Raw genomic sequence first — 107,547 nt, 5'->3', positions numbered from 1 at the left:
ATCACCGTGACAGGCGGCAAGGTCCGCATCGGCGCTTCGGTGACGATGGCGGCGATCGCCCGCCATCCGGACCTCGGCACCCTTGCCAGGGCCGCCCGCGCCGTCGGTGGCCCGGCGATCCGCAACATGGCGACCGTCGGTGGCAATTTGTTCGCACCGGCACCCTATGGCGATTTCGCTGTCGCCCTGCTGGCGCTTGGCGCCACGGTCAGTACCGACGATGGCGAAACGCCGATCGAGACCTTTCTGGCCAAGCGGGACGGCAGCCGCGCCATCGTCACCTCGGTCGGCTTCACGCTTCCGAAGGTTGGCGATTTTCGCTTCCTGAAGGTTTCGCGGGTCAAGCCGAAAGGCATCTCGGTGCTCAGCATCGCCGCCATGCTCGAACAGGCCGGCGACGGCACCGTGTCCTCGGCGCGGATCGCGCTTGGCTGCATGGCCGACCGGCCAATGCGCGCCAAGGCGGCGGAGAAGGCGCTGCTCGGCAGGAGGCTTGACCAGGACGGCATCGCACCGGTGCTGGCCGCCGCCGGTGAAGGCACCGCGCCGATCACCGATCCGATCGCCAGCGCCTGGTATCGCGCGGAAGTCCTGCCGGTCCATCTGCGCCGGCTGTTGCTCAGCTAATCACCTGTCGGGGGGCGCGCGCTTGCCCTGCGGGGCAGGCGCGCAAGGAGGAAACATGGCAAAGGTCCCGGTTCAATTCACGCTCAACGGTTCTGAAAAAGCCGAATTCATCGAAAGCGGCACGACGCTGCTCAACGCCTTGCGCGACAAGATCGGCGACACCTCGCCGAAAGGCGGCTGCCATCAGGGCACCTGCGGCGCCTGCTCCGTCATCATCGATGGCGAGCTCAGGCTCTCCTGCCTGACGCTGGCCGAGACCTGCAATGGCGCTGCCATCTCCACCACTTCAGGGCTTTCGGAAGGCGGCGTCCTGCATCCCCTGCAGCGCGCCTTCCTCGACACCTTCGCCACGCAATGCGGTTTCTGCACGCCGGGCATGATCATGGCCGCCAGGGTGCTGCTCGACCACACGCCCAATCCCAGCCGCGAGGAGGTGGTCGAGGCACTGTCGGGCAACATCTGCCGCTGCACCGGCTACGAGCCAATCATCCAGGCGGTGCTGCTTGCGGCCCGCTCCAATTCGCAGAACGCCGCCTGAGGGGAAGCAACCATGGAACTGCGCAAGAACTACTTCGCCGATGTGCGCAAGGACGATCTGCACGAGATCGGCCAGCCGAGGGCCCGTTCGGATTCGCCCGGCCATGTCACCGGCAAGACCGCCTTTTTCGCCGACCGCAATTTCCCCGGCATGCTGCACCTGAAGATGGTGCGCAGCCCGCATCACCATGCCCGCATCCGCTCGATCGACACGTCGGAGGCCGAGAAACATCCGGGCGTGGTGAAAATTCTGACCGCCAGGGACGTGCCGCACAATGTCTACACCATCCTGATCCTGATCCAGATCGGGCCGGAGGACGAGACGGTGCTGGCGGACGGCAAGGTGCGCTGGAAGGGCGAGGCCGTGGTGGCGGTGCTGGCCGAGACCGAGCGCGCGGCGCAGGAGGCGGCGGCCAAGGTCAAGATCGACTATGAGGTGCTGCCGGCCGTCTTCGACATGGAGGAAGCGCTGAAGCCCGGCGCGCCGCTGGTCAACGAATATCACGGCCAGAACTACTACCTTTATGACAGTGGCGAGTGCCGCAAGGTGCGCTTCGGCGATGTCGAGGCGGGCTTTGCCGGCGCCGATTATGTGCTGGAGCAAAGCTACCAGTCCTCGCCCATCGAGCATGCACCGACCGAGACCACCGGCTGCGTCGTCGCGCCCGAGGGCAATGACCGCTTCACCTGCTACACCAACACGCAGGCGATGTTCTTCACCCTCGACAATGCCTCGATCATCCTGCAGATGCCCGGCAACAAGCTGCATTTCGTCGGCGGCACCGTCGGCGGCGGCTTTGGCGGCAAGGTCGACGTCATCGTCGAGCCGATCGCCATCCTCGGCGCCAAGCTGACCGGCCGGCCGGTCTCCTTCATCTACAGCCGCGAGGAGGAGATGCAGATATCGTCACCCCGCGCGGCCGAAAAGGTCGTCATCAAGGACGGCGTCATGAAGGACGGCCGCATCGTCGCCCGCAAAGTCACCGGCTATACCGATGCCGGCGCCTATTCGCGCCACTCGCCGTATGGCGCGCAGAAAGGCGCCGGGCATTACCCCGGCCCCTACACGATCCCCAATGTCTGGATCGACACCTATTGCGTCTACACCAACCGCACGCCCTCCTCCGCCATGCGCGGCTTCGGCGTCACCATCGGCGACTTCGCGCTGGAAGTGCAGATGGACAAGCTGGCGCGGCTGATCGGCATGGACCCGCTCGAATTCCGCTTCATCAACGCCTATCGCGACGGTGACATGAAGGCGCATCGCCAGCCGACCGAGGGAGCGGCGCTGATCGAATGCATGCAGGAAGCCTCGCGCGCCGCCAACTGGCCCGTGGCGGAGAAGTACATGACGATGTCCTCCTACGCGAAGGGAGCTTGAAATGGCGATCAGACGCGGACGCGGCGTCGCCGCGATCAACTATCCTACCGGCATGAATCTCGGCGGCGATCCGACCCAGGCGCTGGTCCACTCGACACCGACCGGCAATTTCATGGTGACGCTGTCATCGGTCGATCTCGGCCAGGGCATGAAGCAGATCATGGCGCAGATCTGCGCCGAGACGATCGGCGTGCCGACCGACCGCGTCGTCGTCGACACCGCCGACACCGACACCGGCCCGCACTGCATGGGCACCTTTGCCTCACGCGGCACGCACCGCGCCGGCAATGCCGTCATCCAGGCGGCCAGGGAAGCCCGCCAGGTGATGCTGGAAGTGGCGGCCGAAGAACTGGAAGTCAACGCCTCCGACCTCGAGACCGACGGCCAGGGCAACATCCTGGTCAAGGGCGCCCCGCAGAGATCGATCTCGGTCTTCGATGTCGCGCTGTCGGCGCATTTCAAGCGCGGCCGCTCGATCTCTGGCCGCGGCATGTTCCTGATCCCGCGTTCCTATCCGGAGAAGGAGACCGGCGCGATGAAGCCGTCGACCTGCTATGCGCATGCCTGCACTGTCGCCGAAGTCGAGGTCGACGACGAGACCGGCGAAGTCACCGTGCTGACGGTCAAGAACATTTTCGAGATCGGCCGCGCGCTGAACCCGAAAATGGTCGAGCAGCAGCTCGTCGGCGGCTCGTGGATGGGCATCAGCCACGCGCTCTACGAGACGACCGAGCCCTACTACCCCAACCGCGACCATGGCGGCACCGACTTCAACCAGTATTTGATGCCGGGTCCCGGCGATCTTGCCGAAACCGAGATCATCGTGCTGGAACGGCCTTCCGCCGACGGACCTTACGGCGCCAAGGGACCGGGCGAAATGTGCGCCAATCCGCAGATTCCAGCGGTCGCCAATGCCGTCTTCGACGCGGTCGGCGTGCGCATCGACACGCTGCCGATCACACCGGAACGCATCCTGCGCGCGCTCAAGGCGCAAGCACCGAATTGAGCGCTGACATGCCCGAGGTAAACGCCGAGACTGTCGCGACCTCGCCGGAGGCGGTGGCGCAGCACCTCGCCGCCTCGCGCTATCTGGCCGATGAGAGCCTGGCCACCGCCATCTTCCTGGCCATCCGGCTGGGCAAGCCCCTGCTGCTCGAAGGCGCGCCGGGCGTCGGCAAGACCGAAGCGGCCAAGGCGATCGCCAGTCTGCTCGGCCGCGACCTGGTGCGGCTGCAATGCTATGAAGGCATCGATGCCGCGCACGCGCTCTACGAATGGAACTACCAGCGCCAGTTGCTCGCCATCCGCCATGCCGGCGATAAGGAAATCGACATCTATGACGACCGTTTCCTGATCGCCCGGCCGCTGCTGCAGGTGCTGAGGGCGCCGGAGCAACGCGTGCTGCTGGTCGACGAGATCGACCGTTCCGACCATGAATTCGAAGCCCTGCTGCTCGAATTCCTCTCCGATTTCCAGATCAGCATCCCTGAACGCGGCACCATCCGCGCCGCCTCGCAGCCGATCGTCATCCTGACCTCGAACCGCACCCGGGAACTGGCCGAGGCGCTACGCCGCCGCTGCGTCTATCACTGGATCGGCTATCCCGACGCCGAGCGTGAGGCCGCCATCATCATGCTGCGCGCCGGCGATGTCGCGCAAGCCACCGCACGCGCGGTCGCGGCTGCCGTGCAAACCATCCGTGCCCGGCCGCTCGCCAAGCCGCCCGGCATCGCCGAGGCAGTCGAATGGGCCAATGCCGCCACTATCCTGGAAAAGGGCGGCAGTCCTTGGCCGGAAGCGTTCCGCCGCGCCATCGGCGTGCTCATCAAGGACGAGGAAGACCTCTCCTACATCGCGCCGGAGCTCGGCCGGATCGTCGAGGAGGCCCTGGCGTGAGCGCCCTGCCGCACGCCGCCGGGCCCTTCCTCGGTTTCGGGCGGCTGCTGCGCCGCTACGGCTTTGCCGTCGCGCCCGAGCAGGTGTCAGGCTTCATGCAGGCGGTGACATTGCTCGGACCCCGCTCGATGGCCGATATCCGCGAGGCCGCCCTTGCCACGCTCGCGCCGCCACCTGACCGCCGCGACGAATTCGAGGCGCATTTCCAAAGCCATTTCTACGGCAACGCATCGGCCGTGGTCGAAGGCGACGCCGACGAGGAAACCCGTATCAAGGATGATGGCGGCTCGGATCAGGAAGAGATCGAGGTGGTCAGCCTGCAGGAAGGTGGCGAACTGTCCTCCGGCGCCGAACAGCTGAGCACGCGCGACTTCCAGCGCGACGACGACAGGCTGACCGGTTTTCAACGCAAGCTCGCCTCCGCCCTGCCCGCCCGCCGCTCCTTCCGCACCGCACGCACGCACGCGCGCGGCAAGCTCGACCTGCGCCGGTCGCTCAGGGAAATCGTCAGCGCCGATGGCGACGTCCCCTCGCCGCTGCTGCGCCGCCGTCAGACCGTGCCGCGCAAGCTGCTGCTGATGATCGACGTCTCCGGCTCGATGAGACTGCACACAGCGGACTATCTCAAGCTCGCCCATGCCGCCGTGCAAGGCGGGGATCGCGTCGAGATCTTCACCTTCGGCACACGGCTGACCCGCATCACATCAGCGCTGCGCATCCGCGACCGCGACCAGGCGCTGGCGCGTGCGGCAGCCCTGGTCGACGATTGGGACGGTGGCACCCGAATGGGGCCAACCCTGCTGGCCTTCCTCTCGGTGCCGCGCTTCTCGGCCTTCGCGCGCGGTGCCGCCGTCGTCATCCTGTCCGACGCGCTGGAGCGCGGCGATCATGCCGAACTGGAGACGGCGATGCGCCGGCTGAGCGCCCGCGCCTTCCGGCTCTCGTTGGCGACACCGTTGGCTGGCGACCCACGCTTCCGGCCGGCAACGGCGGCACTTCGCGCCATCCTGCCAGTGCTCGACGATCTCGTCGACGGCTCGTCGCTCGCCGGTCTCACCGATTTCATCCTGTCGCTTGCCCGCCCGGCTCCAGCGGCGGCGGCAATCTGGAAGAGGGTTTCATGATGCAGAAAGCCATCGACGCGCATTTCCACATCTGGCGCCGGCAGGACCAGCCCTGGCTGGTCGGACCGATGGTGCCGCGCATCTTCGGCCCTTACGAGCCGATCCGCCGCGACTACCCGATCGAGGAATTTCTGGCCGATCAGCAGGGCGCCGGCGTCGAGAAGGCCGTCTATGTCCAGACCAACTGGGCCAAGGAGGATTTCGAGAAGGAAGTCGCCTTCCTGCAGAAGACCGCCGACGAGACCGGCTGGCCGCACGCCATTGTGGGTTATGCCGACATGACGGTGGACGATGTTCGTCCCCAGATCGACCGGCTGAAAAAATACCCGCTGCTGCGCGGCGTGCGCATGCAACTGCATTGGCACGAGACTCCGGCCTTCCGCTTCGCCGCCTCGGCCGACCAGGTCATCGACCCGAAGGTACGCGCCAATGTGGCGCGGTTGAAGGACTATGGCCTATCCTTCGACCTGCAGCTTTTCCCGGCGCAGATGAAGGACGGCCTTACCCTTGTCGGCGAGAATCCGCGGACCAATTTCATCCTCACCCACGCCGGCATGCTGACCAGCATGGAACCGGAGGCGGCGGAAGCGTGGAAGGCAGGCCTGCGCACGCTGTCAGCGGCGCCCAATTTCCATGCCAAGCTGTCCGGCCTCGGCACCTTCGTCCACTGCAACGATCCGGCGCTGATCGCCTACATCGTCGACAATGCGATCGACATCCTTGGCAGCGACCACCTGATGTTCGGTTCGAACTTCCCGATCGAGAAATTGTGGACCAGCCACGCCGAGCTGATCAAGGCGCACCGGGAAGCGGTGGCGAAGCACGGCGCGGCGGCAGAGGCGGATATTTTCTGGAACACGGCGGACCGCGTTTACAGGCCGGTGTAGGAGCGCACTTCCCTTCTCCCCTGTGGGAGAAGGACAGGCGTTTCAGCTCTTCACCTCGAACTGTGGATCGACCGGGATCTGCATCGCAGTGACCAGATGATTGGTCTGCCCCGCTAGGCCGATGATCGACACCAGTTCGCCATGCTGTGCGTCGGTCATGCCCTTGGCTCGGGCCGCTGCCGTGTGCGAGTGGACGCAATACGAACAACCATTGGCGGTCGACACCGCGATGTAGATCATCTCCTTGGTGAGTGGGTCGATGGCGCTGTCGGCCACCATCACCACCTTCAATTGTTCCCAGATCCGCTTCAGCGCTGGGGGATCATTGGCCAGCCCACGCCAGAAATTGTTGACGAAATCGGATTTGCGCGTCGCACGGATGTCGTCGAACACCGCCTTCACGGCTGGGATTTCTTCGACCTCGGCATCGCTGAGAAGTCTTGTGGTGGCCATGGGGTTTCCTTTCGTTGAATCGATGGATCAGGTCGTTGAATCAGGTATCGAGCAAAGATGGCTAACCAGCTTTTTTGACTCGGTTTTTGGCGCGCAATAACGCATGAACCTTGAAGGTTGGCCGAAGCACCTAAACTTCGTCATCCCTCGGCGAAGCAGGCGCGAAGCGCCGTCGCGGAGACCCTGGGATCCATGCCGAGACATCAGCCGTAGAGTGCAGCGGAGTAGATTCCGCACCGCAGCAACGCTCAGGAGCCCCGGCATGGATCCTGGGGTCTGCGCCGCGTCGCTTCGGTCCTTGCTTCGCCCCAGGATGACGAAGGGATAGGCGTTTTCGCCAATTGCCAACGTATACGCACCACTAAGCACCAGACAGCAACCTAGTGCACGGCCGCGTACATTATCTTCTCCTCCGTCGCCTCCGCCGGCGAAAACTCCTCGACGATGCGGCCTTGTCGGCAGACCAGGATACGGTCGGACAGGTTCATGATCTCCGGCAGGTAGGACGAGATGACGACGACGGCGAGACCTTCGTCGGCCAGCCGGTTGATGATCTGGTGGATCTCGGCGATAGCGCCGACATCGACGCCGCGCGTCGGCTCGTCGAAGATGACGATGCGCGGCTTCTGCACCAGCCCCTTGCCGATCACAACCTTCTGCTGGTTGCCGCCGGAAAGCTCGACGACGCGCGCATTGTCGTTGATCGCCTTGATGTTTAGCGTCTTCGTCCATTCGGCCGAGAGCGCGCGCATCTCCTGCGCGTTGATCACCCAGGCCTTTTCGCGGCCGGCCGCCAACAGCCCGCCGAACAGGTTCTCGGCGATGCCCATCGTCTCGAAAATGCCTTCGCTCTTGCGGTCCTCGGTGACATAGACGATGCCGTCGGCCACCGCCTCGCTCGGCACGAGATAGCGCACGGGCCTGTCGTCCAGTTCGATGGCGCCGCCGCGCAGGAAATCGCGCTTGTAGATGCCGGAGACGATCTTGAACGTCTCGGTGCGGCCCGAGCCGATCAGCCCGAACACGCCGGTGATCTGACCTTCGAAGATCGAGAAGGAGTTGTTGCGCACGACGTTGCTCATCGAAATGTCCTGCACCGACAGCACTTTCTTGCCGGCCTTGCGCAGCTTTGCCTCATCGCGTTGCCGGTAGATCTGTCCCGACAATGTGCGCCCGACCATGGCGGCGACGATCCTGTCGCGGTCGAAGGCGGACGTGTCGTCGGTGATGACCAGCTCGCCATCGCGCAGGATGGTGATGCGATCGGCGATCATCAGCGCTTCTTCCAGCGCGTGGCTGATGAAGACGATCGAAACGCCACCCGCCTTCAGCCGCCGGATCAACGCGAAGAAGTGGCGCTTTTCTTCCGGCGTAAGCGTCGCCGTCGGCTCGTCGAAGATGATGATTTCGGCATTGTGGTGCACGGCGCGCGCGATCTCGACCATCTGCCGCTTGGCCGCGCCCAGCGTCGCCACCATGGCGTTGGGGTCGACGGGGAAGTTCAGCGACTGCAGGAACTGCTGCGCCGAGATATAGGTGCCGCGCAAACGGTTGAGGAACTTTTCGGTGCCGAGATAGAGGTTCTGCGCCACCGTCATCGACGGCACCAAGCTGGTTTCCTGAAACACCATGGCGATGCCGGCTTCAAGCGCCGCATGCGGCGAGGTGTAGGCGATCTCGGCGCCTTTGTGGAACATCTTGCCGGAGGTGGCGTCGACCACGCCGGCGATGATCTTGGTCAGTGTCGATTTGCCGGCGCCGTTCTCGCCGAGCAGCGCGTGGATCTCGCCCTTGCGCAGGTCGAAGGTGACGTTCTTCACGGCCGGCACGCCGCGATAAGTCTTGGTGACGTTCTCCAGGCGGACGATTGGTTCCATCAGAAACCTCCCGACGCAAGGTCGATCGCCAGCACGCAGTCGCCGCCCCTGGAGGCGACGAACAGCCGGCCGTCTTTCTCGGCGACGCTGCAGATGCCGTGGCGCGTTCCGTTGGCGCGGCTGTGCAGGCTGAACTGCGGCTGCATGTTCTGATCCAGTTTGACCACCAGCCCGTAGGAGCGGCTGGGCGACCACGGCTTGTGGATGCCCATGGTGCGGATGCCTCCGCATTGCAGCGGTTCGAGGAAGCTGCGGCTGGAAGCCAGCGCCGGCACGATCCAGTAGGCCGGCGGGACCTGGTCGATCATGTCCTGCCGGTAGTGCGTCTCCTGCAGCACGAATTCGATCAGCCGGTTGCGCGGCGCGAACAAGGTCAACCACGCCCCACCATCGGCGGAGGATGACAGCCGTGCGGGATAGCCGGGGAGATGTGTCAGCACCGTCGAGCGGCTGCCGGTCTCACCATCGAAGCGGATGAGTTGATGACGCCAGCTTTCGCTGACCAGTACGTCCTTGCCGATGGGATGCAGGCCATAAGGGAAGGCGACGTCGCCGGCGACTTTGCGGAATGCACCGCCCGCCGCTTCTCGCCTCCACAGCGAACCGGACGCGCCCTTCTTCATCAGATCGGCGGCCCATTGCGACGGCGCATGCTCGGCTGAACCGTTGGCCAGCCACAACGTGCCATCGTCTGCATAGGCAAGTGCTGCGACGCAGCGGACATCAGCCGGCAGAACGACGTCCTTGCCGGCAATCAGCAGCTTGCCGCTTTCAAGCCCGACCGTCAGTTCGCCCAACGGCGATAGTGCCAGTGCCGTGACCGGAGATGGAAATGTTTCGACAACCTTCGGCGCGGTGCCGGCAGCAAGCGAATAGACGGCGTTGCCGCTGGAGGCGAGCAGCCTGTCACCGGAGACCAGCAGATTGTCCGGCTCGGACAGTTCGGCGAAAGCCGGCGCATCATCCAGCCGGGTGTTGGGACGGAAGGCGCCGTCGAGCGGCGGGATGGTCACCGCCTTGCCGCGAAACAGATCGAGCACGGGATCGAGGATCATGGTTTTGGTCCCCAATAGGAAGCGGCGCTGGTCCAGTTGGGGTCGGCGCCTGATATCTTGTAGCGGCCGATGCGGTTGTTGAGGATGCCGCCGACGAACAGATATCCCTTGTGCTCGCGCATCGAGGTGACCATCGGGTGCGCACCGCCTGTGAGGTCGCCCATCGCCTCGACGATGCCGCCCTTCTCGTTGAACTTGACCACGCCGCCGGTGTTGATGTTGGGGAACAGCCATTCGTCCTGCGGCAGCCGGCGCGTCATGCGTTTGCGCATGTCGGGGTGACGCAGCGACAGGTCGAAGCTCGGCGTGCGCATGCCGAGCCACGCCATCCAGTAATTGCCGTCGGACGCCCGGTTGATATTGTCGGGGTAGCCCGGCATGTCGCGGATGAGGCATTCGGCAGTGCCGGCCTTTGGCCCTTCCAGCCAGTAGCGATGCACACGGCAGGCCCAGCTTTCGGCGAAGAACAGCGACTTGCCGTCATGCGCCATGCAGACACCGTTGGTGTAGCGATAGCCATCGAGCAGCGTCTTGGTCGAGCCGTCCTTCGGGTCATAGACCAGCAGGCGGCCGGTGGCGCGGTTCTCGATCGAGTCCAGCGCCCAGTCATGGGCGTCATAGCGCTTCGTTGAATCCGTGAAATAGATGCGGCCATCAGGCGCGATGTCGCAATCATTGGGATCGCGCAGCCGCGCATCGTCGACGATCGAAGTCCACGAGCGCGACGTCTCCGCGGACAGCCGTTTCACTTCGCGTTCTGGCGACACCGAATAGAGTCCCATGGCGCCGACGCAGCTGATCAGATTGCCTGCCTTATCGAAGGCCAGGCCAAGTGGAAAGCCGCCAATATGGGCAAAGACTTCCGACCTGACATAGTCCGGCGCGAAAAAGCGGACAATCTCGCCGTGCCGCGTGCCGCAATACAGATTGTCATCGCGGTCGAGGATGACGTCCTCCGGTCCCTCCAGTTCACCAAGCCCGATGTGGTCGGCAGCCGACAACCTGTTGTCGAGTTCGTAAGGCGTGCCGGAGCCGGGTGCTGCCGACTGTGTTTCGCCCATCCGGAGGTAGACCGGCGCGACATAGACCTCGTTCAGCACCTTGTGGCGGTTCTTCAGCCAGCGGATGTCGATGGTCACAGCCACGGCCAGCATGATGCCGAGCACCATCTGGTTGGTGCCGGTGCCGTAGCCAAGCCGGATCAGCCCGTTGGTCATGGTCAGCACGATGATGGCGCCCATCAGGCCCTTGATCACCGAACCGCGTCCGCCGCCGAGGCTGACACCGCCGACCACCGCCGCCGTCAGCGCCATGATCTCGAGGTTGAGGCCGGTGCCGGGCCCTGCCCCGCTCAAGCGGCAGGCGATCAGAAAACCGCCGATCGAGGCGCAGAAGCCGGAGAAGACATAGGTCATGAACACGGTGCGGCGCACCCTAATGCCGGCATTGTGGGCCGAGCGCCTGGAGCCGCCGACCGCCAGCACATGCCAGCCGGGCCGCGAGCGCGTCAGTGCAATGTGGGTGACGATGGCCAGGATGATCGCCAGCCACACGGAAACGGACAGGCCCCAGAAGGTGCTGTCGCCAATGAAGTCGAGCACATCCGAGGTGGCGGTCGAAAGCTGCACGTCAGCGGCATAGGTGGTGACGAGGATGTCGAACAGCGCCCGCCCGAAGATGAAGGTGACCAGCGTGGTGAGGAAGGCGCGCAGCCGCAAGTACCCAACGAGATAGCCGTTGATGGCGCCGAAGACGAGGCCCGTGGCAAGCGACGCGGCCAGCGCTAGCCATATCGACTGTTCGAGGATGAAGAAGGCATAGACGGCGGAAAAGCAGGACAGCGCGAAGATCGAACCGACCGACAGGTCGATGCCGCCGCCCAGCATCACCACCGTCATGCCGGTGACGACCATCGAGAACTCGCCGAGCTGGCGGGTCGATTCCTGCAGCGAGGTCAGCTTGAAGAAGCCCGGAATGACCGATCCGAAGGTCGCCAACGTCACCACCAGCGCCAGGAACGGAATGGCGTTGTCGGTCCAGCGTTTGGTCAGTATCTCGCCGACCAGATGGTCGGGCACCAGATTGTAGCGCCAGGACTGGAGGCGTTCGCGAAAGGACATCAGGTCACTGCTGCCGCGAGAGAAAAAAGGAAAAAGAGAAAGGGGTGGCCGGGCAATCCGGCCACCTCGTTGATACCGATTGGCGAGGATCGGCTTATTTCGCCGCCGCTTCGGCCTGCAGCGCCTTCAGATCCCAGCAGCTGTCGGGCTTGAGGTCGGCCTTGGTCGTCGCCTTCTCCAGCGTGTAGATGTAGGTGTGTGACGTGCCGGCCGGCTGGCCGCTCTGCAGCAGGAACTTGATGATGGCGTTCATGTCGCCCGACTGGTGGGCAAGATCGGTCATCACCACCGCGCCATAGGTACCGTCCTGCAGCTTGTCGCAGTCGGCCGCCTTCTCGCCGCCGCCGGTGGTGACCAAAAACACCTTTCCGTCGAGCTTGGCATCGCGGATCGCGGCGGACGCGCCGGTGGCGTCACCATCCCAGAAGTCGATGATCGAGCAGATGTCCGGGTTCTGCTGCAGCATCGTCGTCGTCACGTTGCGCGACGTCGTCGCATCCCAGTTGGAGTCGGGCTTGGCCACGACCTTGAAGTCGGGATGCTTGTCCAGCACCTTCATGATGCCGGCATACTGGTAGAGGCTCGACGAGTTCGCCTGGTCGCCCTGCACAAGGCCGATCTTCTTCGACGAGTTTTCGCCGCAGCCCTTGATCGCCGCTTCAGCCTCGAGCTGGCCAAGCCGATCCCAGTCGCTGCCGACAAAGGCGTCGGCCGGGAAGTTGGCGGGATTGTCGACCAGGAGCACATAGGTGCCGGCGGCCTGCGCCTTCTTCATCAGCTTGGAATACGAGTTGAGGTCCGGCGCATGGATGATCAGCACGTCAGGCCTGGTGTCGGACGAGATGGCGTCGGTGATAGCCTGCGCGCCGGCATCGACGACCCAGTTCGGATCGCGCGTTTCGAAAGTGCCGCCCCAGGCGTCAACCTCCTTCTTCAGGTAGTGCGCCCAGCCCTGCGCCAGGTCGAAGCCCATCGCCAGCGGCACCAGCATGACGCGCTTGCCCTTGAGCGCCTGCGCATAGGCGGCCGGACCCGGATCGTCGGCGGCGAAGCTTGGCGCCACGAAGGCGGTAACGGCCAGCGCCGTGGCGGCGGCCATCAGTGTTCTGATCAATTTCATGTCACATCCTCTTGTTTCAACAATTGCCGGCCAATCGTCGCGATCGCACCGGGTACCCCAAGCAAGATGGGCTAGCCCATCTGCTCTAAATGTCGCCTTGCTGGGCGGTCTGCTCGTCGCGCGGATTGAGGATGCCGTCGACGATGATCGCCCCCAGCAGGATCGCCGCCTTGATCAGGTTCTGGTAAAGCAGCGGAATGTCGATGATGGTCATGGCGTTCAGCAGGATGCCGATCAGCGCCGCTCCGACCAGCACATTACGCACCCCGCCCCGCCCGCCGGACAGGCCGATGCCACCGATGACCGCCACCAGCACGATGTCGTAGAGCAGCGTCGAATTGACGACGCGGGTATTGATCGAATGCAGGCTGGCCGCCGTCAGCAGGCCGGCGATCACCGCGACGAAGGCGGAGAGCACATAGCGCAGCACCAGCATTGGCCGCACCGGAATCCCGATGTTGCGGGCCGCGACCGGATTGTCGCCGGCGAAATAGATGTAGCGGCCCCATTTGGTGTAGCGCAGGAACAGGAAGAACAGGAAGGCAAGGCCTGCGAAGACGAACACTTCGATGGGAATGTCGAGGAAGCGCAGGCCGCCGAGCAGCTCGACCCAATGGCCCTGAGGCACCGGCACGGCATCCTGCGTGATCAGTTGCGAGCGCACATAGCCGAAGACGAAGGAGCCGGTGGCCAGCGTCACGAAGATCGCCGGCACGTCGGCATAGGCGACGAGAAAGCCGTTGAGCAGGCCGATGGCCAACACGCCGGCCAGCACATAGGCAAAGGCCAGCCCATCCGAGGTCCCGGTGTTGAGCAGTTGCAGATACCAGGCGACCGACATCGCCATGATCGCGACCGCCGACAGGTCGATGCCGCGGCCGATGATGACGACGGCCATGCCGAGTGCCAGTATGCCCAGCACCGAAACCGAGCGGACGATGGCGACGAGATTGTTGGGGTCGATGAAGCCAGGCAGGCCGATGGCTGCGGCAACGAACAGCACCACTGCTATGGCAAAGACAATGCCTTCCTGATTCAGGCTCCTAAAATTCGGCCAGCCTATCGTGTTCATGTCTGCTTTCGCCCCGATGGCAGCGCTGCCATCCCGAAAAACAAAAGCTAATCGGCTGAGCGCCGGTTCGTCAAATGAATCCGCGCTCGCAAGCCCCGTCCACGGCGATATTCATCGAGTGGACGCATCGATTGCCAAAACTGGCGCAATGCCCGGAAACTCCTGCATTTTTGGCAACTGATTGCGCCATTGCGGCGGCTCGCGAAAGTGCCGCTTCAAGGCGAAAGGACAAGGCGGAATTTATCTCCGCATACGGCGGAAAAATCCGATTTCAATTCCCGGATGCGTGGCCGGAAACCTCGGCGCCCGCACCTTGCGGCAGCGCGAGGAATCGGAACGACGCCACCAGCCCGATGGCGCCGATCACCAGGAACGCGATTCGAAAATCGATGAGGTCGAGCGCCGTCCGGTCCCTGAACTCGGTCAGGTTCTGCGAGAAGCCGCAGGCGAACGAGGCCAGCGTGAACAGCGCGATCGCAACGAGGCCGCGTCCAGAGACGGCGCAACAAACTTTCGTGTCACGGCGCGGCCTGCTATGGGATGAGCGGGGCGACCGAGGAAAGTGTGCGCGCGAAATGAAGCCCATCCATATCGACTACCTCAATGCCCTCGACATCGATGCGCTTGCCATGAGCGATGGTGAAATCATTGCCGCCGTCGAGGCTGGCCTGGTGGCGCAAGGCAAGGGCCAGACGGTGATCGAGCCGCGCGTCCATCTCGAACCGGATCCATCCTTCCACGGTCATTTCAATGTCTTGCGCGGCTACGTCGCGCCGCTCGACACGGCCGGCGTCAAGATCGTCGGCGACTATGTCGACAACTACCTGCATGGGCTGCCTTCGGAATTCGGCATCCTCAATCTGTTCGATCCGCGCACCGGCATGCCGCGCGCCATCCTCGACGCCACCGTCATCACCGACATGCGCACCGGCGCCGTCACCGCCATCGGCGCCAAACATCTGGCGCGCAAGAATTCGAAGGTGCTGGCCCATATCGGTGCGCGCGGCACCGCCTACTGGAACGTGCGGCTGCTCGACCATCTCTTTGATTTCGACGAGATCCGGGTCCATTCGCGCCGCCCGGAAAGCCGCGACGGTTTTGCCGCCAAGCTGTCTGCCGATCTCGGCAAGACGGTGACCGCGGTGGCCGACTGGAAGAGTTGTATCGAGGGCGCCGATATCGTCGTCGAGGCCTCGCGGCTGCCGGAACCACAACCATTGTTGAAGACCGAATGGATCAAGCCCGGCGCGCTGGTCGTGCCCTATGGCACTATGAGCGCGGTGGAACTGTCGCTGACCGACATCATGCAGAAGATGGTCGTCGACGACTGGGGCCAGTGCAAGGGCGGCAAGTTCGGCTCGCTGCGCGCCCATGTCGAGACCGGACGGCTGAGCGAGAAGACGCTCCATGCCGAACTCGGCCAGATCGCCGCCGGTCTCAGGGCCGGCCGTGAAAGCGACGGCGAGACGATCCTGTTCTGGCATCGCGGCCTGTCGCTGTCCGACATCGCGCTCGGCAAGGCGATGCTGGCCAAGGCGCAGGCGCAAGGCATCGGCCAGAGGCTGCGCTTCGCATGAGCGCGCTCGTCCTCACCGGAGCCAGGGTCAGCGTTGACGATGTGGCCGCCGTCGCGCGTGCGGCGCGCAAGGTGGAAATCGCGCCCGATGTCATCGGCAGACTGGAGAAGGCGCGAAAAGTGCTCGACCAGGTTGCCGCGTCCGGCCAGCAGATCTATGGCCTAAACACCGGGCTTGGCGCCAATCTCGGCACTTCAGTAGAGGGCGATGCCGGCGCCTTCCAGCGCCAGTTGCTTGAAGGACGCAGCGGCGCGGTCGGCGAGGCGTTGCCGGTCGAGACCGTGCGGGCAACCATGTTTGCCCGGGTAGCGATGCTTTCCGTCGGCGGCTCCGGCCTTTCGCCTGCCGTGTTTGTCGCCCTGGTCAACGCGCTCAATGCCGGCGTTCATCCGGTGATGCCGTCGCTTGGCTCGATCGGCGCCGGCGACCTGGTGCTGATGACGACGCTCGCCCGCCTGCTGATCGGCGAAGGCGAAGCCGACTATCAGGGCCGGCGCATGCCGGCGGCCAAGGCGCTGATGATGGCCCGCCTCGCCCCGGTCACACTGGCGCCCAAGGACGGGCTGTCGCTGATCAACGCTTCCTCGGTGTCCGCCGGCAGCGGCGCGCTTGCGGTGACGGATGCGCTGTCCGCCCTTGCCCAGCAGCAGCAGGCCGGCGCACTGACGATGGAAGGCATCGGTGCCAACCGCACCATCCTCGATCCGCGGCTGCATATGGCGCGTCCGGCGGCCGGCCAGCAGGAAGCCGCCAAGGTCCTTCACGATCTGCTGGCCCGCGACGAGGTGCCGGCGCCGACCACCTTGCAAGATCCGCTGTCGATCCGCTGCATGCCGTCGATCCATGGCGGGTTGATCGAGGCGATCGGTCAGGCGAGACAAGCCGTTGAGATCGAGCTCAATGCCGCCGCCGACAACCCGCTGGTGCTAAGCGACGACGAAATGGTGCTGTCGACCGGCAATTTCCACACCGCCGCGCTGTCGCTCGCCTTCGAGACGCTCGGCCTGGCGATCGCTCAATGTGCCGCAGCAACTGCCGCCCGCTTCATCCAGCTCACCGGGTCGGGCCGCAACGGCCTGCCGAAGTATCTGTCGCCGGTCGGCGGCGCCTCGGCCGGCTTCGTGCCATTGCAGAAGACGGCGACATCGGTCCTCGCCGCCATCCGCCACAAGGCCAATCCGGTGATGCTCGATTTCTTGGCCGTGTCGGAAGGCGTCGAGGACCACGCAGCGCAGACCCCGCTGGCGGTTGCCAAATGCGCAGGGATGATCGTGCTGTGGCGGCGGCTGATCGCCTTCGAGCTGATGGCCGCCGCGCAGGCGGTCGACCTTCGTGAACGGTTGACACTGGCACCGCGCACCGCCGCTGTCCACACAGCGATACGTGCGCTCGTCCCGGCGCTCAAGGAGGACCGGCCGCTCGGCATCGACGCCGAAGCGCTGCATGCCGCGCTTGCCGGAGGGAACTGGCCGCCGGCCCTAGCCCCGGCCGACCTTGTCCAGAAACAGGTGTAGCTCGGTTGGGTCCATGTGCACGACGTGCCTGTCCTCGGGATAGGCGCCGCTGTTGACGTCGGCGACATATTCGGAGAATGCCGCCACCCGCTCCGCTTGCAGCCGGTCGTATTCGGCCGCGAAGTTGCGATAGACCTTCGAGTGGCGAGGCATGTGGCCTCGATTCTGACCAAGAATGTCGTCGGCGAACAGATATTGCGCGTCGCAGCCGGTGCCCGCTCCCATCGACAGCATGATCAGCGAGGTGCGCTCCGAGATCGCTTTCGCCACCTCGACCGGCACCACTTCGATCTCGGCGCCGATGGCGCCGGCGGCCTCCAGTTGCTTGACCGCCTCGAAGACCTGCATGGCGGCGGCGGCGGTCTTGCCGACCGCCTTGAAGCCGCCTGTCCAGGTGGCGCGCGACGGGATCAGCCCGACATGGCCGATGACCGGGATGGCGTCGTCCGCCATCCGCTTGATGGTGGCGTAGCCGGCGCTGCAATAGACCGCGTCGGCGCTGGCCTTGTAGAGCCGGAATGCCCAGCGCACGAAATCGTCTGATGTGCCGATCTCGAAAAAGTTCTCGCCCGGCATGGTGAACAGGCTGGGCGCCGCATCGCGGTATTGCGGGTTCAGCACCAGTTCGGGCGGCACCGAGACGATGTCGACCCCTGCCCGCTCGGCGGCCTCCGCCTCGTCCATCGTCAGCACGCGCAGCATGGTCAGCTGGCGCTTGCCCTTCATGGCGCGTAGGTCCGCGACGGTCGGTCTCTTTCGGCTCATCGGCATGGTTCCTCTTGTTGATTGGGCTGCGGCCGCAGGTGTTGTTTGAGCGTGATCGCTCCCGAAAACTGGTTCCCGCTTTTCGGGATCATGCTCTAGATCTCAACCATGACCTTGCCAGCTTCGATCTTCACTGGATAGGTCTTGAGGTTGACGCAGACCGGCGCGCCCTTGGCGGCACCTGTCTTGTAGTTGAAGCGGCCATTGTGCTTGGGGCATTCGATGATGTCGTCCATCACCAGGCCGTCGGCCAGATGCGCCTTCTCATGCGTGCAGTACCCGTCGGTGGCGAAGAACTCGTCATCCGGGCTGCGATAGATGGCAAAGGTTCGTCCGCCATGGTCGAAGCGGATGACGTCCTCCTCGTCGACGTCGCTCACGGCGCACGCCTCTACCCAGTCGGTCATTTACGTCTCCTCGTGGTCCAGCCTGTGCGGCCCTTCAAACTACTCGGCGGCCGCCGACATATCGACCTTGTGGAATTCGCCACGATAGGGCCTGGCCGTCGGCGGCAATTCGCGCTTGAGGTAATAGTCCTCGTATTTCAGCTGCCTGAGCAGGACCGGCCAGACCTCGCGATAGGCATGCCACATCGACGGGTTGGGCCGCGGCAGATCGTGCTTGATCAGTTCGTGCAGCCTGGGCAGCGCGTGATATGGCACCATCGGGAACATGTGGTGCTCTACATGATAGTTCATGTTCCAGTAGATGAACCGGCTGATCGGGTTCATGTAGACGGTGCGCGTGTTGAGCCGGTGGTCGACGACATTGTCGGCGAGTCCGATATGCTGCAGCAGGCCGGTCGTCACCATGTGCCAGGTGCCGTAAAGGCGTGGCAGGCCAATCAGCACCAGCGGCAGCCACGAGCGCGTGTAGAGCGCCAGCGCAATCGTTGCGATGTAGATGGCGATGTGCCAACGGGCCGCGACAACCGCCTTGCCCTGCTCCATCTCGGGAATATAGCTCTTCTCGTCGTCCGACAGTCTGCCGAACGCCTGGCGCACCAGAATCGGCAGTGAATAGCGGAAATCGAGGATGCCAGTGAAGGCCAACGCCGCCTTCAAGAGGTCTGGCGGGCGCATGACGGCGATCTCGGCGTCGCGGCCGACGATGATCGTATCGGTGTGGTGGCGGGCATGGCTCCAGCGCCATTGCACGGGATTGCGCATCAGCATGAAGCTGGCGATCTGGTAGACCACGTCGTTCATCCAGCGTGTGCGGAAAGCGGTGCCGTGGCTGCATTCGTGCCAGCGCGAGTCGCTCGAGGAACCGTAGAGCACGCCGTAGACGAACAGGAACGGCACGACCCACCACGTGCCCCAGAACCAGACGATTCCGGCGGCGGAAGCCAATATGGCAACGATCCAGATCAGCGTGTCGCGGATCGCCGGGCCGTCGGAGCGCTGCATCAGCTCCTTCATCGCCTTGCGCGGGACATCGGTGTGATACCATTCCGCCGAGGCCAGCCCGGTCTCGATCGCGATCCGCGTGCTTTCACCGACCAGGCTGTAGTCGCGCTTCGTCTTGCCAGCCGTCATCATGGCCTCCGGACAGTAGATCGGGCAGGCTGATCCACAACCTGCCATTCGCCGCGGCATGGGCTCGTCATCGACATCACGGCCTGCTCCTCAAGGTCGGAAAATTGCCGGACGGCGCCGGGTAATCCTCTTGCGGCTGCGTCGCGATCGCCGCGATCCGCCGCTCGCAGGCGGCGATTTCGCTCGCGCCGTCGAGAACGCGGAACACCGCATCATAGGAGCGGCCCTCGCCATGCTCCAGCCAGATCATCTCGTCGCGTTCGCGCGCGGCGAGATTGCCCAGCACATGATGCGTCGAAGGTTCGATGCCCAGCGCATACTGCCCCGCCTGGAAATTCTGCCACTGATAGGCGCAAGGCAGTTGTTCCTTGCGCGTCACCACTTCGAAGCCAAGGCCGATGCGATCGTTGACCAGCGCGACCGGCACCTCCCCATTGGCATCGGCCGTCATCTCATGCTGCCAGACCTGTTCGCTGAAACCCAGCTGCGGTGCCGGCGCGGTGCGGTACCCGACCTTTTGCGCCCGGTAACACTCGCCATCATGGCCGGCCCAGACAACGTCCCGGATCGGCGCCAGATAGCGCGAACCCTCGTCGAGCAGGGGATGGCTGACATTGACGTGATAGAAATACATATGCGGCGTGCGGCTGAAGCCGTGATTGACGACACGGTCGAAGAGCCGGATCTCGTTGCCGCCGATATCGGCCTCGATACGGCGGATGAGATGCAGGTCTTCGCCGAACACGGCCGACTGCTGAACGATGCCTTCGGCCCACAGCACGCAGTGGTCGCCGTCCCAGGTCTCGCCATAGCCGGTCAGCCGTGCGGGAATGGTGCCGACGCGGCCATGTAGAGAATGGATCACCGTCTTCCTGCCCGGATAGGTGTAGCTATCGGCCGGCACTTCTTCCCGGCCCAGTATGTGGTCGAGGCCGCAGGTGACAAGCAGGCCGGAAAAGGAGCGTGCCCAGGCCAGCCCCCCTTCCCCTTCATAGTCGTGCAGGCCCGGATGGCGAAAGCCGCTCGGCGAATGCCAGCCGATCGCCTGGCCCTTGTAGTCGCAGTCGGCGACATCCAGCGCCCGGTCGACCAGCGCGGTGAAGCGCAGGCCGGAGCCGGTACGGAACTCGAGCATGCGGATGCCGCGCTCCACCCCGTCACTCAGTGTCATCAGCCGCACGCCGGCGAATTGCGACAGCATGCCCGAGCGTTCCCGGACCTGCCGGCGCGAAAGCGTCTTGCCGTAGAGTTCTACCATGTCACGGCCGCTTCATTCACGTCACTGTCGTCCCTTCAACCGGCACCGCAACCGATCATCACAGGCCGTTGGCGCGGAACTTCCCGTCGAGGAACTTCTTGGCGCGCGGCACGTCGTCTTCCGACAGATGCTCGATGATGACCGGGATGTTCGGATGCTTCTGCGCCAGCCGCTGAAGATAGAGGTCGTAGTTCAGCGAGCCGAGGCCAGGCGCCGGCAGCTCGATCTCGCCGACACCGCGGAAGGTGTGGCTTTCCAGTGCGTCCTCGTCCCCGATATCGGCATGCTTCTCCGATTTGTCGCTGCCCGAGCGCTTGACGTCCTTGGCGTGGGCGATCCTGATCTTGTCGGTCAGCGTGTCGAACACCTGGTTCAGGATCTGATCCATGCGGTCGATGTTGTGCGTCTCGAAATAGTTGGTCGGGTCCATCAGCAGGCCGAGGCCGGGATGGTCGACCTGCGCGAACATCTTCACCGTCTCTTCGACCGAGCCGACGACGTTGTTGACATAGGTCTCGAGCAGGAACACCGCGCCGTGATCATAGGCTGTCTGGGCGAGGTCGGCGATCACCTTGCGGCATTCCTCGAATCCTTCCTCGGTCTTGTTCTTGGGGTGATGCACCCAGTCTGATTCGGTGTTGTACGTGCCGGTTTCCGAGATCACGTAAGGCGAGCCGAAATGGCGGGCGTTGCGGATGATCTCCTTCAAGTAGCCGACGCGCTTGTCGCGCTCGGTCTTGTCGGGGTGAATGATGTTGGTGTAGCCCGACACGCAGCAGATTGGCAGGTTGTTATCGCGGAAGACGTCGCGCACCTTCTTCGCCTTGTCCCTGGTGATCTGGCCGGCCGACAGGTCGACATCCCTGAAGTGCAGGTCGAGCTGCACTGTGTTGAAACCGAGCCCGCGGATCTTCTTCGCCGTCTCTTCGAGACCGTACGGGAAATAGCCCGTGAAAATACCTGCCTGCATCATGGTGTGAATTCCTCCCTGTAAGCGATTCAGTTGTCTGGTGTTTCAGCTGCGGTGATCAGATGGCGATTTCGGAAAGCCTGACCGTTCGGCCCTCGTCGATCGAGCGGTAACCCGCCTCCACAAGCGCCATGGTCTTGACGTTGTCGGCGACCGACAGCGCCGGCGGCGTGCCGGTCTTCACCGCGTGCTGGAGCTGCTCCATCACGCCAATGAAGGCATGCGGGAACCACATCGTGTCCCAGCTGGGCGTCATCCATTTGCCGTCGGTGGTCTCGGTCGAAGCGTAGGTCAGCGTCGACGCGGAGCCTGTCGGCCAGCCGATCGTGCCCTTGGCGACGCCCTTGGTGCCGTCGACGCGCCAGTTGATGTGCTGGTCGTCATTGTAGCCGTCCTGGCGCGGCCCGGACCACACATCCTCCAGCGACACGGCGAGCACGCCAGACGGGAATCGCAGCGTCGAGACGGTGATGCCGTCGGAATGGTCGAATTTCGTGCGCGGATCCTTGCGCGTCAGCGTCGTGATTTCATCCGGGTCGCCGAACAGGAAGCGCAGCACATCGAGGTGATGCACGCTCATATTGGCGAGCGTCAGCCGGTCGTAATCCTCGAGGAAGGGCTGCCAGTGCGGGATGGCGTGCATGTCGATCTGCGCGAAGACAATGTCGCCGAGCGCGCCGCTGTCGATGATCTGCTTCAGCACGCGCATCGACTGGTCGTAGCGCATGTTCTGGTTGACGGACAGGATCTTGCCGGCCTTCGCCGCCTCGTCACGCAACTTGACCGCTTCCTCGACCGACAGCGCCAATGGCTTTTGCGCCAGGATCGCCTTGATGTGCTTCTGCTTCAGCGCATGGCGGATCAGCGCCGGCTGCTGGTCGGGCGGAAAGGCAAGGTCGATGATCTCGACATTGGTGTCCTCGATCAGCTGCTCCGGCCTGTCGTGGACCGTCGGAATGCCCCAGCGCGTCGCCACCTTCTCGGCATTGGCCTTGGTCCGCGAGGCGATCGCCACCACCGGGAATCCGGCTTGCCTGTAAGCGGCGAGATGGCACTCGGCCATGATCATGCCGGCGCCGACGCAGCCGATCCTGTATTCCTTTGTGCGGACCGTCACGTCCGGCTCGAAGCCTTTGCCTGCCATGTTATCCTCCCGAAAGTCTTTCCTCGCGGCAGCAATCATCGTGCCAGCGCTCCCCCGCTCTGTCCGAAATAATGCACTCTGGCCGGCTCGCAGGATATCGCCACCATCGCATCGGGCCTGATGTCGGGCTGGCCGCGCAACAGTGCCTTCAGCCGCGCCTGCCCGGCTTCGAGCGTCACCACGGTGTAGCCGCCGAGCGGCTCGACCTCGAACACCCGAGCCGGGCGGCTTGACGCCCCGTCCGCCCTGCCCCCGTCCACCCACGGTCTGACCTTTATATCCTCCGGCCTGAGCCCGATCTCGACGGCATCGGCGGGAGCCGTCTTGTCGGCAATGCGGATCGTGCCTTCGGCAGCCTCGACGCCGCCCTCGCCGCGCGCCGATTTCAGGATGTTCATCATCGGCGAGCCGAGCAGCCGCGCCACATAGGTGCTGGCCGGGCGGTCGTAGATTTCGGCCGGCGCGCCGATCTGCCTGATCCTGCCATGCTCCAGGATGGCGATGCGGTCGGCGACCGACATCGCCTCTTCCTGGTCATGCGTGACATAGATCAGCGTCTTGCCGAGCTCGCGCTGGATGCGCTTCAGCTCGACCCGCGTCTCCTCGCGCAGCCTGGCGTCAAGCGCCGAGATCGGATCGTCCATCAGATACGCATTGGGATCGCGCACCAGGGCACGCGCGATCGCCACGCGCTGGCGCTCGCCACCCGAAAGCTGCGCCGGCGGCTTGTGCAGGATATGGCCGATATGCAGCTTCGCCGCCACGTCGGCGACCCGCGTTCCGATCTCGGCCTCGGCGACCCCGCGTTCGACCAGGGGGAAGCGCACATTGTCGAGTGCGCTCATATGCGGGAACAGCGCCAGATTCTGGAACACCATCGCGACGTTGCGCCCGGCCGGCGACAACGTGTTGACCAGCTTGCCGCCGATCAGGATGTCTCCAGAGTCCGGCGTCTCCAGCCCGAGCACCAGGCGAAGGATTGTCGACTTGCCCGACAGCGGCGGCCCGAAGAAGCAGAAAAACTCGTTGTCGTTGACGGTGAACGAGGCATCGTCGACGGCGAGCGTGCCCCCGTAGCGCTTGGTCACATTGCGAAAGACGATGTCAGCCATGTCTCAACCCGCCTTCATCGCAAGGCCGGTAGCGGCGTCGAAGATACGCACCGACGACGCGGCGGGGGCGACGACGGCGACGTCACCGATCGCCAGTCCGACATCATTGTCGAACACCGTCTTCACGGCAGCCTCGCCCTGGCCGAGATGAACGATGGTGCGTGCACCGATCCGTTCGACGAAGCTGACCCGCATGGCCAGGCCCTGCCCATCTGGCACCAGCAAGGCCTGTTCCGGCCGAAATCCGTAAAGCACGTCGCCGCGCGCGCCACGCAGTGCGGCCGCCAACTCGCCCGGCAGCAGCGGCGTGATGCCCAGGGGCCCGAGATCGACGATCAGCCCCCGGTCGCTCTCCGCCGGCCTGCCCTTGAGAAGATTCATGCCGGGTGCGCCGATGAAGCGCGCGACGAAGACATTAGCCGGATCGTTGTAGACCTCGAGCGGCGTGCCGACCTGTTGCAGCACGCCATGGTCCATGACCGCGATGCGGTCGGCCATGGTCATCGCCTCGAGCTGGTCGTGGGTGACATAGACCATGGTCTGGCGGAACTGGCGCTGCAACTGTTTCAGCTCGGTCCGCATGACAGCCCGGAAGGCGGCATCGACATTGGAAAGCGGTTCATCGAGCAGGAAGATCGCCGGCTCCATGATCGCCGAGCGGCCGATCGCCACGCGCTGCAAGATATTGACCGACAGCCGGTCGGCCTTGCGGTCGAGCAGCGGTGTCAACTGCAGCATTTCGGCGATGGCGCCAACACGGCGGTCGATCTCGGCCTTCGCCGCGCCCCGCATCCTCGGTCCGTAGGCGAGGTTCTGGCGCACCGTCATATGGGTGAAGATGGCATAGTTCTGGAAAACGAAGCCGACACCGCGCCGCCCCATCGGCACGCCGGCCATGTCCCGTTCGCCGAACAGGATCCTGCCGCCGGTCGGCTCCTCCATGCCGGCGATCATGTTCATCGTCGTCGACTTGCCGCAGCCCGACGGCCCGAGCAACGCCATGAACTCGCCGTCGGCGATGGCGAGGTCCATCGTCTTCAGCGCGGTGAAGTCGCCGAATTTCTTGACCAGGTTCTGCAGGTGGATCGCGCTCATGCCGGCACCTGCCTTGCCCGCGCCATGCGCTTCATCGCGAACACGGCGACGATGGACAGCACGATCAGAATGGCCAGCGCGATCGCCGCCACGTAGCCCCAGATCAGGTCCTGCGTGGTGAGCTTGTAGATGTAGACGGAGATGGTCTCGGTGGCGACGCCGGGGCCGCCGCCGGTCATGATGTAGAGCGTGTCGAATATCTTGAAGTTCTCGATCACCCGGATCGCCAGCGCGATGATGATGATTGTCTTCATCTTCGGCAGCACGATGGTGACGAAGCGTTGCCAGGGATTGGCGCCGAGCAGCGTCGCCGCCTTGATCTGATCCTCCGGCACGCCGACCAGGCCGGCAAGCAGGATGAGGAACATCAGCGGTGTCCACTGCCAGATGTCGGCGACCATGACGGCGATCAGCGCCAGCGTCGGATCCGATAGCCAGGCGATGGTGACGGGAGAACCGGTGAGCGACGACAGGATGTCATTCACCGGACCGCCCGACTGGAACAGCATGAAGAACATGTATCCGGCCACCGCCGGCACTACCATCATCGGCATCAGCAGGATCGAGTAAAAGATGCGCTTGCCCGGAAAATCGTCTGCAAACAGCGTCGCCAGCGCCAGGCCGAGCAGGAATTCCGCCGGCACGCAGACGATCATGACGATGGCCGTGCGCTTCAGCGCGCTCCAGAAGCGCGCGTCGGCGGCAAGGTCGGTGTAGTTGGCAAAGCTGTTCCACAGCGACCAGGCGTTCCACCAGCCGAGGCCCGACAGCGGCGACAAGTCGGTGACGCTGATGTAGAGCTGCATCAACAGCGGAAAGGCCGAGATGAACAGGACCAGGACCTGCGCCGGCAGCGTCAGGCGAAAGCCGAGCCTTGCGGCCTCGTCGCGCGGAGCCGGTCTTGCCTGGACGGTTTTCCCATCGTCTTCCAAAGTGGGGGCGTCCTCCGAAATCGTCCCAGTCACCGCGCTCATTGCTTGAGCGCCCCGAAAGTCAGTCCGCGCACCAGATGGCGCTGGATGGCGATGCCCATGATGACTGGCGGCACGGCGGCGATCAGGCCGAGCGCCGCCTTGGCGCCATAGAGCTGCCCGGTCATCGAGGACGACAGCGAGGCCATGTAGACGGGGATCGTCACCCATTCGCGCGTCGTCAACAGCAGCGCGATCAGATAGTCCGACCAGTTGAGGATGAAGACGAAGAGCGCGGCGCTGGCCAGCGGCGCGCGCATCATCGGCAGCGTGATGCGGGTGAAGACGCGCAGCCGCGAACAGCCCTCGACAAGGGCCGCCTCCTCGATCTCACGCGGCATGTCATCGAAGAAGGTCTTCATCAGCCAGAAGGCGAACGGCAAGGTGACGATGCCGTAGATGAGCGACAGTCCCCACCAGCTGTCGGTGAAATTGAGGAACGACCACATGATCATCACCGGGATCATCACCGCCATCGGCGGAAACAGCCTGAGCTGGATAAGCGCCAGCGGCAGGTTCTGGCCGGAGCCGAAGCGCGACAGCCCGTAAGCCGCGGCCGTGCCAGCCGACATGGCGATCGCCGTGCCGAACACCGCCGACAGCAGCGATGAGAGGATCGGCTTCAGCGCCGTGCGGTCGAGCGCGACGATCAGGTTGTTGGTCGATTCGCCGAAGACGAAGCGGAAATTGCTGAGCGTCGGGTTCTTCGGCCACCATGTCAGGTCGGCGCCTGTCGCCGACCATTCGGCGATCGGCTTGAAGGCCATCGACACCATCCACAGGATCGGCACCAGCGTTACCGCCATCGCCGCGAGGATCGCGGCGTAGCGGAATATCTCGAAGGGGACGGAACGCTTCATCTGGCTGCTTTTGCTGGTGGCGTCGGTTGCGGAGGGGAAGAGCAGGTGCTCCTCCCCTCCGGCTCTGATCCAGGGAGACGGATCAGCTGATCGGATCGAGAACGGTCGGCCAGGCCTCCTTGTTGGTCCTGATGGCTTCGAGCAGTTTGTCCTCGCCAATACGCCGGGCGATCTTCTTCCACTCGGCTTCAGTGTCGGCCATCGCCTGCTCTGCTGTCTTGGCCTTGGTCAGCGAGGCCATGAGGTTTTCGTCCAGCGCGTTGTGGAAGGCGGTCGCGCCGGGGTAGTTGATGGTCGGCACCGTGCGAGCGACCGTCTCGCGCACCACGTCCATGTGGTAGGCGTGGTAGGTCTGGCGCACCAGCGGATCGGAAAAATCCGAAAGCCGGAATGGATCGAGATAGCCGCCCGGGTTGGCGCTCATCCAGGCGTATATGCGGGCGGAGCCCAGCCATTGCAGCAGGAGATAGGCGACCTCCTGGTTCTTCGACTGCGCCGAGACCATGCCGGTCAGCGAGAACCACAGCACGGAACGGCTGATCAGCTTGCCGTCGATCTCGCGGCCGGGCGGCAGCATCGAGCCGATCTTGCCGGTGACAGCCGAATCCTTGTTGCCCGCATTGTCGAGGAATTTCGGCAGGTTGGAGAAGGCGCAGGTCATCGCCGCCCCGCCCTTGGCGAAATTGCCATACTGCTCCGGCCAACCCCACGAGATCGCGTCCGGCGAATGGTGCGAAAGCGACGCGACATATTCGTCGGTCGCGGCGATGCCGTGCTCCGAATTGATCAGCGGCTTGCCGTCATCGCCAAACAGGAACTGGTTGGGCGAAGCCATGGAGACGTAGCGCTGATACCAGTTGGTGTAGCCCCAGCCCTGGTTGCGCAGGTCGGTCGAGCCGAACAGGCCCTTGTCCGGGCGCTGGAAGAAGGCCGCGATGTCGCCATGCTGCTTCCATGTCTTCGGTGGCGCCAGATCGTAGCCGTATTTGTCCTTGAAGGCCTTCTTCTCGGCTTCGTCGCCGAACAGGTCGGTGCGGTAGACCCAGGTCTGGAAGTCGCCGTCGAGCGACACGCCATAGTTCGAGCCGCGATATTTGTTGAGCAGCGACACGCCCTTGGCTCCGTCGACATAGCCGGTCTTGGGATCGTCCCATTCCGGCTTGTATTGCGCGACAAAGTCGTCGAGCTTGGCGATGCCGCCGGTCTCGGCAAGATCGCCGAGGCGGTTCCATTCGGTCGAGTAGATGTCGTAGGCCCCACCCTTGGTGGAGATGTCCTGCATCGTCTTGGTGAATTCCTGGCCGTTCGGCAGACCGACGATTTCGATCGGGATGCCGGTCTCCTTTTCCCACAGATCCTTGATCGACGGCGCACCGGCCGGAAACGGTTGCGTCAGCTGGCCGATCGAACCGTCCGAAAGACCGAGCACGATCTTTGCCGGCGCCTTGCCGGCGCCCTTCAACGCCTTGGCGGCCTCGATGGCGCGGCCTTCCGGTGTGTCGGCGCCGTACTGGTAGCGCTCGGCTCCGTCGAAGCCCGTCGGGCCGCCGATCATGCCAGGCGCCAGCGCGTCCGCCGCATAGGCGCGGCTGGGACGAATGAATTTCGGTGCAATGCCTGCGGCAGCCATGATGACGGCCGCCTTTCCTCCGGACGCCAACAAGCGGCGCCGCGACATGCGGATCAAATTGGACATTGGAACTCCTCCCTCAGGGCCACGTTTCCTCCACGACCCTATGAGGGATATTGACGGCAGCACGGCAAGGCTGTCAACATCATAAATAATCAAAAGACATCACAACATTGCAGGAAGGCGAGGAAATGTACCGTACCGTGGTTTACACACCACTGCTGATGCCTCGATTTGATGGGAAACTCCCCTTTCAAACCCCGCTCATTCCTGTTGAACGAATTGATTTAGCCCTGCGGCTTGCACATCGGCCAAGGCCGGATACATCATTTCCCATCAGAATCGCGGATGGCACGGAAGCCGTCGCCAGACGACCTGACGCATGCAGGAGATGAAAGACGGTGCGGTCCACCCTGACTGACATAGCCCGGGAAGCTGGCGTCTCGCCCGCCACGGTCGACCGTGTGCTCAACAACCGCCCCGGCGTTCGGGCGCGCACGCGCGAGATCGTGCTCGAAATGGCGCAGCGGCTTGGCTACATCGCCGAGAGCCCGAACGGGGCGCCGCAGCGGCCCTTGCCAGGCGACATCATCCGGCTCGATTTCGCGCTGCCCGCCGGCACCAATTCCTTCATCAAGATGCTGCACCGCCAGATCGAGGCGCAGGCGCAGTCACGGCCCGATCTCGATGTGCACATCGCCACCATAGAGGGCTTCAATCCCGACCGGCTCGCCCGTTTGCTGCAAGACCTGCGCGGACAGACGCAAGGCGTCGGCGTCATTGCGCTCGACCATCCAACGGTGCGCGAGGCAATCCGCTCGTTGTCGGCCGACGACATCAAGGTGGTGACCATCGCCTCCGACATCCTGCATGTGCCGAGGGTCGCCTATATCGGCATCGACAACCGCGCCGCCGGCCGCCTCGCCGGCTATCTGCTCAACCGCTTCATGGGCACGGGGCGCCCGGGCAAGGTGGCGCTGTTCGCCGGCTCGCTTTCCTATCGCGGCCACGAAGAACGCGAGATGGGGTTCCGCCATATCCTGACCGAGGAATCGCCCAATCTGCAGATCGTCGAGATGCGCGAAATGCTCGACGACCGCGAAAAGGCCTATTCGGAAGCGTCAGCCCTTCTGGAACGGCACCCAGATCTTGCCGCGATCTACAATGTCGGCGCCGGCAACACCGGCATCGCCCGCGCACTCAAGGAGCGCGGCCGCGCGCAGTCCATCGTCTTCCTCGGCCATGAGGTGACTGAAGGCACCAAGGACCTTCTGCTCGACGGCACACTCGACGCGGTCATCGACCAGAACCCGCGCGTCGAGGCGCGTGAGGCGCTCAACACCTTGACCCATGCGGTCAGGGGGCTGCCCTATGAATTGCACCAGCCAAGGCTGCAGGTGATCTTCAAGGAGAACATTCCGGAGATCTGAGCGGCACGGTTTCCGGTTGAACCCTGACGGTCGCTCGGCCATCCGCCTCAACAGTGATGGCAATGCTGTTGCCGGAAACAATTCCGGCAATGTCGCCAACCACCAGCGGCATGCGAATGGTGTAGAGAAACTCGGCGACGATCGCGCCCACGGCCAGGATCGAGTCGGGCCGTTCCATCAGGATGCCTGCCGGCGCGGTGCCCCTGCGGATCGCTTCGGCCAGAACAGAGGACGACGACGACGAGCCGCGCCCACTCGGCATGACCAGGATTTTGCCGGCGACATTCTGGCCAAGACCTGGATGCGAATGATCGATGACGTCGCCGGTCTCAGCATCGATGCCGCCCCAGAAGCTGAGCGGCTGCGAAAACACCAGCGCTTGGCCCTCGGCCTCGCCGGCCAGTTGGAAAATACCGGTCCGTTCGACCGCCGCCGGCTGCGTCATGAGGCGCTCCGTTCGACATGTCCGACTGCCGCGGAGCGGATGCAATCCTTCATTTCGGCGAAGGCGACCGACACGCCGATATTGCCGGGCGCGTAATGTGCCCATTTGCCGGAATTGGTCATCACCACCCCGTCGAGACGTTCGAGGATCGAAGTGACATAGGTGCAGGTGTCGGCGACGGGGATGAGGCCGAATGCTTCCATGCCGGCCAGCGCGCCCTCCTCCTGCAGCCGCTTCAGCGTCGCTCGCCCGGTGTTGACATAGATCGGGATGCCCCTGCCCGGCGCGACTGCGCGCAGCATCGGCAACAGGCGCATCCATTCCTGATGCGAGAAATGCGGGGTGCCGAGCGATACGGCCGCCAGCGGCGCGCCGTCAGGCACTCCAGACAGCCTGGCGAGCGCATGGTCGAGATCGGCACGCGTGATGCGGGTCGTCTCTTCCGGCGCGCAGCCTTGAAACGCCTCGTCGAGCGTCCTGGCTTCCGGCGTGATGCCAACCGCATGAAACAGGGCCACCGCACCGGTCGTTGCCGCCGCCGCGCCCAGCGCCTTCAGCTGATCCTCGTCGCGCGGCCGAGGCAGGCCTGAGATCACCGGAATGCGATCACCACTGGCCTGCCCGATGATCAGCCCGACGCCGACGAATAGGCTGTCACTCGGCTCCGGTTCGGGAACAGCCAGCTCGAACAAGATCCGCCCGCGACGGCTATCGCTCAAATGCAGGCCCCAGGCCGGGGCGCGTCCGGTCATGGCGCAGCACAGATCGATGAAATCGCCATAGCGGTTGGTGCGCGCGCCGATCACCGAATTGGCGAAAACGATAGCGTTGGATTCACCCCAGGCGATCTGCTGGCCGAAGCTTGGCCGGAACCGCGTCTGGTAAGGCGCGCAAGTGAAGGTTGCCTGGCAGCCGAGCTCCATATGCGCCTTCATCAGCCGCCGCGCCGGCAGCTCTTCCGCCGCCGGCATCTTCACCATGCCGGGATGAATGAGATCGAAGGAGCCGACATTCAAGGTCGTCGGCACCTGGACACGGCCCCCGCCCTCGACCAACCGTTCGACGAAATCGAGCCCGGCCTTGCCGTGGTAAAGACAGCCATCGATATGGGCGCCGGAAATATCGAGCAGGCTGGCTGCCCCGACCGCATTGGAAAACGCGACGAGAATCTTCATGGCGGCAGCGGCCGAGGGGCCCTGCTCGCCGTCGAGCATGGATCGGTCGCGTGCAGTGAGTTCCAGGGTCATCGCAGCTCCGTCCTCTATCCGACCTTATGGCGGGACAGCCCCCTCTGCCCTGCCGGGCATCTCCCCCGCAAGCGGGGAGATCAGCCATCGTCTCTGCCTTCGCAGATTTTCATCGTTGCAGGAAGAGCGGCGCCAAGGCTGGCGTTCCCCGAGCGGCCGAGCGCAGTCCTGACCTGCTCGTCGAAACGCTGGTCCTGCCACCACCTCACCTCCCGAAATCGAACCAGCCGACCTGATTTCCGCTATTGTGATAGGTTCCGGAAGGAAGGTGCAAGATGTCCGATTCCAATGGCCAGAAAAGTCCCAAGCTGATCGTCGTGGTCGCGTTCGATCGTGGCGAGGATGGCGAATTGTTTCCGGCCTTCGGCCCTGTCGACCAGCAGAGCGAGGACCGCGCCATACGCACCGCCAGGGCCCTGGCGGCAAAACATGCCGGCGTCATCGCCTGGAGCCGCGAGGCCGACCCGACGATGGGCGAATACGGCCCGCCGAACACGCTGTTTGTCAGCGGCGACGTACCGGACATGGAATAAAGGCTTGGCGCCAGGACGCTGGCCCGCGCTCGATGGCGACGGCCAGGCCCGGAAATATCGCCGGTACTGGCTGGGCGGCGCACTATAGGCGGGCCAAGTGCCCGCCTATTTTCAGCGCGATGTGGATATCGTATCACCGTGCCAGGCGGATTCAATTCGCGACAACGGGCGCGTAAACGTATACGTCCATGCTTTGAGAGGCAAAACGCCGCTCGTTTGGCTTTGTGCCCATGTTTCAACCCATCGCGAATATCGAAGACGCGCAGACGCTGGCGCAGGCGATCGTCAACACGATCACCGAGCCGTTTCTCGTCCTCGACGAGCAGTTTCGCGTGCTGGCGGCCAGCCGCTCCTTCTACAAGACATTCGAAGTCGACCCCGAGCAGACCCAGGGCTCGCTGCTCTACGCGCTCGGTGACGGTCAGTGGGATATTCCTGCCCTTCGCCTTTTGCTGGAGACGATCATTCCCGAGAAAACCGCCATGGACGGTTTCGAGGTCGAGCATGATTTCCCGAGGATCGGCCGCCGCACCATGCTGCTCAATGCCCGCAAGGTGCTTTACGATCATAGTTCAGCCATCACCATCCTTCTGGCCTTCAACGACATAACCGCCCGTCGTGTCATTGAGCGGGAAAAGGAAGATCTGCTCAAGCGCACCGAAGATCTGCTCCACCAGAAAGATGTCCTGCTGCGCGAAATGGAGCACAGGGTTGCCAACAGCCTGCAGATCATTGCCAGCATCCTGTTGCTGAAGGCACGCTCGGTCACGTCGGAAGAGACGCGCGAGCATCTCAAGGACGCCCATCAACGGGTTCTGTCCGTGGCCGAAGTGCAGCGCCATCTTCACACCTCGGCCGGCATCGACGAGATCGACGTTGGCTCTTATCTTCCGAAACTGTGTAGCAGCCTCGCCTCGTCGATGGTCGGCGAAGCTCAGCCGATCACGGTCACCGTGATGGCCGAGGGCGGCAGGATGGATTCGCAAAGGGCAGTCAGCCTGGGACTGATCGTTACCGAACTCGTTCTCAACGCCATCAAATATGCTTTCCCCAAGGAGAAATCCGGCGCGCGCATCCAGGTGAGCTACGAGACCGCTGGCAGCGACTGGAAACTGACGGTTTCGGACAATGGCGTTGGCAAGATCGCCAACGACATACCGGCCACCGGGCTTGGAACGGCCATCATAGAGGCGCTGGTGAAACAATTGGAGGCCAAGGTAGAGGTTATAAGCGACGCCGGCGGCACAAGCGTGTCTGTGACCCGGGCGACGTTTACCTCACGGGTGCCGAGGGCGGCTTGACATCGCCGCCAAGATGCCTGCCTCCCGACATCCGATCTGGTTGATGGCTGCTTGAAACCGTGGGGCCGGCCTCAGCGCACCCCTACTCCACCAGTTGGCGTGCCGTACCAGAAAGCGACCCGGCAATTACCCCGCGTCATCTCGTTGACGCTCTTCTTTCAGGCAGGGCGATCAATACGGCGGATGGCCTCGATGGTCTCTGCCTCCGCCACCCCAATCAGCGCATCGATTCCCTCGATGGTCTCGATTTGACCGCGAGCCGCCACCATCCGTCGCAGGGCGTGAAGATCATCGCGAATTTCGCAGAGCGTTGTCCGGAGCGTCAGGGGCATTGTCAGCCTTCCACAACTCAACGGTACTGTCGCAAGCCGGTTCCCTCGACCGAAAGAGCAAAGCCCGCCACGGCAAAACCGGAGCGGGCCTTGGAGGAGGACAAGGAGTGGGACCCTTTCCTCTTGTTTCCACCGGGGGTGTGGACCGCAATCACCATAGGAGATTCTTGCGGACCGCCGGATCACAAGCCGACCTGAACTCATCACGATCCGGTGCGCCGCGGTGTTGACGCGGTCACGAGATTGCGAGCCCGGTGATGACCGGGCGGAACGGCTAGATGCGTCCGAGCACGACAAGCACGATGATGATCAGCAGCACCAGTCCAAGCCCACCGCCGCCGTAATATCCGGTTCCGTAGAACGGACCGCCGCCAAGGCCACTGAACCCGCCGAGCAGTGCGATGACAAGTATGATGATTAGTATGGTGCCTAAGCTCATGGGTTTTCCCGCTCCTGTAGGCGCTGACGCGCCGGTCTCAACATCGCGCCATTCGCATGTTGCTGGGAATGAACGCTTTCAGCGCGTTAGCGTTCCGCGCAACCTGTCGGTAGCGGAACCGGCGGAAAAAACCCTCGTTCACGCGGAAAGCCCGCCTGGGGTGGCGGGCCTTCCGATCGGCCGGATGCCAGGAGAGTGCGGTCAAAGCCTGACGGCTGCTTCTGTACTTCCGATCCCGGTGCTCTTGGCCTCAGCGGCGGGCGATCAGCAGGCGCTGGCGTCAGCGTTCATGCCGCCTTGTTGTCAGGCGATCCCGTAGAACAGCCTGTAGGGCACGCGATCCATGTAAGCGCGGTATTCCGGCAAGGCGGCCAGAAGCGCCTCTTCACGCAGGATGCGATACAGCTGGAGGTAGGTGATCACGGCGTAGACGGCCAAATTGTAGAAGGAAAAGGCCGACAGCAGGAACAGGATATGGCCAGCAAGGTAGCCGGCATAGATCGGGTGCCGCACCAGGCGGTAGGCACCGCCGGTCATCACACCGCGATTGGCGGGCAGGATGGCAAAGGAACGCCCCAACGAGATCTTGCCCCAGATGACGAACCACAACGCCAGGAACTGCAGAGGCGCGGCGACATAGACCGGGATAATGCTGGTGCCCGGCTCAAGGGTGATGAAGGCGGCGCCAAAACTGGCGATTACGGAGACGACCACGGTGAGTGGGTTCCAGTCGCGCGTCACCGGCCGCCTTGACAGCAGCAGCCAGGTGAAGGTCAGCACCTCGGAAATCGTCAGCAACGCGATGTTGAGTCGGGTCGGATCCTGCACGAAATGATAAACGCCGCGGTAGACAAAGAGCCCCGCGAAAGCCAGCGCGCAGGCGCGAAAGAAGCCCTCCCGCAGGTCGATCAGGATTTCGCGCTTTCGCGCCGCGGACAAAATTCCGTCCTCATTGACTCGCGAAAGCGTTTCACTTTTTGACAGAAGCAATGCAAGCACCCCGATGTCCCCTCGGGCCGACCTTTGCACGCAACCATTGCCGGGCAGTTAATCGACAAGATCAGATCGGCATTAAACCGGATATATGCCACCGAAGGCAGGCAGGGATTGCCTTCCTCTATTCATGCAATCCATGCGGCGCACGGGATTGGACGTTCCTGCCTTGCAGCTTCGCGATCCAAAGCTCGTCCAGTCCCGATTGCGGCCACCTCGCCGTCATCGTCCGTCGACGCCTGACGATGTGCTCCTGGATGAGACTTCCGGGTTCAAGAATCCCGCTCTACCCCAGATACGCGTTGCTGAAATACCCCGCAAAATCCGGACGTTGCTTGACAACGCCGCCATCGGCGTCGCGTAAAATACCGGCGGCGAACAGGTAATGGCCGATTGCTTCCATCTTGGCCGGATCCATGGTGCCGATGGCGCCACTTTGGCTGCGCAAGAAGTGACCATCGATCAGTGCCTTCAGCGAAGCGCGGATCAGCGCCGGATTGGTCAAGGCATCCTTGTTGGCCGCGATCAACAGTGCGGCAGCCTCATCGGGATGATCGGCGGCGTACTGGTAGCCGCGCCGCGTCGCCTGGACGAAGCCGGCCGCGACTTTGGGATTGGCCTGGAGATAGGCTTCGCTCGACGAGATCAGCGTCGTGTGCTCGTCGGGTACGCCATAATCGGCATAGACGAAGCTGCGCTGCTTGACGCCTTTGAGCTCGGCTTCGACGCCCTCCCAGGTCGCGACCTCGAGCGTGAAATCGACCGAGCCGTTGGCCAGCGCTTCATAGGCCGAGGTGCCGAGCGTCACCGTCTCGAAATTGCCTTTGCCGCCGTCGTGGCGGATGATGGTGCTTATCAGCGCGTTTTCCCAGGCGCTGCCGAAGCCGCCATAGGTCAAGCCGTCAAGGTCCCTCGGGCTTTTGATCTCGCCGCGCGCCGCATTGAAGACCACTCGGCCGGTTTCGGATTGCACCACGGCATAGACGGCCTTCAAGTCGGCCCCGGCGGTTTTCTGGGTGAAGAGGCTGATGGTGCCGTTGATGCCGAAATCGGCGATGCGGTTGGCGACGAGCGTGCCGGCACCGGTGTCGCTGTAGGGCAGGATATCGACCTCGAGGCCGGCCTCCCGGTAAAATCCCTTGTCGCGGGCGACGAACAGCCCGATGTGGTTGGTGTTGACCGTCCAGTCGAGGGCGACGGTGACCTTTTCCGCTGCCGATTGCGCCAGAGCCCGACCCGCTCCGGCAACAAGCGGAAGACTGCTGGCAAGGGTCAGCAACAGGGCCTGGCGGCGCGTCAAGTCAGTCATGATCGTATCCTTCGGGTGGTTGCGGGCTGAGCCCGGGATTGAGAATGATGTCGAGGATCTCGGCTTCCAGCGCGCTCGCCTGCCGCGCGGCATCGCCACCAGGGCCGCGCGGGCGCGGCAGCGGCACCTTGATTTCACGGGCGATGCGGGCCGGACGCGCCGACAGCACATAGATGCGGTCGGACAGGAACACGGCTTCGCGCACGTCGTGGGTGATCAGCAGCGCAGTCCAGCGGTGGTGGCGCCACATTTGCTCCAGCCAGCGCTGCATGGCGGTGCGGGTCAGTCCGTCGAGCGCGCCGAACGGCTCGTCGAGCAGCAGCATGTCGCGCTCCTGCACAACGGTGCGCAGCAGAGCCGCCCGCTGGCGCATGCCGCCCGAAAGCTGCGCCGGAAAATGCCGCTCGAAGCCGGCAAGACCGAACTCGGCAAAGAGCGGCGCGACACGCGCCCGCGCCGCCTTTCGCCTGAAGCCTTGCACTTCGAGCCCCAGCGTGACGTTGTCGAGGATGCGCCGCCACGGCATCAGCGCGTCGCGTTGCGGCATGAAGGCGAAGTGCCTGCCGTGGTTGTCGAGCGGCGTGCCGTCGAAGAACATCTCCCCGTCGCCGTGCTGCGCGCCGGTCAGGAGCCGGAACAGCGTCGACTTGCCGGCGCCCGAGGGACCAAGGATGGAGACGAATTCACCGGCGCCGACGCGAAGCGAAATGTCGGCGAGCACCTCGAGCCCGCCGAACGCCTTGCACACATGCCGCAGTTCGAGCCGGCTCATCGCTATGGCCCCTTCCCCTGACCTTGCCTGTCGGCCTGTTCCCAGGGCATGGCCAGGTGCTGCAGCAGCACCGCCAGTCCAAACAGGACAAGCGTGAGCGCGGCGCTGACGCCGACGGCAGCCAGCACCAGATCGGGGCGGAAATTGTTCTTGGCATTGAGCATGTAGATGCCCAGCCCCTTCGCGGCACCGGCATATTCGGCGAAGATGGCGCCGACCACGGCATAGGTTATGGAGATCCTCAAGCCGGCGAAGAAATAGGGCAGCGCCGAAGGCAGCCGCGCCAACACGAAGACGCGCCAGCGCCCTGCCCCCATGGCGCGCAGCACCTGGCCGATCTCGGCCTCAGTCGCCTCGTAGCCCTGCACCAGAGCCACCAGCATCGGAAAGAAGGTGACCAGCGCTACCAGCAGGACCTTGGGCATCAGCCCGAAGCCGAACCACAGCACCACCAGCGGCGCTATGGCGACCAGCGGCAAGGTCTGGCTGATGACGAACACGGGAAACAGCGCGCGCCGCAGCGGCGGGAAGAAGTCGACCAGCATCGACAGCGCGAAGGCAGCGCTGAGCGAACAGGCAAAGCCGAATAGCGTGGCGCGGATGGTGGGAATGGCATTGTCGACCAGCGCTTCGCGATTGAGCATCGCCTGCGCGAAGATGCGCGACGGCGCCGGCAGTATCGTCGGCTTGATGCCGGAATAACGGGCGCAAAGCTCCCACGCCAGCAGGAGCAGCCCGACCGAGATCACCGCCGGCGCTGCCTTGGCGAAGAGACCCGCGAGTTGACGCGAGCGGCTGGACGACGATGGGACCACGGGAGATGTCCTTGAACGGGCGCTCGCGCACAAACGCGGGCAGGCTCAGACAGCGGAGGGGCTGTTGGCTGAGACCGTGACGTCGAGGGTTACGTGGCCGACGCCTGGCCCGAAGCGGCAGAAGGCCTCGTTCAGTGCCAGGAAGATCGCGCCGGCATCGCCGCGCAATTTGGTGCAGAAATTCTTGGAGCGCTCATAGACGCCGGACTGCTTCAGGAAGTCGATGCAGCCATAGATCTCGTCCATGTGGTCGCCGGTGCCCATCACATAGAGCGAGAATTGCGCCGCCGCCGGCTGGCCGGTGGCAGCGGCATTGCGCACCGCGGTGATGGCGGCTTCCTTGCGCGGGCCGAGCGGCCCGACAGGTCCGCCAAACGCATCGGAGCGGCAGATCGGATCGTCCGGCTCGCCCGGGCAGCCGCGCGAAATGGCAGCCGACAGCACGCAATGCTTGCCACTGCGCGCCGCCGCCATGAACAGGTCGCGAAGAGCCGGGAACAGCACTTCGGGCGGCCCGACCAGCAAGGTCGAGATATCGTCGGTCTCGATCCTGAGCCTGTCGCGGTAGGGATCGAGCGCGCCGAGCGCACCAAGAATGACACCGACGAAATCGTCGGCCATGGGATAAAGGGAAATCTGTGCGCCTGAAAACATCGCCCGCCTCGCTCCGCTGGTATTACCCAGATCAGCTTCTAGGGTCTGTGGGCTTGCCGCCCCCGTCTCAGCCCCGACCGTACGGAGCACCCCTGTGGATGGCCGCGTTAAAGCACCATTCGAGCTGAAGCGAAAGCCGTTTTTTCAGCGCAACCCGCCAAAAGCATTACGCCAGGTGCCGACGGCGGCCCGCCGGATACCGCCGACAGAAATTGCGGCAAGCAGGCTACAGCCCTGGCAGACGCCCATCACTGCCCGGGCTTGTTTTCCACTTTGCCGAAAAGTCGCATTACCGGGCGCGTTTCCGTGACTGGAGCGTGCGCGAACACACTTCGCACTTTCAGGAGCCGTTTGAGCAGGCGGCCATAGACGAGATACAGAACCCTGCCGTCGGCCAGATCGAACTCCACCGTCCCCCATCGCTTGACCGGCGCCTCTCCGGTCGGAGGACCCAGCCTGCGGATCTGCAATGCCAGCCTGACCTTGCGGCCGGCGATGACAAGAAAGATGCCCGGAAGCAGTCCAAGCACATGCCACAGCCGCGCGACATGCTCGATCGACATGGCCTGCGAAATCATCAAATGGGCCGGCTCGAGCCGCGCCCAGACGAAGTCACCGGCTGGCTGCGGCGCCCCTGACAAGGTGCCCTTGCAGTAGGCCGGCGCCGCCTCACTCACCAGCATCCGCATCGCGGTCGCCGTTCCATCGACCAGGCTCCGTTTCGACATCCAGTCGGCTTCGGAAAAGGAACCTGCCCGATAATGTCGCCGTCGTCGAACCCGGCGGACATCTTGTGCAGCGTCACGCCGCCGTGGACAGCATGCTGACCGTCCACGGCCAGACGGTGGAGAGGGTGCGGGCCACGGTAGTTGGGCAGCAGCGCCGGGTGAAGGTTCAGCCCGCCTTTGGGAAAGCGGCCAAGCAGGTCTTGGGGGATCAGGGCCGGGAAAGCATGGCAGATCAGCACATCGGCTGTGACTTCAGACAGTTGCCGGTCAAGCTCGCCCCAGTCGTAAGGCCGGCCGAATTCAATCAGCTTCACCCGGGCATTGCCGAGACCAAGATAGCGCCGGAGCAGGAGCTTGCGTTTCAGCCTTCGACGGAAATTGCCGATGCTGAAGCCGGTGGGCCGCCGCCGGAAGCCAGGCACGACGATCGCGCCGATGTGGTTTCCGGCCTCCACCCAGCCGGCAAGCAGCGGTCCAGTGTAAGCAGAGATGTCCTGCATGAAAACGGCGCTGATCGGCTCCGCGCGACGGGCGGGGTCAGTCGAATTCATCTTCCGACGTCCGGTCAAACAGTGCCTTCCTCGCCACCATTCTGCGCCGGCGATCCAGGCCGACTTCACGAATCGCCCGAGCGGGGTCGAGCCGCGCCAGTCAGCGACAGGCTGCGGGTGGTGCGGTTGAGCAGCCGCAGGCCAAGCCGCGCTTCGAGCTGACGGATCGTCTGGCAGAGCGTCGATGCCGGAATCCTGAGACCTTCCGCGGCGTGGGCAAAGCCGCCATGCGTGACGACAGTGGCAAAGGCCTTCAGTTCCGCATGGTCGCCGCCGCGCATTATGCCAGCTTCTCCAATGAGTGTTGTCGAATTCTATCATATTCTCCGCGCGGCGTCCGTCACCCAGTTTGGGGGGTAGTGTCTCAGTTTGAAATTTGACGTCGCCCCTGTCGCGATCTGCGCCGGTCTCCTATATGCTTAGCGGAAAGCATGGAGATTTCTATGACGTGGCGCGATGATATGATTGCTAGGCACCAAGACACCATCAAGAGCATGCGTGAAGGCGTGGATTGGATGGAAGCCGGAAAATTCGAGACAGGCGAGGTCTCGGCCACCGGTCAGATCAATGACCTGACGACGGAGTCAATCGCGTACTACAAGCAGACGATTTCCGACCTAGAAAAAGCCATAGCTCGGCTAAAGGCGGGAAACATTTGATGCCAACCGGACCTAAAGGCCAGAAGCGCCCCGCCGACGTGATCGGCAATGCAGTCCGCGTCATGCGCATTGCCACGGGCGATGAAGCGGACGATGTGATGGACGACGGCAAAGACCCTGCTGCGAAGGCGCTAGGCGCGAAGGGCGGGAAGAAGCGCGCCGAGACTATGACGCCGGAGCGCCGGGCTGAGATTGCTCGGAAGGCGGCGGCGGCTCGCTGGAAGCGTTAATGCCGAAATCAAACTCCTGCTGGCCGCCAAAACGCTCCACGATCTTGCGCTCGTATGCTTGCTGATTGGCAGATGATTCTGCCATTTCCAGGATGCGCCCCAATTGGATTCTCAGCGCACGGGCGCCGATGGCGTTGAGGAACTGAAAGAGTTTCTTTTGTCGATCCCCGCCCTGAGCCTTTGTTGCGCGCAACAGGTCGAGGATTTTCCCGTTGCTCTTAGCGAGGGGGAAGTAGACATGGTTCACCGTCAGATACTTGAAGTGCCACGGCTTGCCCCGTTCAGGGACGGCGAGATTGTAGAGCCGATGCCATTGCACATACAGTTCGTTCGGAAACTCAGGCTCGTATTTTTTGGCTTCCTCCAAAACGTACAGCTTGAACGCCGCAATGATTTCTTCTGTGGTCGGATTGTATCCCGCCAGCGAATAGACCAGATCGCGGATACCCTGCTTTGCTGATGCGCCCACGATGATATGAGCTTGCATCGCCACCCGCCCATAACGGCTTGGCAAAGTGCCCTTAGCTTCTGTCTCGATGATTGCCTTGCAGACATCAATGAGAAGGGTTGCATCAAACCCATGGATGGTTGCCGGAGGCTGTTCCGCGCCGCCGGTCCCCCATTGAAATTTAAGCGGATTTTCGATTTTTTCCCGTAGTTCCGCGCCGACGGCATCCGACATTGCCTTGGTTGCCAGAAAGCGCGGAAATGCATTGCCGCGCGCCGACAACCCAATAACCTTGCCCATACCAGTCTGGCTGATGACTGCCGTCTTTCCATCATCGTCAAGAACGTAGCACTCAACGTCGATTCCAAGTTCCTGCTGGAAATTGCCCTTATGGGTTGCCTTCACCCCCCATCGAGCGGCGGCGCCCTTCCGGGCGATAGCGGCGCGTTCTTCGGGCGACAGCGCTTCGCGGCGAGCAATGCCGCCCTTCGCGCGAGAGGAGAACATATCGTCGGTCAAGCAAGCATCCTCCAATTTCGGATGCTTGCTTTTACCGCGAAATCCGGGCATTAAGCAAGCACGAAAAAAATTCGGATGCTTGCTATTCGCATGCTTGACACTAAGCATAAAAGTTCAGATATTAGGGGCATGAACAAGCTGCCCCTCAAAACCCGCGTCCAAATCCTCACCATGCTTTGTGAGGGTTCTTCGATGCGCTCGATCTCGCGTGTTGCCGACGTGTCGATCAACACGGTTTCGAAGCTGCTTGTCGATGCCGGCAAATTCTGCGCCGATCTGCACGACCGCGAAGTCCGCAACGTGAAGGCCAAGCGCGTTCAATGTGATGAAATCTGGTCGTTCACGGCAGCGAAGCAAAAGAACGTCGCGGCTATGAAAAACTCCGTTGACGGCGCTGGCGACACGTGGACGTGGACCGCGCTCGACAGCGACAGCAAGCTTATCATTTCCTGGCTGGTCGGCGGTCGCGATGGCGAATATGCGCTGGCCTTCATGGACGACGTGAAGGAACGCCTCGCCAATCGCGTCCAGCTTACGACGGACGGCCACAAAGCTTATCTGAACGCGGTCGAGGAAGCCTTTGGCGCCGACATCGACTACGCGATGCTGGTCAAGATGTATGGCGAGCCGGAAGGCAAGGCAGTGCCACAGGAACGCCGCTACAGCCCCGCCGTCTGCACTGGCGCAAAGAAGACCCGCATCGAAGGCTCGCCCGATCTGGCGCACGTCAGCACGTCGCACGTTGAGCGCCAGAACCTCACTATGCGTATGCAGATGCGCCGCTTTACGCGCCTCACCAATGCGTTTTCAAAGAAGTTCGAAAACCACGTTCACATGGTTGCTCTGTACACGGTCTGGTACAACTTCATTCGCATCCACAAGACGCTTAAGACCTCGCCCGCAATGGCCGCCGGCGTTTCGAATACGCTCTGGTCAATGAATGACATTTGCGACAAGATGGACGCCGTTGCGCCGAAGGCAGGGCCGAGGGGGTCATACAAAAAGCGCATTGCCTAAACGGGAAAAAGCGGGCTGCTCCCGCAACCCGCTTTCCCTTATTCCCGTCCTCTGGGGGTGTGCGTCAAGCGCAGTGACCGTTTCCTGAGGCTCACCACACCAACTTAGAACGGACGCTTCGGGTATGCAAGAGACGTTTGAAAAAAACCCTGATTTCGCCACACTGTTTAAGAAATCCCTAAGCTCGCCACGCTTTGGGACATATCTAGGGGCATCCGGCAGCAATGAAAAGGACGCCCTCCAGTTATATCAGTGGAATGCAAAAATTTCCCAATCCCTATATATATATCTACAATCATGGGAGATTTGTCTAAGAAACAAGATGAATGACTTTTTTATTTGGAAATACAAGGAGGGCTGGCCTTATAAGCAGAACGAATTCGTTCGAAACCTTAAAGGGGATGATCGCAGACGCTTAACGGAGACGCTTCTTAGGCAGGAGAGAGATCGCGGGGTGCGCCCTGTTAGCACATCGGTTGTTGTGTCCGATTTGTCGGCCGGCTTTTGGGTTTCCCAACTCTCGGAGAAGTACAATCACTACTCATGGAGATACAATCTGGCGAAGGTGTTTGCGCATGACACTGGCTTGGACCGAGCCGTCGCCTGGACGATCTGCGACGAATTACTGACGCTTCGAAATCGCGTTGCGCACCATGAGCCGATATTTCATCTACCTTTAGATGACCGTCGCAAAAAGCTTGCGCGCATCGTTGCCGCCATGTGTCCTGCTACATCCGCTTTCGCAGAGACGACGTGCAACTTTGGAGACATATGGAAAGAAATGCCTAAGCCGGCAAAATCCTAAATTTCAAACTGAGACACTACCGTTTGGGGACACGCCTCGAACGGCATCCAATCAGGATCGGTCCGGCATCGAGCGCATCTGAATCTCCTCCTGAGCGGAAGCAACGAACATGCGGAAACTCAATGGAAAAATCGCTCTGGCGGCCGGCGCCTCCTCTGGCATCGGCGCGGCAACCGCGCTGGCGCTGGCGGCGGAAGGAGCCACCGTGGCCATCGCGGCGCGGCGCCGGCAGCGGCTTGATGGCATGGCCACGCGCATCCGTGATGCCGGTGGCGAGGCGCTCACCATCGAGGCCGACATCACCGACGCGGCCCAAGCCACCGCCATGGTCCGGCGAGTGCTGGAAAGCCATGGTCGGCTGGACATGCTGTTCAACGTCGCTGGCGTCGGTGTCGCCGCCAGGTACCAAGCACGCGGTGAGCGCCAATGGCGGAATCGCTGCGCCGCGAAATCGGCAGGGACGGCATCCGGGTCACCGTGATCGAACCGGGCGCGGTGAGGACCGAGTTCACCGCCAACATACGCGACGATGTGCGGTCGAGCACCGGCTGGGCGACATGGAGCAACTGGAGAGTGAGGACATCGCCCCCGCGATGCTCTACGCGGTGTCGCAGCCGCCGAGGGTCGCCGTCGACATCCTGACGTTCTATCCGATGCAACAGGCTTGATCCGCGACAGACGGCAAGGCGTGGATCGGGGCCTTGACCCCGATCCTGTGAACCTTACGAAACGGCCTTCTCGCGAACCGGCAGCTTCCAGCCCGGACGGACGAAGTGGCAGGTGTAGCCGTTGGGGTATTTCTCGAGGTAGTCCTGATGCTCCGGTTCGGCTTCCCAGAAGGGACCGGCCGGCGCGACTTCGGTCACGACCTTGCCCGGCCACAGACCAGAGGCATCGACATCGGCGATGGTGTCTTCGGCAACGCGCTTCTGTTCATCGCTGGTGTAATAGATCGCCGAGCGATAGCTCATCCCGACATCGTTGCCCTGGCGGTTGCGCGTCGTCGGATCGTGGATCTGGAAAAACCGCTCCAGCAATGTGCGATAGCTGATCGTGGCCGGATCGAAATTGATCTCGATGGCCTCGGCATGGGTGCCATGGTTGCGATAGGTGGCGTTGGGCACGTCGCCGCCACTGTAGCCGACACGGGTGGAGATGACGCCGGGATAGCGCCGTATCAAATCCTGCATGCCCCAGAAGCAGCCGCCGGCAAGCACTGCGCGTTCGGTCGAAGTCGCCATGTCAGGTCTCCTCTCAAAGCAATTCCAGGAAAAGTGTAGCGGTTTTTCCGTCCGGAATTGCGCTAAAGTGAATTGGATTTCTCCATAAATGGGCATTGTCCCGGCTTTCGTCCAGTCGCCGAGGTCGGACGCGGCGGGCGGCAGTCAATTGTCCCGATCTTCAGGCGAGGCCGGCGGATCATTTGGCAGATCGTGCGTTCCCGGGGGAATGACGACGAAGTTGATTACCACGGGCGGCGCCTGGCGTGACCAGCCGAGCAAAATGGTTTTGACCGGAAGTCCCTTGATCCATGGCATGAGCCGCGGCGGCGTTTGGCTGTCCTGGCTGCCTTGCCAGATCAGCAGCATGCCCTGGTCCTGCAGCCGTTTTGCCGTGATCCATGGCGCAAACCGCATGTCGAGTCCGGTAAAGATCGAAGGCTCGTCATAGGCATTCAGGCCGGCAAGCATGGCCAGCCCTGTGTCGCCGCCGACGATGCCCAGACGACCTTTGCTGGCCTCGTGCCAGACAGTTTCCGCTTCATCGGATACCAATTGCGCGGGCCAGCAGACGGGTTGCATGTGTCCGAGCGCGTTGCAGCTTGTCCATCGGGTCGTCGCGTAGGCCCCGGACACGCCGATGACGCACACCAGCGCACAGATCGCCAGCCTGCGCATCTCGGAGATGCCGAGCCGGTCACCAAGGCAGGCAATGGCCACGACGCCGACAAGATTGTACATCGGCGCGCCCCACGCCTCCCCCGCTCCCGTGAACAGCGAGGCCACCATGACCAAAATGGCGGGCCCAAGCCCCATCCACAAGAGATAGGTGAACGCCCTTGGCTCGACTGGCGCCTCGCGCACTGCCACGACCTGGCGCGGCGGCTCGCGCCGCAACAGCCCGGATATGGCGAGAACGGCAAGGAAGCCTGTGAGCCCGGCCAATTGCACGCCGATGTAGTAGAGACGGGCGCGGTGGGCCATCACCCAATCATCGCGACCGGCGACATAGGTCAGCGGCAGGAAGTCGATGCGGCAGAGCTGGACTGCCAACGGCGCCGCTACGGCAAGGAACACGGCGAGCCCGAGCCATGGCCAAGGCGTGGCGAGCCGACCGCGTGCCCGTCTGTCCGACAACAGCCAGATCGCGCCGAACAGCAACAGCAGACCGGTGGAAAACTTGGCGTAGAGCCCGACCCCGGACACCAGTCCCAGCACGATCCACCGCCATTTCGAGCCAGCATCGCGGGTTGCGTGCCACAAAAGCCATGAGATGGCGGCCCAGAAAGGCATCTGCGCGTAGTCGTGATTGAATTGCGGGGTGGGCCAGCCGAAAAAATAGAGCGACGGCATCAAAAGCACGGCGGCCAGAGCACGGGTTCGCCCGAGCATGTCGCGGGCCAGCAGATAGACGAAGATAAAGGTTGCCGAAACGACAAGCTGGGAAAGCAGATATTGCGGCCAGCGGAACGATCCGGTCAGAAGATGGCTGGCCTCGAGCAGCCATGCCGGAAGCTGCGGATGCTTGTAGGTCAACAACACCCATTCGCGCCCCCACATGAAACCCTCGACGACATCGCCTGGCGGCGCGGCGTCGACAAGTGCCGGCGCCACGGTCCAGCACAGGATCTGGGTCAGGCACAAAAGCGCGACAACGACTTCAGGATAACGGATCAGTTTCGACCAGATCGACGACCGGTGCCGGCCACTCGCGACAGGCAGGCCGACCGGCAGCCAGCTGTCCATGGATTCATCGATTCTCGCCATGCGGTGGGTAAATCACACCGGACCATTTTCCGAACAGCCCAGAAATCGAAGCTTACGAAAATGTATACTTACATGACCATTGCAAAACCAAGATTGAGGCGGAGTTTTCGCGCCCTGATGCTGACCCTCACCTCGAATAAAAGCAGAACAGCAATGGAAGACGCCACCAGGCATCCCCGTCGAAAATGTCGGGCCCGCGGAACAAGCCACGCATCAGGGCGGTTCATTTCTGACCCAAGACGCCTGTAATCCCAGCCCGGGCGCGATGGCGGCGGACGTCACCTGCGCCTGAGCGGATCAACCCGCCGCGCTTCAAACCCAAAGTCGCCAGGATTTACAATGCGCCACCAGCATGCCGTCATTCACTACCGTGCGCTCGACTTCTGGATGGCGCGTGCCGCCGTCCTCATCATCATCTGCCTGCAGCTTCTGGTCATCAACAACCTCTCATTCGGGCCACGCTGGCTGGCGCCGGCACTGGAAGCCGCCCTGTTGCTGCCCTTGTCGGTGGCCACGGCCTGGACGCAGGCCGCCACCAGAAAGGCGGTCGAGGATCACGAGTGGCACGCGATCGGTCAGTTTCGCGTCATGATCCGCAGAACGGCACTGACCATGACAGCCGTCATCAGCATCATGAATTGCGGTTCGCTGGTCTTGCTGGTGCGCGCCTTGCTGGAGGGCCATGCCGGCAGCAGCGGCACGACGCTCTTGATCGACGCGCTCAACATCTGGGTGACCAATGTCATCGTCTTCGCCTTGTGGTTCTGGAGCACCGACCGCGGCGGACCGCCGACCTGCGGCCTCGTCAAGCTCGCCCAGGCCGATTTCCTGTTTGCGCAGATGACACTGAACGATCGCGAGCTTCGCGACTGGCTGCCAGGTTTCGTCGACTATGCCTTCCTTGCCTTCACCAACGCGACGGCGTTTTCGCCCACCGATACCTTGCCGCTCTCCCAGCGCGCCAAGCTGCTGATGATGGCGGAGGCCATGATCTCGCTGCTGACCATCGCGCTGGTCGCGGCACGCGCCGTCAACATCCTGGCATGAGGCTTACAAGGCCGGATCGCTGACGCAAGGCTGGTTGGGCGGATGGCCGGGACCTCTCGGGCCGAAACGCAAAAATAGCCCGCCCGGCGAACCGGACGGGCTATTGAATTGCCTTCGAAAGATGGAGACGCGCTAGTGGCGCTTGCCCAGCCTGTAGCTGTTGCCGCCAGGCAGGTTGACGCCAATTCGCTCAGAACGCCGCCGACAAGGCTGGTCTTGAGCCGTTGAGAGAATGCCCGAGACAACGTTGCCGCTCAGGATGTAGGCTCGCGAACGCTTGCGTGGACCTTACCGGAGTCTGGAGCTACCCTTCAGCCGAGGGCCTGAACCTCCTCACCACGAACTCGAACAAAATATCCGAGATCCACATCGCCGATACGCCGATCAGGAAGGCAGCGGCAAGCGTGGTCGTGTCGTCGGCCGGATCAGGCAGCGGCAGGCCGCTCGCCTTGAAATAGGACACGACCGGCAAGGTCAGATACGCCGCCGCCAGCGCGCCGCAGATCGGCGAGGCCACCATTTCCCGCAGCTTGTACCGGTGCCGCGACAGCGCGCGCAGAACACCGCCGGCAAGGCCGGCGGCGACGACAGGTCCCTTGATGCCGAGCATGTCGAAGAAATCATGCATCATGGCCTCCATCCGCAGAGCTTCTGGCCCTTTTCGTTGTGAGCCAGGATTGCCGCCACCGACGCGTCGGAAAGGGTCGCCACCTCCGCCTTTGCCGGTCGAATGGGATGCTCGACCGCGCAGAACGACCCGCCAACCGTGGTGCAGCCGGCCAGCATGAGCAAAATCGCTATGACCTTGACCATTTGCCCAGTCTCGCCCGGTTGTCATCCGGCGCCCGGCCAGCGACGGCATCGTCGATCTTCTGGGCTTCGGTGCGGGCCGCTGCATCCGCGGCCGCCTGCCTGGCTTTCTGGCTGGCCTTGCCCTTGGCGTAGGCGGTCCAGATACCGGCGATCGCCATGAGGCCCGCGAGTAGATATGGCCAAAGCTGCTCGATGAGCGCGGTTGCGATCGGTACGAGCGACATCTCACTTCCCCCCGGCCGGTGGCGCAACCATGCCGGCCGGGCCATCACGCAGTGCGTTGATGATGATCTTTGCAAGGGCGATGGCGCCGCTGATCTGAAGCGCGGTGCGGTCGGTCAGGCCGAACATCGTCCAGTCGAAGCCGACCAGGGCGCCACCGCAGATGATCGCGATCAGCGTGTTGAGGACGTTGTGCAGTGCGTTCGTGTTGAACCATTTCATCAGAAGATGCTCCATAAAAGCTCGGTGACGTGGCGCCAGAAGGCCGCAAGCGCCGTGACGATGAGGGCGAAGGCGCCAGCCGCGACAGCCGCCTTGCCGCCAGATGACGTCGGTTTTGCCGAAGCCACGGGCCGGACCGCCGGAGCTTCGCCAGCAGGCGAAACGGGAATTCCCGTTTCGGCAGTCGGACCCGGCGCGACCGGAGGTATCGGGGCCACCTGTGGGGGCATTGCGGGCGCGGCAGGGTCAGGAACGGGCTTCGCGGGCGGGTCTGCTGGAGCGGCGGGAAAAGCGATCCCCGCACCATCCGGCCAGACCTTCGCCGCCTTGGCCAGCCACGCCTTCTGGTCGGCCAGCCCGATCGCGCTGCCGTTCACTGCCTTGCACACACCGGCGACATCGTTCCTGTCGGCCAGCGCATTGATGTTGCGCTTGCTCCAGTAGATCGTTGCCGCCAGCAGGGCGCCGGGGAAGCCGCGCAGCAGATCCGGGTTCGCGACCACAGGCAGACCGGTCGCGGCCTCGACCTCCTCGAAATTCTCGCGACCGGTGTTCTGAAGCAGCCCGGAACCACGATATTTCCACCCGTCGCCGGCCGCGAAATTTCCCAGCCGGCCGCCATAGACCTTTTCGGCGAGTTTCGCCGGATTGTTGGCAAAGGGCCCGGCGGAGGCAGCCGTCGGAAACCGGCCCGGCCACACCTCATGCGCGCGCCGCGCCGAATAGTTCAGGTTCTCCTCGAGCGTGTGAAGGCCGCCGGTCTCGACGCAGACGCGCGCGAAGAAGTGGCGCACGCGGATCGGCGTGCTGATGCCGGCCTGGTCGAGCAGATGAAGGTTGTCGGCAATGCCGGCGATGATCGTCTTCGAGGCGTTCGGGCACAGTTGCGCGAGCGCCTCCGAAAAGGTGCGGGTCATGGGGATTCCTTTCCGCCCGCACGGGCAGGTTGTGATGATTGAAGTTTGGTTGACGATGGCTATGGTCAGACGATCCAGTGCAAGACAGCAGCGAAGTGGTGCCACGCGGGGTAAGGCGACTAGCAGACAGGCAGCAACGCCCTTGCTTCCGCGACAACTGGAATTTCAGGATCGGCGAGTGTCGGAGATGCAGACTGGGCTACTGGTGATGCCGGCGAGCGTTTCGGCCTTGGGTGGAGGCGGGACAGGCGCCTGCGCTCGCTGTACAGATTACGTGGCCACCGGCACTGCCGCTGGAAGTTGAGCCGACACCAGTAAGGCCTGAGCCCGCACCGACTTGGCGCGATTGGAGCAGTCGCCCAAATGCTCCCCATGTCGGCAGCCGTTCGGCGAACATCAGTCGGCTTTACCCTAGTCTAGCGGCCGCGAGGGTAGCGGGGCCGATGCGGCCGTCCTGGGCAACGCCCTCAGTCGCAGAAGGTTGGCCGTCCTGCCTGGTACGCTGTTCAATACCAAATCGAAGATGGCCTAATCGACCCCATCTGGCAGTTCGGCGCCGAGAACAACATCCCAATAGAAGCGCCGGCAAACGGTCGCGACCTGATCATCGCTGATCTCTTGCGCAGATCGACCTTGGTGGCATCGGCCTTCACATAGAGGCGGAAGTTCGCCAGCCTCACGCCTTCATCTTGGCCCCGCCCGGGTCGGCCGGATTGTCTGACCAGCCGCCCTCGAATTTCAAGATAAGCGTAAGCGCCCTCGATGCGTTGCAGTCCATAGGTTTTGCTTTGGAAGATTGGCTATGGTCGGCAACGGAGAGCCGAGGCGGTGCCCCAACGCGTCAGTGGCATGTGCCTGGGCGGCGTGATACAAACACGCTGCACGGAGATTTATATGCTAGTCCTAAAGAAGCTGTTTGAACGCTTTTTCGCGGTATGCGGCAGCGCTGCAGCTATCTTCATGTCGCTTGCTCTGCTGCATGGACTGCACGACATCTGGCAGCCAGTACTGCTTCAGTTCATAATTCTCAAGTTACTTTCTTTTGCCATTTTCATACTCACCACAATCTTTTCCGCCCTTGTGATTGTCGAGGCGTTGTTCGGCACGCGCTGGTTTGGCCCACTCCGATAAATAAGTGCCGCCCTTCAAGGGGCGAGGATAGCTGCCGGATCCAGACCAAGCGCTTGCACCAAGATCAGGGCGTCAGGATCATCGCAGTAAACGGACGGATGGTCCGGAGCGAACCAGCGCGCGAAGTAGATCGGGTTTCCAGTCAACGCGGCATAGGCATCGCCCATCTTGCCGGCGTGATGATGCGGCTTTGGACAACCGATTTCTGAACCATCTGGCATGGCGATGGGGGAGCATCCGCAAGCGTATACACAAATTTCGGTGTGCCACCGACCATTGCGACTGTCTGGCCGGTGGCCACCTTGCCGTTTGGCAAGGGATCGGCGTCCTGAATGGTCACGAGGCTGAAGCCATCAAGCTCCCCAGCCATCCGTTGCCGGCATCGTCCACGAAGCGCCATCGTGCGAGAAACCGGCGCCCTCCGCAACAATCTGACTGATAGCCCCATCCTTGACCAAAGCGAGCATTGTTTACCTCCGCACCATTGGCGCAGTCTTGCTGTTGAGAGCCACACTGAAGAAGTCGATTTCCACGTCCGGATTGTTGGAGCCTATGCCGAACCCCACCCACCCCGCCGCTGAAATGGAACTGTCAGTAACCGACGTGAAGGCCCCTGGCTCAGCTTGACCGTCCTCCCAGACCTTCAATCCTAGTGAGGTGCCAATGAGACGAGTTCTGCTCCAAATCCACCCATTGACTGCATAATTGGGTGAGCCTCCATTTGCGACGGCAATGATGGTAGTGGATGCGCCAGCAACATACTTCTGCCCGCTCAACGCATATAGGGTCCCGATGTTTCGACCGATGGTATTACCTAAATAACCCTGCTCTGAAGCGGCTGCGCCGCCACCTCGCAAAACAGATCTAGCGAAGGGCTCGCTATCTGCATAGGCTTCGATAGCCCGGATGCGATAAAGTATCTCGCAGTCAGCTACGGCGGCGATTCTGTCCCATGATAGAGCTTGCCGACTAGCGGAAGTTTTAGACCAGCGAAGAGCCTTGCCGCTGAGGGAGCCGGCAACGCTTTGGACCAATGGCGAATCCGTCGTAGTCCATCGCTGCGTCCAGTCGGCAGGCTTAGCCCCCGTTGTGTATTCGGAGAAATCCGTGACGAAGATGTCGGGGTCGCGCATTAGCTTCGCCGGCCAGATGAGCGCCATTTTACAACGCCTCCAGAACAGCAGTGACGCCGGCATCGGTCTTTGAGATATGCAGCTTGAATTTCGCCGCGTTGGTCGTGACGTAGGCGTCCCCCTTCGGATGACCGGCAACAAACCCTAAGAAAGTGATTGCGCCGGCCGAGGCGCCATTGGTGATGTCGATGGTCATATTGTAGCTGTTGGACGTCGAAGGCGCGGCAAGGGTGAAAGCGCCGTTCACGGTAATCTTTCGGTAGTTGCCACCGGTCGGCGCCGGGGTGTAGGTGCCTGTAGACTTGGTGCCGTCATCGACCACCACCGAAGTGAAGCCGGCCGTCAAACCAAGATTGTCCGCAGCCTTCTGCATCATCGCCGCCGCGATCTCCGCCAGCGTGTCAAAGGCCGCCGACACCCCACCAAGCACCACGTCGATTGCGGCCTTGACGAATCCCGTCGTCGCAATCTGGGTCGTGTTTGTGCCGGGCGCGGCTGTCGGCGCGGCCGGAGTCCCGGTGAACGTCGGGTTGGCCTTTGGCGCTAGGCTCGACACGGCTACACCGCTGTCCTTTGCGAGTTTGCCGGTAGTGCCATTGAACGTAGCGATGTTGTCGGCCACCGCCGAGGCCGGCCCGGCGATCAGGTCACTCGCCTTGATGCCGCTGTCCTTGCCCGCCTTCCCCGTCGTGCCGTTAAAGGTAACGATGTTGTCTGCCACTGAAGCAGCCGGCCCGGTAAAGTCTCCCGCACCCGCGCCATCCGCCCCCTTGTCCCCTGCCCGGTCGAACATCAGCCAGATGCCATTCGCCGTTGTCGGCAACGCGCCGGAGCCGCTGACATAGGCCAGCGCCAGCTTGCGGTAGCGCGTCGCCGCCATCAGATCGTCGCGCAGCTTCACCACCTGGCCGTCCTTGCGGTGATAGAGGCGGAACTCCTCGAACCAGGGGGCAAGCGTGGAAAACACCTTGAAGCGGCCGGATTGCATGCGGTCGAGCATCTCCATCAGCCCGGCCTCGACCGAGACCGAGCCGTCCGGGAATTGCGCGTGGCGCGACAGCATGTTCAGCCCGTGCGCGGAATATTGCCGGGCCAGCGCCACGCCTGCCCCTTCCAGCGTCTCGCGGCGGCCGTCGCGCGGCCACGCCCAGGGCAGCCATTCGCCCCACGGTTTCAAGGTCAGCGTCTGCATTGCGGGCGTCTGCTGCGAAGCGCGGCAGGACTTCGAGACATAGACGATATCGGCCTCGGTATCCCAGGCGAGTTCGACGGCGGCCGACGGATGGTCCCAGCCGAAATCGAGCGCGCCAAGCCTCGGCCAGTAGCGCGGCAGCCGGAACGGCTCGCAGGCGATCAGCGCCTCGGCCACCGGAAAGATGCGGCCCGAGCCCAGCACCGGAATGCCGCGGGCGCGCGCCTCGCGCTCATGCGCGGGATAGGCAGCGACGATCGCCGCGCGCTCCTGCGGCGAATAATGCGCGGCATCGTCGATGGTCATGAAGGTGACGTGACGGGACATTCTTCTCGGTTCTCCGACCACATTGTTCGAAGAGAATCGTTGCACCAAAAACCGTCGCGAAGCCTTTGGAAAGCTTGAGTTCCTCGCCCCCGTGTAGCGGGGGAGAGGTGACTCGGCGAAGCCGAGACGGAGAGGGGGAAATGGCGCTCACTTGTTAAGCAGTCGCCCTACGAGGGCCCCTCTCCGGCCGCTTCGCGGCCACCTCTCCCCACTCCGTGGGGCGAGGAACCCAAGTTCCGATAGGCCCTCTCACCCAGCTCTAGCCATCTCGGCCCGCATCTCCGCATGCTGCCGCACATGCTCCAGCGTCAGCTCCAGCCCGATATGCGACAGCTCGGTCGCCGCCGCTTCCGCGGCATTCGTGGCCGGTTCCATCACGCGCTCGAACATCTCCTGTTCGTAGAGCCTGACGGCCTGCGTCCAGTCATCGGCCTCGACCAGATGACGGGCGAGTTCGGCGGCGTCGAGCATGGCGGCGTTCACCCCTTCGCCGCCGAAGGGCGACATCACATGCGCGGCATCGCCCAGCAGCGTCACGCCGACACGGTTCGGCCAGTGATGGCCGATCGGCAGCGCATGGATGGCACGCGCCACGATGTGGTCGTTGCTCGCCGCGATGAGGGCGACAAGTTCGGGCGCCCAGCCCTCGAATTCGACGATCAGACGGGCCCGCGCCGAGGCGGGCGAAGTGAAATCAAAAGTCCTTTGCGCCCAGTCGGCCGGAACACGGAAGATCGCATAGCCCCTGAGATGCGCATTGGCGTTGCGCTGCACGATCATGCTGCGGCCATCGCCTTCGACGCCGATCTTGCCGCGCCCGACCAGTTCTGAAAGCGCGGGGTGGCTGGCATCGACATCGTCGATGCCGAATTCGATGAAGGTCAGACCGGAATATTGCGGCCGGTAGCGCGAGACCAGCGGCCGCACCCGCGACCAGGCGCCGTCGGCGCCGACGACCAGATCGAAAGGGCCAAGCAGCTCGGCGCCGAAGGCCAGATCATAGGCGCCGTCCGGCCGTGCATAGACCTCGCGCAGCTCCCTGCCCCATTGCACCGCGCCCGCCGGCAGCGAAGCGAGCAGGATGTCGCGTAGCGCCGAGCGGTCGACTTCGGGCCGGTCGCCGCTGTCGTCGTCATCGGCCAGCACCAGCCGACCGTCCTTGTCGTAGAGCCGGCTGCCCTGGTCCTCGTAGCGCGCAATGCGCAAAAATTCCTTTTCGAGGCCGGCGCGCCGCAAGGCGAGCTGGCCGGATTCGGCATGCAGATCGAGCGTGCCGCCTTGCGGCCGGGCCAGCGCGTGCTCCTCGCGCTCGAACACGGTGGCGGCGATGCCGTTGAGGTGCAGGATGCGCGCCAGCGTCAAGCCCGCGGGGCCGGCGCCGATGATGGCGATGCGCAAAGGGATGGTCATTGCGGTCATGGACAGGGGGCTCGCATTGATTTATATAGGAGCCTATATAATAAACATAGGCACCAATGCAAGTCTGAACATCATGACCGACTGGACCCTGTTCTCGAACCCCGCCCCGCTCATCAACATGGCATCGCGCAGCCTCGCCCGCCTCGGCGAGCGCCGGGTGAAAGCCTTCGGCTTCTCGATCGGCCAGATGCCGGTAATCTATCTCCTGCGCGACGGCGCAGCGATGTCGCAGAAGGAGCTGGCGCGCTTCGCCAAGATCGAGCAGCCTTCGATGGCGCAGATGCTGGCGCGCATGGAACGCGACGGCCTGATCCGCCGCACGCCCGATCCGAACGATGGCCGCAGCAGCCTGATTTCGCTGACCGAAGCGGCGCTGAAAAAACTGCCCGCCGCGCGGGAGGCGCTGGACGAAGGCAGGGACGAGGCACTGGCCGGTTTCAGCGAGGACGAGGTGGCGACGCTGCTGGACATGCTCAGGCGGCTGAACGAAAACCTCGATCGGATGGTGGCACGGGAGACGGAGTGAGCAATTCCAGAACCCGAGTTCCGAGGCCCACTTAGCTCTTATACCCCTCGTTCAAGCAATCATTCTTCCAGGCCCAGTCGAAGTCGGCCCGCGACATGGACTGGCCCATGCCCGGCTCGACAAACGGACCGGCGGTGTTGTCGATATAGACGATGAAGCGCGCCTCCCTGGTGAAGGTGCCGACCTTGGCGGTGATGACGCCGCAGGTCTGGCCGGACGAACTGTCGCCGGTAAGCTGGACATGTGAGAATGTGGCGGAAGGATCGCTCACCAGCTTGTGCATCTTGCCTTTGGCGGCACTGATTGCATCGGCGCGCCAATCGCCGCTGCCGCTACAGGCCGAAAGCAGGGCGGAAAGGAGGAGCAGTTTCGCAATCTGGCGCATGTCGGACCCCGAACGTCGCGCCGGACGCTACTCGACCACTGGTTGCCGCAAAAGCGGTATTGCGGATCATGGTTTCGCGGCGGTTCACCCTTTCGCCATCCTCTCCACCTCACCCGCCGACAGAAACAACAACACCACATCGCTCATCCCCAGCAGTGGCGTGAAAGTGACGATGGTAATGCCACCCGTCGCATTGGTGCGCGTCAGCCCCTCGGAATAGATGTCGAGCGGCGGTTCCTCGTCGAACCAGACGCCGTGCAGCGTCTCGCCCTGCCATTTCTCGCGGCCCTTCTCGAAACTCTTGAACGACAGCACGCTCTCGCCGGCCTGCACATCGCCGCCGCCGCCATGGCGCACCACGACACTGTCGAGCGCGCCCGGCGCGCCGCGGCCCATGATGGTGTCGACGATGGCGTCGGCCGGGATCATGCCGGTGCCCCAGGCCGCCTGCTGCTGCGGCGGGCCGACCAGCACACGCTGCGGGTTGTCGCGCGTGCCCTCGCCGGTCACGCCGGCGGCCCACAGCCGCACGGGCGTGTCAAAAACCTTGCCTTGCCACCAGGGGGGATAGCGGCCGGTGAGGTGCATGGCCCATTCGGCGCCGCCGGCCCTGGTCTTGCCGAGCTGGTTGCCGGCCATGAACAGCCGTTCGCGATTGACCGCTCCCGCGGCGTGAAATTCGGCCTGGCGCTGATACGGCTTGTAGGCCGCCAACTGATTGCTGCGCCGCCTGCGGTCAAGCTCCGCCAGCAGCGCCAGATATTCCGCCCTCGCCGCCACCAGCGGGTTCTTCGAGGAACGGCCTGAGGACGGCTTCGAGGCCACGGATGCGGATGCGGATCTCCTCATCGCTCAGCGCGTCCAGTTGGTTGAGGGAAACAAGCACACCGCCGGGCAAATCCTTGAGCAGCACCGAAAGCACGATCTTCAGATACTGGTCGGGCTTGTCGGCCCGCACCTCGGCGATGACGCCGGCGCCATGGGCGCGGAAATCGGCGCGCACGGCAGCCAGGAAATCGTCGCCCAGCGTCTTCTTCGCCCGCTTCGGGCGGGGCGCCGGGCCAGCGGCGGGCTGACGCCTTGCCGGCTTCGCCTTGCCGCGCCTTGGCCCGGCGGCGGTATCGTCAGCCATCGGCTTGCCCCATGGCGCCGGCATCGCTGGCGGAGACCGCCATGCCGGCCTTCGGCATCGATCTGGCCGGCTTCTTTGGGCGGGCGGATTTCTTGCTGGCCCTCCTCGCGCGCTTCGGCCTTGCCGTCCCGGCAGGCTTCGCCGCCAGGGCAGGCTTCGCCACCTGGGCAGGCTCCGCCGCGCCAGCCCTGAGGCGCGCCATGGCGAGGCCGCCAGCACCGACCCCTGCTTGCAGGAAAGAGAAGTCGCCAGCCGCGCCCCGCACCATGCCGATCAGCACGCCGGGCGCCACCTGCTCGACGCGCCCCAGACGCGGCCGTGGCGCCGCACCCTCGAACTCGCCAATGGCGCTGACGATCTCGCGGCCGTCATCGTCGGTGATGATGGTGGCGTAGCGGTGGGGCATGAAATTTCTCGCAAATATCGCGCTCCTTCGCCGTAGAGCGCTGGCACACAAGTTGGCAGCCGAAGTCACAAGGCGCCAGAAACACAAAACCCGCCTCGGCGGCGGGTCATTGGCACAAATCAGCACCATGGACAAATATGTAGCATGGCTGCCCTCACCCGGTCAACGCTTTCTAGGAAAAAATTCCTTCGCTGCTTTTGCAGCACCACGACGTGACCGGCATCGCTGAAGGGTGGCTGGAAAACAAAAAACCCGCCTTCGCGGCGGGTCTAGAGGTCATTGGCGCAAATCAGCACCATGGCCAAAACAATAGCACAATTGCCCTCACCGGACAACCCGAGCGACACAGGCCGAGCCCCGAGATCGACTTTTCGACCGGCTTTTCATCAGCCGGCAACTGTGGAATCATCAGCCAGAGCTCATGGAATGATTCGCGTCGCCTTGCAGGAGAGGACGATGGACAGACCAACCATGGCATCCGTATTCAGGATGCGGCACGCGCCAGCCACGGTTTCCGGTGTGCGCAGCACCGGCCAGGGCCAGGCCGATCCGATCATCCGCGTGCGCTCGCTTGGCGAAGCGATCCGCTTCGTCGCCAATGCCTTTCCAAACTATGACATCAGCGCCGTTGCCATCAGCCCTGGCGATCCGTCGATCCCGCGCCTCGGCAGCCTGGAAGCGAAGGCGCTGTGGCGCGAATATGGCGAGCACTGGACGAGAGAGTAGGCCGCCGCCCCTCACCCATGCCCCGGCTCGGCCATCCCCGGCCGAAACCGGTTCCGCGCCATCCCCGCGGATCGGAAACGCCGCTCGCGCGTTTCGAGCCTGGAGCTATTCCAGGAAAAGCGTGAAGCGGGGTTTCCTGGAAAAGCGCACAGTGCTTTCCCTTGGGAATTGCGCGAAAACAAGGAGATAGGGTGGTTCGGCGTTTCCGGGAAACGGCGCACCGCTCTGGCCACGGGAGCAATCGTCATGAATGTCGCCAATCTGCAACTCGAAGGCCTGTTGATGGCCGTCGCATCGATCAACCACGTGCTGGTTCGCAAGGGGGTGCTGACATCAGAGGAGATCGACGTCGCCCTGCGCAAGGCCGAAGCCAGCGAAACCAGCCAGGAGCGATCAGGCGGCATGTCGGCGTCGAGCCGTGACGCCGTCAACTTTCCGATCCGGCTGCTGGAACTCGCCAATCAATGCCAGCCGGAGGCGGACATCCCCTCCTTTTCGAAACTTGCCCGCATGGTCGGCCAGATAAAGGAGCCGTACAACGATCAGATGTGAGGCCTTACCCGCGCCCTACGCCCTGCCCGGCCATCCCAGGTTCAGCGCCAGCACCTTGCCCGGCCCGTGCGCGGTGGCGAACAGAAGGCCGGCCACGAAGGAAAAATGGTCGACGAAGAAGCCGAACTCCGCCTGGTTGCCGGCCCAGTGGCTGGGTCCGTGGAAGGCGAAGGCCAGGAACAGCACATAGGCAGCGGCAACCAGGGCCGCCTGCGAAAAAAAAGCACCGGTAAGGAAGCACAGCACGAGCGCGACCTCCAGGATCGCCGCGCACCAGGCGAGCAACAGCGGGAATGGAAAGCCGGCGGCGGCGATGTAGCCGGCGGTCGCCTCCATGCCCATGAACTTGAAGGTGACGGCCATGGCGAACACGGCCGCGAAGATCAGCCGGGCAACGAGAAGGGCCGCGGTCTGCCACGGCGATTGAGTGATGTCCGACATGCTGTCTCTCCAGGGTTGCGATGGATTTCGACCCAAGGACGGGCGACCCGCGGCAGTTCCGACACCGGCCTGAAACTTTTTGTCCGCAGGCACTGCCGCGAGGGATGCCGCATCGACCTGATGCTTGGGGAAGCCGCCGGGCACTCACGGCACGGTAGCCAGCTCACCGCGCGATGGCACGCGAACCTTGCCCGCGACCTGCCCTGAACGCTATTGCTTTGCATGGGGTGCTTGATCTGTTGTGAGGGAGCCAGCGGATGGCGACGGTCCGGTATCTCGTCAGCGATGTCGAGTTGTCCATAGCATTCTACACGAAGCATCTGGGTTTCGCGTTGCAGCAGCAGTTCGGTCCGGCGATGGCCATCCTGAAGCGCGGCGACCTCACATTCTGGCTCGCGGGGCCCATGGCGTCGGCGGCGAGACCGATGCCGGATGGCCGTACGCCGCAGCCTGGCGGATGGAACCGCATCGTCCTGGAAGTCCGGGACTTGCCGGCGAACGCCGCCCGGATGCGCGAGGCCGGCGTGCCGTTCCGCAACGAGATCGTCGACGGCCCGGGCGGCCGCCAGATTCTTTGCGAAGACCCGTCCGGCAACGTGGTCGAGCTTTTTGAACCCAGGGCATGATCCCTGGCGAACCGCAGGTCGCGATCGTGGCTTGGATCCTCGCGACTGCGCTGCGCCCTCAGTTCGCCGCCGGCGCCGGCGTGCCGAGCTCGAGGAACGGCACCGTGGAGCCCGGGATCATCGATTTCGGCAACTGACCGTCCCACTTCTCGGCCTTGGTCAGTTCGACCAGCAGCGGATTGTTGGCAAGGGCGGCGGCGCGCGCCTTGATCGCTTCGGCCGTCGCCTCGCCTTCGATCTTGGTCTTGTAGGCGCTGGCCTCGGCTTCCGCCTTGACGCTGTCGGCGCGGCCCTTGGCCTGCGTCACCGCGATGTCGGCCTTGATCTTTTCCTGCTGCAGGTTCTGCTCCTGCTTCTGCACTTCCACCTGCGCCGTCATCCTCGCCTCGACCGCCTGTTCATAGGCGTCGGAAAAGTCGATGTTCTCGACCTGGACGCTGTCGATCATCACCGGGCCGTCGGTCACCGCCGAAATGGCATCGGCGACATCCTTGTTGAACTTGGCGCGGTTCTGGATCACCGACACCGCGTCATACTGGCCGAACACCGTCTTGATTTCCTGCGGCGCCTTGCGGGCGATGACGCGGTCGGCCAGCGCCTCGATCGACCCGTAATTGATGTAGACGTTGCTGACCTCGGCCGCCGGCACGTGGAAGTTGACGGTGACGCGCATGTTGGCCGGCTGCTGGTCGCGCGAATAGGCCTGCATCGCCGGCAGGTTGCCGCAGTCGCTCTGGTTCTCGCAGCCCCATTTGATGACTTGCTGGCGCAGGCTGATCTTCTCGACGCGCTGCAGCCAGGGCAATTTGAAATGCAGGCCGGGATCGACGGCCGAGCTCAACGCGCCATTGGTCAAAAGCACGCCGCGGTCGCCCTGGTCGATCGTGTACCAGGAACCCATGACGGCGGCGATCAGCACCAGCACGATGGCCAGCGCGACGATGCCGCTGCCGATCGGACGTGACCCGGCGACGGCATGCTGCTGGAGACGGTTCGAATTGCCTTGCGTGTCAGTCATTGCCAACCCCCCATTGTCCCTGCCCGATCCCGGACCTGGCTGAAATCATGGCGCCAAGATTGCCATGATGTCGAGTGTCCCGGCCTTTTGCGCCGGTCCATCGCATGGCCAGGAAGCTAACCCCTTGATTCCATGCACAGTGCCGGAAAAAAGCCGATTTCGGTTTGCCGGCTGATGGTATAGTGCCGCACCGCTCAGAGGGGAGGAATCGGACATGGCCAAGGCATTGACCATCGGTGCGCCGCAACATCCGGCGATGACCGCCGCCTATGAACAGGAATGCAGGGACATGCTTGTCCCCCACCTCGACGCGGTGCTCGACAAGGCCGAGGCCGCCGGCTGGGACCGCGGGCAAGCCGCATCGGCGCTCATGTATCTCGCCGCGATGCGGCTGAAGCCCGCCTGAGGCCCCCGCGACCGCCCGGCGGCCTTCACGAACAATTAATGATCCCGAAACTTGTTCGTAACCAGCATCGTGTTATTATTAAGCTGGGGCTAATGCACATCTGTGCCGGTGCAGGTTTGTTGGGTGGGTTTGAGAGTTGGGCGCGAGCGTCAGGTTTGGGGCAAGATCCTATGTCGTCCGGTCGACGGTGCCGGAGTGCAGCGGCTGCGGCGGCGCGGGCCAAGTCTTTCAATGTCCGCGCTGGACGAGTTCCAACGGCCATTGCTGTCCCGCTGGCACCCACCGGCACGGCTGCCCCGGCGTAAGCGCGCCCTGCGCCGAATGTGACGGCGGCCACCCTTCCGACATCGATCCGATGCAGCGGTCGGTTTGAAAAACATCGGCTGAAGATCGGCCCCCTCCTGGCCGGCATTATTGTCATGCCCGTGGAACCCGCGACGCCGATCTGTGTTATGCTCTGTTGATCGCGGAACAGCGCGCCAACGGCCGCGCGCACGCGTTTCCCCGGCAACAGAAAGCGAGGCCTGCAATGGCTGACGACAAAACCAAGATAAAGCAGGACCGCAAGCTGGTTTCGAGCGAGGAGCCTTACGAGGTTGCTGCCTTTGCCAGGAAATACGGCATTCCGCCGAGCGAGGCGCAGACCATCATCAAGCGCTATGGGCCATCGAGAAAGAAGCTCGACGCCTATATGGCCGCTCGCGGATAGAGCCCGCCCCACCCCGTGCGATCGGGGTGGGCGCCTGTCTCGGTGTTCCCGCACCTTGGGAGGCACGGCATGGAGGTCGCAACGCCCGACACCATGCGCTGGACCGGCAGCCGCCAGCGCGGCGCCTAGCCGTTGACGATCAGCCGCGCGCCCCCCCGGAACAGCACTTTTGTAAGCCTTTGCCGTGTGGCCACGCCAGGCCTTTCGGGCGCCGTGGCGCATGGCTGAAATTTGATTTTCGAGCACGGAACCCTCCCCTGTTGCGTACGTTATCCGACGCTTCACAGTCCCGGAGACGAGCGCTTGAACGACAAGATGTTCCCACGGCCCATCAGGTTGAAATTCGCCCCCGAGCGCGAGCGCGTCGTGCGCAGCGCCTGGGAAGGCCTGGAGTGCCTCGGCGACTGGCCGGCGGGCCAGGGCCGGCGGTACCGGGCAGCGTTGCGCAGCTGTCGCGACGCATTGGACGGCTGGACGCCGCCGGAAAAGGCGATGCGGGCGATGATCGACGCCGCGCGCGAAGCGCGGCTCCTCCAATAGCGGGAAAACAAGAGATGGCTGAGCTGATGCTATCGCCGCCGTTGCGGATCAAGCCACATGGCTCGGACACGATCCGCGACGTCGCCACGCTGAAGGATGCCAGCGAAATCCTGATCGACTGGCCCCATGCCAGGCGTGACCCCTTCTATCAGGCGGCGCGCGAACAGGTTGAAGCCGCGCTGGAAAGCAAGGCAGGTGCCGCACAGGCCCAGGAAGCCTTCACGGCCCTGTGCAATCATGCGGGCGTGCTGGTTCGCTAGGCGGTTTATCGTTTCACGCCTTTCTGCTATTTGCTTTGGAAAGCCATGAAAAAAGCAGGCGAGGCACCGTGCCTCGCCTGCTTTTTGAATCGACCCTGACTACTGTTCTAGCGGATCGCCCTGTACAATCGGGTGGGAGGTTTCGAACCCGAAGCTCTTCGGCGCCATCAGCATCAGCACGATCACGATGGCGATCGACGCAAGCAATGTGGCGGTGCTGGCGATATCTCTCACGGTCTCGTCCTTTCAAATCCAAGTCACGACGGAAACGTTTCGTTCGGTGCGAGGTTCCCCGTCCGGCGACGATGCCGACGAAACCGACTTCTACTGCGCGGGCGGCTGAGCCGGCACGTCGCCTGGCTTGATCACCGGCGTCTTGCCTTCGTCCGGAGCCGGAGCCGTCATCCCCTGGTCACCGGTGGCGGGCGGTTTCAGAACGCCGCCGCAGTCGCTGAGCTTTTCCGTCAGATCGCCGCCAGCAGGTTGCTGTTTGCTGCCTTGCCCTGTCTGGGCGCGGCATTTGTCTGCCTGCGGCGGCTGGCTGTCCTGCAGCGGATCCGTCTGCGCCGCCGCTGGCGCGGCCAGTGCCAGCACCAGGCTGAACGGCACGATGGCGAGACTTCTCATCCCGGTCTCCTTCCTGTCACGGCCGCCCGCGGCGGCCTTGCCTTCACGGGAACAACGCCTGCCGACGAAAAAGGTTGGCCATTTCCGCGCCGCGGAAACCGGCTCGTGCTTCCAATGGATTTCTTTGTCCGCCGTCGCTTGACTGGCCCCTTCAAGGGCTGAAGGACGGATCTCTGTCGGCGGCAGGCATTTCGGCGCCGATTTGCGCAACGATGATCGATTCCAGCGGCGCCGTCAGCGACCACCTGAGATGGCCCGGGTGACGCTCCAGGACCGCCGAACCGTTCAACGATTGTGGCGAAACCCGCTGCAGGACGACGGTGCCGAAACCCTTGCGCGTGCCTTCGTCCTGTCGTTCATCGGCGCGGGCTGGCGAGGTTTCGTCCCACACGAGATGGATTTCCCGGTTGCCCGCAGCGCCGGTGGCGATCAGCCAGGTGACCTCGATTCTCCCGGTATCCCCCGCCAGCGCGCCATATTTCGACGAGTTGGTCCCGAGCTCATGAAATGCCATGCCGAGATTTTGCACGGCGTTCGGCTGCAGGGTCAGAAGCGGCCCGGACAGCGATACCTGCTCCTCGTGGCCAAACGGCTTGAGGTGTTCCTGGATGAGGTCGAAGAGACTGGCGCCCGCCCATTCCGAGTTCACCAGCAGATCGTGCGAACGCGACAGTGCCATGATGCGCGAGCGGACAAGCGCTTCGAACTCACGCGGATCGGTCGAGCGTTTGCTTGTTTCCCTGACCATCGACAGGATCACCGCGAACTGGTTCTTGACGCGATGATTGACCTCCCGCAACAGGAGCCTGATGCGCCGCTCGCTCTCCTTGGTGGCCGTGATGTCGCGCGCGATCTTCGAAGCGCCGATGATCTCGCCCGATCCATTTCTGATCGGTGAGATGGTCAGCGACACCGCAATAGACCCGCCGTCCTTGCGGCGCCGGACCGTCTCGTAGCTGGCAACGAGTTCGCCTTTGCGGACACGGCCGATGATGTCGGCCTCCTCATCCCTGAGATGATCGGGAATGAGCATGAGCACCGATTGGCCGACAGCCTCCTCGGCGGTGTAGCCGAACATCCGCTGCGCCGCGCCGTTCCAGCTGGTGATGACGCTGTTCAGATCCTTGCTGATGATGGCGTCGAAGGAGGAATCGACGATCGCCGCCAGCCTTGCGTCGGCGCTGGCTTCGATCGGGCCATTCACGCTTGCCAATTCCGTCATTGCCCCCCCGACTTCCCTCGGTCACGCCAGGCCGCCTCACGCCTTGCCGTCGCCCTCTCAAACGTATTTCAGGCTTGCGTAATGCATTCTGCCCATGCCCTGCAATGCAGGACGGACATTTTGGTTGCAATGGGGGTGCCACATTGCGCCAACGAGCCTCGATTCAGAACAAGGCAGGCCTGGGAAGGGCGTCGCCCGCGGTGTCGGATGATGGATCGATCGCATGGTTTCGTTGCGGACATTGCTCATAGCGGTGGTCGCGGCCACCGCAGAAGGAACAGCACATGGCTTCGCGATCATCGCCGCCAGGCCACCATTTCGGCGTCTCGTAGGGTTTCCTGCTGTCCATCTTCAGCAATGCGCGACGTGCCATTTGGTTGCGCCGCAAAAAGACCGCCTGCTGGCTGTTGCGGAATGGCTTGCCGGGATGCGAGGTTCCGGTGACACGCCCGCTCGAGGTAATCGCCATGCCCATCCGCCAGATTGTTCCTGTGACAGCAGCCATCATGCTGGCCGCGGCGGGTCTTGCCAATGCCAGACCCGACACGCGCACGATGAATTGCGAGCAGCTTCGGCAACTGATCCAGAGCCACCGCGCCGTGGTGCTGACCACCGGCCCCAACACCTATGACCGCTATGTCAGGCAGTTCGGCAACGAATGCGACTGGCCGGAGGTGCCGATGTCGGCCTATGTCCCGACCCGTGACGGCCACTGCCCTGTCTACCGCTGCGAGGAACCGGTCGCCAACTTCCCGAACTGATTGTTGGCGTCGCCACCGGGTAGTGTCTCAGTTTGAAATTTGACGGCGACCCGGTTGCGGTGGTCGGCCAAAGCCATCACATTAGCTCCAGAATGACGACAGTTGAAAACCTTACAAATATGGAACGCGAGTTCACATCTGGAGATGGCTTCTTCATGAAGCTCCGCCAACGGGAATTTGATCCTCAAGCGGCAACGCGTTTTGCATCTTTGATGAAAACCCTAAGCCTCTCCAGTGACCACGAGGCCAACTATGGACTTCTCTGGTTTTTATGGGGAGCGCAGATTGATCTTGAAAACGCCGTCGCACACGGTATCGGCGGCGCGAAACTCACAGAACTGCGGGAGGGCCTGTTTCCAGAGTTCGCCCGCATATTTGACGCAGAGCTTCACGATCTAGTGGAGCGGTTAAGGACGATAAATGCCAACCGGACCTAAAGGTCAGAAGCGCCCCGCCGACGTGATCGGCAACGCCGTCCGCGTCATGCGCATTGCCACTGGCGAGGAAGCCGACGACGTGCAGGACGACGGCAAGAACGCCGCCGCCAAAGAGCTTGGCTCGAAGGGCGGCAAGAAGCGCGCCGAGAACATGACGCCGGAGCGGCGCGCCGAGATCGCCAAGAAGGCGGCTGCTAAGCGGTGGGGTCTTCAAACTGAGACACTACCCGCCGCCGGCACGCGTTGATCCCGGCGCGCGAACCGGCTAGGGGTGGTGCGTCTGCCCGATTATCCCGCTTCGTCTAATGGTAGGACAGCGCCCTTTGAAGGCGTGAATCGTGGTTCGAGCCCATGAGCGGGAACCAGCACGCGCGGCAAGATGAGCCGGGCCTGCCCTGATCCTGGTCCTTTCCGGAGTCTTCGTGTCTTGGCGGCGCACCGATCAGGCGCTCTGAGTCTCCTCTGACAAAGGGCTTTCCAAATGCATCGGCCACGGTGCAGCAACGGGCCGGCGCGTCCGGCGTTGGGGGGGCTGGGGTCGGACGCGCCGTTTGGTCACCGGCAACGCCTTACCATCTTTGTCGAAGAACACGACCGGGGGGTCCGTTACGCCGGCAGTCATGTCGTTGCGTCAAGACGGCCTTAGGGCTGCAGGTCCGGTCCAGAGGGTTGGACCAACTTGAAATCTAACACAGGTGCAAGTGGCTCGACTGTTCCATACGGAACAGGTGCCTCAAAGGTCCCTGCCCCTGAGGTGAGGATTGTCGTGCAGGACCACGTTCAGCAGAGAGTTATGAACCTTCAGATCTCCGTTGTATTCGATGAATCCGAGCTTGCGGAACTTGTTCATGAAGGTGCTCACGCGCGACCTGGTGGTGCCGACCATCTCGGCGAGCGTCTCCTGGCTTATCTTCGCTATGACAGTTTGCGGATCCCCCTCCTTGCCAAAATTTGCCATCAGAAGCAGCAACCTCGCCAGACGCTTCTCGCTGGAATTGAAAAGCTGGTCCACCAAGTCCTCTTCGACGCGGGCGTTCCTCGCCAGCAGGTATGATATGAACATTTCTGAGAACTTCGGCTCCTCGCGGAGCACCTGCGTGATGGATGCCTTATCAATCCGCGTGACGACGCTGTCCACCATCGCGGAGACTGTAGCCAACCGTACCGGCTGGCCGGACAAGCAGCCTTCGCCGAAGAAGTCTCCGCTCTCGTGGAGAGCGACGACCGCTTCCTTGCCTGCTCTGATAGGATGCAGACCTTGATCTTGCCTTTCTGGACGTAGAAGACGGAATCCGCCGGGTCCCCCTGCGAATAGACCGTCTCATTCTTTAGATACGTCGCCACAGTCCTCCCGCCGTCCACCGTATTGAGGAAGCCGTTCACATTGAAAGGGAGCTTGTCAGCCTTGGCCACGACGGGTCTCCATTCGGTGAGGTGATATTCTAACGCAGTCCGCGTCGGAAAATCACCTGGATTGATGAGGGCAGCTCGTCTCGGCGAATGGCGCTGTGGCAATGGCAACGACGCAGTGGCCATAACGGCCCTCCGCTCGCCGATTATGCTGGTATCCCACCGCGGCCCGATTTCGCCCCAGCCATCCAGGGTAACGCGGTGGAAGCGGGCTCGAGAATTTTGAACGACCGGGCAAACCCGGCGAACGCGTCGCGTGCCACGGAAAGCGGCAGGTGACCGTCATGGGCGCGCTGACAGGCACGAAGCGCGGTCTGATAAATCGGTCCCCGCCGGCTCTCGGGCCATCGTTCCAGGAACTCGAATGCGTCGGCCAGACTTCCAATTTCCTCGACGACAAACTGCCCGTTCTTGACCAGAATAGGCCGCTCGAAAATCCTGCCGTTCATAGACTCCTCCATCCGTTGAACGAGTTTTTGAGACGAACTGCCCCGGCTTGGCGCAACCGTGGGCGCAAAAAAATATCATAAGCGGGATCATGGCTGTCAAGAATTGACTCATCGTCATCGCAAGGGATGAATCAAAACACTGCCTTCATCAGCGCGGCGATTGAAGCTGACGTACTTCCCGACACCTTCATGGAAAATTGAAAGCCGCCCTGCACGTCAGGCCGCGCGAGCAGGCTTGGCACTCGAGGCCAACCGCAAACCGCGCAACGAGGATGTAGCTCGCCGGGGCGGCCCCAACACTCTCCCCAGCGAGCCTGTCGCTCCGGTACAGCGAAGAATGGAGCAACTACTGCTCTACGAAATCAAGCGCCACCAGGTTGCAGAGTTCTGCCGGCACCGAAATTGCAGCTATTCCGTGCCGCCGTCGGTGGGCAGGATTCCATAGTCCTGCGACTTGATGCCCTGCTCCGCCGTCAGGAAACCGTCCGAGGCAAGACCGCGCCGCAACAGCTCCCTGACAGCGGCCGAGCGGCTCGGCATGCGCTTGTCGTAGCGCCAGTTTTCCAGCGCCGCCAGTTCATCGGAAGTCAGCATGATCTGCAGTCGTTCCGGGCGTTCGAGTTCAGCCATGTGCGCTTCCTCGCTCAGGACCAAAAATACGTCGAGTTAGTATCTAACTCATTCAGCTCAAAATTAGGTCATTCCTCATAATGCGTCAAGACCATGAGATGCGTGAAGAGCGCATCCCGCGCAGGATGAGCATCAAGCGTCGGCCGCGCAATTCTGACAACTATGCTAACTAGTTGATTTATTTGGAAAATATTTATATCGTTACTTGCCATCACGCAGCGCCAGAGGCAAGGTGGATTCTGGAAAGAAAACCATTCCCCCTGGGAGGTTTCGATGCGGTATGATTATTCGGAGCGCCTGCGCGAAGACGTGACGTCCTCGGTCCTGCGGGCGTTCAAGACCGCGGGCATCGTCAACATCACCACGCTGGCGGAGCGGGTCAGGGTCAGGAATCTGGCCGAGAATGTCGCCCTCGAGGACATCGAACACCTGGTCCTGCAGGCGGCGCAACTCATTGGCGCGGCAATCGAATTCGACGGCCTCGGCAACGATTTGGCTCTGCTTGGAGATGGCCTCGTCGAGGATGGCGGCGAGCATGCGACCGCCCTGCTCGATTTCCCCCAACCAGCCACGATTCAATAATCAAGCGGCGGGGCCGGCACGCCCGGGCGAGCGCTCGACGTCTGCCGGCGTGGAACAAGCCTGGTCTTCGGAAATTACCACGTCGTCTTGAAAGCGGAGGACGTCGTGAAAGACCTGCGCAGTCTCCTTGTCGAAATGTCTTCGAGCTGGCTGAAGCGCCGCAAGGCGCAAGCGCCCGACAATCTGAAGACGGTCGACGTGAACACGGTCAAACCCGCTCCCCGCCCCGCCGAGCGGACGACAAGGCAGCGTCCGGCCCATAAGCCCAAACCGAGATCCGCCCGCGACGTCGCCTCCAATATGTGAGTGATTGCGCAAGGTGGTCGGGAGGCGGCCTGATATGCCGCTTTCCTGGCCGGCTTGGAACGACTGCCTTCGCCGCCGACGGATGGCCTCACGCCACAGTGATTGGCAGGGATGAAACCTTGCGCCGCGAGGAGCGTTTAACGACTGCAACGCAGTCGAGGTTCCAATGCAAACCGCATGGTTTTCCAAACCCGTGGTGGTTTCGGTCGGCGTCACCGGCTCCATCCGCCATCTGTCCAACACACAGCAGGCCATTGAGTTGCTCACGACACATTGGCGCGACACCGGCAGCCAGAAACATCAGTCCGCGCTGCGCGCCTGCCGCCGCGCGACAAGCGGCGACGTCGCCGCCGATGTCGCCAGGCAGGCTTTTGTCGAGGCCGCGCGCGAGGCGCATATCCTGCTCGAATGAACTCGATTGAGCGGGCCGGCGTTCACGGACCATTAGCGCCGTTCACAATGTCGTGATCGACGGAACCGTCTGAAACGACAGGCGTTTTTTTACAGGCGTTTTCGTCAGGCAACATTCAGGAGGCGTGTATGCGCACCATGAACCTCGTCACCCTCGCCCTCATCATCCTTGGCGGTCTCAACTGGCTGTCCATGGGTGTGACGGGCTACGACATAATCGGCACGGCTCTCGGGGGCGCCACCCTGGCCCGCATGGCCTATCTGATCATCGGCCTTGCGGCCATATGGCAGCTCATGCCGGGCTTCCAGAGCTTCACGGTTGGAGAAGTCGATGCCGAAGGGCATATCCATCATCATTCGTGACCGGTAAAAACAGGGCGGCGGAAAATCCGCCGCCCTGTTGCGTGAACTCGATTGCGTGAAGTCGATCGACCGTGGCGATGATCGATCGGCAGGCGCGTCCCTAGCTCGCCGCTGCGGCAGGAGTTTTTCGGGGGGCGGCCCGCGGACGTCGCATGCGGCGTTTGGCGATGAGTTTGAGGGCAACGGGTGGCTCGTTCGACAGCGCGCCCACCACCGCGTCCACCATGCCATTCGCCACGAAATCCGCGTTCATGTCGTGGGCCAGCCTGGCGGCCGTCTCCTTGTCCTCGTTGCCGGTCTCCGACCAGAACACGATTCCCACCCGCAGCGCCGCCTTCGCACGCTTCAGCCGGCGAACCAGGAAGCGGGCGTGCTTGACGGAGTCCCGGTTCAGGAAGCCGACCACGACAGTGTCGACCGTTTCGAGCCCAAGGCGGCGGATGTTGGCGGGTTCCATGTCGGCAAAGCCCGCCTTCGTCGCTGTCGCGCCCTGGACTTCCAGCACCTGCGCTAGCATCGCGGCGGCGGCATCGTCGAGTTCACCACGCCCGCCCGCGCAAAGCACCGACATGCCGGTGCCATCGGGCAGGTCGGCCTCGTCCTCGCCGGCGGCCTTGCCGTCATCGCCCGGCTCCCCTGCCGCGAGCGGGCCATCCTCCTCGTCCGCTTCCTCCTGCGCGTTGTCGTCGAGGTTGGCCACCAGCGTCAGGGCACTGGCCGCCACCTGCCGCCTTTGCAGGTCGCCCATGACGCCGCGCGCGCGGTCCCGCTCGCCCAGCAGAAGCGCCGGAATGGCGACCTTGTCGTAGAATTCGACCAGATATTTTTCTTCCAGCATCTCCTCGGCGTGGTCGGTGGCTTCCTCCGGGTCGGCGGCCAGCAACCGCTGGTAGAGGCGCGCATGGGGTTCGAGCACGGGCTCGTTGCCGAACAGCACGTCGAGGAATTCAAACTGCGGCACGTGTCTGCCCAGCACCACCAGGCAGACGGTGAGCGGCGTCGACAGGACCAGTCCGAGCGGCCCCCAGAGCCACGTCCAGAAGATCGCCGCAACGATGATCGCCAGCGGTGACAGGCCCGTTCGCGAACCGTAAAGCCAGGGTTCGACGACATTGCCGGTGACCAGTTCCATCACCACGAACAGGGCGGCCGTCCACAGGACGAGCGACCAGCCAGGTGCCACGGCCAGCGCCAGGAGCAGCGGCAGCAGCATGCCTATGGCCGGGCCGATATAGGGAACGAAACGCAGCGCCAGCGCCAGCAGCCCCCACAGCAGCGCATTTGGAATGCCGAGCACCCACAGCCCGATCGCGATCGGTATGGCATAGACGATGTTGACGACCAATTGCATGAGCAGATAGCGGCCCACCCGCTTGCCGGCATCCTGAAGCGCCTCGGTGGTGCGGTGGAGGTCGCCGTAACCGACAAGCCGGATGAAGCGGTCGCGCAAATCCTCCCGCTCGAGCAGCATGAATATGACGACGACGATGATCAGCCCGGCTGATCCGAGCGGGCTGATCAGCGGACCGACTATGTTCTGCAGGACCTCGAGCGGCCTTTCGCGTGAGACGACCTCGACGGGCACCGGCTCGCGCGGCGGCTTGTCCGGGGTGGCGGCCGGCAGCGAGGCATCCTGCCTGTCGATCTCCTGGCCGACACGCTCGACCACGCGGCTCAATCTGGCGATGATCCCGCCCCCGACCCCGGTTTCCTTGAGCGAACGGATCTTGGCCAGGATGTTGGTCTGATAGACCGGGATGTTCTGCGCCAGTTCGCTGACCTGCGTGGCGACAATGAAGCTGAACAGGGCGAGCGCCGCGAAAGCGCCCAGCACGCTGGCGATGACAGCGGCAATCCGGGGGATGCCGACCCGTTTGAGCGCCGACACAAGGGGCGCGAGCGCGAAGGTCAGCAGCAGCGCGATCGCGATCGGCAGGAAGACCTCACGCCCGAAATACAGCGCCGCCACCGTCGTGACGATGGTCGCCACGGTGGGCAATGACGTTCGCGGGTGGGGCGCGGCGGCCGAAAGAATATCCTCCAGCCCGTGAGCCGGAGACGCCATGCCGTTTCGACGATTGGCCGCCACTTGATGTCTCCCCCTGCCGGCGGCCATGGTCGGGCATATTGAGCCGGCTTGCAACCTTTGCCCAGGGACCGCTGGTTACCTTCAATGCCGGGCAGGCCGGTATGTTCCGCGCCGTCCGAAGTAACGGGTTTGTGCGGCTCATCGGGATCGACGTTCCAAGGGCTGACGGCAACCTCGGCGTGACGTTGGATGAGGCGGCTCAGCGCGCCGCGTGCCTTGCCAACGCATGTTCGATCAGCACGTCGATGACCTGGCTGTAGCCGATGCCGATCGCCGCCAGCGCCTTGGCGTACATCGAGATGTCGGTGAAGCCGGGCAGCGTGTTGACCTCGTTGACCAGCAGGCTGCCGTCGGCGCGCAGGAAGAAATCGACGCGCGCCATGGCTTCGCAGCCGAGCGCCAGAAAAGCTTGCCGCGCCATCGCCCTCGCCTCGTCGGCAACCGTGGCCGGAACATCGGCCGGCACCCTCACCACCGCGCCGTCGGCATCGAGATACTTGGCCTCGTAGGTGTAGAAGCCATGCTTGCCGGCCGGAATGATCTCGCCGGGCAGCGACACCGTCAGCGAGCCGTCGGCCCGCTGCAGCACCGAGCACTCGATCTCGCGGCCGTCGACGAACTCCTCGATCAGCGCCTTGCCGTCATAGCGGAAAGCCGTTGCGACAGCGTCCTCGAAACCGTCCCGGTCATCCACCTTGCTCACCCCGAAGGATGAGCCCTGGCGTGCCGGCTTGGCGAAGAAAGGCAGGCCAAGCGCCCCGGCAATCTCCTGGAAGGAATGCGTGTCGTTTCGGTGCAAGGTGACGGAGCGGGCAACGCCAAGCCCGGCCTCGCGCAGCAGCCGCTTGGCGACATCCTTGTCCATGGCCGCCGCCGAAGCCAGGATGCCGCAGCCGACATAGGCGACATCGGCGACTTCCGCATAGCCCTGCACCGAGCCGTCCTCGCCGAACGGACCGTGCAGCACGGGAAAGACGACCTCGACGGGCGGCACTTCCGGCTGCACGCCACCTTGCGGCACGGCCACCAGCCTGCCCTTGCCGCCGGGCAGCAGGGCGACCTCTGCACCATCCTCGGACACCGGAGCCCCTGCCCCGTCGCCGGCTGCCTCGGATGACGGCTGCAGCAGCCATTTGCCGCTGCGGGAAATGGCGATCGGCATCACCTCGTAGCGCGTCCGGTCGATCGCCTTCAGCACATTGGCCGCCGACAGCCGCGACACGTCATGTTCGGCCGAGCGCCCGCCATAGAGGATGGCAACCCTTGTCTTGTCCTTCATCGAAAATCCCTCAAAAATCAGATGGTGACGGCAATGCCGCGATTGGCAAAGAAACGGTCGAAATCGGCTGGCGCCAACTCTGCGTTTGCCTGTGTGGCGCGGATATGGCCGGATGGATTGTGGAAGCGGAAAGCCTCGTCCGAGGCCGAAGTGACCAGCACCAGATGCCCGCCCTTCGACGGCGGCTCGCGCTCGGGCCAGCGGATCCAGCTGCTGACCGAAGCGATGAAGAAGCGCGACCGCGAAAGGATCGCCGGTATGTCCGAAACTGCGATATTGGTCATCACCTCGGCCCGCAGGCCGAAGGCCTCCTTCACGAAGCTGACGAAGGGCGCGTAGATCAGCCCCTTGATCGATCCCTCGTTGACGACGTAGCCGCCATATCTGGTGCATTGCCTGGCGAGTTCGATCGTCGGAACGATCTCGCCGCGCGTCGCCAGGATCATCTTCAGGCAGGCCATGCCGCAGATGTTGGCGGCCCAGACCGCGTATTCGTCGAGCGTTTCGGCGCCAGAACCCCGCCACAGCGGATCGCGCCTGAGAGCGGCTTCGGCGCCTTCGGCGAGCACGTCCAGCGTCATGTCTGAAGTTTCCCACTGGCTGAAAAACGGCACGGTTTCAGTCAAGGGCTTCATGCGACTCCTCGGGGGGCTCAATCCGATCTCGTATACGAGAATACGAAATTGGCATCCGGCCATGCTTGTGGACAGCTCTTCGCGAACGATGATCGGGTACATCAGGCTTGGCGCGCCGTTCCATATCGGAAAGCCATTTCCCATGCGTTCGCGGCGAGAACGCGGCAAGTCCGGGCTGCGCCACCCGAGAGGGCCGGCATCGCAGTGCACGATGGCGTCGAGGATTGTTCGGCGGAGACTGCCCAGAGAAAGTAGTGCTCTATCCACTTACTCGCGACAAGTAGTATTAGTTAGACGGTCCTAATCAACTCATTTTTCAAAGATAAAGATTTTTTCTTTGCAATTAAGAAAACCGCAACGCGGTGCCGATACTGTTTGCACGTCCGGGCGACTATAGGGGATGGGTGATGGTCGAAGACAATATCTGGGTGGCTTCGCTCGAAGTTTTTATCCGCAACCGGAAATGGGTTCTCGGATACATCGTTTTGGCTGGCGGGTTGGCGGTGCTTGAAAGCTTCGTGAAAGTCAATTCCGGAGCTTCAATCTTCATCGGCGTAATGACGTCGACCTTCTTGGCTATTCCTGCTCACATCGCCGTTTTGACGCAGCTTGATGCCGACCAGGTATCCAATTGGCTGAGGGAAAGGCCTAAGGCATTTTTCAGTTTCGTAAGACGCTGCCTCTTGCTCGGCTTCCTCGGCGCGATAGCTCCCCTTGTGGTCGGGATTGCCATGGTCGTCGGCGGCGTTCATTCGTCCGTCGCCCTGTTGGCGGCAGTTCTTGTCTGGGTTTTTTCCGGCATCGCTGCGTTCGCAAAATGGGGTACGATGTTGCCTGCGGTCATTGCCGATGATGACCAAACACTTGCGGCTGCCGGCAGGCGCGGTTCCAAGGTGTTCGGCTATGCGTTTCCGCGTCTGCTTATCTCGTTCGGCCTGATCACTGTTCTGTTCATAGCGGCGTTGATGCTGCTGTTTTCTCTGCTGGGCATCGATGCCAAAAATCCAGGGTCCCTGTCCCTGGCCCTGCCTGTCGTCGGTGCCATCATTACCGCCTATCAAATCGTCATGACGTCCGTCGTGTTGTCACGCTCCTACCTCAGGGCGCGACCACCTGCGCCGTCTGCACGCCGGATGGCATTTGTGGCCGGCAGATAAGCCCTCGACATACGCGCGCCTGCGCACCATACATCCACGCCGATGTGCTGCGCTCCTGGTCCTTCTCAGTCACGGCCATTGTCAACACCATAGAATTGCACGCCAAGCCGTCCGTTCTTTCTCCACCGCACCACGGCACGGTAGCTGGCGTCATCCGCGGGCACGTGAAGGACGAAGCGATCGGGAATTATCACGCTGGGGTCCACCTTCAGTTCCGCCCCGTGAAGGTGCTGATTTCTGACGGAGCAGCCGATGCTGACGTCATCGGTGATGATGGTCGCATCCTTCAGAACAATTCCACGTGCGTGTGAGCGTCGCTCTATCGGAGGATCAATGGGGTTCATGGCTCTTTCCTCCCGGAAGTCCTGAAGCGATCGCCTTGCGCGGTTCTCCGAAGTCAGACAGGCCGGCTCCGCCGAGCACGATGATCTCGCCGTCGACGACAGCGTTTTCGGCACCGAGACTGGCGGCCTCTTTCACCAGGTCGCGATACTTCGACGTCCAGTGGCCGTTGCGCCTGTAGATCCTGATACCGTCTTCGTCGATGATCAGCTGCGAGGGGTAGCCGTCGGCCTTGACTTCATGAATCCAGTCGTCGCCTTCGGGAGGCTGCTCAGCAAGGATCGGCATCGACGGCGGGATGGACTTCAAACGCATGAACTGACTCGCAAAACCGCGATTAGCTTGCGCTGAAAATGGTTCCGGAACTCTTGCTGCGGCGCGGCGCGCGGCAGAAACATTTGCGGCTCTTCAGCTTGTCAGATATCGACGGAAATCGGCCAGCGCAGCTTCGCCTATGGATCTCCTACAAGTCTCGGATTGGCATTTCCGGCGGCTCGCTGCTCTTTCACCGCAATGAATGTCGCCAGTCGCCCGTTATAATAGCGCTTCTCCAGCCCGCTCACTTTTGGTTTGAGACGTTCGATGTCTGCAAAACCAGAATATTCCAAGAGGCTGGTGACGGCACGGGAATTGGGGGAAAACTGACAGAATTCCTCCGGGCGCCAGCGGGAAGTCGTGATGTTGCTTGCGTTGGAATCGACCGCGGCCACCCTGCGCATATGCCACATCGGCCACCGGTCCAATATCCGATTTATGATCGGCACCTTCATAAGCGTCGTATCAACCGCCAGGACGTTGCTGGCCACTGCTGATATGCGCTTTAGGCTCAAGACAGGGTTTTCCAGGTGGTATAGAATCCCGAAGAACAGGACCAGATCGAACATACCGTGCTCTGACCGATCAAGATCCATCAGATCAAGCCGCTGAAAATCCAGATTATCTAGATCTACGGCCTCTTTTACCAGATTTGCCTGCTCGATATAGTGAGGCTCAATGTCAATCCCAAGCACGTAGTCGGCACCGGCCCTTGCGGCGTGCACGGAAAAACCCCCGCAGTTGCATGCTACATCAAGAACCCTTTTGCCCGCCAATGAACCTCCGCAGGCATCGAGAATGCTCGGCCATGCGTGATCGAGGAGTGTTTGCATCCTTGTGCGCTCTCGGTTTTGACGAGACGCGGTCGGTACATAGGTGCTCAAGCCATAGGGCAAGTCGATGGCGTGATGAAACGGTGCGAGGCGTTCGACCGCCGCTTGAAGTTCCGCTTTGCTCTTTCTTCGCGCCCGTGGGATCGACGTTTGAAAATGTTTCATGAATCCGCATCTCCTGCAGCGCCGGTCTAATGGGATTGTCGCGGATTCCGCACTAGGCGAATGGCATTGCCATCGGGTTGGGTATCACGGCGCAAACCATTGCGTCGCCACCGGCGCGAACAGGATGAGGCACCGGCAGAATCCAAGATTATGTAAAATTTTAATGCATCAACCGACGCGTTGCACCATGTTCAAACGTGGTAGTGCGGCTTAAGCCAAAGGCTGCCAAATCGATGCAACGCCGCATCCCGCCGCGTTGCGCCGCGGGTAGCCGCTCACTGACCGCCGTGGTAGCTTCCGTTTGGTGGACTGGTTGGGAGTTCCGATTATGGAAGCGGACGACATGCAGGCGATCGCCGACACCCTTATGCGGGTTGTGACCCCTGAGATGACGCCAAGGCAGTTGATCAAGGCGGCAAGGAAAGAGCACCCGAAGGCCTCGAAAAAAGACATCGCCCGCGCGGCGTTCTTTTCGATCATAGCCCATGCCGATGAAGACCAAGGCAAGGCCAAGAACCTACAGGCGTTCGCCATAGCCGAGCGTACCCAGCCGTAGGGCTGCTGGCTGGTCCCGTCCAAGTTGGACCGAATCCTGTGGATAGCGCTGCAATGGCGTTCCGTGGTCTGGATCGAGAGAATTCCGAGATCACCGTTTCTCGACGTGACCGTACTGACGTGGATTTCAGTCGGCTCGAATCCGCAAGCGCGGAAAACGCCGCTGATGGGCGCCGGAGCAGAATTTCCAGACAGTCGCTCAGAACGTGATCTTCACCGAGGCCGCGCTGCGCGTGGCTGGGCCGTGATGGACGGCCTCGATGTTGTTGCCGTCCGGATCGAGCAGGAAGGCGGCGTAGTAGCCGGGATGATAGGGCCGCTCGCCCGGCGCGCCATTGTCCTTGCCGCCGCCGGCGAGCCCAGCCTTGTGGAAGGCATCGACCATGGCGCGATCCTTGGCCTGGAAGGCCAGATGATGGCGGCCGGTGAGTTGTCCCAGGGCCGCCTGGCTGTCGGCACTGGAGACGAACAGTTCGTCGGCCCAGAAATAGTCCTCGCCGACACCACCGATCGCAACGTCGAGCGCCCGCAAGACCGCCTCGTAGAAACGCCGGCTGGCAGGAAGATCCCTGACCACCAGCTGGATATGATCGATGAGACGGCCGCGATGCAGTTCCTGGGTTTCCATGCAAATTCCTCCTGGCAAGGCTCCGAATTTAGGTTCGGACAGGGCGCCGTCAATGCGGGAACTAGCGGGCCAGGGCGACTTCGTCATCTCCGGGCGTTTGCGCTGCCCCTCACCTGCCTGCCGGCATCCTCTCCCCGTAGAACGGGGAGAGGGGCGCTGCCATCGATGGTTTTGCCAATCGCAACCGGTGCAAGAAGGGCACCAATGTTGCGACCAGCCCCTTCTCCCCGTCACCATACGGGGAGAAGTGCCCGGCAGGGCGATGAGGGGCGGCGCCAACTTCAGCTATTAGCTCATCCCTCCAGCACAAACCGGAGGCGCATCATCTAGACCAGGCCTTACCCCTTCAGGATGGCCGCCAGCCGGGGGATGCCCTCGGTCACCGCGCGGCGGTCGGCCAGCGTGAAGGACAGCCGCAGCGTGTTGCGCCCGCTGCCGTCGGCATAGAAGGCGTTGCCGGGCACGAAGGCGACGCGCGCCTCCTTCACCGACCGTGCCAGAAGCGCGGTGGCATCGGAGCCCTCGGGCAGCGTCACCCAGACGAACATGCCGCCTTCCGGGCGGCTCCAGGTCACGCCTTTCGGCATGTTGGCCTCGAGTGCCGCGAGCAGGCCGTCGCGGCGCTCGCGATAGGCGCCGATCAGTTTTTCCACCTGGCCGTCGAACACGGCCTCGGCCACGCGGTGCATCACCACCTGGTTGATCGACGGGCTGTGCAGGTCGGAGGCCTGCTTCATCAGCACCAGCTTCTCGACCACGTGGCGCGGCGCGCACACCCAGCCGACGCGCATGCCCGGCGACAGGATTTTCGAGAACGAGCCGCAATAGAGCGTGCGCGCCTTGTCGATGCCGCCGGACCTGATGCAATCGAGCGCCAGGATCGGCGGCACGCCCTCGCCGTCATAGCGCAGCGCGCGATAGGCGGCATCCTCGATGACGGCGATGTCGAGCTCGCCGGCGAGGTCGAGCACCGCCTCGCGCTGCTGGCGATTCAGGGTCTCGCCGGTCGGGTTGGCGAAATCCGGCACCAGATAGGCGAACTTGACCTTGCCGCCCCCTCTTGAAAAAGTTGTGGGGGCCGCCGCCGCCCGATAGGCATCGGGCGTCATGTTGCCGCCTTCTGGCCGCAGCCGGTCATAGCGCGGCTCGTAGGCGTTGAAGGCCTGCAGCGCGCCGAGATAGGTCGGCCATGTCACCAATGCGGTATCGCCCGGCGACAGGAACAGCTTGCCGAGATAATCCAGCGCCTGCTGCGACCCGGAAGTGATGAAGATGTTAGCTTCGTCGCAGGCGATGCCGAGCTTGCCCATCTGCCCGGCCAGCCAGCGCCGCAACGGCAGATAGCCTTCCGAGACCTGGTACTGCAGCGCCGCCCCCGCCTCGCTTCCGCCCAGCACCGAAGCATAGGCATCGCGGATCGCCTCGGTCGGGAACAGCGCCGGATCGGGAATGCCGCCGGCGAACGAGATGATGTCGGGCTGGTCGAGCAGCTTCAGCAACTCGCGGATTTCGGACGCCTTCATGCGCGACGAGCGCGAAGCCAACAGATTCATCAAGGTCAAAGCGCGCCTCCCGCGACAACTGGATATAGGTCAACCTGACTGACCTATATCAGCCCTCCCCGGCAATTTGAATAGAGCCTGAGCGACTTCCGGTATACGCCAGTCGCTGCCGGCCCGGAACCAGCAGAAGTTCGCAAGCGCCTATAAAGTCATCTTGTAGCCGAGATGGCTGCCGGTGAAGCCGAGGCTCTCGTAGAAGCGGTGTGCGTCCGCCCGCCCCTTGTCGGTGGTGAGTTGGACGAGGCCGCAGCCGCGCGCCCGGCATTGCGCGATCGCCCAGTCGATCATCCGCCTGCCGATACCGCCCGAGCGCCGGTGGCTGGCGACCCGGACCGCCTCGATCTGCCCGCGCCAGCCGCCCTTGCGCGAGAGCCCGACAAGGAAGGTGATCTGCAAGGTGCCGATCACCTCGGCGCCATCCACGGCCACCGCCAGAAGCTGATTGGGATCGGCGTCGATGGCGTTGAACGCATCGACATAACCGCGCGCCAGCGGCATCGAGGCGTCCTCACGGCCGGCCCCTAGCCGATCATCGGCCAGCATGGCGACGATATCAGGCAGGTCGGATGCTTGCGCGCGGCGGAACTCGATCATGATGTCCGCTTAACGCGAGGCGCCAGAGTCGGCAACGCTGCGTTGAGCGAAAGGATATCGGAGTGGCCAAGCCCCGGCTGAACGTCGCAACAACGCCGCCGATCAATCCCCGTCGTCGCTGGCCTTGGCCTTGCCGCACTGCGCCAGCACCTTTCCGATCGCCGCGCTCGAGCCCTTCAGCGGAAAGCTGCCCTGGCCGTATTTGGCGGCGCTGATGCTCACCTCGCCCTTCGAACGCAGCAGGTCCAGCAGCGGATCGCCCTTGGCCAGATCCACCACGAAGTAATTGTACATGGCCTCCAGCTGCAGCGTTTTCGTCACCGTCTTGCCGTCGGCCTTGAAGTCGAAAGAGCCGCTGATGCCAGGCTCCAATTGCTGGCCGGCGGTGCCGAGGTCGTAGCTCAGCACCGGCGTGTCGAAACAGGCCAGCATCAGATACGCATCGCCTTTCGGCCCGCCGCAGACCGAGGCCGTCAGCACCTTGCCGCCCTCGTCTTCCTCCATCTTCGCGCTCCAGCCGCTGCACGACGCGGCAAGCGCCGGCTGCGCGGCCTGCAGCGCCGCCACCGCGCCGGCGATTATAAGACAGTTCGTTCTCATGATTTCCCCCTCCACATTTGCGGCCTCACCCCGTGGCAGCATATAGGAAAAGCCATCCGATGGCATTGCCCGTTGCGGCAGGGTCGTCCTGATTTCGCGGAGAGCCGTGTTGAGAGCCTGTGTTCGTCTGTGCCTGTTGCTGGCTGCCCTGCTGGCCCTGCCGCTGTCCGCCCGTGCCGACTGGAAACCGGTCGAGAAGGTCGAGACCTACGCCATATCGGGCCAGTCCGGTGAGCAGCTCTACCGGTCGATCGGCGAGAACGGGCCGCTGATCCGGGGCGCCAAGACGCGCACCATCGCCTACACCAATTTCAAGCTGACCTGGGGGGTCAGAGACTACAAGCCCAGGGGCAAGGACTGCGTGCTGACGGCGGCGCGGCCGAAACTGATCATCACCTACACCTTGCCCAGCCCTTCCGCGCCCCTGCCGCCCGCCGTCCAGAAGAATTGGGAGGTCTTCATCGCCGGCGTCAGCGCCCATGAGAAGGTGCATGGCGCCAGCGTAGTACAGATGGTCCACGACATCGAAGTGGCGACGGACGGCCTGACCGTCGCCGATGATCCTAAATGCAGCAAGACCAGGGCCGAGGTGGTCAAGCGGCTGGACGCGATCTCCAGGGCGCGGGTGCAGGCCAGCCGCGATTTCGATCGCGTCGAATTCGGCCAGGGCGGCAATCTCCAGAAGCTCATTCTTGCCCTGGTGAATGGCGGCTAGAAACACATCGCGCCAAGGATATGCCCGCCTACCGGCCGAGGTCCAGCGCGGCGGAGAGATCCCCCATCGGCGGCTGGTCGTTGTTGCGCAGTGCTTTGTCGCGGGCGACGATGCCGGAAAGCACCGGCAGGTCGTAGCGCGCCGTGATGAAGCGCAGGATCGATGTCGTGTCGTATTGGGTGTGGTCGACGGTACCCATCTTCGCATAGGGCGAGATGATGAAGGCGGGGATGCGGTTGCCCGGCCCCCAGCGGTCGGCCTTCGGCGGCGCGACATGGTCCCAGAAGCCGCCATTCTCGTCATAGGTGACGACCACCAGCATGTGGCTCCATTGCGGGCTTTTCTCGAGATGCGAGACGACATCGGCGAGATGCTGGTCGCCGCTCGACACATCGGTATAGCCGCCATGTTCGTTGAGGTTGCCCTGCGGCTTGTAGAAGGTGACGGCCGGCAGCTTGCCGTCGTCTATGTCCTTGATGAAGGCAGCGCCGTCCATGCCGCCATCCCGCAGATGCTCGGCCCGCGCGGCGGTGCCGGGCGCGTAGGCGGCGAAGTAGTTGAACGGCTGGTGATGGAACTGGAAGTTCGGCACCGGCGTCGCGTTCTTGCCGTCCAGCGTTGCCTGCCAGGCGCCGGCATACCAGGCCCAGCCGACGCCCTTCAGCGACAGGAGGTCGCCGATGGTGATGTCGTGCTGCGGCGGCAGCGTGCTCGCCGCGGACGGATCGGCCAGGGCCGGATCGCCGCCCGCGGCCGGCTTGTTGTTGCTCGGCTGATAGGGTGGCTGCATGGTGTTGACGGCATGAAAGTCGGGCGTGATGGCGCCGTCATTGACGAATTTCGGCGCGCCGCCAAGCGCCGAGGCCGGCGAGTTGTCGGCGACCTTCAGCGTTGTACCATCGGCCTCGACGACGGCGATCTGTCCCTTCACCGGGCTGGTGTCGGCATTGGGATAGACCGGCACACAGGCGCAAGCGAGCATGAAATGGTTGAGGAAGGAGCCGCCGAAGGCGCCCTGGAAGAAATTGTCGGCCAGCACGTATTTCTTCGCCACCGCCCACATCGGCAGCACCGAGCCGTCATAATGGCCCATCACCAGGCTGCCTGAATCGGCCCAGGCCACGAACTTGTCGTTGCGGCCGCCATCGATCTGCATCTGCTCCTGGTAGAAGCGGTGCCAGAGGTCGCGCGTGATCACCGAGGTCTGTTCGTTGAAGCCCTTGGGATCGTCGATGGCGAAGCTGGCATTGGCCAGGTGCGCCGACTGCTCCTCGGTCACCGGCGGCGTCACCCCCTTGGCGGTCAGGCCGCCCCAGGCCGGCGGCAGTTCGGCGAGCGGCTTGCCGTCGCGGTCGAGCTGGCGCGCCTGGCCGGCCGACACATTGGCCAGGCCGTTGGCGCCGGGGAAACCGCCATAAAGATTATCGAAGCTGCGATTCTCGGCATAGATGACGACGACGGTGTCGATCTTGTCGTAACCGGGAGGGGCGGCGTTGGCGGCGGCGGCAAGCGATGCCAGCGCCGTGGAGGCGAGGCAGAGGGAGAGCAAAGACCTGGTCATGGGAACGCCTCGTGGCTGGGGAGTGGCTGGAGGAACCCGTGGACGCTAGAACCGGCGCTTGTCAGCTTTGTGACAGTGGCCGTTCCGCGCAACGTCACTGAAATCAGCCGATACGCCTGCGGGCCGCTGCGCAGGTGACATGCATCTTGATCCGACACGGTCATCAATCCGTAGCAATGCAGGTCCCAGATTGGCGGAGTGGAAAACGGACCGGACGACATGGCGGCAGGACAATGGAAGAGGAGCATCATCGCCGCATCGATGCTCGGCATCGCCGCGATTTTCTCGGCAAGCATTGGCCGCGCCGGGACCGGCAGCGTCCATCCCGGGCCGCTATCCCGCGCGGATGCCTTCGCGCGGGCCGCCGCCCTGACCGCGCTTAGCCGTAAAATGTTCTTCGACCCGTCGCTGTCTGCATCGGGCAAGCAGGCCTGCTCGTCCTGCCATGACCCGCATCATGCCTTCGGCCCTGTCTCGGCGGCACCGGTCGAGATGGGCGGGCCGCGTCTCGACCAGCCGGGGCTGCGCGCCGTGCCTTCGCTTCGCTACCTGCAGGCGGTGCCCGCCTTCACCGAGCATTTCCATGATTCCGAGGATGAGGGCGACGAGAGCGTCGACAACGGCCCGACCGGCGGCCTGACCTGGGACGGCCGTGCCGATCGCGGCAAGGATCAGGCCAAGATCCCGCTGCTGTCGCCATTCGAGATGGCCAACAAGGATGCCGCCGCCGTTACCGCTGCCCTGCGCAAGGCCGCCTATGCCGGTGCATTCAAGGCCGCTTTCGGCGACCAGGTTTTCGACCGCCCGGACGACGCCTTCGACGCCGCCGCCGAGGCGCTGGGCACCTTCGAGCAGAGTGCCGCCGACTTCTATCCCTACTCCAGCCGCTACGACGCCTTCCTCGCCGGCAAGGCGCGGCTCACGGCGCAGGAACTGCGCGGCCGCGCGCTGTTCGAGGACGAGTCCAAGGGCAATTGCGCCAGTTGCCATCTGAGCGAACCCGCCAATGACGGCGAACCGCCGCAGTTCACCGACTATGGCCTGATCGCCGTCGCGGTGCCGCGCAACCCGGCCATACCGGCCAATGCCGACCCCGCCTATTTCGATCTCGGCCTGTGCGGACCGCTGCGCACCGACTTCCACGGCCGGGCTGAGTATTGCGGCCTGTTCAGGACGCCGACGCTGCGCAACGTCGCGCTGAGAAAAAGCTTCTTCCACAACGGCACCTTCCACACGCTGCGCGACGCGGTCGCCTTCTATGCCAGCCGCGACAGCGATCCAGGCCGCTGGTACCCGAAAAACGCCGATGGCACGGTGCGCGAATATGACGATCTGCCAAGGGCTTACTGGCCGAACTTGAATCAGGATCCGCCCTTCAACGGCAAAAAGCCCGGCGACAAGCCGGCGCTGACCGACGCCGAGATCGACGACATCGTCGCGTTCTTGCAGACGCTGACGGACGCGGATCAGCAGGCTGGGACAGTGCCTGCGAATTGAACCCTTGCTAGCCCCGCCAGGCCGCCAGATCGGCCAGGATCCGTGCCTTCAACGCGGGGCCGGCGTAGCTCGCATGCACCGATGTCGCGGCGAGTTGGCGGATGGTTTCGCTGTCCCATGCGAAGGCCTCGGCGCAGGCGGCATAGGAGGCTTCAAGCGTGGTGTCGAGCAGCGCCGGATCGTCGGTGTTGATGGAGACCGGGACACCGGCCTTGCGCAGGGCGTCGAGCGGATGTTCGGCAAGCGAGGGATAGACGCCGAGCGCCAGATTGGAGACCGGACAGACGCCCAGGGGAATCTGCCTTTGCGCCAGCATGTCGACGAGTTCCGGCTCCTCGATTGCCCGCACGCCATGGTCGATGCGGTCGGCGCCAAGCAGCTCGATTGCGTCGCGAACACCTTCCGGGCCGCTCGACTCGCCGGCATGAACCGTGCGCCGCAGGCCCGCCGCGCCGGCACGGCGAAACGCCTCGGCGAAGCGTGGACCGGTGCGGCCGGCGGCCGCTTCGTTGCCGTCGATCGACAAGGCGACGACACGGCTGTGCCTGATCGCGCTCAGCAACTCCACCAGCTCGATCGCTTCCGCCGCCGACTGGGTGCGAAGCAGGCTGACGCAGAGCCCGACCGGCGGGTGCCCGTCCTGTTCGGCGGCCGCGAAACCGGCATCGAACGCGTCGATCATCCCCGGAACGTCTTTGTGCCAATGCGGCCAATGCGTCGGGTTGACGATGACGTCGGCATAGCGCACGCCGCTTCGGCCCATGCGCTGCGCGAACTTGTAGGCCGTGGTGGCCAGTTGCTCGCGCGTGCGGAATGTCCCGCACAACCAGTCGAGCATCTCGAGGAAGCTCTTGAGGTCATGGGCTTCGAAGAGCCTGTCGCGCGGCGCACGCAGCGGGATGCCGGCCTCCTCGCAGTTCCTGATCACATCGTCGGCCTCGAAGCAGCCCTCGATATGGATGTGCACTTCGGCTTTCGGCAGTCCGATGAAGTCGGTCAATGACGCCTCCCCAATTGGCAGGCGTCATCAAATCATGAAACGGCCGGTCCCCATTTCAAGAAATGCTTGAAAGAATTGCACATGGGCCGCGAGAGTGGCGGCGCCTCCCACAAACCGGTTTCCTCGCCCCCGCTTGCGTCTACGGCACACACTTCCAAGCAGTTGGTCTTTGGCGATAGCGTGCATGGCAGCTTGGCGCATGCATTGTCTTATGCTGCGCTGATCGGTCGACCCCCACTCCGTCTCGGCTTCGCCGAGCCACCTCTCCCCCGATCGACGGGGTAGAGGAAAGGCGCCAGGCTTTTTGCCGTCAACGCTCGTCCAGCAAAGCTCCCTTCCTTTACCTCCGGAGGGGGGAAAGGTGGCGCTGCGAAGCAGCGACGGATTGGGGGAACCACGTGGCAATCAAGCCTCGGGCCGATCAGTCACGCCAATCACAGAAGATGTGTGCATCCCGTAGCCGATCAACGGGGGAGAGGAACCCAGGCTCACAGCGCCCTGATGACACCCCCATCCACGCGGATGTTCTGGCCGGTGATATAGCCCGCACCCTCCGAAGCCAGGAAAGCAATCGTCGCGGCGATCTCCTCGCTCGTGCCATAGCGCTGCATCGGCACGCTGTCGCGGCGCTCCTCGGTGGCGGGCAGGCTATCGATCCAGCCGGGCAGCACGTTGTTCATGCGCACATTGTCGGCGGCATAGGTGTTGGCGAAGATCTTGGTGTAGGCGGCAAGCCCGGCACGGAACACCGCCGAGGTCGGGAACATCGGGCTCGGCTCGACCACCCAGGCCGTCGAGATGTTGATGATGGCGCCAGCCTTCTGCTTGACCATGTGGGGTGCCACGATGCGCACCGGCCGGATGACGTTCATCAGATAGACGTCCATGCCGGTGTGCCATTGCTCGTCTGATATTTCGAGGATCGGTGCGCGCGGCCCGTGGCCGCCGCTGTTGACCAGCACGTCGATGCGGCCATGGCGCTCGAGCGTCAGGTCGACGAGGCGCTGCAGATCGTCGTTCGACTGGTTGGAGCCGGTGACGCCGAGCCCACCCAGTTCCTTGGCCAGCGCCTCGCCCTTGCCGGACGAGGACAGGATGGCAATCTTGAAGCCGTCCGCCGCCAGGCGCTTCGCCGCCGCCGCACCCATGCCGCTGCCGCCAGCCACGACAACAGCCACTTTTTCTACACTCATTGGATTTTCCTCTCGGGGTTGGCAGGGCTCTGCAAGCAGTGTTTTCAGGATCCGAGCAGTGATATAGTTGGTTTTCTCGCCCGGTTCGAACCAGAATGCCTGAAATCAGCGTGTAGAAAAACTCCTGTATGCCCGAAGCCTTCCTGAGCCTGCCGCCACTGAATGCGCTGCGCGCCTTCGAGGCCTCGGCGCGCCATCTCAACTTCCGCATCGCCGCCGAGGAATTGAACGTGACGCAAGGTGCCGTGGCCCAGCATATTCGCGGGCTGGAGGCCGATCTCGGCACGAAACTGTTCGAGCGGCTGCCGCGCGGTCTGGCGCTGACCGACGAGGGCCGCGCCTATGTGCCCAACATCCGCCGCGCCTTCGACCTTATCTCGGAGGCGACGCTGCTGTTGCGCCCAGAGCCGGCGCGGCTGACGATCAGCGTGACGCCGAGCTTCGCCACCAAATGGCTGATCCCCAGGCTGCAGGACTTCATGGCGCACAATCCGCTGGTCGACCTGCGTGTCCTGGCCAGCGAAAGCCTGTCGAGTTTTCAGGCCGATGGCGTCGACATCGCGGTGCGGCAAGGCCGCCCGCCCTTCGGCGCCGGCCTGATCGTCGACCTGTTGTTCGCGCAGCAGATCATCGCCGTCTGCAGCCCGGCCCTGCTGCCGCACGGCGCCGTCGAGATCGCGGCGGCCGAAATCCAGCATCATGTCCTGCTCCACGACGCGCACAATCTGTGGCCGGAATTCATGGAGAAGGCGGTCGGCCTGAAGATGACGACCGAACTCAAGCGCATGCGCTTCAACCAGACGAGCCTGGCCATCGACGCCGCCATCGCCGGCCAGGGCATCGCGCTGGCCAGCCGCTTTCTCGTCGCCGCCGATCTGGCTGCCGGCCGGCTGGTCCAGCCGGTCAAAGGCGAGATGCGCGGCACGCAGGATTTCCACGTCGTGGTACCAAGAAAGCAGCGCCATCCCGAGCCGACGCAGGCCGTGCGGCAATGGCTGCTCGATGCGGGGGAACGGCCTTTGTCGTGAGCCCCTGCTCTCTGTCTGTTCAAGCATGATGTCTTTTCCGAAAACCGGCGATCGACGCGTGGGCATGCGTCTCCAGGACGCCTTCGCTGAGCTGCCGCCGGCATGGCCGCATATGTTGTTGGATGCGTCTCGGCCGAAAGCGACCCAAGGCAGACGACTGTATGCTAGTCTCGCGAGCCATCGAATTGACGGCGGGAGATAGCAATGTTGGAAACGGACAAGGTGTTTGCCGGCTCGATTCCGGAAAACTACGACCGCTACATGGTGCCGTTGATTTTCGAGCCGTTCGCCGCTGATCTTGCACAACGAGCAGCGTCCTTGTCGCCCCGCGCCGTTCTGGAAATCGCCGCGGGCACCGGGGTTGTCACCCGTGCGCTGGCGCCAAGACTGTCCCCTGGCGCAAGCTATGTCGTAACCGACCTCAACCAGCCGATGCTCGACTACGCCGCTTCGCGACAAGCTCCCGACAGCCGCATCACATGGCGCCAGGCTGATGCCATGGCGCTGCCGTTTGAAAATGCGGCCTTCGATCTCGTTTGTTGTCAGTTCGGCGCGATGTTCTTTCCCAACCGCACATCCGCCTACCGCGAGGCAAGGCGAGTCCTGAAGCCCGGAGGACATTTCTTGTTCAACGTGTGGGACCGCATCGAGGAGAATGTCTTTGCCGACGATGTGACGAATGCTCTCGCAAGGATTTTTCCGAACGATCCGCCGCGCTTTCTGGCACGCACGCCGCATGGCTACCACGATACGGCCCTGATCCGCGGCGAGCTGGAAGACGCGGGTTTTTCCCGTGTGGTGATCGAGACGAGAGCCGAACAAAGCCGTGCATCCTCGCCGCGCCTTCCGGCCGTTGCTTACTGCCAGGGAACTGTTCTTCGAAGCGAAATCGAGGCCAGGGACGCGGGAAAGCTGGAAGCCGCAACCGACTATGCCGCCTCCGCGATTGCGGACAGACATGGCAGCGGCGAGGTTGCCGCCAGGATTCAGGCCCACGTAATCGTGGCTGTCGCCTAGGGCAATCCCGGGAAAAGTGTGGGCGGTTTTCCATCCGGAATTGCGTCAGGACGAAGAGATGGAGGTGCTGGAACATCCCGTTCCGGCACCTCTCGACATTCTGGGACAGGCATCAGGGCCGCGCTTGCCGCCCCAGCCCGGACGACGGATTGGGCAGGCCTGGCACCATCTGGCTCAGCACGCGATCGCGAAGGATGACATGGTGGTAGATGGCAGCCGCGGCGTGCAGGCCTGCAAGCCACAGGATGATGTCGCCAAGCGTGCCATGGATCTCCGCCAGCGACGTGCCCCATGTGCCGGAGAACGGACCGATCGCCCCCAGGCCGTAGACCGTCACCGGGTGGCCGCCAAACCATGCGCCGAGCATGGCGGTCGCCGGAACCGCGAACAGGAGCGCATAGAGCGCCCAGTGTGTTGCCCTCGAGGCGATGTCCATCCACCCGGGCATGGGAGGAGCGTCCGGAATGCGGTCAAACAGACGCCAGATCAGGCGGATGACCAGCAGCCAGAAAACAGCGAAGCCGAGCGACTCGTGAAGCAGCAGCGTCGAGGCGTTGTCGGCTGAATAGACGCGCGTGGCAGGGCCACCTTCCGAGACCAGGAAGGCGATGAGCACGAGCAGCGCCGTCAGCCAGTGAAGCGCCTGGGCGAGGCTTCCGTAGCGGGTTGCAGTACCAGATAGCGACATGCAAGAACTCCTGAAGGTGGCGGGAGACAATCTCTCCGCAACGTGCCCCGATTTCGATCGTTCCTCAAGTGACATCGAAGGCTGCGATGCGATCATGACCACGGTGACCGAGCGCCGCACCGGCGGAAGTGCCGCACTCGGGCGTGCTGGCAAAGCTGCTGGCGCTGCCGGTGTTCTGCGCCGTCGTCCTGACCCGGTTGGCCGGTGAGCGCTTGCGCAGGCAGCCGGCGCGCGGCGTGTTCTGCGCGGCCCTGAAACCGGCAATCTCTCCCCTTGTGGAGGGGACTGGCAGTTCCACGGCCGCGCAAGATTGGCGGCATTTGATTAAAAGCCGCCTGTGGATATTTACCTCGCGTTCCGCCCGATCCGGCAACCTATATTAGGGCGGGATCACGGAGGGACCCTTGACCAGCGATTTTTCAGCAGCCTGTGTCCACCTCGAACGAGCCTATTACTATCTGCGCGGCGATGACGAAACGAGCCGCGCGGCATGCGACACCCTCGATCTGTTGATCGAAACGGTGACGGAAGCCCTGCACAAGCGACCCAAGGCCGGGGTGCTGGAGTTTCCGCAATCGACGACACGGCAAGCCGGCTAAGACGCGTTCGGGTGAGGCCCAGCCTCACCTGAAACGTGACACAGTGTGATTCACGAGGCCTTGCGGGCCGTCGCCACCCCTGTCGCGCGCGCGACAATCTGCTCCAGCGGCTCCGGCCGGTGCAGCAGGAACCCCTGGCCGAAGGCGACGCCCATGTCGCTGAGCATCGTCAGTGTGTCGTGCCGTTCGATCTTCTCCCCCACCACATCGCAGCCGAGGCTGCGGGCGATGCTGGTGATGGCCAGCACGATCTCACGGTCGAAGCGACTTTCCGTGACGTGCTCGATGAAGGAGCCATCGATCTTGATCGTGTCGACAGGGAAGCGCCGGAGATATTCGAACGAACTCATGCCGGCGCCGAAATCGTCGAGGCTGACCCGGCAGCGGCGCTCGCGCGCCTTGCGCACGAACCGCTCGGCGGCGTCGAAATTGGTGACGGCGGCGGTCTCGGTGATCTCGAAGCCGATGCCCGAATGCGGCGCGCCGGTCTCGTCGATGACGCTGTCGACGAACTCCCAGAGCTGCGGATCGCTCAGCGTCTGCGCCGACAGGTTGAAGCCGAGCGTCAGCGCGCCCGAGCGCAGGGCCGCGCCATGCCGCGACAGCACGGTGCGGATGATCCAGCGGTCGAGCCTGGAGGCGATGCCGAACCGCTCGGCAACTGGAATGAACTCGCCTGGCGGCACCAGCCGCCCGTTGCGCCCGGTGAGTCTGGCCAGCACTTCGACATGGCGGCTCTCCTGCCAGGGCTTGCCGAGCAGATGGATTTCCTGGCCGAACAGGTTCAGCCGTCCGTCTTCCATGGCGTCGACCGTGTCGGCGGCGACGCGCGCCGCGTTGAGCCCGCCGGACCCCGATTCCACCGCCGCGGAGAACACCGCGAAACGATTGCGCCCCGCGGCCTTGGCCGCATAGCAGGCGTCGTCGGCGCAAGCCAGTGCGTCGGCGACCGTGGTGGTGGCGTCGTCGATGAAGGCGACGCCGATCGAGGCCGCCAGCTTGCGCGCCGACGCGGCCGTGCCGAGGTCGGCCTCACGCACAGCGCCGAGCACGGCGGTTGCGATCCGCTCGGCCTGCGAGGCATCGCAATGCGGCACCAGCAGCGCGAATTCGTCGCCGCCCAGACGTGCCGCGTGCGCCGCTCGCGGCAGGCAGGCGCGGATGCCGGCGGCAACGCTCTTCAGGGCCAGGTCACCGGCGGCGTGGCCGGCAAAGTCGTTGAGCGCCTTGAAGTAGTCGAGATCGACATAGAACACCGCCAGCGGCGCGCCCGCCGCGATATGGTCGGCGAGCAGCCGATCGAAGGCGGAGCGGTTCCACAGGCCGGTCAGCGCATCGTGACGGGCCGCATAGGCAAGCTCCATCTCGCGCAGTTTTTCCTCGGTGATGTCGCGCACGGTGCCGAGGATCTGACCCGCCGACTGCGCGTCGGCGATGAACCGCACCAGCGATTCGACATGGCGTATCTCGCCGTCGCGCCTGATGATGCGGTATTGCACGGCGACGACGTCCTGCGTGCCGATCGGCGCCAGATGCGCCTGCTCGGTCACCGCCTTGTCCTCGGGATGCAGGAAAGTATGCCAGAGGTCGTCGGTCACCTCGTCGGTATCGGTGACCAGCCCGAAGATGTCGCGCGTGCGCTGGTCCCAGTAGCTTTTATTGGTGTCGAGGTCGTGATGCCAGATGCCGGTGCCGCTGGCGGCGAGCGCCAGACGGAAGCGCACATTGACCTGCTCGAGCTCGGCTTCGGTGGCCTTCTGCCTGGAGATGTCGGTCTGCACGCCCATCAGCCTGACGGGTTTTCCGGACGCGTCGCGCTCGACGATGCCACCGCGATCGAGCACCCACACCCAGTGGCCGGCTTTGTGCCGGAGCCGCAGCTCGGTCTCGATGGCCTGGGTCTGTCCGGCAATGTGGCGTTCGCCGCTGGCCAGCGCCCGCTCGCGGTCATCGGGATGGGTCAGTTGCAGCCACAGGTCGCTGGTGTTGGCAAGTTCGCTTTCATCATAGCCCAGCATCCGCGCCCAGGTCGCGGAATAGAAGCAGTCGCCGGTCCGAAGATCCCAGTCCCAGACGCCAAGATGGGCGCGTTCCAGCGCCTTTGCCCAGAACGCTCCATTGCGACTTTTCTTGTCCTGACGCGTCATCTTCTGTTTCGCCTACCTCCGCCACGCGGCAATCTGCAGCAAAACCAGAGAAGAAAGCGTTACTTGGTCGGAGCGGATGGCAGACCCGCCGCCGCCTCCCTGCCAACCCTCGCCGTTCGCCTTTCGATTGGCCGGCAAGAACCGGAGTTTTGCGGCCGCCGGATCGTCCTACTGCTTGCCTCGGGTCATCGGAAAATCCGGTGATCCCGAGGTCGCCGGCTAACCGGCGCTCCCTGACAACAACAAGAGGACCTCCCAATGACCAGACAAGAAGACAACAAGGCCGTCGTCGTCAGATGGTTCACCGACTTCTGGGGTGAAACCTGCGACCTGTCGGTGGTCGACGACATCGCCGCGCCCGACATGCTGCTTAAATACTCGCTGCATGAACCGCGCCGCGGCCGCGACGACATCAAGGCCTTCATGACCGACTTTCGCGCCGCCTTCCCGGACCTCAACTTCTGGGCCACCGCCGACCTCATCGCCGAGGGCGACCATGTCGTCGGCCAGTGGGAGGGCGGCGGCACGCATACCGGCCCGGCATTCAGCGATTTCCTCGTCGGCTCGCTGCCAGCCGCCAGCGGCCGCGCCATGCGCTTCACCGGCACCACCGTGCTGAAGCTTGTCGACGGCCGGATCGTCGAGGAGATCGGCCTCGACGACGGCGTTGCCGCCCTCACCCAGCTCGGCCTGATCAAGGCCGCCTGATTGGAGGGGCCATCGCCGTCCAGGCGATGGCCCACTTTCGATAGCGGTCGAAGCCCAATGACAAGGCAGCCCTCTGCAGTTGAAAGCCGCGGCCGCCGCGAATGTTGCTGGTGCGCGGCCGCGCAACGTCTTCGTCAACGGTTCGTTGCCGTAAACTTAAATATTGTCGACGAAAAATATTAGAAATTTAACATAAATCCAAGTGTAACCAGATAGTAATACATTGCCTGTGAAATACCCATAACGGTCTTCTGGACAGCTGGCGGGATGTCCTTCGATGAGTACGCATGGCGAGCAGCGGGGCGGCAATCGCCGCTCAGCCACCATTCTTGACCTTGACATCGCGGCAACCAGGGGCGGCTGGCTGCTGGTTGCCCTGTGTCTGGCCTATGCCGTGGCCGCTCTTTGGCTGCAGCCGTATCGCTACCTGCATCTGGCGCAGTCCTATGCCGAGCCGTTCGTGTTCTTCTTGCCCTCGCTGCTGGCGGCTGGCCTTGGCGTGGCGGCGCTGATATTTGCCCGGCATGCTCCAATAAGGTTCATGCTCGACACGCTCACGCAGCGTTGGCTGGGCGCCGCGCCGGTCATCGTCTTGTTCTTTCTCGGCATCACCGCCTTCACCACCTTGAAGGTCGCCATCCCGGACGTCGTGCCATTCTATGCGGACCGCGCCCTGGCAGGGCTCGATCTCCGGCTGCATGGCACCGATCCCTGGGCCTGGGCACACAGCGTCGTTTCCGAGCCGCTCTCGGCCATAATTTTTGCCAGCTATGGGTTTGGCTGGCTCGTCCAATGGTTCGGCACCTTGCTCTTCGTCGCCTTCTGGAACAGCCCGGCCAGGCGCCTGCGCTATCTATGGGCGTTCGCGCTGACCACGATCCTGTGCGGTACTGTTCTGGCCACCCTGCTGTCGTCGGCTGGCCCGATATTCTACGACCAGCTCTACGGCGGTGACCGGTTTGCCGGGCTGCAAGCCGCCCTGGCGCAGAACGGCCACGCCACGCCGGTCCAGGCCTATGCCAACTATCTGCTTGCGGCCTACGAAAGTGGCCGCCCGGAACTGGGCACCGGCATCTCCGCCATGCCGAGCATGCATGTCGCCTTCGTCACGCTCAACGCATTGTTCCTGACCGGTTTCGGACGCCGATGGGCCATGGCCGGCTGGTCCTTCGCGGCGCTCATCCTGTTCGGCTCGGTTTACGCCGGCTGGCACTATGCCGTGGATGGCTACCTCTCGATCCTTGTCGTGTCGTTGCTCTGGTACCTGACCGGGCGTTTCGCCCTGCCGCATGTGACCCGGAACACGGCAGACGCAGGAGTGGCGCTTCCCGACCCCGGCGCCGCGGTGAGCGAGCTCACCTGACGCCGTTGGCCGCGGGGCAAGGCGGCGTTGGCGCCGCCTGGCCTTACCGATTACTGGCTCGGCGCCATCGTGTGTTCGCACGACACTTTTGGATTCATGTCGGCAAAGGTACCGGTCGGGTTGCCCTTCCAGGCCCAGACATGCAGCTCGTAGAATTCACCCAGGCCGTAACGGTTGGGCGCGCTGTTGAAGTTGAACAGCTGTCCGTCCAGCGACGCCGGCCCCTTCGAGGTGATGTATTCGACCGCCACCAGCTGCAGCGTGCCGTCGGCCATCGGCTCGTACATCACCGCTTCGGGGCGGGCGATGTCGATCTTGTCGTCCTTCAGGTACTGGCCGTTGACGTAGTGGATGCCCATGGCGCCGCCGGTGATGCCGCTGGCGCAGGGAATGGGCGCATAGCCCTCGGCCGTCGCGGCCTTGACGTCGAGAAACCGGCTGTTGGCGGCACGCACCTTGTCGGCCAGCGGATTGGCGCCGGACGCGGGCGCGGCTGCTTCCTGATGCGCCTGCGCGAAGGTGGTGCAGACGGCCAGCATGGCCCCCGCCATGAGAAGCCTGCTGTGAAGATTCGATATCATGTTCGTTCCATTCTTCTTGAAAAAGCACAGCGGGCCGGCCGCCGAAAATACGGAGGCCCGGCAGGCAAGCGCCGTGGCTGTTGTTGCTTGGATATCCCGATGCGACGAATGCCGATCATCCCTTCGGCAGATACGGGATCGTTCCGGCCAGATCGGTGTTGTCGATCATCTGGAAACGGCTGTCGCTGCCGCCCTGACGGGCCGAAACGAAGGGCGCATAGGCCGGATCGTTGGTGAAGGCGCGCGCCGCCGCTTCCGACGGGAACGCCATCAGGGCGATGAGCGTGGTGTCGAGCGGCCTGCCTTCGAGCGTCTTCACATTGCCGCTGCGCGACAGATATCTGCCGCCGTGCTTGTGGACGAGGTCGTGCACCGAGGCGGCATAGGCCGGCACCCACTGCGGGTCGTTGATCTTGATGTCTGCGATAACGTAAGCGGTCATGCTAGTCTCCTGGTTGCGGCGCACAGGGGTATCCCGTGCAACCGGCCAAAGGGCTCGCATGGCAGGGCCCGCGCCAACCAGTCCGCGATCTGTACTGGGCTGGTACAGTTTCTGTACTCGCCGCCTCAATCATGAAGGGCTAATGTTCGGCTCAGCTTCGAGGGAGGAACACAAATCATGGCCCAGCACGGATACAAACAGTTCTGCCCGCTATCGATGGCCGCCGAGGTGCTGTGCACGCGCTGGACGATGGTCCTGCTGCGCGAACTGGTGGCGGGTTCGACCCGCTTCAACGACCTGCGCCGCGGCGTGCCCAAAATGTCGCCGACCCTTCTGTCGCAACGGCTGAAGGAGCTCGAACTGGCGGGGATCATCGAGCGCAAGGAAGTGCCGGGCGAGAAAGGGATCTTCGAGTATCGGCTGACCGAGGCCGGCCGGGATTTGCGCCCGGTCGTCGAGGCGATGGGCTTCTGGGGGCAGAAATGGGTCGAGTCCCGGCTGTCGCTCAAGAACCTCGATCCGTCGCTGCTGATGTGGGACATGCGGCGCAATTTGAACCCCTCGCCGCTGCCCGAGGGGCGCACGGTGATACAATTTCTGTATCAGGAGCTACCGGCGTCCAAACGGTCGTGGTGGCTGATCGTCGAAAAGCACGGCGAAGTCGATCTGTGCTGGTACGATCCGGGTTTCGATGTCGACCTCTACGTCTCGACCGACCTGCATACGATGACGGCGATCTGGATGGGGTTGCTTACGGTCGAGAAGGCCGGCGCAAAGGTTTCCCTGACCGGTGACCAGGCTATCGGCAAGAAGATGCAGACCTGGCTCGGCCTCAGCCCGTTCGCGGTGGAGCCCAAGCGCGCGGCGTAGGAGAGCCGAGGCAATTTGTCAGGAAACGGGTGGCGGCAGCAGCTTTCGGCGGCTTCAATGCTGCCATGTTCGTCACGCTCCAAAGAGACCTGAAATCCACGCCGCTGCCGGTTGCCGGCGATCCGCGCTGGGCGCTCATCGTCGCGCGCGACAAGTCGGCCGACGGACAATTCTGGTATTCGGTGACGACGACCGGCGTCTATTGCCGGCCCTCCTGCCCGTCGCGGCAGGCCAACCCCGCCAATGTCCAGCTGCACGACACGCTGGCTCGGGCGAAGGCGACAGGCTTTCGCCCGTGCCGGCGCTGCAATCCGGATGGCCCTTCGCTCGAGGCCGGCAACGCCGCGATGGTCGCCAATGCCTGCCGCTTTATCGAACAGAGCGAGGAAGAACCGTCGCTCGCTGAACTGGCGGACGCCGCCGGCCGCAGTGCCGGTTATTTCCACCGCATCTTCAAGGCCGTCACCGGGCTGACGCCGAAGGACTATGCCGCCGCCCACCGCGCCGCCCGGGTCCGCCAGGGCCTGGAACTCGGCGCCAGCGTGACGACGGCGATCTACGATGCCGGCTTCAATTCGAGCGGGCGTTTTTACGAGAAATCGACCGGCATGCTCGGCATGACGCCGACACGCTATCGCGCCGGCGGCGCCAACGAGGAGATCCGCTTCGCCGTCGGCGAATCCTCGCTCGGCGCCATCCTGGTAGCGTCGAGCAAAAAGGGCGTCGCCTCGATCCTGCTCGGCGACGATCCCGACGCGCTGGTGCGCGACCTGCAGGACCGGTTTCCCAAGGCGCGGCTGATCGGCGGCGACCGCGACTATGAAGCGCTGGTCGCTCGCGTCGTCGGCTTCGTCGAGGCGCCGGCGCTCGGTCTCGACCTGCCGCTGGACGTGCGCGGCACCGCGTTCCAGCAGCGTGTCTGGCAGGCCTTGCAGGATATCCCGGCCGGCCGGACAGTCTCTTATGCCGAGATCGCGCAGCGCATCGGGTCGCCAAGGGCGACCCGCGCCATCGCCGCCGCCTGTGCCGCCAACACTCTTGCCGTGGCCATTCCCTGCCACCGGGTGATCCGCAAGGACGGCGCGCTGTCGGGCTACGCCTGGGGAGCGGAACGCAAGCGCGCGCTGCTCGACCGCGAGGCCGCGCCCGGCGGGCCGGTGAAGGCACCCGATGACGCATACCGCTCCTCACGGGCCTGAGAGCAGGAGGACCTGGCGGCAATGGGCGCGATGGCAAGGTCTCCCGAGAGCAGCACCGATGCGACCGGCCAGACCCAGGCCGCCGGCAGCCGGCGCGCCTCCGACGCGAAGTCAATGGTGATGGCCGCCATCGGCGCGCTTGTCGATGACGGCAAAGCCAAGTGGAACCGCGCCGCCACCGGCGAGATCGAGCTGCGGCTGTTGACCGGCGAAGTGTTCCTGTTCGGCGAGGTCTCCGTCACCCGTGTCGCGTGAAGTGCGAACGGTTCGAAATCAGCGCCACGGAGCAGCTGCCTTCGCGCCAATTCAGACCCAAGGTCCTGGGATTTGAATTTGAAAGCAAGCACCGGAGTGAGAGCCGACCGGCACATGGCTAGGGTTCAGGCACGAACACAGGAGCGAAGGCAATGAACCACATGCAAACCAACAGGACGGCGGCTGCCTCCAACGCTGCCGCCATCGACATCATCACCTATGCCATCGGCGAATCCGAGATCGGAAAAGTGCTGGCGGCACGCAGCCATATCGGCGTCTGCGCCATCCTGATCGGCTCCGGCGCCAACGTACTGGAGCAGGACCTAGCCAACCACTTCCCCGGCAGGACGCTGGTCGAGGACAAGGCTGGACTGAGCGACGATCTCGCGGCAATAGCCCGCTTCATCGCAACGCCCGGCGTCGGTCTCGACCTGCCGCTCGACATGCGCCACGGCACGCCGTTCCAGCGGCGCGTGTGGGACATGCTGCGCGCCATCCCGTGCGGCGCCACCATCACCTACACGGCACTTGCCCGGCGTCTCGGCCAGCCGAACGGGGCCCGCGCCGTGGCGACGGCTTGCGCCGCCAACGCGATCGCGCTTGCCATTCCGTGCCATCGTGTCCTGCGCGCCGACGGCACGCTGGCCGGCTACCGCTGGGGTGTCGAACGCAAGCGCGCTCTGCTCGACAGGGAGGCCACCATATGAACGCCCACGCCAAGGTTGCCGCATCCGTGGTCGAGGCAGCAGAAACACGCGTCGCCGGTTACGACTGGCCGGCATTGACCGGCGAACTCGACGGCTTCGGCTGCGCGGTGATGGAAAAGCTGCTCTCGCCGCAGGAATGCCGGCGGATCGCCGGCCTCTATCGCGAGGAAGAACATTTCCGCAGCCACATCCATATGGCCAGGCACGGCTTCGGCAGGGGCGAGTACCGCTATTTCCGCTATCCCTTGCCGGACCTGCTCGGTGGCCTCCGCAGCGCGCTCTATCCCAGGCTGGCCGAGGTCGCCAACCGATGGAACGAGCGCATGGGGCTCGCCATGCGCTACCCCGCTGCGCATGCCGAGTTTCTCGAACAGTGCCATGCCGCCGGCCAGACGCGGCCGACGCCGCTGCTGCTGCAATATGTCCCCGGCGACTTCAACTGCCTGCACCAGGACCTCTATGGCGACCTCGCCTTCCCGCTGCAGGTGGCGGTCCTGCTCTCCGAGCCGGGCAAGGATTTCACCGGCGGCGAGTTCGCCTTGACCGAGCAGCGGCCGCGCATGCAGAGCCGGGTCGAAGTGGTGCCGCTGCGCCAGGGCGACGCCGTTGCCTCGCCGTCCACAACCGGCCGGTGCAGGGAACGAAAGGCAATTACCGCGTCAGTTTGCGCCACGGCGTCAGCCGGCTGCGCTCAGGCATGCGCCACACCGTCGGCATCATCTTTCACGATGCCAGGTAAATGGCCTCCGCGATCCGATGCGGCCCGCCCTGCCGGTGACCGCATCTTGAAAACGAAGGAAAGCGGGCAAGCGATTCCACCCAAACGCTATTTTCCGCCGGCTCGATGCCTCCGCGCGGCACTCCGCATCAGCCGGCCGGCGCGTAGCGGTTGACCACCATGCCGCAGGCATAGGCCCTCGACCCGAGCAGGCGCAGCTTCTGGAAACCGCCCAAGTCGAAGATCCGGCGCCCCTCGCCCAGCACCGCCGGGTTGATGAACAGCTGGAACTCGTCGATCAGCCCGGCCGCGATCAGCGCCGACGCAAACGCTGCCCCGCCGAACACCGCGATATCGCCGCCTCTGGCCTTCTTCAGCGCGTTGACCTCGCGCGGCAGGCCGCCGCTGGCGACCGTGGTGCGTTCCCACCGCGAGGTTTTGAGCCTGTCGCTCAGCACCACCTTGTCGACATCGACGACACGTTGCGCAAAGGCATAGAAGGGGTCTCGCGGATAGTTCCTTGCCGCATTGCCCCAGTGGGTCAGATAGCCCTCCTCGACCATCTTGCGGCTCAGCAGGATGGTGTCGATGCCGGCGAAGATGGCGTTGAAGTCCTTTTTCAGCTCGTCATCCCAGGCGCTGCCGTCGCCCCATTCCCACAGCTGCCAGTGATGGTTCTCGAAGGCGCCGACAAAGCCGTCGACCGACATCTGCATCTGAAGGATGAGCTTTCTCATCATCATTCTCCTCGCGCTGCCGAAATCCCGCGCCCGGCCAACTGTCATCGCCAGCGCAAATAGGTTTACTTTTGGAACCATTTGACGCACGTCGAGAATGGTGTCAATAGTAAAGTGATTTACAAATGGAACCGTAGATGTCAACCAGGGGAAAGTCCGGCTGCCCGATCAACCTGTCGCTCGAACTGCTCGGCGACCGCTGGACGCTGCTCATCATCCGCGACCTGGTCTTCGCCGGGAAAAAGCATTTTCGCGAATTCCTGCAGTCCGACGAGGGCATCTCTTCGCGCACGCTGGCCGAGCGGCTGCAGACCCTTCAGGACGAAGGCATCCTCACCAGAAGCGACGATCCGACACATGGGCTGAAGACGGTCTACCGGCTGACCGAAGCCGGCATCGACCTCCTGCCAGTGCTGGCGACGCTCGGCGCCTGGGGCAGCAAGCACCGCAGGGCCGACGACAAGCTCTCGCGGATCGCCGGCGACTGGCGGCGGGTGGCGAGGCAGCGCTCGATCGCATGAAGATGGCGTTGCGGACCGGGCATATCGGCCAGGCGACAGGCTGAGGCACTGCGTCCTGTCTCTCCCCTCGCTAGGGCGACCGCATATGGATTCTCACGAAGATAGACCCCCACCCTAACCCTCCCCACAAGGGGGAGGGAATGCTGCCGCGCGCTCTTACTCGGCGTCAAAACGTCGACAATCTGCCGATGTCAGCGCCCACGGAAGTCTCCCTCCCCCTTGTGGGGAGGGGTTAGGGGTGGGGGTAAATCGTAGAGCCTATATGCGATTGCCCTGTCTCTCCCCTCGCGGAGGAAATGGAGCGCCGAGCCGGCGAACGCCGGTGTCATCCGCTTGACAGCGAGCTGTCTTTGTTCTCTATTTGTTCATATTCATAAGCAACTCTGGATATGCGGCCGGTGCGCCGCGGGCGAATGGTCGGGATGGAAACGACTGCCACCATCCTGCATGCCGATCTCGACGCCTTCTATGCCTCGGTCGAGCAGTTGCTCGATCCGTCGCTGCGCGGCAAACCGATCGCGGTGGGCGGCGGCGTCGTGCTCGCCGCCTCCTACGAGGCGCGCGCCTTCGGTGTGCGTGGCGGCATGCCAGGGCGCAAGGCCCGCGAACTCTGCCCGCAACTGATCTTCGTCGGCGGCAATTTCGGCGACTACCAGCGGCTGGGCGACGCGGCGATCAAGGTGCTCGACGATTTCACGCCGCTGGTCGAGCGCATCTCCATCGACGAGGCCTTTGCCGATGTCGCCGGCTGCACGCATCTGTTCGGCTCACCGCAGGAGATCGCCCAAACCATCCGCCGCCGCGTCCGCGCCGAGCTCGGCCTGCCGATCTCGATCGGCGTGGCGCGCACCAAGCATCTGGCCAAGATCGCCTCGCAAGTGGCCAAGCCCGACGGGCTGGTGGTCGTCGAACCCGGCAGCGAGATCGCCTTCCTGCACGATCTGCCCGTCGGGCTGATGTGGGGCGTCGGACCGGCGACCAGGGCGCGGCTGGCCGAAATAGGCGTCGAGACCATCGGCCAGTTGGCCCGGACGCACAGCGGCGCGCTGACGCGCCTGCTCGGTCCGGCCGCCGGCGAAAAGCTCGCCGCGCTGTCGTGGAACCGCGACCCGCGCAAGCTGGAGACGAAGCGCCGGGCGCGCTCCGCTGGCGCCCAGTCGGCGCTTGGCCGCAAACCGGCCACCGCCGACATCTACGTGCCCACCTTGCTGCATCTGGCCGACCGCGTCGCCAGCCGGCTGCGCGCCAAGGCGCGGCCGGGCCGCACGGTGACCGTGCGCGTGCGCTTCGCCGATCTCAGCGCCGTTACCCGCTCAATCACGCTCGACCAGCCGATCTCGGCGACAACGATGCTGGCCGAGATCGCCGGCGATCTGGTGCGCGGCGTGCTCGCCGACCATCGCCAGGAGAAAACGATCTCGCTGCTGGCGATCTCGGTCTCGCATCTCGAGGAAAGCGCCGAGTTGCAGCTCGAACTGCCGCTCGGCCTCGCCGACGAGAAGCGCCGGCCCGGCACGCGCAAGGGCCTGGCGCGCTTCGGCGCCGACCGCGCCATCGACAAGATCCGCGAGCGCTTCGGCAAGCAGGCGGTCGGCTACGGCACGGTGGCGCTGGAGGCGGCGCGCTCGGTTCCAGACGAATTCAGGGAACTGGCGGAGAAGGAATTGTGAGTTGCATCAATCGCCGATCGCAAGGTGACGATGCTCCCCTGCCCCAGGATCAGATCAAGACATCGCTCATATCGTTGAGCCACCTGGTTTGCCGCGTCGATTCGAGCGACCCATGCGCATCGAGCGACCGAACCGCCGAAAAGTCGAGACCGGTTTCAGTTTCGATTGAAACGATGGTCGTCTGAATGAGCCGGTTGCGCATCTCGTCGACCGTATAGGGCTTCAGCCCAGAGAAGACCTTGGCTTCATAGAGCGCCTGGACATATTGCGTCTGCCCGACGATGAAGGCAGCAGCGACGGGCTTTGTGCCCGACTTCTGAAGCACAGCGACTTTCCAGAACGACAACGGAATCTGCCACGGGCCGCCTCTGCGATCCCTCCCGTAAGTCGGGTCGTCGTCACGGTAGATTGGCCCGGTAAAGACCGTGAGGCGCTTCTTGGTGGTTTGCGCCTTGTCGAGAAGATAATCTTCCAGATTGCCCCAGTCGATGTCGTTGTAGGTTTGAACTTGCGGCGCCGCATTGGTGTAGTGGAACGTGTCTTCTGAGCCGACCTGGGATTCGGCGAGTGCCTGCGCCGCATTCGACAATGGGCTCCAGCAAGGGTCTAGCAGGCGCACTTGATGACCGCGGCTGAACTGGACTGGGTCGGATCCCTTGCCCTTTTCGTAGAAATCGCCATCCGGCTGAAATTCGTCGGCGATCCGCGCGTCGCGGCGCCACGTATCCTTGCGCTTGCCAGGATGGACCAATGCATTGCCGTCGATGTTGACCGCGGTGATCAGCGGAAATTTACGATCGGCGTGGATGACCGAGGAGAAGTGGTGATAGGCAAGCTCGTGTCCTGAGCCGTCCAGCAGCGCGGCAACTTTGTTTTTGTCAAGCAAGGGCTTGTAGATTTGCCCCAGATCGATGCGCAACGGAGGCAGAAACGCTGGATCATAGCCTGCGACATTTGCCCAGCGCACAGGGTCGAGTGGTTTTCGATCCGCTTCGAATACCGTTTCGCCGATTGCTCCGTGTGACATGACTGCAGCCCGTGACATGGCCGTGAAGCCAAGCGACATATCGAGTCGATCAAGCACGAGCCCAGCCTGTGGTTTAGCGAAACGCTCGAGTTCGAGCAGTTTGAAGATCGCGCTTATTCGAATTCCTTCATTGGCAATCCAGACTGGCTGTTTGGTCGTCCTTCCAGGCTTTCCCAACTTTCCCGGCGCGGGTACCGCCTTGTGATGCAACGCCAAGACTTGCCACTGGTCGTTCAGCACAGGCGCCCCCGATGAGCCAGGTTCGGTGTCGGTCGAATAATGAATGAACCGATCGAGATCGATGCGGAGTTCGAGAGCCAGTTCCGGGTCGAGGGCTATGATCTGGCTGGCACGGATCGCGATTTGTTTAGGCTCGCTGCCAGGGTGCTGGATGATCGTCACCCATTCGCCGTTGATGGCCTTGCCCGATACAGGGATCAGCGGCAACCTGCCATAACGATGGAGGGGCACGCCCTCGTCTGAGAACGGCGTGACCGCAACGAATGTCACGTCGAGCTCGGCATCGGTGTAGAAAACCTCGTGCGGGCGCAGATTGAAACGAACTGGCTCGCTCAGCACACCGTCTACATCATGTTCATAGCCGAATTCGGCACTGCACTGACTCGCCTCATCGGCATTGCCAAGGACATGATGGTTGGTGAGCAGGAGCCGCGGACCGACAAGGAACCCCGTTCCATACCAAAATCCGCCATCGCTCGGAACTTTGATCCGGCAAACTGCCGCGGCTGCCTTCTTGCCGCGATCGAGGAAATTGACCGACATGAGGTCGCTGTCGCCGATTATTCGCTCGAAACCCTTCGGATCGCTGTCCGGCGACTCCAAGAGATTCTTGCGAAAGTCGAACCGCTTGTCGGCTTTCGCCCGCGCACGCCGCCTGTTTCGCCCTTCCGGCGTGACGTAGACTGCGTCCGCCTTGGCAACCTTCTCGGCTTCAATCGAAAGTCCTTCCGACTGAGTTGAGACAATGTCCTTTTGAGAGTCGTCTGCTTCTGAAGCCATCGCTCACCCCTTCGGCATTCAGTGTATTTTTATTTGATTGCCTCACCACCCGATACGATAATCTTATCGACATGCACGGTAATTGCCAATCCTCGCAAGTGAAGTAAATATCACCAGATACAATTGCATCGCTTCCTCGCAAAATGTATTTTTGCGACAGAGTCATTTTGCCTCTTATCGTCTTGTTGAAATATCTTCCGAGGGAGTGCCGGCGCAGCGTGGGTTGGCAATGGATCGATATCGAAACAAGTACTCGATGAAACTGGAAAAGATCGCAATATCCACTCAAGGACAACGGACATGGCACAGCTTGAACTGCGACTTGATCGGATGCGGGACATCGTCTTCGACTACGCAAACGCCCAAAACATCGATGCGGTGATATCGAATGTTTCCGGCATAGCCATCGATGGCAAATTCGCGTGGACCGTTTCCGATGAGGGGCGGACTTTCGAGTGTCTTTCGATCACCGAAGCCGGCTTCGTGCTCGACGCGCAATACAATCTCGACGATTTCTTCACCGAACTGCCCGAGGGCCATGAAGCCGATCTGGAATCCGTCGATGTCGCCAATGGCAGGCTCTGGCTTTGCGGTTCGCATTGTCGCGTCAGACGCGAGCCCAAGGCTCCGGGCATTCTCGACGCCGGCTTTCGGCGTCGTCCCAGCCGCCACCTGCTGGGCTCGATTGAACTGAATGGGCATGGCAGGCTGAAGCCGGGCACGGCAAAGGCGTTGCCCTACACCGGCGATGGCAGCCTGCGGCGCCGATTGCGTAGCAACCCCTTCCTGTCCGCATTTCTCAATCTGCCTAGCAAGGAGAACGGCCTCGATATCGAGGGGTTGACGGTTCTTCCGAAGCAAGTCCTGCTTGGCCTACGTGGCCCAGTCATCGACAGTCACGCCGTCGTCGTCGCATTGCCGCGCAAGGACGCCGCTGTCGACGGCGATCCGCATCTTCACGTGCTTGATTTCAAGGGTCTCGGTGTGCGCGATCTGGCCCGCGACGGCGATACGATGCTTGTGCTCGCAGGCCCGGTCACGGCGGCGGACGGACCATTTCGCATTTACCGCTGGCGGCCATCAACTTCTGGCAAGGTCGAAACCGCTGATGTGCTGCACGAGTGGGCCATAAGTCACGAGCACCCCGAGAGCTTGTGCCCCTTCACGCGCAATGGCGAGCCCGGTGTCCTTGTCGTCTATGACACGCCGGACCAGCACCGGCGCTCCGGAACACAAGTGACAGGCGACTGGTTCGCATTATCTTGATGGCGCGGTCAGGGCGACCTCACCCAGCCGACCCCTCTCGCCAGCAATGCTTGCCAAACCGCGCCATGCCGCCCATACAGCCTCTCGGGCGGATCGCCCGTCCGGAGGAGGCCGCGCCCTCTCTCATTTCGCCGGGATACTGTCCGATGTCTGCGACGCCTTGGTCAAAGCCGTGAAGCCCTCCCCCGGCACCCCGTCACCATCGCTTGCAAGCCTTGGATGGTCCGATTTTTTCGGCGATCAGCTCGATCCTGATGAGGCGAACCTCGTCCCGGCACGCATTGCCACGGTGCATCGTGACCGCCTGAGCGGCCTGTCTCTGTCAGGGCAAACGGACCTGACACTGCCGCCGCAAGCCAGCACCGGCGACTATGCCGTCGGCGACTGGGTGCTGGTCGAGCCGCATAGCCATCTGCTGCGGCGCCGCCTGACCCGCAAGACCGTGCTGGAGCGCCGCACCCAGGGCGGCAGGGTGCCGCAGCTTGCCGCGGCCAATGTCGACACGCTGTTCATCGTCACCTCCTGCAACGCCGATTTCAACATCGCCCGGCTCGAACGCTATCTGGCGCTGGCCAACGAGGCTGGAACGACCCCGGTGATCCTGCTGACCAAGGCCGATACCGCTGAAGACGCCGAGGCATACCGGAAGCAGGCGAGCGCGCTGCAGCGCGGATTGCCCGTCGTGATGCTGAATCCGCGCACATCGGATGCCGCGGCCGCCCTCGCCGCCTGGTGCGGCCCGGGACAGACGGTCGCGCTGGTCGGTTCCTCCGGCGTCGGCAAATCGACGCTGGTGAACACGCTGGCGGGATCGGCGCAGCAATTGCCGCAACAGACCGCGGGCATCCGCGAACATGACGCCAAGGGACGCCACACCACCACGGCGCGATCGCTGCACGCCATTGCCGGGGGCGGCTGGGTGATCGACACGCCGGGAATGCGCACGCTGCATGTCAGCGACGTCGCCTCCGGCATCGACACGCTGTTCGCCGAAATCACCGAGCTTGCCCCGCAGTGCAAGTTCCGCGACTGCACCCACGTCCACGAACCGGGCTGCGCGGTGCAGGCTGCCTTGAAGGCTGGCACGCTTGATCCCGAGCGCCTCGCCCGCTGGCGAAAACTGTCCGACGAAAACCAGCACAACACGCCGGTTCAGAGCGCGCGCGGAGCCAAGTCTCCCGGCGGCCGTGGAAAGAGGCGCTGAACGACCTTGCTACGGCCTACTGGTCCTAGAGCCGCGCCGTGCCGAAAACCCGATCCCACACTGCCGACGTCACGCCGAAATTGGCCGTTTCGTCGACATGATGGTGCACCGCGTGGCGGCGCTTGAGCGTGTAGAGATAGCTCGGATGGGTGGGATGCCAGTGATGGATCATGTGGTGGATGCTGATGTACCAGAGGTAGCCCAGCATCAGCCCGCAACTGGCCGCGCTCGCGGTGGCGAAATCCGACACCATCCATACCGGGAAAAACGCCACCAGCGCATGCACCCCGAGGCTGAGCCAGGTCGGCGTCCCCACTGAACTGCGCTCTTCGACATGGTGGCGGTCGTGCAAGTCCCTGATGTAGGGGATGTGATGAAGGACGAACCTGTGCAGGACGTATTCGGTCAACGTCCACAGGCCGAGACAGGCGATGACCGTGCCCATCCAGTCTGGCGCGCTCTCTTCGCCGGCCTCGATCAGCCCGGTCACCGCCAGCAGGGCGATCACCAGCGGATAGACCACGAAGTCGCTGTAGTAGCCGATAAGACCGAGTTGCATCCGAGACGCCTCACCTAGCAGAAGATGGCATCAGATTGCCAGCCTCGCGGCTGAGGAGCAATGCAGGTGCACCGGACATAGCATCGCAGTCACCCGGCGCAGCCCACACCAAAGGATTTGTGGGGACAGTCGGCGCGGCGAGGCTGGATCGTAATGTTATCCGGCAAACCTTGCAGCCGTCCACGCCCCGCCCGCCGCGTTCGAATCCACCGCCGCCGCGACGAACTTCACGCCGCGTGCGCCGTCGACGACATCGGGCACCTGCGCCGCGCGCGCCGGGTCGACCACGCCGCCCGAACGATGGGCGCGGATGATACCGGCGGCGTCGCGGTAGAAATTGGCGAAGGCCTCGATAT

The 107,547-nt window shown here is 63.3% G+C and carries 126 protein-coding genes, 1 tRNA gene, 2 pseudogenes and 1 riboswitch (2 of these 130 running past the window's edge); of the genes and pseudogenes, 52 read left to right on the top strand and 77 right to left on the bottom strand.

Annotation, left to right across the window (positions count from 1 at the left end; translation table 11 throughout):
• The 7 genes in view from OOJ09_RS22455 to OOJ09_RS22425 are tightly spaced (at most 55 nt apart) and all read left to right on the top strand, a layout consistent with a single transcriptional unit that may run on beyond the window.
• Positions 1–627 carry the 3' portion of an FAD binding domain-containing protein gene (locus tag OOJ09_RS22455; RefSeq protein ID WP_269907294.1) on the top strand. The gene continues 168 nt to the left of window position 1, outside the view, so only the last 627 of its 795 coding nucleotides appear in the window; the start codon falls outside the window, past its left edge; the stop codon is at positions 625–627.
• A 55-nt stretch (positions 628–682) separates the two neighbouring features.
• The gene (locus OOJ09_RS22450; RefSeq protein WP_269907293.1) at positions 683–1,165 is read left to right on the top strand and encodes a (2Fe-2S)-binding protein; all 483 of its coding nucleotides are present in this window, start codon (positions 683–685) and stop codon (positions 1,163–1,165) included.
• Between the two features lie 12 nt (positions 1,166–1,177).
• Positions 1,178–2,545 (top strand): xanthine dehydrogenase family protein molybdopterin-binding subunit, encoded by a 1,368-nt coding sequence (locus OOJ09_RS22445; RefSeq protein WP_269907292.1) that lies wholly within the window; start codon positions 1,178–1,180, stop codon positions 2,543–2,545.
• A 1-nt stretch (position 2,546) separates the two neighbouring features.
• Positions 2,547–3,551 carry a xanthine dehydrogenase family protein molybdopterin-binding subunit gene (locus OOJ09_RS22440; protein ID WP_269907291.1) on the top strand — a complete coding sequence of 335 codons (1,005 nt, stop codon included), beginning with the start codon at positions 2,547–2,549 and terminating at the stop codon, positions 3,549–3,551.
• 8 nt (positions 3,552–3,559) lie between these two features.
• Complete coding sequence (locus OOJ09_RS22435; protein ID WP_269907290.1) at positions 3,560–4,441, top strand: AAA family ATPase; 882 nt, start codon at positions 3,560–3,562, stop codon at positions 4,439–4,441.
• Positions 4,442–4,446: 5 nt separating this feature from the next.
• Positions 4,447–5,565, top strand: coding sequence for a vWA domain-containing protein (locus tag OOJ09_RS22430; RefSeq protein ID WP_269907323.1), 1,119 nt, complete (start codon positions 4,447–4,449; stop codon positions 5,563–5,565).
• Entirely contained in the window at positions 5,565–6,452 is an 888-nt protein-coding gene (locus OOJ09_RS22425) for an amidohydrolase family protein (protein ID WP_269907322.1), read from the top strand. The genes OOJ09_RS22430 and OOJ09_RS22425 overlap by 1 nt, the downstream gene beginning before the upstream one ends.
• Positions 6,453–6,494: 42 nt before the next feature.
• Here OOJ09_RS22425 and OOJ09_RS22420 read toward each other — a convergent pair whose 3' ends face one another.
• The 7 genes from OOJ09_RS22420 to OOJ09_RS22390 form a co-directional block, all read right to left on the bottom strand.
• Positions 6,495–6,905 carry a carboxymuconolactone decarboxylase family protein gene (locus OOJ09_RS22420; protein WP_269907289.1) on the bottom strand — a complete coding sequence of 137 codons (411 nt, stop codon included), beginning with the start codon at positions 6,903–6,905 and terminating at the stop codon, positions 6,495–6,497.
• Between the two features lie 380 nt (positions 6,906–7,285).
• Positions 7,286–8,782 carry a sugar ABC transporter ATP-binding protein gene (locus OOJ09_RS22415; protein ID WP_269907288.1) on the bottom strand — a complete coding sequence of 499 codons (1,497 nt, stop codon included), beginning with the start codon at positions 8,780–8,782 and terminating at the stop codon, positions 7,286–7,288.
• Entirely contained in the window at positions 8,782–9,837 is a 1,056-nt protein-coding gene (locus OOJ09_RS22410) for a hypothetical protein (protein WP_269907287.1), read from the bottom strand. The genes OOJ09_RS22415 and OOJ09_RS22410 overlap by 1 nt, the downstream gene beginning before the upstream one ends.
• A complete protein-coding gene (locus OOJ09_RS22405) occupies positions 9,834–11,957 on the bottom strand; it encodes an ABC transporter permease (protein ID WP_269907286.1) in 2,124 nt (707 codons plus the stop codon). The genes OOJ09_RS22410 and OOJ09_RS22405 overlap by 4 nt, the downstream gene beginning before the upstream one ends.
• A 94-nt stretch (positions 11,958–12,051) precedes the next feature.
• Positions 12,052–13,077 (bottom strand): sugar ABC transporter substrate-binding protein, encoded by a 1,026-nt coding sequence (locus OOJ09_RS22400; protein WP_269907285.1) that lies wholly within the window; start codon positions 13,075–13,077, stop codon positions 12,052–12,054.
• Between the two features lie 85 nt (positions 13,078–13,162).
• Entirely contained in the window at positions 13,163–14,149 is a 987-nt protein-coding gene (locus tag OOJ09_RS22395; RefSeq protein WP_269907284.1) for an ABC transporter permease, read from the bottom strand.
• 271 nt (positions 14,150–14,420) lie between these two features.
• Complete coding sequence (locus OOJ09_RS22390; RefSeq protein WP_269907283.1) at positions 14,421–14,735, bottom strand: hypothetical protein; 315 nt, start codon at positions 14,733–14,735, stop codon at positions 14,421–14,423.
• Here OOJ09_RS22390 and OOJ09_RS22385 point away from each other — a divergent pair.
• Together OOJ09_RS22385 and OOJ09_RS22380 are read left to right on the top strand one after the other, a co-directional pair.
• The gene (locus OOJ09_RS22385; protein ID WP_269907282.1) at positions 14,725–15,726 is read left to right on the top strand and encodes an ornithine cyclodeaminase family protein; all 1,002 of its coding nucleotides are present in this window, start codon (positions 14,725–14,727) and stop codon (positions 15,724–15,726) included. The genes OOJ09_RS22390 and OOJ09_RS22385 overlap by 11 nt on opposite strands.
• Positions 15,723–17,240, top strand: a complete 1,518-nt coding sequence (locus OOJ09_RS22380) for an HAL/PAL/TAL family ammonia-lyase (protein ID WP_269907281.1) — start codon at positions 15,723–15,725, stop codon at positions 17,238–17,240. Before OOJ09_RS22385 ends, OOJ09_RS22380 begins: the two co-directional genes overlap by 4 nt.
• On the opposite strand, the gene OOJ09_RS22375 is transcribed toward OOJ09_RS22380, so the two are convergent.
• From OOJ09_RS22375 to OOJ09_RS22325, 11 genes are all read right to left on the bottom strand, one after another.
• Positions 17,205–18,005, bottom strand: a complete 801-nt coding sequence (locus OOJ09_RS22375; RefSeq protein ID WP_269907280.1) for a 3-methyl-2-oxobutanoate hydroxymethyltransferase — start codon at positions 18,003–18,005, stop codon at positions 17,205–17,207. The two genes, OOJ09_RS22380 and OOJ09_RS22375, sit on opposite strands and share 36 nt — an antisense overlap.
• A 95-nt stretch (positions 18,006–18,100) precedes the next feature.
• A complete protein-coding gene (locus OOJ09_RS22370; protein ID WP_269907279.1) occupies positions 18,101–18,412 on the bottom strand; it encodes a MocE family 2Fe-2S type ferredoxin in 312 nt (103 codons plus the stop codon).
• Positions 18,413–18,451: 39 nt separating this feature from the next.
• A complete protein-coding gene (locus tag OOJ09_RS22365; protein ID WP_269907278.1) occupies positions 18,452–19,546 on the bottom strand; it encodes a fatty acid desaturase family protein in 1,095 nt (364 codons plus the stop codon).
• A gap of 73 nt (positions 19,547–19,619) precedes the next feature.
• Complete coding sequence (locus tag OOJ09_RS22360) at positions 19,620–20,801, bottom strand: aldose 1-epimerase family protein (RefSeq protein ID WP_269907277.1); 1,182 nt, start codon at positions 20,799–20,801, stop codon at positions 19,620–19,622.
• Between the two features lie 58 nt (positions 20,802–20,859).
• A complete protein-coding gene (locus tag OOJ09_RS22355) occupies positions 20,860–21,774 on the bottom strand; it encodes a sugar phosphate isomerase/epimerase family protein (RefSeq protein ID WP_269907276.1) in 915 nt (304 codons plus the stop codon).
• 55 nt (positions 21,775–21,829) lie between these two features.
• Positions 21,830–22,915: a Gfo/Idh/MocA family protein gene (locus OOJ09_RS22350; protein WP_269907275.1), complete on the bottom strand. Its 1,086-nt coding sequence runs from the start codon at positions 22,913–22,915 to the stop codon at positions 21,830–21,832.
• A 35-nt stretch (positions 22,916–22,950) separates the two neighbouring features.
• Complete coding sequence (locus tag OOJ09_RS22345) at positions 22,951–24,027, bottom strand: ABC transporter ATP-binding protein (protein WP_269907274.1); 1,077 nt, start codon at positions 24,025–24,027, stop codon at positions 22,951–22,953.
• Positions 24,028–24,030: 3 nt separating this feature from the next.
• On the bottom strand, positions 24,031–25,122 hold the full coding sequence (locus OOJ09_RS22340) for an ABC transporter ATP-binding protein (protein ID WP_269907273.1): 1,092 nt from the start codon (positions 25,120–25,122) through the stop codon (positions 24,031–24,033).
• Positions 25,119–26,096 carry a carbohydrate ABC transporter permease gene (locus OOJ09_RS22335; protein WP_269907272.1) on the bottom strand — a complete coding sequence of 326 codons (978 nt, stop codon included), beginning with the start codon at positions 26,094–26,096 and terminating at the stop codon, positions 25,119–25,121. Before OOJ09_RS22335 ends, OOJ09_RS22340 begins: the two co-directional genes overlap by 4 nt.
• The gene (locus OOJ09_RS22330; protein ID WP_256753554.1) at positions 26,093–26,953 is read right to left on the bottom strand and encodes a carbohydrate ABC transporter permease; all 861 of its coding nucleotides are present in this window, start codon (positions 26,951–26,953) and stop codon (positions 26,093–26,095) included. The genes OOJ09_RS22335 and OOJ09_RS22330 overlap by 4 nt, the downstream gene beginning before the upstream one ends.
• Before the next feature lie 82 nt (positions 26,954–27,035).
• On the bottom strand, positions 27,036–28,649 hold the full coding sequence (locus tag OOJ09_RS22325) for an extracellular solute-binding protein (protein ID WP_269907271.1): 1,614 nt from the start codon (positions 28,647–28,649) through the stop codon (positions 27,036–27,038).
• A 335-nt stretch (positions 28,650–28,984) separates the two neighbouring features.
• Here OOJ09_RS22325 and OOJ09_RS22320 point away from each other — a divergent pair, with 335 nt between their 5' ends.
• A complete protein-coding gene (locus OOJ09_RS22320) occupies positions 28,985–30,013 on the top strand; it encodes a LacI family DNA-binding transcriptional regulator (protein ID WP_269907270.1) in 1,029 nt (342 codons plus the stop codon).
• Here the strand turns inward: OOJ09_RS22320 and OOJ09_RS22315 are convergent.
• Both OOJ09_RS22315 and OOJ09_RS22310 read right to left on the bottom strand, forming a co-directional pair.
• Positions 29,988–30,458, bottom strand: a complete 471-nt coding sequence (locus OOJ09_RS22315) for an aconitase X swivel domain-containing protein (protein ID WP_269907269.1) — start codon at positions 30,456–30,458, stop codon at positions 29,988–29,990. The genes OOJ09_RS22320 and OOJ09_RS22315 overlap by 26 nt on opposite strands.
• Positions 30,455–31,705, bottom strand: a complete 1,251-nt coding sequence (locus OOJ09_RS22310) for an aconitase X (RefSeq protein ID WP_269907268.1) — start codon at positions 31,703–31,705, stop codon at positions 30,455–30,457. Before OOJ09_RS22310 ends, OOJ09_RS22315 begins: the two co-directional genes overlap by 4 nt.
• 275 nt (positions 31,706–31,980) lie before the next feature.
• Between OOJ09_RS22310 and OOJ09_RS22305 the strand changes: the two genes are divergently transcribed.
• Positions 31,981–32,238 carry a hypothetical protein gene (locus OOJ09_RS22305; protein WP_269907267.1) on the top strand — a complete coding sequence of 86 codons (258 nt, stop codon included), beginning with the start codon at positions 31,981–31,983 and terminating at the stop codon, positions 32,236–32,238.
• Between the two features lie 230 nt (positions 32,239–32,468).
• Positions 32,469–33,539 (top strand): sensor histidine kinase, encoded by a 1,071-nt coding sequence (locus OOJ09_RS22300; RefSeq protein WP_269907266.1) that lies wholly within the window; start codon positions 32,469–32,471, stop codon positions 33,537–33,539.
• 158 nt (positions 33,540–33,697) lie between these two features.
• Here OOJ09_RS22300 and OOJ09_RS22295 read toward each other — a convergent pair whose 3' ends face one another.
• From OOJ09_RS22295 to OOJ09_RS22250, 10 genes are all read right to left on the bottom strand, one after another.
• A complete protein-coding gene (locus tag OOJ09_RS22295; RefSeq protein ID WP_269907265.1) occupies positions 33,698–33,871 on the bottom strand; it encodes a hypothetical protein in 174 nt (57 codons plus the stop codon).
• 274 nt (positions 33,872–34,145) lie between these two features.
• Complete coding sequence (locus OOJ09_RS22290; RefSeq protein WP_064988046.1) at positions 34,146–34,310, bottom strand: DUF3309 family protein; 165 nt, start codon at positions 34,308–34,310, stop codon at positions 34,146–34,148.
• A 303-nt stretch (positions 34,311–34,613) separates the two neighbouring features.
• The gene (locus tag OOJ09_RS22285) at positions 34,614–35,249 is read right to left on the bottom strand and encodes a methyltransferase family protein (RefSeq protein WP_269907264.1); all 636 of its coding nucleotides are present in this window, start codon (positions 35,247–35,249) and stop codon (positions 34,614–34,616) included.
• Positions 35,250–35,589: 340 nt separating this feature from the next.
• Positions 35,590–36,612, bottom strand: coding sequence for an ABC transporter substrate-binding protein (locus OOJ09_RS22280; RefSeq protein ID WP_269907263.1), 1,023 nt, complete (start codon positions 36,610–36,612; stop codon positions 35,590–35,592).
• The gene (locus tag OOJ09_RS22275) at positions 36,605–37,384 is read right to left on the bottom strand and encodes an ABC transporter ATP-binding protein (protein ID WP_269907262.1); all 780 of its coding nucleotides are present in this window, start codon (positions 37,382–37,384) and stop codon (positions 36,605–36,607) included. The genes OOJ09_RS22280 and OOJ09_RS22275 overlap by 8 nt, the downstream gene beginning before the upstream one ends.
• A gap of 2 nt (positions 37,385–37,386) precedes the next feature.
• Positions 37,387–38,199 carry an ABC transporter permease gene (locus OOJ09_RS22270; RefSeq protein WP_269907261.1) on the bottom strand — a complete coding sequence of 271 codons (813 nt, stop codon included), beginning with the start codon at positions 38,197–38,199 and terminating at the stop codon, positions 37,387–37,389.
• Positions 38,200–38,244: 45 nt separating this feature from the next.
• Positions 38,245–38,853 carry a YkoF family thiamine/hydroxymethylpyrimidine-binding protein gene (locus OOJ09_RS22265; protein ID WP_269907260.1) on the bottom strand — a complete coding sequence of 203 codons (609 nt, stop codon included), beginning with the start codon at positions 38,851–38,853 and terminating at the stop codon, positions 38,245–38,247.
• Positions 38,844–38,957: riboswitch (TPP riboswitch) on the bottom strand. Its footprint overlaps the gene before it by 10 nt.
• Positions 38,958–39,101: 144 nt before the next feature.
• Positions 39,102–39,542: a hypothetical protein gene (locus tag OOJ09_RS22260; protein ID WP_269907259.1), complete on the bottom strand. Its 441-nt coding sequence runs from the start codon at positions 39,540–39,542 to the stop codon at positions 39,102–39,104.
• Positions 39,527–40,132 carry a formyltransferase family protein gene (locus tag OOJ09_RS22255; RefSeq protein WP_269907258.1) on the bottom strand — a complete coding sequence of 202 codons (606 nt, stop codon included), beginning with the start codon at positions 40,130–40,132 and terminating at the stop codon, positions 39,527–39,529. The genes OOJ09_RS22260 and OOJ09_RS22255 overlap by 16 nt, the downstream gene beginning before the upstream one ends.
• 65 nt (positions 40,133–40,197) lie before the next feature.
• The gene (locus OOJ09_RS22250) at positions 40,198–40,413 is read right to left on the bottom strand and encodes a helix-turn-helix domain-containing protein (RefSeq protein ID WP_269907257.1); all 216 of its coding nucleotides are present in this window, start codon (positions 40,411–40,413) and stop codon (positions 40,198–40,200) included.
• 162 nt (positions 40,414–40,575) lie between these two features.
• Here OOJ09_RS22250 and OOJ09_RS22245 point away from each other — a divergent pair, with 162 nt between their 5' ends.
• Positions 40,576–40,791 carry a hypothetical protein gene (locus OOJ09_RS22245; protein WP_269907256.1) on the top strand — a complete coding sequence of 72 codons (216 nt, stop codon included), beginning with the start codon at positions 40,576–40,578 and terminating at the stop codon, positions 40,789–40,791.
• Between the two features lie 165 nt (positions 40,792–40,956).
• On the opposite strand, the gene OOJ09_RS22240 is transcribed toward OOJ09_RS22245, so the two are convergent.
• Positions 40,957–41,988 carry a P63C domain-containing protein gene (locus OOJ09_RS22240; RefSeq protein WP_269907255.1) on the bottom strand — a complete coding sequence of 344 codons (1,032 nt, stop codon included), beginning with the start codon at positions 41,986–41,988 and terminating at the stop codon, positions 40,957–40,959.
• Positions 41,989–42,117: 129 nt separating this feature from the next.
• Here OOJ09_RS22240 and OOJ09_RS22235 point away from each other — a divergent pair, with 129 nt between their 5' ends.
• The 3 genes from OOJ09_RS22235 to OOJ09_RS22225 all read left to right on the top strand — a co-directional run bounded on the left by OOJ09_RS22235 (position 42,118) and on the right by OOJ09_RS22225 (position 44,291).
• A complete protein-coding gene (locus tag OOJ09_RS22235; protein WP_269907254.1) occupies positions 42,118–43,005 on the top strand; it encodes an IS1 family transposase in 888 nt (295 codons plus the stop codon).
• Between the two features lie 124 nt (positions 43,006–43,129).
• Positions 43,130–43,810 (top strand): Abi family protein, encoded by a 681-nt coding sequence (locus OOJ09_RS22230; RefSeq protein WP_269907253.1) that lies wholly within the window; start codon positions 43,130–43,132, stop codon positions 43,808–43,810.
• 109 nt (positions 43,811–43,919) lie between these two features.
• Positions 43,920–44,291: an SDR family NAD(P)-dependent oxidoreductase gene (locus tag OOJ09_RS22225; protein WP_269907252.1), complete on the top strand. Its 372-nt coding sequence runs from the start codon at positions 43,920–43,922 to the stop codon at positions 44,289–44,291.
• Positions 44,292–44,532: 241 nt separating this feature from the next.
• Here the strand turns inward: OOJ09_RS22225 and msrA are convergent, their stop codons facing one another.
• Both msrA and OOJ09_RS22215 read right to left on the bottom strand, forming a co-directional pair.
• Positions 44,533–45,051, bottom strand: coding sequence for a peptide-methionine (S)-S-oxide reductase MsrA (msrA, locus tag OOJ09_RS22220; protein WP_269907251.1), 519 nt, complete (start codon positions 45,049–45,051; stop codon positions 44,533–44,535).
• Positions 45,052–45,195: 144 nt separating this feature from the next.
• Positions 45,196–46,776, bottom strand: a complete 1,581-nt coding sequence (locus OOJ09_RS22215; protein ID WP_269907250.1) for a glycosyltransferase family 39 protein — start codon at positions 46,774–46,776, stop codon at positions 45,196–45,198.
• Between the two features lie 360 nt (positions 46,777–47,136).
• Here OOJ09_RS22215 and OOJ09_RS22210 point away from each other — a divergent pair, with 360 nt between their 5' ends.
• Positions 47,137–47,844, top strand: a complete 708-nt coding sequence (locus OOJ09_RS22210; RefSeq protein WP_269907249.1) for a hypothetical protein — start codon at positions 47,137–47,139, stop codon at positions 47,842–47,844.
• Between the two features lie 304 nt (positions 47,845–48,148).
• Here OOJ09_RS22210 and OOJ09_RS22205 read toward each other — a convergent pair whose 3' ends face one another.
• The 5 genes from OOJ09_RS22205 to OOJ09_RS22185 are packed head-to-tail and all read right to left on the bottom strand — an operon-like array spanning position 48,149 to position 50,018.
• Complete coding sequence (locus OOJ09_RS22205) at positions 48,149–48,472, bottom strand: hypothetical protein (RefSeq protein WP_269907321.1); 324 nt, start codon at positions 48,470–48,472, stop codon at positions 48,149–48,151.
• On the bottom strand, positions 48,472–48,657 hold the full coding sequence (locus OOJ09_RS22200) for a hypothetical protein (protein WP_269907248.1): 186 nt from the start codon (positions 48,655–48,657) through the stop codon (positions 48,472–48,474). The genes OOJ09_RS22205 and OOJ09_RS22200 overlap by 1 nt, the downstream gene beginning before the upstream one ends.
• Entirely contained in the window at positions 48,642–48,881 is a 240-nt protein-coding gene (locus OOJ09_RS22195) for a hypothetical protein (protein WP_269907247.1), read from the bottom strand. The genes OOJ09_RS22200 and OOJ09_RS22195 overlap by 16 nt, the downstream gene beginning before the upstream one ends.
• Position 48,882: 1 nt before the next feature.
• Positions 48,883–49,101 carry a hypothetical protein gene (locus tag OOJ09_RS22190; protein WP_269907246.1) on the bottom strand — a complete coding sequence of 73 codons (219 nt, stop codon included), beginning with the start codon at positions 49,099–49,101 and terminating at the stop codon, positions 48,883–48,885.
• The gene (locus tag OOJ09_RS22185; RefSeq protein WP_269907245.1) at positions 49,101–50,018 is read right to left on the bottom strand and encodes a glycoside hydrolase family 19 protein; all 918 of its coding nucleotides are present in this window, start codon (positions 50,016–50,018) and stop codon (positions 49,101–49,103) included. Before OOJ09_RS22185 ends, OOJ09_RS22190 begins: the two co-directional genes overlap by 1 nt.
• A gap of 894 nt (positions 50,019–50,912) precedes the next feature.
• Here OOJ09_RS22185 and OOJ09_RS22180 point away from each other — a divergent pair.
• Entirely contained in the window at positions 50,913–51,149 is a 237-nt protein-coding gene (locus OOJ09_RS22180; protein ID WP_269907244.1) for a hypothetical protein, read from the top strand.
• Positions 51,150–51,163: 14 nt separating this feature from the next.
• On the opposite strand, the gene OOJ09_RS22175 is transcribed toward OOJ09_RS22180, so the two are convergent.
• The 4 genes from OOJ09_RS22175 to OOJ09_RS22160 all read right to left on the bottom strand — a co-directional run bounded on the left by OOJ09_RS22175 (position 51,164) and on the right by OOJ09_RS22160 (position 55,163).
• Positions 51,164–51,370 (bottom strand): hypothetical protein, encoded by a 207-nt coding sequence (locus tag OOJ09_RS22175; protein WP_269907243.1) that lies wholly within the window; start codon positions 51,368–51,370, stop codon positions 51,164–51,166.
• Positions 51,371–51,619: 249 nt separating this feature from the next.
• Positions 51,620–52,309 (bottom strand): hypothetical protein, encoded by a 690-nt coding sequence (locus tag OOJ09_RS22170; RefSeq protein WP_269907242.1) that lies wholly within the window; start codon positions 52,307–52,309, stop codon positions 51,620–51,622.
• 1 nt (position 52,310) lies between these two features.
• Positions 52,311–53,801 carry a terminase large subunit domain-containing protein gene (locus OOJ09_RS22165; protein ID WP_269907241.1) on the bottom strand — a complete coding sequence of 497 codons (1,491 nt, stop codon included), beginning with the start codon at positions 53,799–53,801 and terminating at the stop codon, positions 52,311–52,313.
• 249 nt (positions 53,802–54,050) lie between these two features.
• Positions 54,051–55,163 carry an FAD-dependent oxidoreductase gene (locus OOJ09_RS22160; protein WP_269907240.1) on the bottom strand — a complete coding sequence of 371 codons (1,113 nt, stop codon included), beginning with the start codon at positions 55,161–55,163 and terminating at the stop codon, positions 54,051–54,053.
• 130 nt (positions 55,164–55,293) lie between these two features.
• On the opposite strand from OOJ09_RS22160, the gene OOJ09_RS22155 reads away from it, so the two are divergent.
• Positions 55,294–55,746 (top strand): MarR family winged helix-turn-helix transcriptional regulator, encoded by a 453-nt coding sequence (locus OOJ09_RS22155; protein ID WP_269907320.1) that lies wholly within the window; start codon positions 55,294–55,296, stop codon positions 55,744–55,746.
• Positions 55,747–55,777: 31 nt separating this feature from the next.
• Here the strand turns inward: OOJ09_RS22155 and OOJ09_RS22150 are convergent, their stop codons facing one another.
• From OOJ09_RS22150 to OOJ09_RS22135, 4 genes are all read right to left on the bottom strand, one after another.
• Positions 55,778–56,131 (bottom strand): hypothetical protein, encoded by a 354-nt coding sequence (locus tag OOJ09_RS22150; protein WP_269907239.1) that lies wholly within the window; start codon positions 56,129–56,131, stop codon positions 55,778–55,780.
• 84 nt (positions 56,132–56,215) lie between these two features.
• A complete protein-coding gene (locus tag OOJ09_RS22145) occupies positions 56,216–56,911 on the bottom strand; it encodes a terminase large subunit domain-containing protein (protein WP_269907238.1) in 696 nt (231 codons plus the stop codon).
• Entirely contained in the window at positions 56,868–57,263 is a 396-nt protein-coding gene (locus OOJ09_RS22140; RefSeq protein ID WP_269907237.1) for a hypothetical protein, read from the bottom strand. Before OOJ09_RS22140 ends, OOJ09_RS22145 begins: the two co-directional genes overlap by 44 nt.
• Complete coding sequence (locus OOJ09_RS22135) at positions 57,256–57,669, bottom strand: hypothetical protein (protein WP_269907236.1); 414 nt, start codon at positions 57,667–57,669, stop codon at positions 57,256–57,258. Before OOJ09_RS22135 ends, OOJ09_RS22140 begins: the two co-directional genes overlap by 8 nt.
• Before the next feature lie 456 nt (positions 57,670–58,125).
• Here OOJ09_RS22135 and OOJ09_RS22130 point away from each other — a divergent pair, with 456 nt between their 5' ends.
• Both OOJ09_RS22130 and OOJ09_RS22125 read left to right on the top strand, forming a co-directional pair.
• Positions 58,126–58,395 (top strand): hypothetical protein, encoded by a 270-nt coding sequence (locus OOJ09_RS22130; protein WP_091581626.1) that lies wholly within the window; start codon positions 58,126–58,128, stop codon positions 58,393–58,395.
• A gap of 246 nt (positions 58,396–58,641) precedes the next feature.
• Positions 58,642–58,947: a hypothetical protein gene (locus tag OOJ09_RS22125; RefSeq protein ID WP_269907235.1), complete on the top strand. Its 306-nt coding sequence runs from the start codon at positions 58,642–58,644 to the stop codon at positions 58,945–58,947.
• Between the two features lie 15 nt (positions 58,948–58,962).
• Here OOJ09_RS22125 and OOJ09_RS22120 read toward each other — a convergent pair whose 3' ends face one another.
• Positions 58,963–59,388, bottom strand: a complete 426-nt coding sequence (locus OOJ09_RS22120; protein ID WP_269907234.1) for a DoxX family protein — start codon at positions 59,386–59,388, stop codon at positions 58,963–58,965.
• 257 nt (positions 59,389–59,645) lie between these two features.
• On the opposite strand from OOJ09_RS22120, the gene OOJ09_RS22115 reads away from it, so the two are divergent.
• Positions 59,646–60,014, top strand: a complete 369-nt coding sequence (locus tag OOJ09_RS22115) for a VOC family protein (protein ID WP_269907233.1) — start codon at positions 59,646–59,648, stop codon at positions 60,012–60,014.
• A gap of 58 nt (positions 60,015–60,072) precedes the next feature.
• Here OOJ09_RS22115 and OOJ09_RS22110 read toward each other — a convergent pair whose 3' ends face one another.
• Positions 60,073–61,032, bottom strand: coding sequence for a prohibitin family protein (locus OOJ09_RS22110; protein WP_269907232.1), 960 nt, complete (start codon positions 61,030–61,032; stop codon positions 60,073–60,075).
• 214 nt (positions 61,033–61,246) lie between these two features.
• Between OOJ09_RS22110 and OOJ09_RS22105 the strand changes: the two genes are divergently transcribed.
• The 4 genes from OOJ09_RS22105 (at position 61,247) to OOJ09_RS22090 (ending at position 62,947) form a co-directional block, all read left to right on the top strand.
• The gene (locus tag OOJ09_RS22105) at positions 61,247–61,438 is read left to right on the top strand and encodes a hypothetical protein (protein ID WP_269907231.1); all 192 of its coding nucleotides are present in this window, start codon (positions 61,247–61,249) and stop codon (positions 61,436–61,438) included.
• 529 nt (positions 61,439–61,967) lie between these two features.
• Positions 61,968–62,147, top strand: coding sequence for a DUF3606 domain-containing protein (locus OOJ09_RS22100; protein WP_269907230.1), 180 nt, complete (start codon positions 61,968–61,970; stop codon positions 62,145–62,147).
• 303 nt (positions 62,148–62,450) lie between these two features.
• Positions 62,451–62,687: a DUF982 domain-containing protein gene (locus tag OOJ09_RS22095; RefSeq protein ID WP_256754068.1), complete on the top strand. Its 237-nt coding sequence runs from the start codon at positions 62,451–62,453 to the stop codon at positions 62,685–62,687.
• A gap of 14 nt (positions 62,688–62,701) precedes the next feature.
• Entirely contained in the window at positions 62,702–62,947 is a 246-nt protein-coding gene (locus OOJ09_RS22090) for a DUF982 domain-containing protein (RefSeq protein ID WP_269907229.1), read from the top strand.
• A 99-nt stretch (positions 62,948–63,046) separates the two neighbouring features.
• On the opposite strand, the gene OOJ09_RS22085 is transcribed toward OOJ09_RS22090, so the two are convergent.
• From OOJ09_RS22085 to OOJ09_RS22070, 4 genes are all read right to left on the bottom strand, one after another.
• A complete protein-coding gene (locus OOJ09_RS22085) occupies positions 63,047–63,181 on the bottom strand; it encodes a hypothetical protein (RefSeq protein ID WP_269907228.1) in 135 nt (44 codons plus the stop codon).
• A 90-nt stretch (positions 63,182–63,271) separates the two neighbouring features.
• Positions 63,272–63,574: a hypothetical protein gene (locus tag OOJ09_RS22080; RefSeq protein WP_269907227.1), complete on the bottom strand. Its 303-nt coding sequence runs from the start codon at positions 63,572–63,574 to the stop codon at positions 63,272–63,274.
• A gap of 151 nt (positions 63,575–63,725) precedes the next feature.
• On the bottom strand, positions 63,726–64,796 hold the full coding sequence (locus tag OOJ09_RS22075; protein WP_269907226.1) for a sensor histidine kinase: 1,071 nt from the start codon (positions 64,794–64,796) through the stop codon (positions 63,726–63,728).
• A 163-nt stretch (positions 64,797–64,959) separates the two neighbouring features.
• The gene (locus OOJ09_RS22070) at positions 64,960–65,265 is read right to left on the bottom strand and encodes a hypothetical protein (protein ID WP_269907225.1); all 306 of its coding nucleotides are present in this window, start codon (positions 65,263–65,265) and stop codon (positions 64,960–64,962) included.
• Between OOJ09_RS22070 and OOJ09_RS22065 the strand changes: the two genes are divergently transcribed.
• The 4 genes from OOJ09_RS22065 (at position 65,264) to OOJ09_RS22050 (ending at position 66,359) form a co-directional block, all read left to right on the top strand.
• Complete coding sequence (locus OOJ09_RS22065; protein ID WP_269907224.1) at positions 65,264–65,557, top strand: hypothetical protein; 294 nt, start codon at positions 65,264–65,266, stop codon at positions 65,555–65,557. The two genes, OOJ09_RS22070 and OOJ09_RS22065, sit on opposite strands and share 2 nt — an antisense overlap.
• A 32-nt stretch (positions 65,558–65,589) precedes the next feature.
• Positions 65,590–65,994: a hypothetical protein gene (locus OOJ09_RS22060; protein ID WP_269907223.1), complete on the top strand. Its 405-nt coding sequence runs from the start codon at positions 65,590–65,592 to the stop codon at positions 65,992–65,994.
• Positions 65,978–66,241 (top strand): RNA-binding protein, encoded by a 264-nt coding sequence (locus tag OOJ09_RS22055; protein WP_269907222.1) that lies wholly within the window; start codon positions 65,978–65,980, stop codon positions 66,239–66,241. The genes OOJ09_RS22060 and OOJ09_RS22055 overlap by 17 nt, the downstream gene beginning before the upstream one ends.
• Positions 66,242–66,285: 44 nt before the next feature.
• Positions 66,286–66,359 (top strand) — tRNA-Gln (locus OOJ09_RS22050).
• A gap of 368 nt (positions 66,360–66,727) precedes the next feature.
• Here the strand turns inward: OOJ09_RS22050 and OOJ09_RS22045 are convergent.
• The 3 genes and pseudogenes from OOJ09_RS22045 to OOJ09_RS22035 form a co-directional block, all read right to left on the bottom strand.
• Positions 66,728–67,407: pseudogene (locus tag OOJ09_RS22045) on the bottom strand (Crp/Fnr family transcriptional regulator).
• A gap of 143 nt (positions 67,408–67,550) precedes the next feature.
• Positions 67,551–67,853, bottom strand: a complete 303-nt coding sequence (locus OOJ09_RS22040) for a DUF982 domain-containing protein (RefSeq protein WP_269907221.1) — start codon at positions 67,851–67,853, stop codon at positions 67,551–67,553.
• Positions 67,854–68,261: 408 nt separating this feature from the next.
• Positions 68,262–68,483 (bottom strand): hypothetical protein, encoded by a 222-nt coding sequence (locus OOJ09_RS22035; protein WP_269907220.1) that lies wholly within the window; start codon positions 68,481–68,483, stop codon positions 68,262–68,264.
• A gap of 273 nt (positions 68,484–68,756) precedes the next feature.
• Here OOJ09_RS22035 and OOJ09_RS22030 point away from each other — a divergent pair, with 273 nt between their 5' ends.
• The 4 genes from OOJ09_RS22030 to OOJ09_RS22015 all read left to right on the top strand — a co-directional run bounded on the left by OOJ09_RS22030 (position 68,757) and on the right by OOJ09_RS22015 (position 70,145).
• On the top strand, positions 68,757–69,065 hold the full coding sequence (locus tag OOJ09_RS22030; protein WP_269907219.1) for a hypothetical protein: 309 nt from the start codon (positions 68,757–68,759) through the stop codon (positions 69,063–69,065).
• A gap of 105 nt (positions 69,066–69,170) precedes the next feature.
• Positions 69,171–69,371: a hypothetical protein gene (locus tag OOJ09_RS22025; protein ID WP_269907218.1), complete on the top strand. Its 201-nt coding sequence runs from the start codon at positions 69,171–69,173 to the stop codon at positions 69,369–69,371.
• Positions 69,372–69,537: 166 nt separating this feature from the next.
• Positions 69,538–69,783: a DUF982 domain-containing protein gene (locus tag OOJ09_RS22020; protein WP_269907217.1), complete on the top strand. Its 246-nt coding sequence runs from the start codon at positions 69,538–69,540 to the stop codon at positions 69,781–69,783.
• A gap of 128 nt (positions 69,784–69,911) precedes the next feature.
• Positions 69,912–70,145, top strand: a complete 234-nt coding sequence (locus OOJ09_RS22015) for a DUF378 domain-containing protein (RefSeq protein ID WP_269907216.1) — start codon at positions 69,912–69,914, stop codon at positions 70,143–70,145.
• 100 nt (positions 70,146–70,245) lie between these two features.
• Here OOJ09_RS22015 and OOJ09_RS22010 read toward each other — a convergent pair whose 3' ends face one another.
• The 3 genes from OOJ09_RS22010 to OOJ09_RS22000 all read right to left on the bottom strand — a co-directional run bounded on the left by OOJ09_RS22010 (position 70,246) and on the right by OOJ09_RS22000 (position 74,148).
• Positions 70,246–72,234 carry an AI-2E family transporter gene (locus OOJ09_RS22010; protein ID WP_269907215.1) on the bottom strand — a complete coding sequence of 663 codons (1,989 nt, stop codon included), beginning with the start codon at positions 72,232–72,234 and terminating at the stop codon, positions 70,246–70,248.
• Between the two features lie 199 nt (positions 72,235–72,433).
• The gene (locus OOJ09_RS22005; RefSeq protein ID WP_269907214.1) at positions 72,434–73,513 is read right to left on the bottom strand and encodes a D-alanine--D-alanine ligase family protein; all 1,080 of its coding nucleotides are present in this window, start codon (positions 73,511–73,513) and stop codon (positions 72,434–72,436) included.
• 17 nt (positions 73,514–73,530) lie between these two features.
• Positions 73,531–74,148, bottom strand: coding sequence for a C39 family peptidase (locus tag OOJ09_RS22000; RefSeq protein ID WP_269907213.1), 618 nt, complete (start codon positions 74,146–74,148; stop codon positions 73,531–73,533).
• Positions 74,149–74,555: 407 nt separating this feature from the next.
• Between OOJ09_RS22000 and OOJ09_RS21995 the strand changes: the two genes are divergently transcribed.
• Positions 74,556–75,305 carry a hypothetical protein gene (locus OOJ09_RS21995; protein WP_269907212.1) on the top strand — a complete coding sequence of 250 codons (750 nt, stop codon included), beginning with the start codon at positions 74,556–74,558 and terminating at the stop codon, positions 75,303–75,305.
• A 65-nt stretch (positions 75,306–75,370) separates the two neighbouring features.
• Here the strand turns inward: OOJ09_RS21995 and OOJ09_RS21990 are convergent, their stop codons facing one another.
• The 3 genes from OOJ09_RS21990 to OOJ09_RS21980 all read right to left on the bottom strand — a co-directional run bounded on the left by OOJ09_RS21990 (position 75,371) and on the right by OOJ09_RS21980 (position 76,960).
• Positions 75,371–75,649: a PilZ domain-containing protein gene (locus OOJ09_RS21990; RefSeq protein WP_269907211.1), complete on the bottom strand. Its 279-nt coding sequence runs from the start codon at positions 75,647–75,649 to the stop codon at positions 75,371–75,373.
• Positions 75,636–75,962 carry a hypothetical protein gene (locus tag OOJ09_RS21985; RefSeq protein ID WP_269907210.1) on the bottom strand — a complete coding sequence of 109 codons (327 nt, stop codon included), beginning with the start codon at positions 75,960–75,962 and terminating at the stop codon, positions 75,636–75,638. Before OOJ09_RS21985 ends, OOJ09_RS21990 begins: the two co-directional genes overlap by 14 nt.
• Before the next feature lie 137 nt (positions 75,963–76,099).
• Entirely contained in the window at positions 76,100–76,960 is an 861-nt protein-coding gene (locus tag OOJ09_RS21980) for a class I SAM-dependent methyltransferase (protein WP_269907209.1), read from the bottom strand.
• Positions 76,961–77,288: 328 nt separating this feature from the next.
• On the opposite strand from OOJ09_RS21980, the gene OOJ09_RS21975 reads away from it, so the two are divergent.
• Positions 77,289–77,516 carry a hypothetical protein gene (locus OOJ09_RS21975; protein ID WP_269907208.1) on the top strand — a complete coding sequence of 76 codons (228 nt, stop codon included), beginning with the start codon at positions 77,289–77,291 and terminating at the stop codon, positions 77,514–77,516.
• A gap of 198 nt (positions 77,517–77,714) precedes the next feature.
• On the opposite strand, the gene OOJ09_RS21970 is transcribed toward OOJ09_RS21975, so the two are convergent.
• From OOJ09_RS21970 to OOJ09_RS21955, 4 genes are all read right to left on the bottom strand, one after another.
• Positions 77,715–78,143, bottom strand: a complete 429-nt coding sequence (locus OOJ09_RS21970) for a VOC family protein (protein WP_269907207.1) — start codon at positions 78,141–78,143, stop codon at positions 77,715–77,717.
• A 338-nt stretch (positions 78,144–78,481) separates the two neighbouring features.
• Positions 78,482–79,696 carry a PLP-dependent aminotransferase family protein gene (locus OOJ09_RS21965; protein ID WP_269907319.1) on the bottom strand — a complete coding sequence of 405 codons (1,215 nt, stop codon included), beginning with the start codon at positions 79,694–79,696 and terminating at the stop codon, positions 78,482–78,484.
• 150 nt (positions 79,697–79,846) lie between these two features.
• The gene (locus OOJ09_RS21960; RefSeq protein ID WP_269907206.1) at positions 79,847–80,299 is read right to left on the bottom strand and encodes a GNAT family N-acetyltransferase; all 453 of its coding nucleotides are present in this window, start codon (positions 80,297–80,299) and stop codon (positions 79,847–79,849) included.
• 102 nt (positions 80,300–80,401) lie between these two features.
• Positions 80,402–80,899 carry a hypothetical protein gene (locus OOJ09_RS21955; protein WP_269907205.1) on the bottom strand — a complete coding sequence of 166 codons (498 nt, stop codon included), beginning with the start codon at positions 80,897–80,899 and terminating at the stop codon, positions 80,402–80,404.
• 109 nt (positions 80,900–81,008) lie between these two features.
• On the opposite strand from OOJ09_RS21955, the gene OOJ09_RS21950 reads away from it, so the two are divergent.
• Complete coding sequence (locus OOJ09_RS21950; protein ID WP_269907204.1) at positions 81,009–81,614, top strand: DUF922 domain-containing Zn-dependent protease; 606 nt, start codon at positions 81,009–81,011, stop codon at positions 81,612–81,614.
• A gap of 28 nt (positions 81,615–81,642) precedes the next feature.
• On the opposite strand, the gene OOJ09_RS21945 is transcribed toward OOJ09_RS21950, so the two are convergent.
• Complete coding sequence (locus OOJ09_RS21945; RefSeq protein WP_269907203.1) at positions 81,643–83,175, bottom strand: acid phosphatase; 1,533 nt, start codon at positions 83,173–83,175, stop codon at positions 81,643–81,645.
• A 261-nt stretch (positions 83,176–83,436) separates the two neighbouring features.
• Between OOJ09_RS21945 and OOJ09_RS21940 the strand changes: the two genes are divergently transcribed.
• Complete coding sequence (locus OOJ09_RS21940; RefSeq protein WP_269907318.1) at positions 83,437–84,672, top strand: cytochrome-c peroxidase; 1,236 nt, start codon at positions 83,437–83,439, stop codon at positions 84,670–84,672.
• A 7-nt stretch (positions 84,673–84,679) separates the two neighbouring features.
• On the opposite strand, the gene add is transcribed toward OOJ09_RS21940, so the two are convergent.
• Entirely contained in the window at positions 84,680–85,672 is a 993-nt protein-coding gene (gene add, locus OOJ09_RS21935) for an adenosine deaminase (RefSeq protein WP_269907202.1), read from the bottom strand.
• Between the two features lie 488 nt (positions 85,673–86,160).
• Positions 86,161–86,865: an SDR family oxidoreductase gene (locus OOJ09_RS21930; protein ID WP_269907201.1), complete on the bottom strand. Its 705-nt coding sequence runs from the start codon at positions 86,863–86,865 to the stop codon at positions 86,161–86,163.
• A gap of 128 nt (positions 86,866–86,993) precedes the next feature.
• Between OOJ09_RS21930 and gcvA the strand changes: the two genes are divergently transcribed.
• Together gcvA and OOJ09_RS21920 are read left to right on the top strand one after the other, a co-directional pair.
• Positions 86,994–87,893 carry a transcriptional regulator GcvA gene (gcvA, locus tag OOJ09_RS21925; RefSeq protein WP_269907200.1) on the top strand — a complete coding sequence of 300 codons (900 nt, stop codon included), beginning with the start codon at positions 86,994–86,996 and terminating at the stop codon, positions 87,891–87,893.
• A 204-nt stretch (positions 87,894–88,097) separates the two neighbouring features.
• A complete protein-coding gene (locus OOJ09_RS21920) occupies positions 88,098–88,910 on the top strand; it encodes a class I SAM-dependent methyltransferase (RefSeq protein WP_269907199.1) in 813 nt (270 codons plus the stop codon).
• 112 nt (positions 88,911–89,022) lie between these two features.
• Here the strand turns inward: OOJ09_RS21920 and OOJ09_RS21915 are convergent, their stop codons facing one another.
• On the bottom strand, positions 89,023–89,598 hold the full coding sequence (locus OOJ09_RS21915; protein WP_269907198.1) for a cytochrome b: 576 nt from the start codon (positions 89,596–89,598) through the stop codon (positions 89,023–89,025).
• 64 nt (positions 89,599–89,662) lie between these two features.
• Positions 89,663–89,896: a hypothetical protein gene (locus OOJ09_RS21910; RefSeq protein WP_269907197.1), complete on the bottom strand. Its 234-nt coding sequence runs from the start codon at positions 89,894–89,896 to the stop codon at positions 89,663–89,665.
• Between the two features lie 106 nt (positions 89,897–90,002).
• Here OOJ09_RS21910 and OOJ09_RS21905 point away from each other — a divergent pair, with 106 nt between their 5' ends.
• Complete coding sequence (locus tag OOJ09_RS21905; RefSeq protein ID WP_269907196.1) at positions 90,003–90,197, top strand: hypothetical protein; 195 nt, start codon at positions 90,003–90,005, stop codon at positions 90,195–90,197.
• Between the two features lie 50 nt (positions 90,198–90,247).
• On the opposite strand, the gene OOJ09_RS21900 is transcribed toward OOJ09_RS21905, so the two are convergent.
• Complete coding sequence (locus OOJ09_RS21900) at positions 90,248–92,344, bottom strand: EAL domain-containing protein (RefSeq protein ID WP_269907195.1); 2,097 nt, start codon at positions 92,342–92,344, stop codon at positions 90,248–90,250.
• 258 nt (positions 92,345–92,602) lie between these two features.
• On the opposite strand from OOJ09_RS21900, the gene OOJ09_RS21895 reads away from it, so the two are divergent.
• Positions 92,603–93,052 carry an ester cyclase gene (locus tag OOJ09_RS21895; protein WP_269907194.1) on the top strand — a complete coding sequence of 150 codons (450 nt, stop codon included), beginning with the start codon at positions 92,603–92,605 and terminating at the stop codon, positions 93,050–93,052.
• Between the two features lie 277 nt (positions 93,053–93,329).
• The gene (locus OOJ09_RS21890; RefSeq protein WP_269907193.1) at positions 93,330–94,415 is read left to right on the top strand and encodes a phosphatase PAP2 family protein; all 1,086 of its coding nucleotides are present in this window, start codon (positions 93,330–93,332) and stop codon (positions 94,413–94,415) included.
• 50 nt (positions 94,416–94,465) lie between these two features.
• Here OOJ09_RS21890 and OOJ09_RS21885 read toward each other — a convergent pair whose 3' ends face one another.
• Both OOJ09_RS21885 and OOJ09_RS21880 read right to left on the bottom strand, forming a co-directional pair.
• Entirely contained in the window at positions 94,466–94,966 is a 501-nt protein-coding gene (locus tag OOJ09_RS21885) for a hypothetical protein (protein ID WP_420107534.1), read from the bottom strand.
• A 145-nt stretch (positions 94,967–95,111) separates the two neighbouring features.
• Entirely contained in the window at positions 95,112–95,438 is a 327-nt protein-coding gene (locus tag OOJ09_RS21880; protein WP_269907191.1) for a DUF1330 domain-containing protein, read from the bottom strand.
• Positions 95,439–95,615: 177 nt separating this feature from the next.
• Here OOJ09_RS21880 and OOJ09_RS21875 point away from each other — a divergent pair, with 177 nt between their 5' ends.
• The 5 genes and pseudogenes from OOJ09_RS21875 (at position 95,616) to OOJ09_RS21855 (ending at position 99,208) form a co-directional block, all read left to right on the top strand.
• Positions 95,616–96,308: a winged helix-turn-helix transcriptional regulator gene (locus OOJ09_RS21875; protein WP_269907190.1), complete on the top strand. Its 693-nt coding sequence runs from the start codon at positions 95,616–95,618 to the stop codon at positions 96,306–96,308.
• Positions 96,309–96,373: 65 nt separating this feature from the next.
• A complete protein-coding gene (ada, locus tag OOJ09_RS21870) occupies positions 96,374–97,507 on the top strand; it encodes a bifunctional DNA-binding transcriptional regulator/O6-methylguanine-DNA methyltransferase Ada (protein WP_269907317.1) in 1,134 nt (377 codons plus the stop codon).
• Between the two features lie 21 nt (positions 97,508–97,528).
• Entirely contained in the window at positions 97,529–97,762 is a 234-nt protein-coding gene (locus tag OOJ09_RS21865) for a hypothetical protein (protein ID WP_269907189.1), read from the top strand.
• A 152-nt stretch (positions 97,763–97,914) separates the two neighbouring features.
• Positions 97,915–98,469: a methylated-DNA--[protein]-cysteine S-methyltransferase gene (locus OOJ09_RS21860; RefSeq protein ID WP_269907188.1), complete on the top strand. Its 555-nt coding sequence runs from the start codon at positions 97,915–97,917 to the stop codon at positions 98,467–98,469.
• Positions 98,466–99,208: pseudogene (locus OOJ09_RS21855) on the top strand (2OG-Fe(II) oxygenase). The gene OOJ09_RS21860 and the pseudogene OOJ09_RS21855 overlap by 4 nt, the downstream one beginning before the upstream one ends.
• A 128-nt stretch (positions 99,209–99,336) precedes the next feature.
• Here OOJ09_RS21855 and OOJ09_RS21850 read toward each other — a convergent pair.
• Entirely contained in the window at positions 99,337–99,924 is a 588-nt protein-coding gene (locus OOJ09_RS21850; RefSeq protein ID WP_269907187.1) for a dihydrofolate reductase family protein, read from the bottom strand.
• 137 nt (positions 99,925–100,061) lie between these two features.
• Here OOJ09_RS21850 and OOJ09_RS21845 point away from each other — a divergent pair, with 137 nt between their 5' ends.
• Both OOJ09_RS21845 and dinB read left to right on the top strand, forming a co-directional pair.
• Positions 100,062–100,445 (top strand): winged helix-turn-helix transcriptional regulator, encoded by a 384-nt coding sequence (locus OOJ09_RS21845; protein ID WP_269907186.1) that lies wholly within the window; start codon positions 100,062–100,064, stop codon positions 100,443–100,445.
• A 422-nt stretch (positions 100,446–100,867) separates the two neighbouring features.
• Positions 100,868–102,115: a DNA polymerase IV gene (dinB, locus tag OOJ09_RS21840; protein WP_269907185.1), complete on the top strand. Its 1,248-nt coding sequence runs from the start codon at positions 100,868–100,870 to the stop codon at positions 102,113–102,115.
• Positions 102,116–102,164: 49 nt separating this feature from the next.
• Here dinB and OOJ09_RS21835 read toward each other — a convergent pair whose 3' ends face one another.
• A complete protein-coding gene (locus OOJ09_RS21835) occupies positions 102,165–104,162 on the bottom strand; it encodes a DNA/RNA non-specific endonuclease (RefSeq protein ID WP_269907184.1) in 1,998 nt (665 codons plus the stop codon).
• A gap of 300 nt (positions 104,163–104,462) precedes the next feature.
• Here OOJ09_RS21835 and OOJ09_RS21830 point away from each other — a divergent pair, with 300 nt between their 5' ends.
• Positions 104,463–105,428, top strand: a complete 966-nt coding sequence (locus OOJ09_RS21830) for a DUF3616 domain-containing protein (protein ID WP_269907183.1) — start codon at positions 104,463–104,465, stop codon at positions 105,426–105,428.
• A gap of 160 nt (positions 105,429–105,588) precedes the next feature.
• Complete coding sequence (gene rsgA / locus OOJ09_RS21825) at positions 105,589–106,632, top strand: ribosome small subunit-dependent GTPase A (RefSeq protein WP_269907182.1); 1,044 nt, start codon at positions 105,589–105,591, stop codon at positions 106,630–106,632.
• A gap of 25 nt (positions 106,633–106,657) precedes the next feature.
• Here rsgA and OOJ09_RS21820 read toward each other — a convergent pair whose 3' ends face one another.
• Both OOJ09_RS21820 and OOJ09_RS21815 read right to left on the bottom strand, forming a co-directional pair.
• Positions 106,658–107,191 carry a sterol desaturase family protein gene (locus tag OOJ09_RS21820; protein WP_269907181.1) on the bottom strand — a complete coding sequence of 178 codons (534 nt, stop codon included), beginning with the start codon at positions 107,189–107,191 and terminating at the stop codon, positions 106,658–106,660.
• Between the two features lie 156 nt (positions 107,192–107,347).
• A protein-coding gene (locus OOJ09_RS21815) for a Gfo/Idh/MocA family protein (RefSeq protein WP_269907180.1) crosses the window boundary here: on the bottom strand, positions 107,348–107,547 show its end. 988 nt of this gene lie beyond the right edge of the window; only the last 200 of its 1,188 coding nucleotides appear in the window; the start codon falls outside the window, past its right edge — the gene reads right to left on this strand; its stop codon occupies positions 107,348–107,350.

It is taken from the genome of Mesorhizobium qingshengii (assembly GCF_027563465.1).
GTDB lineage: Bacteria > Pseudomonadota > Alphaproteobacteria > Rhizobiales > Rhizobiaceae > Mesorhizobium > Mesorhizobium qingshengii_A.
Note: the sequence above shows the minus strand (reverse complement) of the source record. Positions and strands in the feature narration are given on the sequence as shown.

Bases quoted from the DNA above. Each gene is read 5' to 3' on its own strand.
- OOJ09_RS22450 (WP_269907293.1), top strand. From the start codon at position 683: ATGGCAAAGGTCCCGGTTCAATTCACGCTCAACGGTTCTGAAAAAGCC.
- OOJ09_RS22445 (WP_269907292.1), top strand. From the start codon at position 1,178: ATGGAACTGCGCAAGAACTACTTCGCCGATGTGCGCAAGGACGATCTG.
- OOJ09_RS22440 (WP_269907291.1), top strand. From the start codon at position 2,547: ATGGCGATCAGACGCGGACGCGGCGTCGCCGCGATCAACTATCCTACC.
- OOJ09_RS22435 (WP_269907290.1), top strand. From the start codon at position 3,560: ATGCCCGAGGTAAACGCCGAGACTGTCGCGACCTCGCCGGAGGCGGTG.
- OOJ09_RS22425 (WP_269907322.1), top strand. From the start codon at position 5,565: ATGCAGAAAGCCATCGACGCGCATTTCCACATCTGGCGCCGGCAGGAC.
- OOJ09_RS22420 (WP_269907289.1), bottom strand. From the start codon at position 6,905: ATGGCCACCACAAGACTTCTCAGCGATGCCGAGGTCGAAGAAATCCCA.
- OOJ09_RS22415 (WP_269907288.1), bottom strand. From the start codon at position 8,782: ATGGAACCAATCGTCCGCCTGGAGAACGTCACCAAGACTTATCGCGGC.
- OOJ09_RS22410 (WP_269907287.1), bottom strand. From the start codon at position 9,837: ATGATCCTCGATCCCGTGCTCGATCTGTTTCGCGGCAAGGCGGTGACC.
- OOJ09_RS22405 (WP_269907286.1), bottom strand. From the start codon at position 11,957: ATGTCCTTTCGCGAACGCCTCCAGTCCTGGCGCTACAATCTGGTGCCC.
- OOJ09_RS22400 (WP_269907285.1), bottom strand. From the start codon at position 13,077: ATGAAATTGATCAGAACACTGATGGCCGCCGCCACGGCGCTGGCCGTT.
- OOJ09_RS22395 (WP_269907284.1), bottom strand. From the start codon at position 14,149: ATGAACACGATAGGCTGGCCGAATTTTAGGAGCCTGAATCAGGAAGGC.
- OOJ09_RS22385 (WP_269907282.1), top strand. From the start codon at position 14,725: ATGAAGCCCATCCATATCGACTACCTCAATGCCCTCGACATCGATGCG.
- OOJ09_RS22390 (WP_269907283.1), bottom strand. From the start codon at position 14,735: ATGGGCTTCATTTCGCGCGCACACTTTCCTCGGTCGCCCCGCTCATCC.
- OOJ09_RS22380 (WP_269907281.1), top strand. From the start codon at position 15,723: ATGAGCGCGCTCGTCCTCACCGGAGCCAGGGTCAGCGTTGACGATGTG.
- OOJ09_RS22375 (WP_269907280.1), bottom strand. From the start codon at position 18,005: ATGAGCCGAAAGAGACCGACCGTCGCGGACCTACGCGCCATGAAGGGC.
- OOJ09_RS22370 (WP_269907279.1), bottom strand. From the start codon at position 18,412: ATGACCGACTGGGTAGAGGCGTGCGCCGTGAGCGACGTCGACGAGGAG.
- OOJ09_RS22365 (WP_269907278.1), bottom strand. From the start codon at position 19,546: ATGATGACGGCTGGCAAGACGAAGCGCGACTACAGCCTGGTCGGTGAA.
- OOJ09_RS22360 (WP_269907277.1), bottom strand. From the start codon at position 20,801: ATGGTAGAACTCTACGGCAAGACGCTTTCGCGCCGGCAGGTCCGGGAA.
- OOJ09_RS22355 (WP_269907276.1), bottom strand. From the start codon at position 21,774: ATGATGCAGGCAGGTATTTTCACGGGCTATTTCCCGTACGGTCTCGAA.
- OOJ09_RS22350 (WP_269907275.1), bottom strand. From the start codon at position 22,915: ATGGCAGGCAAAGGCTTCGAGCCGGACGTGACGGTCCGCACAAAGGAA.
- OOJ09_RS22345 (WP_269907274.1), bottom strand. From the start codon at position 24,027: ATGGCTGACATCGTCTTTCGCAATGTGACCAAGCGCTACGGGGGCACG.
- OOJ09_RS22340 (WP_269907273.1), bottom strand. From the start codon at position 25,122: ATGAGCGCGATCCACCTGCAGAACCTGGTCAAGAAATTCGGCGACTTC.
- OOJ09_RS22335 (WP_269907272.1), bottom strand. From the start codon at position 26,096: ATGAGCGCGGTGACTGGGACGATTTCGGAGGACGCCCCCACTTTGGAA.
- OOJ09_RS22330 (WP_256753554.1), bottom strand. From the start codon at position 26,953: ATGAAGCGTTCCGTCCCCTTCGAGATATTCCGCTACGCCGCGATCCTC.
- OOJ09_RS22325 (WP_269907271.1), bottom strand. From the start codon at position 28,649: ATGTCCAATTTGATCCGCATGTCGCGGCGCCGCTTGTTGGCGTCCGGA.
- OOJ09_RS22315 (WP_269907269.1), bottom strand. From the start codon at position 30,458: ATGACGCAGCCGGCGGCGGTCGAACGGACCGGTATTTTCCAACTGGCC.
- OOJ09_RS22310 (WP_269907268.1), bottom strand. From the start codon at position 31,705: ATGACCCTGGAACTCACTGCACGCGACCGATCCATGCTCGACGGCGAG.
- OOJ09_RS22305 (WP_269907267.1), top strand. From the start codon at position 31,981: ATGTCCGATTCCAATGGCCAGAAAAGTCCCAAGCTGATCGTCGTGGTC.
- OOJ09_RS22300 (WP_269907266.1), top strand. From the start codon at position 32,469: ATGTTTCAACCCATCGCGAATATCGAAGACGCGCAGACGCTGGCGCAG.
- OOJ09_RS22295 (WP_269907265.1), bottom strand. From the start codon at position 33,871: ATGCCCCTGACGCTCCGGACAACGCTCTGCGAAATTCGCGATGATCTT.
- OOJ09_RS22290 (WP_064988046.1), bottom strand. From the start codon at position 34,310: ATGAGCTTAGGCACCATACTAATCATCATACTTGTCATCGCACTGCTC.
- OOJ09_RS22280 (WP_269907263.1), bottom strand. From the start codon at position 36,612: ATGACTGACTTGACGCGCCGCCAGGCCCTGTTGCTGACCCTTGCCAGC.
- OOJ09_RS22275 (WP_269907262.1), bottom strand. From the start codon at position 37,384: ATGAGCCGGCTCGAACTGCGGCATGTGTGCAAGGCGTTCGGCGGGCTC.
- OOJ09_RS22265 (WP_269907260.1), bottom strand. From the start codon at position 38,853: ATGTTTTCAGGCGCACAGATTTCCCTTTATCCCATGGCCGACGATTTC.
- OOJ09_RS22260 (WP_269907259.1), bottom strand. From the start codon at position 39,542: ATGCGGATGCTGGTGAGTGAGGCGGCGCCGGCCTACTGCAAGGGCACC.
- OOJ09_RS22255 (WP_269907258.1), bottom strand. From the start codon at position 40,132: ATGAATTCGACTGACCCCGCCCGTCGCGCGGAGCCGATCAGCGCCGTT.
- OOJ09_RS22250 (WP_269907257.1), bottom strand. From the start codon at position 40,413: ATGCGCGGCGGCGACCATGCGGAACTGAAGGCCTTTGCCACTGTCGTC.
- OOJ09_RS22245 (WP_269907256.1), top strand. From the start codon at position 40,576: ATGACGTGGCGCGATGATATGATTGCTAGGCACCAAGACACCATCAAG.
- OOJ09_RS22235 (WP_269907254.1), top strand. From the start codon at position 42,118: ATGAACAAGCTGCCCCTCAAAACCCGCGTCCAAATCCTCACCATGCTT.
- OOJ09_RS22230 (WP_269907253.1), top strand. From the start codon at position 43,130: ATGCAAGAGACGTTTGAAAAAAACCCTGATTTCGCCACACTGTTTAAG.
- OOJ09_RS22225 (WP_269907252.1), top strand. From the start codon at position 43,920: ATGCGGAAACTCAATGGAAAAATCGCTCTGGCGGCCGGCGCCTCCTCT.
- msrA (WP_269907251.1), bottom strand. From the start codon at position 45,051: ATGGCGACTTCGACCGAACGCGCAGTGCTTGCCGGCGGCTGCTTCTGG.
- OOJ09_RS22215 (WP_269907250.1), bottom strand. From the start codon at position 46,776: ATGGACAGCTGGCTGCCGGTCGGCCTGCCTGTCGCGAGTGGCCGGCAC.
- OOJ09_RS22210 (WP_269907249.1), top strand. From the start codon at position 47,137: ATGCGCCACCAGCATGCCGTCATTCACTACCGTGCGCTCGACTTCTGG.
- OOJ09_RS22205 (WP_269907321.1), bottom strand. From the start codon at position 48,472: ATGCATGATTTCTTCGACATGCTCGGCATCAAGGGACCTGTCGTCGCC.
- OOJ09_RS22200 (WP_269907248.1), bottom strand. From the start codon at position 48,657: ATGGTCAAGGTCATAGCGATTTTGCTCATGCTGGCCGGCTGCACCACG.
- OOJ09_RS22195 (WP_269907247.1), bottom strand. From the start codon at position 48,881: ATGTCGCTCGTACCGATCGCAACCGCGCTCATCGAGCAGCTTTGGCCA.
- OOJ09_RS22190 (WP_269907246.1), bottom strand. From the start codon at position 49,101: ATGAAATGGTTCAACACGAACGCACTGCACAACGTCCTCAACACGCTG.
- OOJ09_RS22185 (WP_269907245.1), bottom strand. From the start codon at position 50,018: ATGACCCGCACCTTTTCGGAGGCGCTCGCGCAACTGTGCCCGAACGCC.
- OOJ09_RS22180 (WP_269907244.1), top strand. From the start codon at position 50,913: ATGCTAGTCCTAAAGAAGCTGTTTGAACGCTTTTTCGCGGTATGCGGC.
- OOJ09_RS22175 (WP_269907243.1), bottom strand. From the start codon at position 51,370: ATGCCAGATGGTTCAGAAATCGGTTGTCCAAAGCCGCATCATCACGCC.
- OOJ09_RS22170 (WP_269907242.1), bottom strand. From the start codon at position 52,309: ATGGCGCTCATCTGGCCGGCGAAGCTAATGCGCGACCCCGACATCTTC.
- OOJ09_RS22165 (WP_269907241.1), bottom strand. From the start codon at position 53,801: ATGTCCCGTCACGTCACCTTCATGACCATCGACGATGCCGCGCATTAT.
- OOJ09_RS22155 (WP_269907320.1), top strand. From the start codon at position 55,294: ATGACCGACTGGACCCTGTTCTCGAACCCCGCCCCGCTCATCAACATG.
- OOJ09_RS22150 (WP_269907239.1), bottom strand. From the start codon at position 56,131: ATGCGCCAGATTGCGAAACTGCTCCTCCTTTCCGCCCTGCTTTCGGCC.
- OOJ09_RS22140 (WP_269907237.1), bottom strand. From the start codon at position 57,263: ATGGCTGACGATACCGCCGCCGGGCCAAGGCGCGGCAAGGCGAAGCCG.
- OOJ09_RS22135 (WP_269907236.1), bottom strand. From the start codon at position 57,669: ATGCCCCACCGCTACGCCACCATCATCACCGACGATGACGGCCGCGAG.
- OOJ09_RS22130 (WP_091581626.1), top strand. From the start codon at position 58,126: ATGGACAGACCAACCATGGCATCCGTATTCAGGATGCGGCACGCGCCA.
- OOJ09_RS22125 (WP_269907235.1), top strand. From the start codon at position 58,642: ATGAATGTCGCCAATCTGCAACTCGAAGGCCTGTTGATGGCCGTCGCA.
- OOJ09_RS22120 (WP_269907234.1), bottom strand. From the start codon at position 59,388: ATGTCGGACATCACTCAATCGCCGTGGCAGACCGCGGCCCTTCTCGTT.
- OOJ09_RS22115 (WP_269907233.1), top strand. From the start codon at position 59,646: ATGGCGACGGTCCGGTATCTCGTCAGCGATGTCGAGTTGTCCATAGCA.
- OOJ09_RS22110 (WP_269907232.1), bottom strand. From the start codon at position 61,032: ATGACTGACACGCAAGGCAATTCGAACCGTCTCCAGCAGCATGCCGTC.
- OOJ09_RS22105 (WP_269907231.1), top strand. From the start codon at position 61,247: ATGGCCAAGGCATTGACCATCGGTGCGCCGCAACATCCGGCGATGACC.
- OOJ09_RS22100 (WP_269907230.1), top strand. From the start codon at position 61,968: ATGGCTGACGACAAAACCAAGATAAAGCAGGACCGCAAGCTGGTTTCG.
- OOJ09_RS22090 (WP_269907229.1), top strand. From the start codon at position 62,702: ATGGCTGAGCTGATGCTATCGCCGCCGTTGCGGATCAAGCCACATGGC.
- OOJ09_RS22080 (WP_269907227.1), bottom strand. From the start codon at position 63,574: ATGAGAAGTCTCGCCATCGTGCCGTTCAGCCTGGTGCTGGCACTGGCC.
- OOJ09_RS22075 (WP_269907226.1), bottom strand. From the start codon at position 64,796: ATGACGGAATTGGCAAGCGTGAATGGCCCGATCGAAGCCAGCGCCGAC.
- OOJ09_RS22065 (WP_269907224.1), top strand. From the start codon at position 65,264: ATGCCCATCCGCCAGATTGTTCCTGTGACAGCAGCCATCATGCTGGCC.
- OOJ09_RS22070 (WP_269907225.1), bottom strand. From the start codon at position 65,265: ATGGCGATTACCTCGAGCGGGCGTGTCACCGGAACCTCGCATCCCGGC.
- OOJ09_RS22055 (WP_269907222.1), top strand. From the start codon at position 65,978: ATGCCAACCGGACCTAAAGGTCAGAAGCGCCCCGCCGACGTGATCGGC.
- OOJ09_RS22040 (WP_269907221.1), bottom strand. From the start codon at position 67,853: ATGAACGGCAGGATTTTCGAGCGGCCTATTCTGGTCAAGAACGGGCAG.
- OOJ09_RS22035 (WP_269907220.1), bottom strand. From the start codon at position 68,483: ATGGCTGAACTCGAACGCCCGGAACGACTGCAGATCATGCTGACTTCC.
- OOJ09_RS22030 (WP_269907219.1), top strand. From the start codon at position 68,757: ATGCGGTATGATTATTCGGAGCGCCTGCGCGAAGACGTGACGTCCTCG.
- OOJ09_RS22020 (WP_269907217.1), top strand. From the start codon at position 69,538: ATGCAAACCGCATGGTTTTCCAAACCCGTGGTGGTTTCGGTCGGCGTC.
- OOJ09_RS22015 (WP_269907216.1), top strand. From the start codon at position 69,912: ATGCGCACCATGAACCTCGTCACCCTCGCCCTCATCATCCTTGGCGGT.
- OOJ09_RS22005 (WP_269907214.1), bottom strand. From the start codon at position 73,513: ATGAAGGACAAGACAAGGGTTGCCATCCTCTATGGCGGGCGCTCGGCC.
- OOJ09_RS22000 (WP_269907213.1), bottom strand. From the start codon at position 74,148: ATGAAGCCCTTGACTGAAACCGTGCCGTTTTTCAGCCAGTGGGAAACT.
- OOJ09_RS21995 (WP_269907212.1), top strand. From the start codon at position 74,556: ATGGTCGAAGACAATATCTGGGTGGCTTCGCTCGAAGTTTTTATCCGC.
- OOJ09_RS21990 (WP_269907211.1), bottom strand. From the start codon at position 75,649: ATGAACCCCATTGATCCTCCGATAGAGCGACGCTCACACGCACGTGGA.
- OOJ09_RS21985 (WP_269907210.1), bottom strand. From the start codon at position 75,962: ATGCGTTTGAAGTCCATCCCGCCGTCGATGCCGATCCTTGCTGAGCAG.
- OOJ09_RS21980 (WP_269907209.1), bottom strand. From the start codon at position 76,960: ATGAAACATTTTCAAACGTCGATCCCACGGGCGCGAAGAAAGAGCAAA.
- OOJ09_RS21975 (WP_269907208.1), top strand. From the start codon at position 77,289: ATGGAAGCGGACGACATGCAGGCGATCGCCGACACCCTTATGCGGGTT.
- OOJ09_RS21970 (WP_269907207.1), bottom strand. From the start codon at position 78,143: ATGGAAACCCAGGAACTGCATCGCGGCCGTCTCATCGATCATATCCAG.
- OOJ09_RS21965 (WP_269907319.1), bottom strand. From the start codon at position 79,696: ATGAATCTGTTGGCTTCGCGCTCGTCGCGCATGAAGGCGTCCGAAATC.
- OOJ09_RS21960 (WP_269907206.1), bottom strand. From the start codon at position 80,299: ATGATCGAGTTCCGCCGCGCGCAAGCATCCGACCTGCCTGATATCGTC.
- OOJ09_RS21955 (WP_269907205.1), bottom strand. From the start codon at position 80,899: ATGAGAACGAACTGTCTTATAATCGCCGGCGCGGTGGCGGCGCTGCAG.
- OOJ09_RS21945 (WP_269907203.1), bottom strand. From the start codon at position 83,175: ATGACCAGGTCTTTGCTCTCCCTCTGCCTCGCCTCCACGGCGCTGGCA.
- OOJ09_RS21940 (WP_269907318.1), top strand. From the start codon at position 83,437: ATGCTCGGCATCGCCGCGATTTTCTCGGCAAGCATTGGCCGCGCCGGG.
- OOJ09_RS21930 (WP_269907201.1), bottom strand. From the start codon at position 86,865: ATGAGTGTAGAAAAAGTGGCTGTTGTCGTGGCTGGCGGCAGCGGCATG.
- gcvA (WP_269907200.1), top strand. From the start codon at position 86,994: ATGCCCGAAGCCTTCCTGAGCCTGCCGCCACTGAATGCGCTGCGCGCC.
- OOJ09_RS21920 (WP_269907199.1), top strand. From the start codon at position 88,098: ATGTTGGAAACGGACAAGGTGTTTGCCGGCTCGATTCCGGAAAACTAC.
- OOJ09_RS21915 (WP_269907198.1), bottom strand. From the start codon at position 89,598: ATGTCGCTATCTGGTACTGCAACCCGCTACGGAAGCCTCGCCCAGGCG.
- OOJ09_RS21900 (WP_269907195.1), bottom strand. From the start codon at position 92,344: ATGACGCGTCAGGACAAGAAAAGTCGCAATGGAGCGTTCTGGGCAAAG.
- OOJ09_RS21895 (WP_269907194.1), top strand. From the start codon at position 92,603: ATGACCAGACAAGAAGACAACAAGGCCGTCGTCGTCAGATGGTTCACC.
- OOJ09_RS21890 (WP_269907193.1), top strand. From the start codon at position 93,330: ATGAGTACGCATGGCGAGCAGCGGGGCGGCAATCGCCGCTCAGCCACC.
- OOJ09_RS21885 (WP_420107534.1), bottom strand. From the start codon at position 94,966: ATGGCGGGGGCCATGCTGGCCGTCTGCACCACCTTCGCGCAGGCGCAT.
- OOJ09_RS21880 (WP_269907191.1), bottom strand. From the start codon at position 95,438: ATGACCGCTTACGTTATCGCAGACATCAAGATCAACGACCCGCAGTGG.
- OOJ09_RS21875 (WP_269907190.1), top strand. From the start codon at position 95,616: ATGGCCCAGCACGGATACAAACAGTTCTGCCCGCTATCGATGGCCGCC.
- ada (WP_269907317.1), top strand. From the start codon at position 96,374: ATGTTCGTCACGCTCCAAAGAGACCTGAAATCCACGCCGCTGCCGGTT.
- OOJ09_RS21865 (WP_269907189.1), top strand. From the start codon at position 97,529: ATGGGCGCGATGGCAAGGTCTCCCGAGAGCAGCACCGATGCGACCGGC.
- OOJ09_RS21860 (WP_269907188.1), top strand. From the start codon at position 97,915: ATGAACCACATGCAAACCAACAGGACGGCGGCTGCCTCCAACGCTGCC.
- OOJ09_RS21850 (WP_269907187.1), bottom strand. From the start codon at position 99,924: ATGAGAAAGCTCATCCTTCAGATGCAGATGTCGGTCGACGGCTTTGTC.
- OOJ09_RS21845 (WP_269907186.1), top strand. From the start codon at position 100,062: ATGTCAACCAGGGGAAAGTCCGGCTGCCCGATCAACCTGTCGCTCGAA.
- dinB (WP_269907185.1), top strand. From the start codon at position 100,868: ATGGAAACGACTGCCACCATCCTGCATGCCGATCTCGACGCCTTCTAT.
- OOJ09_RS21835 (WP_269907184.1), bottom strand. From the start codon at position 104,162: ATGGCTTCAGAAGCAGACGACTCTCAAAAGGACATTGTCTCAACTCAG.
- OOJ09_RS21830 (WP_269907183.1), top strand. From the start codon at position 104,463: ATGGCACAGCTTGAACTGCGACTTGATCGGATGCGGGACATCGTCTTC.
- OOJ09_RS21820 (WP_269907181.1), bottom strand. From the start codon at position 107,191: ATGCAACTCGGTCTTATCGGCTACTACAGCGACTTCGTGGTCTATCCG.